104 protein-coding genes and 1 riboswitch (2 of these 105 cut by a window edge) are annotated in these 115,343 nt (G+C 51.6%); of the genes, 15 read left to right on the top strand and 89 right to left on the bottom strand.

The window, feature by feature from the left end:
- Positions 1 to 604, top strand: the end of a protein-coding gene (locus JUF22_RS08965) for an RNA-guided endonuclease InsQ/TnpB family protein (RefSeq protein ID WP_203645748.1). The gene continues 617 nt to the left of window position 1, outside the view; 604 of the gene's 1,221 nt are visible here — the last part of the coding sequence; its start codon lies off the left edge, out of view; the stop codon is at positions 602 to 604.
- Positions 605 to 886: 282 nt separating this feature from the next.
- Positions 887 to 1,729: an alpha/beta hydrolase gene (locus tag JUF22_RS08960; protein ID WP_203645746.1), complete on the top strand. Its 843-nt coding sequence runs from the start codon at positions 887 to 889 to the stop codon at positions 1,727 to 1,729.
- Between the two features lie 59 nt (positions 1,730 to 1,788).
- On the opposite strand, the gene JUF22_RS08955 is transcribed toward JUF22_RS08960, so the two are convergent.
- The gene (locus JUF22_RS08955) at positions 1,789 to 2,328 is read right to left on the bottom strand and encodes a TetR/AcrR family transcriptional regulator (protein ID WP_203645744.1); all 540 of its coding nucleotides are present in this window, start codon (positions 2,326 to 2,328) and stop codon (positions 1,789 to 1,791) included.
- A 92-nt stretch (positions 2,329 to 2,420) separates the two neighbouring features.
- On the opposite strand from JUF22_RS08955, the gene JUF22_RS08950 reads away from it, so the two are divergent.
- The 5 genes from JUF22_RS08950 (at position 2,421) to JUF22_RS08930 (ending at position 6,508) form a co-directional block, all read left to right on the top strand.
- The gene (locus JUF22_RS08950) at positions 2,421 to 4,124 is read left to right on the top strand and encodes an MFS transporter (protein WP_203645742.1); all 1,704 of its coding nucleotides are present in this window, start codon (positions 2,421 to 2,423) and stop codon (positions 4,122 to 4,124) included.
- A gap of 146 nt (positions 4,125 to 4,270) precedes the next feature.
- Complete coding sequence (locus JUF22_RS08945; protein ID WP_203645740.1) at positions 4,271 to 4,477, top strand: helix-turn-helix transcriptional regulator; 207 nt, start codon at positions 4,271 to 4,273, stop codon at positions 4,475 to 4,477.
- A 2-nt stretch (positions 4,478 to 4,479) separates the two neighbouring features.
- A complete protein-coding gene (locus JUF22_RS08940) occupies positions 4,480 to 4,827 on the top strand; it encodes an MmcQ/YjbR family DNA-binding protein (RefSeq protein WP_203645738.1) in 348 nt (115 codons plus the stop codon).
- Between the two features lie 62 nt (positions 4,828 to 4,889).
- Positions 4,890 to 5,849 carry an alcohol dehydrogenase catalytic domain-containing protein gene (locus JUF22_RS08935; RefSeq protein ID WP_203645736.1) on the top strand — a complete coding sequence of 320 codons (960 nt, stop codon included), beginning with the start codon at positions 4,890 to 4,892 and terminating at the stop codon, positions 5,847 to 5,849.
- A 125-nt stretch (positions 5,850 to 5,974) separates the two neighbouring features.
- Positions 5,975 to 6,508 carry a hypothetical protein gene (locus tag JUF22_RS08930; protein WP_203645734.1) on the top strand — a complete coding sequence of 178 codons (534 nt, stop codon included), beginning with the start codon at positions 5,975 to 5,977 and terminating at the stop codon, positions 6,506 to 6,508.
- Between the two features lie 95 nt (positions 6,509 to 6,603).
- On the opposite strand, the gene xerS is transcribed toward JUF22_RS08930, so the two are convergent.
- From xerS to parE, 9 genes are all read right to left on the bottom strand, one after another.
- Positions 6,604 to 7,668, bottom strand: a complete 1,065-nt coding sequence (gene xerS / locus JUF22_RS08925; protein ID WP_203645732.1) for a tyrosine recombinase XerS — start codon at positions 7,666 to 7,668, stop codon at positions 6,604 to 6,606.
- A gap of 1,272 nt (positions 7,669 to 8,940) precedes the next feature.
- On the bottom strand, positions 8,941 to 9,387 hold the full coding sequence (locus JUF22_RS08920) for an NUDIX hydrolase (RefSeq protein ID WP_203645724.1): 447 nt from the start codon (positions 9,385 to 9,387) through the stop codon (positions 8,941 to 8,943).
- A 41-nt stretch (positions 9,388 to 9,428) separates the two neighbouring features.
- Positions 9,429 to 9,950, bottom strand: a complete 522-nt coding sequence (gene msrA / locus JUF22_RS08915; RefSeq protein ID WP_203645722.1) for a peptide-methionine (S)-S-oxide reductase MsrA — start codon at positions 9,948 to 9,950, stop codon at positions 9,429 to 9,431.
- 19 nt (positions 9,951 to 9,969) lie between these two features.
- Positions 9,970 to 10,416: a peptide-methionine (R)-S-oxide reductase MsrB gene (gene msrB / locus JUF22_RS08910; RefSeq protein WP_203645720.1), complete on the bottom strand. Its 447-nt coding sequence runs from the start codon at positions 10,414 to 10,416 to the stop codon at positions 9,970 to 9,972.
- A 181-nt stretch (positions 10,417 to 10,597) separates the two neighbouring features.
- Complete coding sequence (locus tag JUF22_RS08905; RefSeq protein ID WP_203645718.1) at positions 10,598 to 11,173, bottom strand: matrixin family metalloprotease; 576 nt, start codon at positions 11,171 to 11,173, stop codon at positions 10,598 to 10,600.
- A 147-nt stretch (positions 11,174 to 11,320) separates the two neighbouring features.
- The gene (locus tag JUF22_RS08900) at positions 11,321 to 12,250 is read right to left on the bottom strand and encodes a manganese-dependent inorganic pyrophosphatase (protein ID WP_203645716.1); all 930 of its coding nucleotides are present in this window, start codon (positions 12,248 to 12,250) and stop codon (positions 11,321 to 11,323) included.
- A gap of 34 nt (positions 12,251 to 12,284) precedes the next feature.
- On the bottom strand, positions 12,285 to 13,244 hold the full coding sequence (locus JUF22_RS08895; protein ID WP_125762626.1) for a LysR family transcriptional regulator: 960 nt from the start codon (positions 13,242 to 13,244) through the stop codon (positions 12,285 to 12,287).
- A gap of 139 nt (positions 13,245 to 13,383) precedes the next feature.
- On the bottom strand, positions 13,384 to 15,831 hold the full coding sequence (gene parC / locus JUF22_RS08890; protein WP_203645714.1) for a DNA topoisomerase IV subunit A: 2,448 nt from the start codon (positions 15,829 to 15,831) through the stop codon (positions 13,384 to 13,386).
- A 26-nt stretch (positions 15,832 to 15,857) separates the two neighbouring features.
- Positions 15,858 to 17,831 (bottom strand): DNA topoisomerase IV subunit B, encoded by a 1,974-nt coding sequence (gene parE, locus JUF22_RS08885; RefSeq protein ID WP_203645712.1) that lies wholly within the window; start codon positions 17,829 to 17,831, stop codon positions 15,858 to 15,860.
- Between the two features lie 269 nt (positions 17,832 to 18,100).
- Between parE and plsY the strand changes: the two genes are divergently transcribed.
- Positions 18,101 to 18,727, top strand: coding sequence for a glycerol-3-phosphate 1-O-acyltransferase PlsY (gene plsY, locus JUF22_RS08880; RefSeq protein ID WP_203645710.1), 627 nt, complete (start codon positions 18,101 to 18,103; stop codon positions 18,725 to 18,727).
- A 70-nt stretch (positions 18,728 to 18,797) separates the two neighbouring features.
- On the opposite strand, the gene JUF22_RS08875 is transcribed toward plsY, so the two are convergent.
- The 14 genes from JUF22_RS08875 to fakB all read right to left on the bottom strand — a co-directional run bounded on the left by JUF22_RS08875 (position 18,798) and on the right by fakB (position 32,482).
- The gene (locus JUF22_RS08875) at positions 18,798 to 19,673 is read right to left on the bottom strand and encodes an aldose 1-epimerase family protein (RefSeq protein WP_203645708.1); all 876 of its coding nucleotides are present in this window, start codon (positions 19,671 to 19,673) and stop codon (positions 18,798 to 18,800) included.
- 161 nt (positions 19,674 to 19,834) lie between these two features.
- A complete protein-coding gene (gene hslU / locus JUF22_RS08870; protein WP_203645706.1) occupies positions 19,835 to 21,247 on the bottom strand; it encodes an ATP-dependent protease ATPase subunit HslU in 1,413 nt (470 codons plus the stop codon).
- A gap of 18 nt (positions 21,248 to 21,265) precedes the next feature.
- Complete coding sequence (gene hslV / locus JUF22_RS08865; RefSeq protein WP_125762638.1) at positions 21,266 to 21,808, bottom strand: HslVU peptidase proteolytic subunit; 543 nt, start codon at positions 21,806 to 21,808, stop codon at positions 21,266 to 21,268.
- A 19-nt stretch (positions 21,809 to 21,827) separates the two neighbouring features.
- Positions 21,828 to 22,760, bottom strand: a complete 933-nt coding sequence (gene xerC / locus JUF22_RS08860; RefSeq protein ID WP_203645704.1) for a tyrosine recombinase XerC — start codon at positions 22,758 to 22,760, stop codon at positions 21,828 to 21,830.
- A 956-nt stretch (positions 22,761 to 23,716) separates the two neighbouring features.
- The gene (gene topA, locus JUF22_RS08855; RefSeq protein WP_203645702.1) at positions 23,717 to 25,828 is read right to left on the bottom strand and encodes a type I DNA topoisomerase; all 2,112 of its coding nucleotides are present in this window, start codon (positions 25,826 to 25,828) and stop codon (positions 23,717 to 23,719) included.
- Between the two features lie 133 nt (positions 25,829 to 25,961).
- Positions 25,962 to 26,855 (bottom strand): DNA-processing protein DprA, encoded by an 894-nt coding sequence (dprA, locus tag JUF22_RS08850; RefSeq protein WP_203645700.1) that lies wholly within the window; start codon positions 26,853 to 26,855, stop codon positions 25,962 to 25,964.
- 29 nt (positions 26,856 to 26,884) lie between these two features.
- Entirely contained in the window at positions 26,885 to 27,670 is a 786-nt protein-coding gene (rnhB, locus tag JUF22_RS08845; protein WP_203645690.1) for a ribonuclease HII, read from the bottom strand.
- The gene (ylqF, locus tag JUF22_RS08840) at positions 27,663 to 28,526 is read right to left on the bottom strand and encodes a ribosome biogenesis GTPase YlqF (RefSeq protein ID WP_125762649.1); all 864 of its coding nucleotides are present in this window, start codon (positions 28,524 to 28,526) and stop codon (positions 27,663 to 27,665) included. Before ylqF ends, rnhB begins: the two co-directional genes overlap by 8 nt.
- A gap of 279 nt (positions 28,527 to 28,805) precedes the next feature.
- Positions 28,806 to 29,180: a hypothetical protein gene (locus JUF22_RS08835; protein ID WP_203645688.1), complete on the bottom strand. Its 375-nt coding sequence runs from the start codon at positions 29,178 to 29,180 to the stop codon at positions 28,806 to 28,808.
- On the bottom strand, positions 29,180 to 29,359 hold the full coding sequence (locus JUF22_RS08830) for a hypothetical protein (protein ID WP_203645686.1): 180 nt from the start codon (positions 29,357 to 29,359) through the stop codon (positions 29,180 to 29,182). The genes JUF22_RS08835 and JUF22_RS08830 overlap by 1 nt, the downstream gene beginning before the upstream one ends.
- Before the next feature lie 431 nt (positions 29,360 to 29,790).
- Entirely contained in the window at positions 29,791 to 30,012 is a 222-nt protein-coding gene (locus JUF22_RS08825) for a YozE family protein (protein WP_203645684.1), read from the bottom strand.
- 11 nt (positions 30,013 to 30,023) lie between these two features.
- Positions 30,024 to 30,623, bottom strand: a complete 600-nt coding sequence (locus tag JUF22_RS08820; protein ID WP_125762655.1) for a YpmS family protein — start codon at positions 30,621 to 30,623, stop codon at positions 30,024 to 30,026.
- A gap of 13 nt (positions 30,624 to 30,636) precedes the next feature.
- Entirely contained in the window at positions 30,637 to 31,563 is a 927-nt protein-coding gene (locus JUF22_RS08815; protein ID WP_203645682.1) for an SGNH/GDSL hydrolase family protein, read from the bottom strand.
- A 67-nt stretch (positions 31,564 to 31,630) separates the two neighbouring features.
- On the bottom strand, positions 31,631 to 32,482 hold the full coding sequence (fakB, locus tag JUF22_RS08810) for a DegV family protein (RefSeq protein ID WP_203645680.1): 852 nt from the start codon (positions 32,480 to 32,482) through the stop codon (positions 31,631 to 31,633).
- Between the two features lie 169 nt (positions 32,483 to 32,651).
- Between fakB and trhA the strand changes: the two genes are divergently transcribed.
- Positions 32,652 to 33,293 (top strand): PAQR family membrane homeostasis protein TrhA, encoded by a 642-nt coding sequence (gene trhA, locus JUF22_RS08805; RefSeq protein WP_203645678.1) that lies wholly within the window; start codon positions 32,652 to 32,654, stop codon positions 33,291 to 33,293.
- Positions 33,294 to 33,687: 394 nt separating this feature from the next.
- Here trhA and JUF22_RS08800 read toward each other — a convergent pair whose 3' ends face one another.
- From JUF22_RS08800 to JUF22_RS08785, 4 genes are read right to left on the bottom strand one after another with little or no spacing between them, the layout of a single operon-like run.
- Positions 33,688 to 34,182, bottom strand: coding sequence for a dihydrofolate reductase (locus JUF22_RS08800; RefSeq protein WP_203645675.1), 495 nt, complete (start codon positions 34,180 to 34,182; stop codon positions 33,688 to 33,690).
- 17 nt (positions 34,183 to 34,199) lie between these two features.
- Positions 34,200 to 35,150, bottom strand: coding sequence for a thymidylate synthase (locus tag JUF22_RS08795; RefSeq protein ID WP_203645674.1), 951 nt, complete (start codon positions 35,148 to 35,150; stop codon positions 34,200 to 34,202).
- Positions 35,151 to 35,161: 11 nt separating this feature from the next.
- Positions 35,162 to 37,057: an ABC-F family ATP-binding cassette domain-containing protein gene (locus JUF22_RS08790; protein ID WP_203645672.1), complete on the bottom strand. Its 1,896-nt coding sequence runs from the start codon at positions 37,055 to 37,057 to the stop codon at positions 35,162 to 35,164.
- Between the two features lie 32 nt (positions 37,058 to 37,089).
- Positions 37,090 to 38,283: a CCA tRNA nucleotidyltransferase gene (locus JUF22_RS08785; protein ID WP_203645670.1), complete on the bottom strand. Its 1,194-nt coding sequence runs from the start codon at positions 38,281 to 38,283 to the stop codon at positions 37,090 to 37,092.
- A gap of 351 nt (positions 38,284 to 38,634) precedes the next feature.
- On the opposite strand from JUF22_RS08785, the gene JUF22_RS08780 reads away from it, so the two are divergent.
- Positions 38,635 to 39,525, top strand: coding sequence for a YitT family protein (locus tag JUF22_RS08780; RefSeq protein WP_203645667.1), 891 nt, complete (start codon positions 38,635 to 38,637; stop codon positions 39,523 to 39,525).
- A 125-nt stretch (positions 39,526 to 39,650) separates the two neighbouring features.
- On the opposite strand, the gene JUF22_RS08775 is transcribed toward JUF22_RS08780, so the two are convergent.
- The 40 genes from JUF22_RS08775 to JUF22_RS08580 form a co-directional block, all read right to left on the bottom strand.
- Positions 39,651 to 40,910, bottom strand: coding sequence for a tetratricopeptide repeat protein (locus JUF22_RS08775; protein ID WP_203638136.1), 1,260 nt, complete (start codon positions 40,908 to 40,910; stop codon positions 39,651 to 39,653).
- A 200-nt stretch (positions 40,911 to 41,110) separates the two neighbouring features.
- Positions 41,111 to 41,386: a non-specific DNA-binding protein Hbs gene (gene hbs, locus JUF22_RS08770; RefSeq protein ID WP_011667553.1), complete on the bottom strand. Its 276-nt coding sequence runs from the start codon at positions 41,384 to 41,386 to the stop codon at positions 41,111 to 41,113.
- Positions 41,387 to 41,624: 238 nt separating this feature from the next.
- On the bottom strand, positions 41,625 to 42,932 hold the full coding sequence (gene der / locus JUF22_RS08765; RefSeq protein ID WP_203645665.1) for a ribosome biogenesis GTPase Der: 1,308 nt from the start codon (positions 42,930 to 42,932) through the stop codon (positions 41,625 to 41,627).
- A 98-nt stretch (positions 42,933 to 43,030) separates the two neighbouring features.
- The gene (gene rpsA, locus JUF22_RS08760) at positions 43,031 to 44,341 is read right to left on the bottom strand and encodes a 30S ribosomal protein S1 (RefSeq protein ID WP_203645663.1); all 1,311 of its coding nucleotides are present in this window, start codon (positions 44,339 to 44,341) and stop codon (positions 43,031 to 43,033) included.
- A gap of 81 nt (positions 44,342 to 44,422) precedes the next feature.
- Positions 44,423 to 45,100 carry a (d)CMP kinase gene (gene cmk / locus JUF22_RS08755; protein ID WP_203645661.1) on the bottom strand — a complete coding sequence of 226 codons (678 nt, stop codon included), beginning with the start codon at positions 45,098 to 45,100 and terminating at the stop codon, positions 44,423 to 44,425.
- A 33-nt stretch (positions 45,101 to 45,133) separates the two neighbouring features.
- Positions 45,134 to 45,775 carry a LysM peptidoglycan-binding domain-containing protein gene (locus JUF22_RS08750; protein WP_203645659.1) on the bottom strand — a complete coding sequence of 214 codons (642 nt, stop codon included), beginning with the start codon at positions 45,773 to 45,775 and terminating at the stop codon, positions 45,134 to 45,136.
- 174 nt (positions 45,776 to 45,949) lie between these two features.
- Positions 45,950 to 47,371, bottom strand: coding sequence for a RecQ family ATP-dependent DNA helicase (locus tag JUF22_RS08745; RefSeq protein WP_203645657.1), 1,422 nt, complete (start codon positions 47,369 to 47,371; stop codon positions 45,950 to 45,952).
- Positions 47,368 to 48,408 (bottom strand): helix-turn-helix domain-containing protein, encoded by a 1,041-nt coding sequence (locus JUF22_RS08740; protein WP_203645655.1) that lies wholly within the window; start codon positions 48,406 to 48,408, stop codon positions 47,368 to 47,370. The genes JUF22_RS08745 and JUF22_RS08740 overlap by 4 nt, the downstream gene beginning before the upstream one ends.
- A gap of 142 nt (positions 48,409 to 48,550) precedes the next feature.
- Complete coding sequence (locus JUF22_RS08735; RefSeq protein WP_203645653.1) at positions 48,551 to 49,144, bottom strand: ECF transporter S component; 594 nt, start codon at positions 49,142 to 49,144, stop codon at positions 48,551 to 48,553.
- 111 nt (positions 49,145 to 49,255) lie between these two features.
- Positions 49,256 to 49,374: riboswitch (FMN riboswitch) on the bottom strand.
- A gap of 59 nt (positions 49,375 to 49,433) precedes the next feature.
- Positions 49,434 to 50,156 carry a pseudouridine synthase gene (locus JUF22_RS08730; RefSeq protein WP_203645646.1) on the bottom strand — a complete coding sequence of 241 codons (723 nt, stop codon included), beginning with the start codon at positions 50,154 to 50,156 and terminating at the stop codon, positions 49,434 to 49,436.
- Positions 50,157 to 50,158: 2 nt separating this feature from the next.
- The gene (gene scpB / locus JUF22_RS08725; protein ID WP_203638126.1) at positions 50,159 to 50,758 is read right to left on the bottom strand and encodes an SMC-Scp complex subunit ScpB; all 600 of its coding nucleotides are present in this window, start codon (positions 50,756 to 50,758) and stop codon (positions 50,159 to 50,161) included.
- Entirely contained in the window at positions 50,736 to 51,524 is a 789-nt protein-coding gene (locus JUF22_RS08720) for a segregation and condensation protein A (RefSeq protein ID WP_203645644.1), read from the bottom strand. Before JUF22_RS08720 ends, scpB begins: the two co-directional genes overlap by 23 nt.
- Positions 51,478 to 51,873 carry an N-acetyltransferase gene (locus JUF22_RS08715; RefSeq protein WP_203638124.1) on the bottom strand — a complete coding sequence of 132 codons (396 nt, stop codon included), beginning with the start codon at positions 51,871 to 51,873 and terminating at the stop codon, positions 51,478 to 51,480. The genes JUF22_RS08720 and JUF22_RS08715 overlap by 47 nt, the downstream gene beginning before the upstream one ends.
- A gap of 37 nt (positions 51,874 to 51,910) precedes the next feature.
- The gene (gene xerD / locus JUF22_RS08710) at positions 51,911 to 52,807 is read right to left on the bottom strand and encodes a site-specific tyrosine recombinase XerD (RefSeq protein WP_203645642.1); all 897 of its coding nucleotides are present in this window, start codon (positions 52,805 to 52,807) and stop codon (positions 51,911 to 51,913) included.
- A gap of 315 nt (positions 52,808 to 53,122) precedes the next feature.
- Positions 53,123 to 54,022 carry a CvfB family protein gene (locus JUF22_RS08705; protein WP_203645640.1) on the bottom strand — a complete coding sequence of 300 codons (900 nt, stop codon included), beginning with the start codon at positions 54,020 to 54,022 and terminating at the stop codon, positions 53,123 to 53,125.
- Positions 54,023 to 54,249: 227 nt separating this feature from the next.
- The gene (gene pyk / locus JUF22_RS08700; RefSeq protein WP_125762713.1) at positions 54,250 to 56,007 is read right to left on the bottom strand and encodes a pyruvate kinase; all 1,758 of its coding nucleotides are present in this window, start codon (positions 56,005 to 56,007) and stop codon (positions 54,250 to 54,252) included.
- A 401-nt stretch (positions 56,008 to 56,408) separates the two neighbouring features.
- A complete protein-coding gene (locus JUF22_RS08695) occupies positions 56,409 to 57,125 on the bottom strand; it encodes a transaldolase (RefSeq protein ID WP_203645638.1) in 717 nt (238 codons plus the stop codon).
- Positions 57,126 to 57,218: 93 nt separating this feature from the next.
- The gene (gene dnaE, locus JUF22_RS08690; protein ID WP_203645636.1) at positions 57,219 to 60,602 is read right to left on the bottom strand and encodes a DNA polymerase III subunit alpha; all 3,384 of its coding nucleotides are present in this window, start codon (positions 60,600 to 60,602) and stop codon (positions 57,219 to 57,221) included.
- 146 nt (positions 60,603 to 60,748) lie between these two features.
- On the bottom strand, positions 60,749 to 63,361 hold the full coding sequence (gene clpB / locus JUF22_RS08685) for an ATP-dependent chaperone ClpB (protein WP_203645634.1): 2,613 nt from the start codon (positions 63,359 to 63,361) through the stop codon (positions 60,749 to 60,751).
- Positions 63,362 to 63,555: 194 nt separating this feature from the next.
- Positions 63,556 to 64,797: a peptidase T gene (gene pepT / locus JUF22_RS08680; protein ID WP_203638114.1), complete on the bottom strand. Its 1,242-nt coding sequence runs from the start codon at positions 64,795 to 64,797 to the stop codon at positions 63,556 to 63,558.
- Positions 64,798 to 64,853: 56 nt separating this feature from the next.
- The gene (locus JUF22_RS08675; RefSeq protein WP_203645627.1) at positions 64,854 to 65,660 is read right to left on the bottom strand and encodes a Nif3-like dinuclear metal center hexameric protein; all 807 of its coding nucleotides are present in this window, start codon (positions 65,658 to 65,660) and stop codon (positions 64,854 to 64,856) included.
- Entirely contained in the window at positions 65,647 to 66,354 is a 708-nt protein-coding gene (locus JUF22_RS08670; protein WP_203645619.1) for a tRNA (adenine(22)-N(1))-methyltransferase, read from the bottom strand. The genes JUF22_RS08675 and JUF22_RS08670 overlap by 14 nt, the downstream gene beginning before the upstream one ends.
- Positions 66,355 to 67,051: 697 nt before the next feature.
- Positions 67,052 to 67,666 (bottom strand): DUF2812 domain-containing protein, encoded by a 615-nt coding sequence (locus JUF22_RS08665; protein ID WP_203645617.1) that lies wholly within the window; start codon positions 67,664 to 67,666, stop codon positions 67,052 to 67,054.
- A 13-nt stretch (positions 67,667 to 67,679) separates the two neighbouring features.
- Positions 67,680 to 67,991, bottom strand: a complete 312-nt coding sequence (locus tag JUF22_RS08660; RefSeq protein WP_203645615.1) for a PadR family transcriptional regulator — start codon at positions 67,989 to 67,991, stop codon at positions 67,680 to 67,682.
- 264 nt (positions 67,992 to 68,255) lie between these two features.
- A complete protein-coding gene (locus JUF22_RS08655; protein ID WP_236000752.1) occupies positions 68,256 to 71,525 on the bottom strand; it encodes an MMPL family transporter in 3,270 nt (1,089 codons plus the stop codon).
- A 339-nt stretch (positions 71,526 to 71,864) separates the two neighbouring features.
- A complete protein-coding gene (locus tag JUF22_RS08650) occupies positions 71,865 to 72,386 on the bottom strand; it encodes an RrF2 family transcriptional regulator (protein ID WP_203645611.1) in 522 nt (173 codons plus the stop codon).
- 401 nt (positions 72,387 to 72,787) lie between these two features.
- Complete coding sequence (gene rpoD, locus JUF22_RS08645) at positions 72,788 to 73,918, bottom strand: RNA polymerase sigma factor RpoD (RefSeq protein WP_373306110.1); 1,131 nt, start codon at positions 73,916 to 73,918, stop codon at positions 72,788 to 72,790.
- A gap of 10 nt (positions 73,919 to 73,928) precedes the next feature.
- Positions 73,929 to 75,776 (bottom strand): DNA primase, encoded by a 1,848-nt coding sequence (dnaG, locus tag JUF22_RS08640; RefSeq protein WP_203645609.1) that lies wholly within the window; start codon positions 75,774 to 75,776, stop codon positions 73,929 to 73,931.
- 212 nt (positions 75,777 to 75,988) lie between these two features.
- Positions 75,989 to 76,582 carry an SdpI family protein gene (locus JUF22_RS08635; protein ID WP_203645607.1) on the bottom strand — a complete coding sequence of 198 codons (594 nt, stop codon included), beginning with the start codon at positions 76,580 to 76,582 and terminating at the stop codon, positions 75,989 to 75,991.
- A 499-nt stretch (positions 76,583 to 77,081) separates the two neighbouring features.
- On the bottom strand, positions 77,082 to 79,157 hold the full coding sequence (glyS, locus tag JUF22_RS08630; RefSeq protein ID WP_203645605.1) for a glycine--tRNA ligase subunit beta: 2,076 nt from the start codon (positions 79,155 to 79,157) through the stop codon (positions 77,082 to 77,084).
- Complete coding sequence (glyQ, locus tag JUF22_RS08625) at positions 79,157 to 80,086, bottom strand: glycine--tRNA ligase subunit alpha (protein WP_125762738.1); 930 nt, start codon at positions 80,084 to 80,086, stop codon at positions 79,157 to 79,159. Before glyQ ends, glyS begins: the two co-directional genes overlap by 1 nt.
- A 312-nt stretch (positions 80,087 to 80,398) precedes the next feature.
- Positions 80,399 to 82,516, bottom strand: coding sequence for a hypothetical protein (locus JUF22_RS08620; RefSeq protein WP_203645603.1), 2,118 nt, complete (start codon positions 82,514 to 82,516; stop codon positions 80,399 to 80,401).
- The gene (locus JUF22_RS08615) at positions 82,506 to 86,117 is read right to left on the bottom strand and encodes a hypothetical protein (RefSeq protein ID WP_203645601.1); all 3,612 of its coding nucleotides are present in this window, start codon (positions 86,115 to 86,117) and stop codon (positions 82,506 to 82,508) included. The genes JUF22_RS08620 and JUF22_RS08615 overlap by 11 nt, the downstream gene beginning before the upstream one ends.
- Positions 86,118 to 86,291: 174 nt before the next feature.
- Entirely contained in the window at positions 86,292 to 87,257 is a 966-nt protein-coding gene (locus JUF22_RS08610) for an aldo/keto reductase family protein (RefSeq protein ID WP_203645599.1), read from the bottom strand.
- A 104-nt stretch (positions 87,258 to 87,361) separates the two neighbouring features.
- Positions 87,362 to 88,519, bottom strand: a complete 1,158-nt coding sequence (locus tag JUF22_RS08605; RefSeq protein WP_203645597.1) for an MFS transporter — start codon at positions 88,517 to 88,519, stop codon at positions 87,362 to 87,364.
- A gap of 6 nt (positions 88,520 to 88,525) precedes the next feature.
- Positions 88,526 to 88,951, bottom strand: coding sequence for a MarR family winged helix-turn-helix transcriptional regulator (locus tag JUF22_RS08600; protein ID WP_203645595.1), 426 nt, complete (start codon positions 88,949 to 88,951; stop codon positions 88,526 to 88,528).
- A gap of 290 nt (positions 88,952 to 89,241) precedes the next feature.
- On the bottom strand, positions 89,242 to 89,793 hold the full coding sequence (locus tag JUF22_RS08595; protein WP_203645588.1) for a hypothetical protein: 552 nt from the start codon (positions 89,791 to 89,793) through the stop codon (positions 89,242 to 89,244).
- Complete coding sequence (locus JUF22_RS08590) at positions 89,790 to 90,416, bottom strand: ATP-binding cassette domain-containing protein (RefSeq protein WP_203645586.1); 627 nt, start codon at positions 90,414 to 90,416, stop codon at positions 89,790 to 89,792. Before JUF22_RS08590 ends, JUF22_RS08595 begins: the two co-directional genes overlap by 4 nt.
- An 11-nt stretch (positions 90,417 to 90,427) precedes the next feature.
- Complete coding sequence (locus JUF22_RS08585; RefSeq protein WP_203645578.1) at positions 90,428 to 91,015, bottom strand: hypothetical protein; 588 nt, start codon at positions 91,013 to 91,015, stop codon at positions 90,428 to 90,430.
- Positions 91,016 to 91,082: 67 nt separating this feature from the next.
- Positions 91,083 to 91,874 carry a hypothetical protein gene (locus tag JUF22_RS08580; protein WP_203645577.1) on the bottom strand — a complete coding sequence of 264 codons (792 nt, stop codon included), beginning with the start codon at positions 91,872 to 91,874 and terminating at the stop codon, positions 91,083 to 91,085.
- 224 nt (positions 91,875 to 92,098) lie between these two features.
- Here JUF22_RS08580 and JUF22_RS08575 point away from each other — a divergent pair, with 224 nt between their 5' ends.
- Complete coding sequence (locus JUF22_RS08575) at positions 92,099 to 92,515, top strand: cytidine deaminase family protein (protein WP_203645575.1); 417 nt, start codon at positions 92,099 to 92,101, stop codon at positions 92,513 to 92,515.
- Between the two features lie 323 nt (positions 92,516 to 92,838).
- Here JUF22_RS08575 and JUF22_RS13870 read toward each other — a convergent pair whose 3' ends face one another.
- From JUF22_RS13870 to JUF22_RS08535, 8 genes are all read right to left on the bottom strand, one after another.
- Entirely contained in the window at positions 92,839 to 92,898 is a 60-nt protein-coding gene (locus tag JUF22_RS13870) for a putative holin-like toxin (protein WP_308439804.1), read from the bottom strand.
- Positions 92,899 to 93,241: 343 nt separating this feature from the next.
- The gene (gene recO, locus JUF22_RS08565) at positions 93,242 to 94,033 is read right to left on the bottom strand and encodes a DNA repair protein RecO (protein ID WP_203645573.1); all 792 of its coding nucleotides are present in this window, start codon (positions 94,031 to 94,033) and stop codon (positions 93,242 to 93,244) included.
- A 14-nt stretch (positions 94,034 to 94,047) separates the two neighbouring features.
- The gene (gene era, locus JUF22_RS08560; protein WP_125762762.1) at positions 94,048 to 94,953 is read right to left on the bottom strand and encodes a GTPase Era; all 906 of its coding nucleotides are present in this window, start codon (positions 94,951 to 94,953) and stop codon (positions 94,048 to 94,050) included.
- Between the two features lie 9 nt (positions 94,954 to 94,962).
- Positions 94,963 to 95,367, bottom strand: a complete 405-nt coding sequence (locus tag JUF22_RS08555; RefSeq protein WP_203645571.1) for a diacylglycerol kinase family protein — start codon at positions 95,365 to 95,367, stop codon at positions 94,963 to 94,965.
- Positions 95,345 to 95,833: an rRNA maturation RNase YbeY gene (gene ybeY / locus JUF22_RS08550; protein ID WP_203645569.1), complete on the bottom strand. Its 489-nt coding sequence runs from the start codon at positions 95,831 to 95,833 to the stop codon at positions 95,345 to 95,347. The genes JUF22_RS08555 and ybeY overlap by 23 nt, the downstream gene beginning before the upstream one ends.
- Positions 95,833 to 96,819, bottom strand: a complete 987-nt coding sequence (locus JUF22_RS08545) for a PhoH family protein (protein ID WP_125762768.1) — start codon at positions 96,817 to 96,819, stop codon at positions 95,833 to 95,835. The genes ybeY and JUF22_RS08545 overlap by 1 nt, the downstream gene beginning before the upstream one ends.
- A 169-nt stretch (positions 96,820 to 96,988) precedes the next feature.
- On the bottom strand, positions 96,989 to 97,468 hold the full coding sequence (locus JUF22_RS08540; protein ID WP_203645567.1) for a GNAT family N-acetyltransferase: 480 nt from the start codon (positions 97,466 to 97,468) through the stop codon (positions 96,989 to 96,991).
- Positions 97,469 to 97,855: 387 nt separating this feature from the next.
- A complete protein-coding gene (locus tag JUF22_RS08535) occupies positions 97,856 to 98,302 on the bottom strand; it encodes a GatB/YqeY domain-containing protein (RefSeq protein WP_203638064.1) in 447 nt (148 codons plus the stop codon).
- 187 nt (positions 98,303 to 98,489) lie between these two features.
- Between JUF22_RS08535 and JUF22_RS08530 the strand changes: the two genes are divergently transcribed.
- On the top strand, positions 98,490 to 99,521 hold the full coding sequence (locus JUF22_RS08530) for a zinc-binding alcohol dehydrogenase family protein (protein ID WP_203645824.1): 1,032 nt from the start codon (positions 98,490 to 98,492) through the stop codon (positions 99,519 to 99,521).
- 106 nt (positions 99,522 to 99,627) lie between these two features.
- Here JUF22_RS08530 and rpsU read toward each other — a convergent pair whose 3' ends face one another.
- A complete protein-coding gene (gene rpsU / locus JUF22_RS08525) occupies positions 99,628 to 99,816 on the bottom strand; it encodes a 30S ribosomal protein S21 (protein WP_011667518.1) in 189 nt (62 codons plus the stop codon).
- Between the two features lie 181 nt (positions 99,817 to 99,997).
- Here rpsU and JUF22_RS08520 point away from each other — a divergent pair, with 181 nt between their 5' ends.
- A complete protein-coding gene (locus JUF22_RS08520) occupies positions 99,998 to 100,825 on the top strand; it encodes a pyruvate, water dikinase regulatory protein (RefSeq protein WP_125762776.1) in 828 nt (275 codons plus the stop codon).
- A 70-nt stretch (positions 100,826 to 100,895) separates the two neighbouring features.
- Here the strand turns inward: JUF22_RS08520 and JUF22_RS08515 are convergent, their stop codons facing one another.
- The 8 genes from JUF22_RS08515 to hisS form a co-directional block, all read right to left on the bottom strand.
- A complete protein-coding gene (locus tag JUF22_RS08515) occupies positions 100,896 to 101,825 on the bottom strand; it encodes a deoxyribonuclease IV (protein ID WP_203645560.1) in 930 nt (309 codons plus the stop codon).
- A complete protein-coding gene (locus JUF22_RS08510; RefSeq protein WP_203645558.1) occupies positions 101,825 to 103,045 on the bottom strand; it encodes a CDP-glycerol glycerophosphotransferase family protein in 1,221 nt (406 codons plus the stop codon). Before JUF22_RS08510 ends, JUF22_RS08515 begins: the two co-directional genes overlap by 1 nt.
- A gap of 20 nt (positions 103,046 to 103,065) precedes the next feature.
- Positions 103,066 to 103,875 (bottom strand): ABC transporter permease, encoded by an 810-nt coding sequence (locus tag JUF22_RS08505; protein WP_203645556.1) that lies wholly within the window; start codon positions 103,873 to 103,875, stop codon positions 103,066 to 103,068.
- A 20-nt stretch (positions 103,876 to 103,895) separates the two neighbouring features.
- Positions 103,896 to 105,044, bottom strand: a complete 1,149-nt coding sequence (locus JUF22_RS08500) for a CDP-glycerol glycerophosphotransferase family protein (protein WP_236000749.1) — start codon at positions 105,042 to 105,044, stop codon at positions 103,896 to 103,898.
- 440 nt (positions 105,045 to 105,484) lie between these two features.
- Positions 105,485 to 106,360 (bottom strand): YitT family protein, encoded by an 876-nt coding sequence (locus tag JUF22_RS08495; RefSeq protein ID WP_125762790.1) that lies wholly within the window; start codon positions 106,358 to 106,360, stop codon positions 105,485 to 105,487.
- Positions 106,361 to 106,470: 110 nt separating this feature from the next.
- Positions 106,471 to 106,998 (bottom strand): peptide-methionine (S)-S-oxide reductase MsrA, encoded by a 528-nt coding sequence (gene msrA / locus JUF22_RS08490; RefSeq protein ID WP_203645552.1) that lies wholly within the window; start codon positions 106,996 to 106,998, stop codon positions 106,471 to 106,473.
- Positions 106,999 to 107,825: 827 nt separating this feature from the next.
- Positions 107,826 to 109,613, bottom strand: coding sequence for an aspartate--tRNA ligase (aspS, locus tag JUF22_RS08485; RefSeq protein ID WP_203645822.1), 1,788 nt, complete (start codon positions 109,611 to 109,613; stop codon positions 107,826 to 107,828).
- A gap of 25 nt (positions 109,614 to 109,638) precedes the next feature.
- A complete protein-coding gene (gene hisS / locus JUF22_RS08480) occupies positions 109,639 to 110,934 on the bottom strand; it encodes a histidine--tRNA ligase (RefSeq protein ID WP_203645550.1) in 1,296 nt (431 codons plus the stop codon).
- A 403-nt stretch (positions 110,935 to 111,337) separates the two neighbouring features.
- Here hisS and JUF22_RS08475 point away from each other — a divergent pair, with 403 nt between their 5' ends.
- On the top strand, positions 111,338 to 112,189 hold the full coding sequence (locus tag JUF22_RS08475; protein WP_203645548.1) for an N-acetylmuramoyl-L-alanine amidase family protein: 852 nt from the start codon (positions 111,338 to 111,340) through the stop codon (positions 112,187 to 112,189).
- A 24-nt stretch (positions 112,190 to 112,213) separates the two neighbouring features.
- Positions 112,214 to 113,056, top strand: a complete 843-nt coding sequence (locus JUF22_RS08470; RefSeq protein WP_203645546.1) for a fructosamine kinase family protein — start codon at positions 112,214 to 112,216, stop codon at positions 113,054 to 113,056.
- A 252-nt stretch (positions 113,057 to 113,308) separates the two neighbouring features.
- Here JUF22_RS08470 and JUF22_RS08465 read toward each other — a convergent pair whose 3' ends face one another.
- The 4 genes from JUF22_RS08465 to JUF22_RS08450 form a co-directional block, all read right to left on the bottom strand.
- A complete protein-coding gene (locus JUF22_RS08465; protein ID WP_203645544.1) occupies positions 113,309 to 113,671 on the bottom strand; it encodes a hypothetical protein in 363 nt (120 codons plus the stop codon).
- A gap of 128 nt (positions 113,672 to 113,799) precedes the next feature.
- Positions 113,800 to 114,444 (bottom strand): HAD-IA family hydrolase, encoded by a 645-nt coding sequence (locus tag JUF22_RS08460; RefSeq protein ID WP_203645542.1) that lies wholly within the window; start codon positions 114,442 to 114,444, stop codon positions 113,800 to 113,802.
- A gap of 345 nt (positions 114,445 to 114,789) precedes the next feature.
- A complete protein-coding gene (gene dtd, locus JUF22_RS08455; protein WP_203645540.1) occupies positions 114,790 to 115,236 on the bottom strand; it encodes a D-aminoacyl-tRNA deacylase in 447 nt (148 codons plus the stop codon).
- 14 nt (positions 115,237 to 115,250) lie between these two features.
- Positions 115,251 to 115,343: the end of a RelA/SpoT family protein gene (locus JUF22_RS08450; protein WP_203645538.1), read on the bottom strand. It continues 2,142 nt past the right edge of the window; only the last 93 of its 2,235 coding nucleotides appear in the window; the start codon falls outside the window, past its right edge; it ends in the stop codon at positions 115,251 to 115,253.

Genomic DNA, 115,343 nt, shown 5'->3' with positions numbered 1-115,343 from the left:
CCGTGGTCTGCGCTTTCTAGCGACTACTTTTGATAGTGAAGGGAAGACGCTTTTTTTTGACGGTCAAAAAATCTTACGTAAGCGGAAGAAGTTCTTAGAGATCCGTCGGCAATTACAAAGTAAGGGCACTAAATCTGCCAAGAAGAAGCTGAAACGACTAGCGCAACGAGAGAACCGCTGGATGACCGATGTGAATCATCGGTTAGCTAAGACACTCGTTGCGGCATATGAGTCGCACACCCTTTTTGTCCTGGAAGACTTAACTAATGTAACATTCAACACCGACGACTTACTTAAGTCCCTACGGAATAGCCATCGTTCCTGGTCTTTCTTCCAGCTAGAATCGTTCTTGAAGTACAAGGCTCTGGCTATTCAAAGCACTGTTTTGAAAGTGAGCCCAGCGTTCACTTCACAACGCTGTCCCAAGTGTGGACTGGTTGAGAAGACCAACCGCCATCACGAAACTCACGAGTATTGGTGTGCCCAATGCCAATATCGTTGTAACGATGATCGATTAGGAGCAATGAATATTGAGATGCTTGGACAGGATTGGGTGTCTGGTATCAGACACCCAAAGATTAAGAAACTAACGACTATCGGGTAGAGCCTGATAGTTAAACGGGTAGCCGTCAATTACCCGATGATGTTGCCACTACGAGTAGGAGTGTCTTAACGGACATGCTGGACTACTGTGTCGCCAGACACGTGAGCGACAAGCCCCTGAATTCATTCAGAGGCAATTGACAAGTGGCCTCAAGCTTAGCGTCAGTCTTGTAATAATCATTTTAGCAGATTCTCTAAGATATCTCTTGCGTTAGAGTCCACGTGAAGGGCTATACTGGTGCTATCAAAGTAAGATTTACGCCAAATATGGGGGATAAACGTTATGTTGAGAAGAAGATTATTGTTAGTCTTGGGGATAGGTGTCCTGTTCGTTGGGGTGTCAGCCTGCGGAGTTAGTAAGCACCAAGCCGCGTCGGACTTACCTGACGCTAGTAAATACGAACCCACACTGTTTTTCCACGGTTGGGGCAGCAGTTACCATGCTGAGGAACAGATGGCGCACGCGCTCGTCAACGCCGGTCTGACGAAGACGATTATGCGGGCAACCGTTTCGAAACAGGGCAAGGTCACGTTGACTGGCCGCTTCCACGAGGCTGATGATCATCCCATTGTGGAAGTAGACTTTCAAGACAGCCGGAATAGCAGTCCGCAGCAGTGGGGACGCTGGGCGCGGGCAACAGTTGTGAAGCTTCAACACCAGTATCACATCAAAAGGTTTAACGTGGTTGGCCATTCAATGGGGAATATGGCCATTATGTATGGCTTGCTGGGTAGCTCAGACAAAATGCCCAAGCTACAGAAGCAAGTCGACATTGCCGGTCATTTTAACGGGATTTTGGGCATGAACGATGAACCCAACCGGATGAAGCTTCAATCCAATGGCAAGCCAACTAACATGCAGCCCGAGTATCGCGCCCTGTTACCACTCCGGCAGACCTATCCGCGGCAAACTGCGGTGCTCAACATTTACGGCGACAAGGCTGATGGTTCGCACTCGGATGGTTCCGTCAGCAATGCATCATCCCAATCGTTGCGGTACCTGGTTGCTGGTCGTGCCAAGTCTTATCAGGAGCGTAAAATTGTTGGGGCGAATGCGCAACACAGCAAACTGCATGACAATGTGCAGGTTGATCGGCTGTTGATAAAATTTTTGCTAGCGAAATAAATAGGTCATCATCGACTAAAAGAGACAATCTCTGAGAATTCTCCAGATGATTGTCTTTTTTAGTCTTGTTGATCCAATGTAAACTGAGCCACCATTTGACCTAGATACTCCGGGGATTCAACAAAACCATTCTTGACCCAGTTGACCGTAACGTTGATGACGGCACCAGAAAAGAACTCTAGATAGTAAGGGGCCGTTAACCGCGACGTGTGTTTTTCAATACAGTCCTGCTTGATGAGTAGCTGAAAAACGGTCTGAAATGTTTCCAGCAGAATAGCCAATTTATCATTTTTAATCAGAAGTTGGTAGGTTTCAGCCTCAGACTTCGTATTCTCAAAGTAGTGGGTCATTAAGCGCGCCAATTCAACTTGCGATGTCCGTGGCAATCGGCGCAGATAGCGCAGCATGTTCTGCGTTTGGTATGTTCGAATAATCTGATCAAAATTTTGATAGTGGCGATAAAAGTAGGTCCGTGAGACTTGGGCCCGCTGGCAAAGTTCGGTGATAGAAATGTCGGTCAGTGGCTTGTGCATCATCAGCTCCAGTAAAGCCTGATAAATGGCCGCTAAGTTCTGCTGCTTTCGGTCATGCGGATTCATTAGGTAACAACCTCTCCCTTTCTGTAACCTAAAGCTAGTTTATCGTGGTGGCAGCCGATAAACTAGCAATAACACTTGAGGAGGGTGGCAAGATGATGAAAAAATCAGTGAAGTTAGTTGGGGTAATGGCCATTGGTATTTTTCTTTGTATGTTGGACACAACGGTGATGAACATTGCGTTGCCGGCGATTCAGACCGGATTATCGACCAGTCTGGAGCAGCTCTCATGGGCACTCAATTTATATACGATTTTATTTGCCAGTTTGACGATTCCCTTAGGCCGACTAGCAGATATCCATGGTCGCAGCCGGTTTTACATCTTAGGTTTAGCATTATTCTTAGTTGGGTCACTATTTTCTGGATTAGCAGCTAATGTGGCGTGGCTAATTGTGGGCCGGGGAATTCAGAGTCTGGGAGCAGCAATCGTCTTCCCAGCTAGTATGACAATTGGCATTCAGAGCGTTCCTATGGAAAAACGAACCAGTGCGATTGCCACACTGGGCGTCACGCAGGGATTAGCGGCGGCCATGGGACCAACGATTGGCGGAATCATGACGCAATTCTTTGGTTGGCGTGGAATATTCTTGATCAACGTGCCGTTTGCCTTGCTTTCACTCGTGCTTTGCTGGCGATTGTTAGATCTGCATGAAAGCAAGCAAACCAAGGAACGTTTAGATGTTGCTGGTTCGCTACTCTCAATGATGATGTTATTCAGCCTAACCCTGTTACTGGTTAAGGGCAGTGACTGGGGGTGGACGAGCGGGAGAGGTCTGGGACTCGGTCTACTGAGTCTTGTTGCGCTGGCTGCTTTTATTGTGGTAGAAGCACATAGTCAACAACCCATGGTGCCGCTGGCTTTATTCAAGGACAAACAGTTTGTCGGATCAGCAGTTGTGACCGTGATGTCCGGTATCTTTCTGGTTGCGCTATTAGTCCTGATGCCGAGCTTCTTTACGAAGGTGCAAAATAAGGGTGAGCTTCTGGCAGCACTGATGATTACGCCGGCCTCGCTTATGATCTTCATCTGGTCACCCATCAGCGGTTGGCTGTTATCCAAAGTGGGGCCGCGAACCGTCATTTTGATGGGGAGTCTGTCTATGATTGGGGGTTACGTAGTCCTTAGTCAAATGAATCCCAATATCTATTGGCAGGTTTGCGTGGCGGCAATCCTAGTGGGCGCAGGCTATGGCATCGTGATTGGACCGATTACGGTATTGGCGGCGGGCGATTTCACCGACAACCTACTAACGGCCTCGCAGAGCGTCATTGGTGTTTTTCGGCAGATTGGGACATCCCTAGCTGTGGCCATCTTTGTGTCGGCGCTGTCTGCCAATCTGGTAACGGCGAAGACCAATATCTGGACCTTTGCGCAGGACGGCGTCGAAGCCTTAGCGGTAACGGATAAGGTAAAGCGCGACACGCTGGTGCAGGTAAAAACGCAGTTAGCTACGGAGAAAACGCCTAAGCATCAACAGACGACGTTCATTGGTAAGACGAAAACACAACGGCTTATCCGCTTAAACTATCAGCAAGCCTTACAGAAAAATAAGCTGACCCAAGCATCCGCTACCGTTAAACGGCGTATCCACCAACAGGTTAGTCAAGTCGTAACGACTCAGGTTGCTCAAGATAATCGGGCTTTGACGCCGGTGGTTGCGACAATCAGACGCGAAACTAAGCAACAATTAACCCAGGCCTTCTTGCGGCCATATCGAATGGCGCTGCCATTTACATTTGGCATGCTTCTGACGGTATTTCTGTTTAGGAAACGTCAGGATTATCTGAATCGAAACTAAATTTTAGTGGGCGTCTGGGATTAATGAGGATCTCAGACGTCTTTTTTGCTGGCTGATGATATATGGTGTCAAAAAGTATTTACATTTTATGTCAAACATGTTTTACTAAAAGTGTCAAATGAGTGTGACATAGGAAGGCGAAAACCATGCAAAATAGTATTGCCATTCGGCGTAAAACATTAAAACTATCCCAGGCAGAGGTGGCTAAGTTAGCGGCCGTGACGCGGCAAACAATCAATGCCATTGAAAACGATAAGTATGATCCGTCGCTAAGCCTGGCTTTCAAATTAGCACAGATTCTAAACACATCAGTAGACGTCTTGTTTGACTATCGAAGTGAAGGAGAGTCGTAATTATGGAAATGACAAAAGAAGCCCTCATTGCATTCAGCAGTAAGGACAAAAAAGTTAGTGTTGATGAGCCGTTTAACGCTCCGGGCCGCCGCAATCGGATTGTCTTTGACGCGTTACGACACGCGGCCAGCAAGAAAATATTTGGGTTGGCCTACGAGAAAAATGACACCCTGTACCTGGATTTAAAATGTCACCCTGCCAGCATTGATGAGCTGGTTAACACGATGCCTTACATCCTACCGGGGCAGCATTTCACGAAGCAAAACTGGATTACCCTGGATATCAGTCAGGTGCCGTCCAAAGAGGTTTTACGGAAACTTGTTGATGCAAGTTTCCAATTGACCGATTAATTAATGGTATGATGAATACGAATCAATTCAGTTTTTTTGAAAAATGAAGGGAAGATCACACCATGCATGCGGTAGTCGTTAATCGGCCAGGTGGGCCAGAAGTTTTAGAATACACGGAGGTCCCAACCCCCGCGGTTCGACCGGGCTGGACCCGGGTTAAAGTTCGGGGATTTGGCATCAATCATTCAGAAATTTTTACGCGAGAGGGCAAGTCACCTTCTGTGCGGTTTCCCCGCATATTAGGAATTGAAGTTGTTGGTACGGTGGATGAAACCAGTGCACCAGATCAATTTCAAATTGGTCAAACCGTTGTTTCCTTAATGGGCGAAATGGGTCGGGCCTTTGATGGCAGTTATGCCGAATATGTTTTGCTGCCTAACGACCAGGTATACCCGATTAAGACTAAGCTAGACTGGGCGCAACTGGCAGCGGTGCCCGAGACCTTCTACACGGCGTTTGGTATCTATCAGAGCTTACGCTTGCAGACGGGTGACCGCGTGTTGATTCGGGCCGCTACTAGTGGCGTGGGCGTCGCGGTGCTAAAATTAATGAAAGCATCCGGCTTGAATCTGTCAGTCACGGGGACTTCGCGCTCGACGCGTAAAGATGACGCTCTGAAGCAGCTCGGGATTGATCAGGTCCTGCACACGCCCGACGCTAACGTTTTGCCGGCAGAAGCGGGTGAATTCGACAAGATTGTGGACTTGATGGGTCCCTCAGCCGTACGGGATTCCCTGCAGCACACGGCTGAATGGGGCATCGTCAGCGCAACCGGGGAGCTCGGTGGCGTTTGGACGCTGGATGGTTTCGATCCCATCATGGACATCCCCAACAATCGTTATCTGACGGGATTCTATTCGGGTCACGTGGATGCCACACGTATTCAAACCTTATTCGACTTCATCGCAGAACATCAGGTTGATGTGACCCCAGATCACGTCTTTACGCTAGTTGAAACGCGAGCCGCTCATGAGTATTTGGCGACTAGCGAGGGACTTGGTAAGGTTGTCGTGTTGCCGTAGATTTAATTTGTTGAAGATAAGTAAAAATGGTCAACCCCAATGTGGATTGACCATTTTTTAGGTTCAAGGTGTATACTATAAAAATAGTTTTAATCACTTAAATAAATAGCTTAAGGAGTTTAACGATGCAAAATTTAGATTTGACCAATTTGGTGTTGGGTGCCTGGTTGCTTTTCGTTGTGATTAAACGGCAACTTGCTCCCAAGGTAGTTCGTTTTAAAATGTCATTCTTTGTACTGGTCACGCTTTTGGGAGCCGCATCAATTGGCGATGCCTTCAACAAACAGCATCTACAGATCAGTCCTTCGCAGGCGGTTGTCTTTGGTGGCTTGAGTTTAGCTAGTGCAATCATTTTTGCCCTATTACGAGCCTGGTCCTATCGCTTCTGGGTGGATAATAATGGGCTAGTAATACGCCAAGGGAATTGGCTGACGTTGGTCTGGTGGGTCGTCGGTATCGCCGGCCACTTGGGTGTTGATCGGTTATGGACCGGTAGTTCAGTCACGTTATTACTCTATTTGGGTGTCACCTTGCTGGTGCAACGCGGGTGTGTCTGGTGGTTAGCTAGCCAGAAATATCCAACGGAGATGCGCGCCAATGCTGAGCTTCAAGCTGAGCGGCATCATGACCGTAGTAGAAGAAAGCGCCGTCGGGAATAAATTAACGATATTTTTTAAACTACTGAACAATAAAAATGGCTAACTCCGAGAAAATTGTCAGAGTTAGTCATTTTGTGGTAGTACAGTCAATTCGCTCACATTTTCTCCAACCCATGCCGCTGCTCCTCATCAATGATATGGGTGTACAGTCCAGTCGCACTAGTTGAGTTTTGTCCCAACTGGGTGGCCACGAGCTGTTCATTCTTGGTGGCGAGGTAGAGTTTTGAGGCTAACGTGTGCCGGAGCTTATGTGGCGTGATGCGGACCTTAAACGCAGAGGAGTACTTGGCCACCATTTTTTCCATGGAATTGGCCTGCATGCGCGAGGCCTGACCGCGATAGCTACTGAGAAATAAGGCCCGGTCGCTACTGGTAGCGTGATAAATCGCCGTGCGGTGGTCGACGTAGTCTTGAATGTAAGGCAACGTCCACGGCGCAATCGGCACGGTATCCCGTTGGCCACCCTTACGAACCACCCCAATCGTCCCCGTCTTCAGGTTCAGGTGGCGCAGGTCAGCATTGGCGGCTTCTGAAACGCGCAAGCCGCTGCCCAACAGGAGGGCGTTGATGGCCAGGTCACGCTGTTTATCCCGGTGAAAATACCGTTTCTTAGCCGGCGATAACAGGCCTTCGTATTTTTCGTCGATAAAAGCCAGGTAATCATGATCCGTGTTGCCCAGCATGAGCTTAGTCTTTAAGTTGGCCGCTCGGGTCGCATAGGTCTCACTGGTTCGCACCAGGGCAATCTTGTGCATCACGTTACGGTCGAAGTAGGCTTCACCGTGCTCGTCCTCGGTATCTTCCGTCAGGTACTTGAAGAGCGACGAGAGGGCGTTTAACGAGCGATTGATGGTTGGATGCGTTCGGCTGCCAGGGGCGCCAGTGAGCTTGGTTTGATTCAGCAGGGCAGACTTGTACAACTCAACGGTTTCTTTTTTTAAAGTGGCCAGCACCTGAATATCAATGTCAGCGGGACAGGTGGCCGGCGTCAAGCCTTCACTGATCAGCCAGTTGAAGAAGCGCCGGTACTCGGTTAGATATTGATAGAGGGTGGCTGGGGACAGGGGCACGGTCGCCTTGGCCTGGTAGTATTCCTGGACATACCAGGGCGCGATGGCCAGTTCTTCGCTAATTAATTTTAAATAATGTTGCTTCTCCATAGAAGTGGCCTCCAAACATATGTTCTCATATTTTATATGATACCGGTGAATGACCAAATTAGCAAGTCCCCCGTCTTATTTTTGGCTACTACTATCTTTAAAATATTTGTTTTAATGAAAGTAGTGGTTTGAATGGGACCGGTATGACCTGAGGAGCTAGTTGGCGTGTTCAGTTGCAAAATGCCCGTGATGCCTGTTATATAGGGATTTCAACGGTATTTAGGATATGTTTTATGTTGAGGAGCATGATTACTTATGGTACTTTTAAAATTGACAGATGGCCGTTAAATGCTGATATATCAGCATTCGCTGGAAGCTCAAGTTACTAATCATGTGCTAGCAACATCGCATGAAATTGACAATCAGCATAAGCCGTAAACACTGTTGCAACGGCGTTTAGGCCCATAACACGTCACATATGTTTCATCTTAAGCTAGGAGAAACGCGTTGTCTGAATGCCAGCTGAGCCTGCATTTATTCAAAACCCAATCCCAATTAACCAGTCACTGATACCCACGCCGGCGATGAAAATCATCAGCAATGTCTACGTGTATCCGTTAGACAGACCATGTAGATCATCTAGCCGACTAAGCTCAGCAACTGCCATCACCGAGCCAGGTAGCAAGTACTTTCCAATCACTGACTAGTAATCCGCGTTCATCTGGTACTTTAGCTTAAGAACCGGCAGCAATCCCACAGGACCAACTGCTATCGGAATCGACTGTCATAACGTGATTTTGGACGTTGATTCTAAGCACACGTTCAGACTTTAGACGGAGACCTGACCATGAAATTGACGGAGAATCCGCCTGTAATTTGACGATTTTGGCTGGTCTTAGCTGGTGAATAGGTTTGCGGACAGCATGCAGTCGTGGCGGCAGTACTTAAGTGAAATTAAACCGATTTAGCTGCGAACAGCTGGATTACGGTCAGTAAGTTTGCAAGTTAGTTTTAGTTAGCGGAGACGCAAGCAATCTGCTGAGCATCATGATCGTTAGACACACGTATGTCGTCAGCAACTTGCTGTTCAACTTGGCTAACATGTTTTTCAAATCAGTAACAGCAAGTCCATAAGTAGCATTGCACAAAACAGCGACGCACATCAAAGAAAGGGCACGGCCATTCTTCATGCCTAAATCAGAAAACTATTCTACTTTACATAATATATATTATCGAAAGTAGTGGTTCACTCAAAAAAATACCGCCCTAGAGCCAAAATAAAAAATCAGCTGGCAAATTGTCTAATGACTTTTCACCACCTGATTTTTTTAGTTAACGTTTCTCTATCGCCAACACGTTTAAAATTCGTTGCGTGATTGGCGTTAAGTTTGCTGGCATTGCTTCCCAGTCAAAAAACTTGGCGTCGCTGGTTTCATCTTCATCGCCGCTGGGTTCACCAGTCGCTGTCAGCGCGTACACGACCGTGACCGAATCTATTTGGTCACCGTTGGGATATTGATATTGCATGCCGGAGCCGCTCACGACCGTCAACAAATTTGCCGACTGCGCCACCAGACCCGTTTCTTCATGTAATTCACGTTTGGCCGTGGTCAGCGTGCTTTCATTTAATTCCTTGGATCCGGCTGGCAAGCCCCAAGCATGATTGTCCGTTCGTTTGACTAACAAAAGCGCTTGCTGTCGTTGGACGATGGCCGCAGCACCAACCACGATCAACGGTTCGGCGCCGACTTGTTGGCGTAAATCTAATACATAACCCACACGTCTTCACCAACCTTTATTTGTATTTACCAAAAAGCGTTTTAATGCCATTTATTCTGAATAAAGTCCTGACGGCCGCCCATTTCCTCAATCTGATAACGGAACGGGTTCTTCCGGTAGAAGCCTTGGTGTTCCTCTTCGGCCGGATAAAATGGCTGCACGTCTTCAATCTGCGTCACGATGGGCTCATCAAAGCGTCCACTACTGGCTAAGGCCGCCTTAGAGGCTTCAGCCGCTTGACGTTGGGCCGGGCCATCAACGAAAATCACGGGCCGGTAACTGTCGCCCCGGTCCTGAAACTGGCCGCTGGCGTCGGTTGGGTCCGTTTGGCGCCAATAAATTTCAACCAGGTCCGCGTAACCGATGACGGTCGGATCAAAGGTAATTTTCACGGCTTCGGTGTGACCGGTCGTATGACTGGCCACTTCGGCGTACGTGGGATTGACCGTGTGACCGCCAGTAAAGCCGGAAACGACCGACTGAATCCCTGGCTGGGTGTCAAATGGCTGAACCATACACCAGAAGCAGCCGCCCGCAAAAATTGCGGTTTCTGTTTGTGCCATGTGGAGACCTCCCGTTTCGTTATTTGTCAAAGAGTTGGGCAAAGTTGTGATAGCCCTTAGCTTCCAGCTGATCAGCCGGAATGAACTTTAGGGCAGCGGAATTGATGCAATAGCGCAAACCACCCTGGTCCTGTGGGCCGTCGGTAAAGACGTGACCCAAGTGAGAACCGGCGTCCGTGCTCCGAACTTCTTGGCGCGACATGCCAAATGAATGGTCCGTGTTTTCGGTCACGTGACTGGCATCGATGGGCTTGGTGAAGGATGGCCACCCACAGCCCGCGTCGTACTTATCCGTTGAGCTGAATAGCGGTTGACCACTCACCACGTCCACGTAGATGCCTGGCTCGTAAAAGGCATCATACTTACCGGTGAACGCTGCCTCAGTGGCCGCGTGTTGGGTCACCGCGTACTCTTCAGCGGTCAAGCGTTGCTTTAAATCGGCTTGACTCTCTTTTTCTTCTGCCATACTGAATTCCTCCAATCAATTGTGTGCAACTTATTAGTTCTATTATCAGTCTAAAACTTTTACCGTTAAACGCAAGTAATTTGTCTAATCGTTTTCTAATAATAAATCAAAAAGTGGTCAGTCGCCATTTCTGACGGAACTGACCACTTCACTGTGAACCGGTTTCTTGTCTAAATTGTTCCTATTCCGCGGATTGTCCGGCTGGAGTCTTGTAACGTAACTCAACGCCCTCAATATCAACCTTCTGAATGCCCACGGCCCGGTTCCGGTAGTACATCACGCTCTTCTTGGACGGGTTGTGCGCGAGCCCCATGGTGTGGCCGAGTTCGTGCTCCGCCACGTGTAGGTCGTCAGAACGTGAGTAGCCGTAAGCCGTAAGCAGAGTTGGGTTCAACGTTGCCGAAACCTTGCGCAAGTAGTCGCGGTTGGCCGTGTATTCGGTCAGCCCAACGTCTTCGCCTAAGGTCTTGGCTTGGGCAACTGAGGCGGTTGTCAGGTCAATTTGGGCATTTCCCTTAGTGCCCGCCTTGAAATGAAAGGCCCCCGTGTGATTCCAAGCAGAAATGGCTGATTCCCAAATCTTGCGGTAATAGTTGGACTTCGTGGTGATCACGTAAGTCGCCTGATTTTCCGCAAATCGTTCCGGACCAAATGGGGTCACGCCAGCCGCTAAGGCAATGCTGCCCCCAATCTGCGTAATCAACAACAAAACCGTCGTTACGATGGTTAGAACTCCTCGGTACCAATTTCTCAACATACCAAGTCCCTCTCTCTTAAAGGAGGATGCCTGGCGGCTACCATCGCCCCGTATTATAGCCTGGCTCGGTCAAAAAAGACGACTAAAAACGCCCAATCACGCTGAAAAAATCGTGGTTGGGCGTTTCTTAAATGTAAATTTAGCTAATTAAGCGTCGAAAGCAGCGGTCAATGGTGGCACCACTTGCTTCTTCCGGGAAACGACGCCTGGCAAACTTGCCCGGTTGTTGTCCAGCTTGGTGTTGAAGGCCTTTTCGACAACGCTCTTAGGTTCACCGGCAACGATGAGTTCGGAGTCGCTGTTCAAGACGTTGGTGGCTAAGGTAATGAACAAGTCGTAGCCATCAGCGGCCATTTCAGCTTGCATTTCCTTTTCCAAACCAGCTTGACGGTCCAAGACTTCGTTTAAGTCGACCGTGTTGATTTGGCCGATTCGAACGCTCTTGCCAGCCATGTCGAAGGACTTAGCGTCGCCGTCGATCAGTTCCTTGTCGCTCTTGGCAGCCAGGTTAGTCCCGGCCTTTAACATCTCGATACCGTAGCTTTGCACGTCGACATCGGCGATTTCAGCCAAGGCGCGAACGGCTTCGCGGTCCTTGTCAGTCGTGGTTGGGGATTGTAATAACAAGGTGTCTGAGATGATAGCAGAAAGCATCAAGCCAGCTAATTTAGCAGGAATCTCAATCTTTTCTTCGTCAAACATTTCGGTCAAAATCGTGCTCGTGCAACCAACGGGTTCTGCGCGGTAGTACAGTGGCAGGCTCGTTTCAAAGTTGGCGATCCGGTGGTGATCGATGACGTAGCTAACCGTCACCTTGTCCAGGTCAGCCACACTTTGTTGGGCTTCGTTGTGGTCGACTAACATGACTTGGTCGACTTCGTTAGCCACCGTCTTAACCACGCGAGGAGCGGGTTCGTCGAAGTGGTTCAACACGTAGTTGGTTTCCATGTTGGGTTCGCCTAAGGCAACGGCTTCAACATCAAAGCCCTTTTGACTTTGGAAGTAGGCAAATGCCTTGGCTGCAACGATGGCATCCGTATCTGGATTTTGGTGACCGAAAATTAATGCTTTACTCATGAGATAAAACTCCTTTAGCAAATTAGTTTTAAATTTATTGGTTCCGAAGTTGTTTAAGCCGCGAAATGTAGTCGTCCGTGTGTAAGTACCGGTCGAACTGCGCCAAGAAATGGCTGATCCGCGGAATTTCTGCCTTACCCTTGCGGAAGACAAAGGCTAGGTCGAAGCGAATGTTGGGGTCGAAGTGCGCCGTCCAAGTGTTGGGCAGTTCTTCTTGGCCAATCATAAAGGAATTCGGTAAGGCCGTTGACGCTTGCGTCTGCATGGAAAAATGCAAGAGCTGGGTTGGCGTCGTGAAGTTCGCAACGCTCTTGGGAAAATCAGCCAGTTGGTTCTTGTAGGCTTCATGCAGCGCTTGGTTCAGGTAGTACCCGTCCGGATACATGGCCCAAACGTCAGCGGTCGTATCTTTGAACTTGATTCGCCGCTTCTTAGCCAATTGCTCATCATGGTGAATGAACAGCAAGTCATCCGAGATGATCTTCTTGGATTCGTAAGGCTTCCAGTTCTTGATCGAATCATCTGGCAGGTACATGATGGCCAGGTCAATCTTATTGTTTTCAAGGCGTTCCCAAATTTCCTTCCGGGTTAACATGTGGAAGGAAATTTTGAGATCGGGATTGTTCTGGTACGATAAAATCGCGAAGTCTTCAAAGACAGCGTCTTCCATGGAAGCCAACAAACCAATGTTGATTTCCCCCTGAGTCGCACTCGTGGACTGTTGAATCTCGTCCGTAGCCGTGTTTAAGATCCCATAAATCTTGTGGGTGGCGTCTAACATGGTATAACCCGCATCAGACAACCGCAATTTTTTGCCGACTGAATAGAATAAGGGCGCGCCCACCGTGCGTTCCAGCTTCTTGATCTGCTGAGTCAAGGCGGGTTGCGTAATCCCTAAAATCTGGGCAGCCTGCGTGTAATTCATGGTTTCTGCCAGCTGTAAGAAATACGTTAAGGTTTTAGAAGAAAAGATACTTTCCTGTTTCGTCTTCATCCGTTTTTTCTCCTTATGATCGGCCTCGCACCACAATCGTACCAGGTCAACCTAATGGTTACTATTAATCTATATAATAGGCCGTTTCCAGAAAAAGCGCAACGATTTCTCCTCGCAAATCCCCGACTATCCCTGAATTCTAATCAAGAACTAACTCAGTTGGTTTAACGCGTAACCGAACTGGTTGGCCTTCAACGTCTGTGTCGACCACGAATGACCCGTTGGAGTAGCGCCCACTCAGCGGATGATCCGTTGGCATGACGTCGTGGGTCCGCTCGCGACTTGTAATGATTTCCAGTGCAGGATTGCCGCTAGGAATCGTCATGAAGTCCACGATTTGGTGCGGATCACGTTTCAGTTCACGTAAGACGATGACACCGCGACGGGCGCGACTCGTCACGGAGATTTCCTTCATAGCTAAACGCTTGAAAGCACCGCGGGTCGTGACCATGGCAATGGTATCACTATCGGTGACCAAGGCCAGGTTAACGACCTCATCGTCATCACGTAGATCCATGGACCGGACCCCGGTCGTGCGGGCCCCGTTGACGGAAACTTCATCAATGGCGTAGCGCAAGGCGTAACCGTTCTTGGAGACCAGCATGATGCCCTGCTCGATGGGTTCCGTGAGGTATTTGACCGCCACGACCCGTGAGTCAGCGGTCTTGAGCTTTTCGTAGGTGGCCGCGCGACTCTTGTAGGTCCGACCAGGTGTCAGGTCGGTGAAGGCCGTTTGCTTGATGTAGCCATCGCTGGTGGCAATCAGGAAGCGCCCGGGTTCCTTCAGCGTCTTGAAGGCAAAGGTGGCCACAATTTCTTCGTCGGGAGCGAGCCCGATTGTTTGCGAAATGTGTTCCCCGGTCTCCTTCCACTTCACATCACTGATTTCGTGGACGGGCCGGTAGATGAGGTTCCCCTTGCTGGTAAACATCATCAGGTGATTCAACGTGCTGAGTTTTTCTAAGAAGATTGGGTAATCTTCGTCCTTCAGCCCGTTATCGGCGGGATCGGAGGCCGTGTATGACCGGACGCCAGACCGCTTTAAGTAACCGTCATGACTGACCAGAACCACAACTTCTTCGTCGGCAACCGTAACCGTGGTCTTGATCTTCAAGTCCTCGATTTGGTCTTGAATCTCAGTCCGACGGGGGTTCCGGTATTCCTTGGCAATGGCCTTGAGCTCTTTGCGGAGCACGGCGTTTAACGTCTTGGGTTCTGCCAAAATCTGGTGATACTCTTCAATGGCCGCACTCAACTTAGCCGATTCAGCCTCTAACTGAGTCACGTCGGTATTGGTTAACCGATACAACTGTAAGGCCACGATAGCGTCGGCTTGTTTTTCAGAAAAATCGTAGGCCGAAACTAAGTTGTCCCGGGCATCGCGCCGGTCTTTGCTGGCCCGAATCGTCTTGATCACTTGGTCTAAGATCGACAAGGCTTTGATCAGCCCAATCACGATGTGCTGCCGGTCTTGGGCCTTAGTCAGGTTGTACTGGGTCCGCCGCGTGATAACGTCGCGTTGGTGCTCCAGGTACGCCGTCAAAATGGTCTTGAGACCGACGTGCTCTGGGCGCATGTGGTTGATAGCCACCATGTTAAAGTTGTAGGTGATTTGTAATTCGGTGTTCTTGAACAGGTAGTTCAGGACCCCTTGGGCATCGGCGTCACGCTTGAGCTCGATGGCAATTCGCAGGCCGTCCCGGTCGGTTTCGTCCCGGACTTCTGCCAGGCCTTCAACCTTTTTGTTCAAGCGAATTTCATCAATCTTCTTGACCAATTGGGCCTTGTTTACTTCGTAAGGAATCTCGGTGACCGTGATCTGGTTCTTGTTCCCACGCAGGGGTTCAATGGCCGTCTTAGACCGAACCACAACGCGACCGCGTCCCGTTTCATACGCCTTAACGATGCCATCTTTCCCTTGAATGATCCCCCCAGTTGGAAAATCGGGGCCTTGAACAAAGGTCATCAGTTCTTCCAGTTTGGCCTTGGGGTGGCTGAGGAGGTAGATCAGGGCATCCACGACCTCGCCCAAGTTGTGCGGCGGAATCTCCGTGGCATAACCGGCAGAAATCCCGGTGGAACCGTTGACTAACAGGTTAGGAATCCGGGCAGGGAGCACAGTTGGTTCGTACTCGGTATCATCAAAGTTCAACACCATGTCGACCGTGTCTTTATCGATATCCCGCAACATTTCACCGGCTAATTTGCTTAACCGGGCTTCGGTATATCGCATGGCAGCGGCCGGATCCCCGTCCATGGACCCGTTGTTCCCGTGCATTTCAACCAGGGGTTCACGGACCTTCCAGTCCTGGCTCATCCGGGTCAGCGCTTCGTAAATGGAGCTGTCACCATGGGGATGAAAATTACCCATGACGTTTCCGACAGACTTGGCAGACTTCCGGAAGCCCTTTTCGTAGGTGTTGCCGTCCTTATTCATGGAGAATAGGATGCGGCGTTGAACCGGCTTTAACCCGTCACGAATGTCGGGTAACGCCCGTTCCTGAATGATTGACTTGGAGTAACGACCAAAGCGGTCGCCCATAACTTCTTCCAAGGTTAGTTCTTGAATTTTTTGTCCTTCACTCACAGATGTTTACTCCTTTCGCCGGTTCGCTAGTCGTCAGACTTGGAAGCTTTATCGTTTTCCAATAGGCTAGTGTCGTCTTCTTCCAACGTAAATTGGACATTGCTTTCGATCCACTTCCGGCGGGGTTCGACCTTGTCCCCCATTAGCGTGGTGACACGGCGTTCGGCCAACGCGGCATCGTCGATTTGAACGCGAATCAGCGTCCGGTTGTCAGGATCCATGGTCGTGGCCCACAGTTGTTCCGCGTCCATTTCCCCTAGCCCTTTGAACCGCTGGAGGTGGTAGCCGTGGTTGGCAATCTTTTTGGTCTTGCCATTCAGTTCATCATTGGTCCAGGCATAATCGATGGTCGGCTTCTTACCAGTCGTCTTGATTTGGTACAACGGTGGCAGGGCAATGTAGACCCGGCCGGCATCAATCATGGGCCGCATGTACTTGTAGAAGAACGTCAGCAATAGGATTTGGATATGAGCCCCATCATCATCGGCATCGGTCATGATAATGATCTTGTCGTAGTTGGCGTCTTCGATGTTAAATTCAGTCCCGACCCCGGCACCAATGGTGTAGATCATAGTACTGATTTCTTCGTTCTTCATGATGTCAGGCAGTTTGGCCTTTTCCGTGTTCAAGACTTTCCCCCGTAAAGGCAGAATGGCTTGGAACTTTCGGTTACGCCCCTGCTTAGCAGACCCACCGGCGGAATCCCCTTCGACCAGGAACAGTTCGTTCTTGGCGGAATTTTTGGATTGGGCGGGGGTGAGCTTCCCAGATAACAGGCGTTCGTGTTTCTTGTGACGCTTGCCGTTACGGCTCTCATCACGGGCCTTACGGGCGGCTTCTCTGGCAGAACGGGCCTGGGTCGACTTCTTGATCAGCATCTTCCCAAAGTCCCCGTTTTCCATCAGGTAATAGCCCAACTGCTCACTGATGACGCTGTCTACGATGGTCCGGGCTTCTGGCGTCCCCAGTTTTTCCTTCGTTTGGCCTTCAAATTGTAACAGGTTTTCGGGCACGCGTAAGGAAATCACGGCGGACAGGCCTTCACGGACATCGGTCCCTTCCAGGTTCTTGTCGCGGTCCTTTAAGAGACCGGTCTTCCGGGCGTATTCGTTAAAGGCCTTGGTCCAGCCACTCCGCATACCGGCTTCGTGGGTTCCGCCATCCTTGGTCCGGACGTTGTTGACGAACGACAGCAGGTTTTCCGTGTAGCCATCGTTGTATTGGGCGGCGACCTCGACTTCAATGCCATCCTTCTTGCCGTCAAAGTACATGACGTCGCCCAGGGTGTCCTTGTCTTCGTTAAGGTAGCCGACAAACTCTTTGATACCGTCTTCAAAATGGTATTCCTCGGCGCGTTCTTGGCCTTCGCGTTCGTCGGTCAGGGTGATCTTGACGCCCTTGAGCAGGAACGCGGATTCCCGGAGCCGTTCGGACAGGGTCCCGAAGTTATAAACGGTCGTGGTGAAAATCTCTTTGTCTGGTTTGAAATCAATCGTGGTCCCGTTGTGAGCCCGCGTGTTGCCCAGTTTCTTCAGGGTGCCTTGTGGATGGCCCCCCTTAGCAAATTTTTCTTGGTAACGCACGCCATCACGGACAATGGTGACCGTCAGCGCACTGGAGAGGGCGTTCACAACGGAAGCCCCGACCCCATGCAGCCCACCGGACGTCTTGTAACCGCCCTGGCCGAATTTACCCCCGGCATGTAGGACGGTCAGAATAACTTCTGGCGTTGGAATCCCGGACGCGTGCATACCTACGGGCATACCCCGGCCGTGATCGACGACGGTAATGCTGTTATCCTGGTGAATCGTCACGTTAATTTCCTTACCGTAACCAGCCAACGCTTCATCGACGGCGTTATCTACGATTTCGTAGACCAAGTGGTGTAAGCCACGGCCGTCGGTTGACCCGATATACATACCAGGACGTTTACGAACAGCTTCCAACCCCTCCAACACTTGGATGGAGGAATCGTCATATTTTGCTTTTGCTTTCGCCATGCGTAAATCCCCTTTACTTTTACTTTTGTCTAAAAAATGGCATACCTACATTTTACCCTAATGCGAACGTATGTTCAAATAAACTGGTCAAACGCCCACGGGTAGGTATCCAGTAACTTCATAATCATACCACAGGAAGCCAAAATCTGGCTAGACTTCTCGAGATAATTGGCGTTCTCGTGAAAACATGCTAAAATATAGTCCAGCTTATCTGCGGCGAGTCCCAGCTATGGCGGCTCCCGTTGCAAGAAAGAGCGGAGGAATAACTTGTGAAATTAATTGGTTTACTCATCGTGGCCTACCTGCTGGGGGCCATTCCCAACGGCGTCTGGGTCGGCAAGGCCTTTTTCCAGACGGATATTCGGCAGTCGGGCTCCGGCAATATTGGCACGACCAACACGTACCGGGTCCTCGGACCTTACGCCGGCACCGCGGTCATGGTGTTAGACATTGCGAAGGGCTCCGTGGCCACCCTACTCCCCACCCTGTTCCACATCACGACCTTCTTAGGAACGGCAACTCCCCTATTGTTTGGGCTGTTCGCGATTCTGGGGCACACCGTCTCCATCTTTGACCACTTCAAGGGTGGCAAGGCCGTGGCCACCTCAGCGGGGATGCTTCTGGCCTATAATCCCATCATGTTCGTGATTGCGGCGGGGTTATGGGTCAGCCTGATCTACTGGACCAGCATGGTCAGTCTGGCCAGCATGATTGCCTTTAGCCTGATCACGCTGATCTCGCTGGCGTTTCAGGATTGGTATCTCACCGGCATTGCCTTGGTCTTGACCGTTTTCGTGTTCTACCGGCACCGGACGAACATCAAGCGTATCAAGGCCGGCACGGAATCCCTGGTTCCCTTTGGCCACGGCTATCATAAGCGGCAAGCCGAAAAGTAATTTAGCACTTATTTATTGAGAAATATAACGGGCTCTCACCGACAATCGTCGCTGGGAGCCCGTTTTTCGTTTAAAAATAAGTGATCTGGTAAGCGGCCTGGAAACTTTCATGGGCAGCTAAGTGGTGAATGGCGACCTTGGTTTCTAAATCACCGGTAGCTTGCACGTCATCGGCTAACCCCCACCAGGGCTCGAAGCAGACGAATGGCGCTTGCTTGGGGTACGGAGACCAGATACCCACGTAAGGGGCGGCTAAGGTCAAGGCAACCCCGTGGTCGTTCACGTGACTGCTTAACATCAGCGTCGTCTCGTGGTTGTTGAGCGTTAAGACCTTGGCATCGTGGTCGAAGAGGTCGTGATCCAAAGCCATGGGTTTCGTCAGATCCATGGGAACGCTGTGCTGGGTATCGCTGTAGGGGCCCACCAGAGGCACACGTTGGTACACCTGCTTGGGTGAGACCGTGACCTGGTAGTCCGTGAAATCAGCGGCAGGATCGCCTAACGGCACGTTAAAACCGGGATGCGCTCCCAGGGAGAACGTTAATGGCGTGTTGGCGGGATTGTCCACGGTCGCCGCAAAGCTTAACTGGTGCGCCACCAGGGTGTACTGGACGGTCAGACTAAAGTCTGCGGGAAACAGTTCCTTGGTCTGGTCGTCGGCCGTCAGCCGCAGGACCACGTGGTCTTCAGCCTGTTCAACGACAGTGAATTCGCGGTCGCGGGCAAAGCCGTGTTGCGTCATATGATAGGTTTTGCCATCAAGCCGGTACTGATTGTCCTGCAGCCGCCCAACGATGGGAAATAAAATTGGCGCGTGGCGGCCCCAGTAAGTCTTATCCGCCTGCCACATGTACTCCAGGTGGCTCTCGTTGTCCTGCACGCTGGTCAGTTCGGCCCCGAGCGGGTTGATTTTAACCGTTAAGAAATCATTTTTTAGTGTAAGCATTGTCGCACAACCTCCAACTAACTTGTCTTTCTTTAATCATGGACCAAATTGGCCTAGTTGTCTAGTCCAATTTTCACTTTTTGGGAAACGCTTTCGCCAAAAATCCTGCCAGTTCTGGTGGACAGAAAAAGACCCAGACAGTCGTCTGAGTCCTTGCGTGTTTAGAGAATGTAACGGGACAGGTCCTTGTTTTGCACGATGTCCCCAATTTTATCGTTGACGTAGTTTTCGGTGATGGTCACATCGCCTGAGCCCATGTCTGGCCCTTCGTAGAGCAGGTCTTCCAGGAGCTTTTCCAGAACGGTTTGTAACCGCCGAGCGCCAATGTTTTGGTTCTCATGGTTCAGCTCGAAGGCCAGTTCAGCGATGCGTTCGATGGCTTCCATGGTAAATGTGACCTTGACGTTGTCGGTGCCAATCAAGGCGATGTATTGCTTGATCAGCGCGTTGTTGGGTTCGGTCAGAATCCGGACAAAGTCGGCCTTGCTCAGGTCGTTTAATTCGACCCGGATTGGGAAACGACCTTGCAGTTCAGCAATCAGATCGCTTGGCTTGGATTCCGCGAAGGCGCCGGCCGCGATGAAGAGAATGTGGTCGGTGTCAATCGTGCCGTACTTGGTCTTGACCTGCGTCCCTTCGACGATTGGCAAGATATCACGTTGGACCCCTTCACGGGAAACGTCGCCGCTGTTTTGGCTACTGCCCTTGGCAATCTTATCAATTTCATCGAGGAAGATGATCCCGGTGTTTTCGGCCCGCTTGATGGCATCGTGGTTGATGTCAGCGTTGTTGACCAACTTCTCGGATTCTTCGGAAACCAAAATTTCCCGTGCTTCGGCGACGGTGACCGTCCGCTTGATGCGCTTCTTCGGCATGATTGACCCCAGGGTGTCGCTCAGGTCGATACCCATTTGGCCCATCATGTTGTTATCAGTCGCGTTAGCTTGTTGCGGGTCGTCCATTTCGATTTCAACCATGTGGTCTTCTAACAGACCCTTGTTCAGTTGATCAGCAATGGAGAGCCGTTCGTTGCGCACGTCATCGGTGACCTCTTCCGTGTCGCTAGGGGCCGTTGGCGTTTGCCCGTTTTGCATTTGGCTAAACATGTTCATCATGTTAGCGAAGTCGTTGTTGTTCTTGTTTTCCTTTTGTTTAGCGGGTGCTAGGAGCTTAACCAGGCGCTTGTTGGCGGCCTGAATGGCATCGCTGCGCACGTTCTTAAATTGGTCTTGCTTTTCCATCGTCACGGACACTTCAACTAGGTCGCGGACCATGGATTCCACGTCACGCCCCACGTAGCCGACTTCCGTAAACTTGCTGGCTTCGACCTTGGTAAAGGGAGCGTGGACGATTTTAGCTAACCGACGGGCAATTTCAGTTTTCCCGACCCCGGTCGGTCCAATCATCAACATGTTCTTAGGTGAAATTTCTTCTTGCATGGCAGCATCTAACTGCATGCGCCGGTAACGGTTACGTAAGGCAATCGCGATGGCTTTTTTGGCGTCGTCCTGACCGATAACGTATTGATCTAATAGGCCGACAACTTCTTTAGGCGTTTTATTAATGGCGTCCACTTTGGTTCCTCCGTTCAATTAAAGTTCTTCTGAAATAACGTGATCGTTGGTAAAGATATCGATGCCCCCAGCAATGTGGATGGCACTTTCAGCGATTTCCTTGGCGCTCATTTCCTGGTTGTGGTGGTGTAAGGCCGTCGCAGCGGCTAAGGCAAAGTTGCCACCAGAACCGATGGCTAAGATGTCGTCATCAGGCGCGATGACTTCACCGGAACCGGAAACTAATAACATTTCGTCCTTGTCCATGACGATCAGTAAGGCTTCCAACTTTTGTAAAGCTTGATCGGAACGCCACTGCTTAGCGAGTTCAACGGCGGCCCGTTGAAGGTTCCCACTGTATTCGGTCAGTTGGGCTTCGAACTTTTCTTCCAAATTGAAGGCGTCAGCCACACTGCCGGCGAACCCGACAACGACTTGGTTGTTGTAGATCCGGCGAATCTTGTGGGCGGTCCCCTTCATGATAACTTTTTCGCCCATGGTGACTTGCCCGTCACCGGCCATGGCGTTGTGGCCATTATGCCGAACGGCACAGATGGTCGTGGCTTCAAATTTTACTGGCATAGTTTAATCGATCTCCTTATCATGGCTTGGTTTCTTTAGATTTATCTTCGGTGGCTCGCGGGAAGAACTGGCGATAATCGCGCTGCAAGTGCTCACGAGTCACATGGGTGTAAATTTGCGTGGTCGAGAGGCTGCTGTGACCTAATAGTTCTTGAACCGACCGCAAGTCGGCCCCTCGGTTTAACAGGTGCGTGGCAAACGTGTGCCGCAACATGTGGGGATGAATCTCCGTAGTCAACGTACTGCGTTTGATAATCTGGTTCAGCAGGTACGTCACACCGGCGGGGGTCAGCTGCTGGCCCCGGTGATTGATAAAGACAAACGCGTGTGTCTCCTGGTGCTGCGCCATGATGGGCGTTCGCGCGGCGGTAAAGTACTGCTGCAGGGCGTCGCTAGCGTAGTGGCCAAACGGGACGTAGCGTTCCTTGTTACCCTTCCCATGAATCAACATGATCCGGTTGTCAAAATCAATATCGGGCAGCGTTAAATTTACACACTCGCTGACCCGAATCCCGGTGCCATACAGGACTTCTAGCAATGCCGAATCGCGAGTGGCCAGCTGTTCATTCGGGTTGGCCCCCGCGGCCGCAAACAACGCGGTCATTTCCCGTTCGTAGAAGAACCGTGGTAAATGATTCTGGTGGTGCTTGAGCTGGACGTAGGCAAAGGGATCATCCTTGGCTTGCCCATTGCTCATCAAGAAGTTGTACAGTGACCGCAACGTGGAGAGCTTCCGGGCAATCGTCGTCCGGGCATAGTGCCGGTCGTACAGATCACTCAGATAAACCTCGACGTCTAACTGGTCAATCGCCGTCCACGCCTTGGTTCCCCCGTTGTCCGCGAGGAACTTGGTGAACTCCTCAAGGTCTTCGCGGTACGCTTTGACCGTTTCCGGTGAATATTGTCGCTCACCTTGTAAATACGTTAAAAACGCTGTGATGGCCTGGTCCACGTGAACACCTCCCTGCTACCTGTTCTCAATGCTAGCAAACGCACCGAAAAAACACAACTAACTCATCAGGCTTTTCATCTTGGACTGTCTCAGGTCACTCGCCTCCGGGAGGGTGAAAACTGAGCCGGAACGCTGTGGGCGCCGCCTGGAGCCAAAAAGCGGTCTCCAGGCTTACTTTGAGCCGAGGATCACGTCTCAAAGATAGCAGTTACCTAAGCGGGGAACCCGCTAAGGTAACTCCCACGGCTAAGCTCATTTTCACCCTCCCTGCGGCTAACACTGGTTCAGCCCGTAAACGGTGGTTTGCGTTTTATGTTGTCATTGTGTCCCATACGAGGCTGCACCAGATTCAAATGATAATCGTGTTAACGCAAACAGGCTTGTCAGACATCTCCACAACTTGGTGGAAAACATCTAACAAACCTGTAGTAATGAAAATTTCAGTTAGGCACGAAGTAGATTCTCAAAATAAACAGTTTGACGTTAGCCGGAAGAGGATAAACCGTCTCCCTGTGTCGGTGGACTTAGGTCGGGTACTTGCCGGCCTTAGTCCACGGGTCGTGCTTGAAGATTTACGGGTTGGGTAAAGCTTCAAGCCGCTCCTGAAGACCGTACTTAACTTCCATATGAAAATCATCTTAACACAAACAGGCTTGCTAGACACCTCCACAGCTAGGGCGGAAGTACCTAACAAACCTGTATTTTAGTTTAAAGTTTAAAAACTTACGATGAGTCACACAAAATCAATTTAGCCGTCACGATAGCCGGAAGAGGCTAAACATGTAGACCTGTGAAGGTGGCGTTAGGCCGGCGTTTTTCCGGTCTTACGCCACGGCCGGACTTAGAGACCGATGCTTTTTCGGGCTCTAAGCCGAACCCGAAGACCGTTCTTTGGCTTCGGGCGGGCCCCACAGGCGGAATGTTTAGCATCTGCAGGCGGTAGTGACCAAGCAAATTTATTTTTGTGGGGCTTCTTCGTAGTCGCCGTTGGGGCAGACGATTTGCACGCCACCACGAATCTTCTTGGCAACCAGGTAGTGACCATCCTTTGGGCAATCACGGCCGACTGGCTTGTCCCATGAGACAAAGTCACAGTCGGGGTAGCGAGAACAACCGTAGAAAATCCGGTTCTTCTTGGACTTACGTTCGATGACCTCACCCTTGTGACAAACGGGACAGGTCACGCCGATTTCCTTCACGATTGGCTTGGTATTGCGGCAATCTGGGAAGCGTGAGCAGGCGTAGAACTTGCCATAGCGGCCCATCTTGATGACCATTGGGGCCCCACAAATATCACAGTCAAAGCCAGCGGGTTCGTCCCGGATCTGAATCTTTTCAATGGCGTCTTCCGCGTGAGCCACCTCGGTTGAGAATGGCTTGTAGAAGGTGTCAATGACCTTGACCCAGTCCTGTTGGCCCTCTTCGATTCCATCCAATTCGTGTTCCAAGTTGGCGGTAAAGTCGACGTTGACCACGTCTGGGAAGTATTCATTGATGATGCCATCAACGATTTCACCCAGTTCAGTGGGTTCAAACCGCCGACCGACCAATTTGACGTAGTACCGGCGTTGAATCGTGTCCAACGTTGGCGCATAGGTCGATGGCCGACCCACACCATTTTCTTCCAGCGCCTTGATCAGGTTGGCTTCGGAATAACGTGCAGGTGGCTGGGTAAAGTGTTGGGCCGGATCCGTTTTGGCCAAGTTGACTTGGTCACCGATGCTCAGTTCGGGCAGGAGGTTATCCTTTTCCTTGTTGTCCTTGTAGATCTTTAAGAACCCTTCGAATTTCATCTTGGACCCATTGGACCGGAACGTGACGCCGTTTTGTTCGAGCGTGACGGCCATGGTATCCATGAGGGCGTTGGTCATTTGACTGGCCACAAAACGGTTCCAGATTAATTGGTATAGCCGGAATTGGTCTTTGTTCAGGCGTTCCTTCAGGCTAGCTGGCGTCCGGAACACAGAGGTTGGCCGGATGGCTTCATGGGCATCTTGGGCCCCTTCAGGCAGCTTGCCCTTAATCGGCTTCGTTGCGGCGTACTCGGCCCCATATTTTTCATGAATAAAGGTTGAGGCTTCATGCTTAGCAATGCTGGAGATCCGGGTGGAGTCGGTCCGCATATAGGTAATGAGCCCCTGCGTCCCTTCCTTACCCAGGTTGATCCCTTCGTAAAGCTGTTGGGCGGCCATCATGGTCTTCCGGGTTCTGAAGTTCAGCTTCCGGTTGGCATCCTGTTGCATGGAACTGGTGGTAAATGGCGGTTGTGGTGAGCGCTTCCGTTCCTTACGAACCACGTTGGTGATGTCAAAGTCACCATTCTTGTCGAGTTTGCCTAAGACTTCTTGCACGGCGGTGTTGTCCTTCAAACTGGCCTTTTTGCCGTTCAGCCCATAGAAACTAGCGCCAAACGTGTGGCGGGCCTTCTTGAAGTCGGCTTCGATGGTCCAGTACTCTTCGGGGATAAAGGCTTTGATTTCCTTTTCCCGTTCAATGATCAGGGACAACGCAATGGATTGCACCCGACCGGCACTCAGGCCCTTCTTGACCTTTTTCCAGAGCAGTGGTGAAATGGAATACCCCACTAAACGGTCCAGAATCCGGCGGGCTTGTTGGGCGTCCACCAGGTTCATGTCGATGGTCCGCGGTGTCTTGAACGCTTCTTTAACGGCGTCCTTGGTGATTTCGTTAAATGTGACCCGGTTCTTGTCGGTCACGTCTAAGTTCAGGACGTGGGCTAAATGCCAGGCAATGGATTCCCCTTCACGGTCAGGGTCAGATGCGAGGTAAACGGCTTTGGCCTTCTTGGCCTCGGCGCGTAAGCCCTTGATGACGTCACCCTTCCCACGAATGGAAATGTAGTGCGGATCGTAATCATGTTCAGTATCGACCCCCATCGAACTTTTCGGTAGATCGCGCACGTGACCCAGGCTAGGCATGACCTTAAACGTCCGGCCTAAATACTTTTCAATGGTCTTAGCCTTCGCAGGTGATTCAACGATGACTAATTTTTTTTGCGGTTTGCGCCGCTTTTTTGTCGTTGATTTTGCTTTTGATGTAGTCGGCAAAGCACATTACTCCCTCGTTTGATAGGCAACCGGGCCCTAGCTAGCGGGCTTGCCGGTTCCTATCGACTTGTTTTTACGACGAACAAGAAGTTCGCTAAATTTTTCACTATAATCCCACACATCTTATTTCAACTTAGGGCAAGTTGTCAACTAAAACTTCTTCTATTATATGTTCAGGTTTCAAGATTGGTTTGGCACCGGCGAGGATCAACTCGTTGGTACCAACCGAGTTTGGGTTGTCAAGGGCCCCCGGAATTGCCAAAACATTACGATTTTCTTGCAGGGCGATATTGGCGGTGATCAGACTCCCCGAATGATGGGCTGCCTCGACCACCAACGTGCTGCGCGTCAGCCCGGCAATAATGCGGTTGCGTTCCGGAAAATGATGCCGGGCTCCTGGCGTCCCCCACGGATACTCGGAGAAAATCAGCTGACTGCGAATCAGCTCCATCATCAAGGCACGGTTGGTCGCCGGGTAACAGTGATCGAGTCCGGTGCCAATCACGGCAATGGTGTGGCCCCGGTACGCCAAGGCGGCTTGATGGGCCAGTGTGTCCACCCCCTGCGCCAAGCCCGAAACGAGACAGATGCGATGTTGGACCACGTTTGGCAGTAAGAGCCGCATGGCCGCTAAGGCGTACGGACTGGGATGCCGCGAGCCGACGACCGCCAGCTGCGGCGCTTGAAGTAAGCGCACGTCACCTAGAAAATAAAGCGCGACCGGTGGCGCAAAGGTCTCCCGGAGCTGTTCCGGGTACGCGGCGTCCACAATCGTCAGACAGCCGGTATGGGTCAGATTGGTGGTCACCTGGGCGGCAATTTCCGGTGAAAATAGCTGACGCTGGAGCTGGTCGGCCTTGGCTGCTGGAATCGCCATTTCGCGGCAGAGTTGGGACACCGTGGCGGCGGTCATGGTCGTCAGTTCTGGTTGGGCCTCGACCCACCGCCAGCAGGTCGTTGTCGTTTTGAGGCCGATGCCCGAAATCAATGGTAAGCGCATGAAAAAATCACGAAGTGTCAGTTGCATGGTTAGCAACCTCCTTTTCCCCTTTAGGGTTAACTCCGTGATTGGTTCGCGATTATTTTTTGTACGGGCGAAAAAGTTTTTCGATGAATCGGGGTGACCCCGCGTTCATCCAGGCCAGCCAAGTGTTCCGCCGTGCCATAGCCGGCATTCTTGGCAAACCCGTAGCCCGGGTACAGGGCATCATAGGTCGCCATCAAATGGTCCCGGTAGACCTTGGCCACAATACTGGCTGCGGCCACACTGGCACTCTTGGCGTCCCCCTTGATCAGCCGGGTCTGGGGAACGGCCACCGGAATCTGCATGGCGTCCACGATTAGCTGTTGGGGTACCCGCCCGAGACCGAGCACGGCCCGCTGCATGGCGACCCGCGTGGCCTGATAAATGTTGATTTGGTCAATCAATTGGGGACTGCCGACACCAATACTAACGGCTTCGGCCTGTGCCAGAATCAGGGGGTACAGGCGCTCACGTTCCTTGGGGGTCAGCTGCTTGGAGTCGTTGACCAGCGGAATATCGAAGTCCTGGGGCAAGATGACGGCACTGGTGACGACCGGTCCGGCCAAGGGCCCCCGCCCGACCTCATCGATACCAGCGACCAGTTCGCCCTGTGCCCAGAACGGCCGCTCGTAGTGTAAGCGGTGTTGAAAGGCCTGCTCAGCGGCCTCAGCCTTCGCTAGACGCCGTTGAATCTGTTTCAGGAGTAACTGGGCCCCTTTTCGTGAATCGGCCGCTAATGACGCTAAACGGGGGTCGTCGGGGGTCGTTACATCGGCCAGCTTGGCCTTGAGACTGGCCAGACTGGGTTGTTTAGTCATTGTTAGTGTCACCAGCCTGTGGTGCGCGGTCGAGCGTGAAGCCGCCAATTTTTTTCCGGCGAGCATCGAGAATCAACCGTTCGCTGGCCCGGTCGTAGTCGTCGCGCATACCGATTTTTTGCGTAATTTTGAGAAGTAAGTCCACGTCACTGAGTTCCAGGTCGCTGGCAGCTAAGTGGTAACGGTCCAGTAAGGCCTTTTCGTGGTATTGGCGGAAGAAGTTCAGGGCAAAGAGTGCCACGTCATCACTGGCGTAGAGCTTGTCCTTGATGGCCCCGGTCAACGCTAACTTCTGCGCGGTTTCCTGGTCCTTGAATTTAGGCCACAGGATTCCCGGGGTATCGAGTAATTCCAGGTGCTTGCTGGAACGCAACCACTGTTGGCCCTTAGTGACACCGGGGGTATCGCCGACTTGGGCGGCCTTGCGTTGGACCAGGTGATTGAGCAGCGTGGACTTCCCCACGTTAGGCACACCAACGGTCATGGCCCGCATTGGCCGTTCCTTCAGGCCCTTTTCCTTTTCGGCAGCGAGCTTGTCGGCCAAAATGCTAGCGGCAATCTTGGTGATCTGCTTAGGGGTCACGTTGGCCCGGGAATCGATGGCGATGGCCGGTTGCTTCTGCGCGCGGTAGTAGTTTAGCCAGGCCGCCGTTTGTTGTGGATCGGCCAGGTCTTTCTTGGTCATAATGATCAGGTGTGGCTTGTCCTTGGCGATTCGGACCACTTCAGGGTTCCGGGATGCGGCGGGGATTCGGGCGTCGACCAGTTCGAAAACGATGTCGACCAGGTGAATATTTTCTTCCATTTGCCGAATGGCCTTCGCCATATGGCCGGGGAACCATTGTATTACAGTCATTGTATTTTCTCCTTTTGATAGTGAAGCGTAGTAGATTTAATTAGTGGGTTAAGTACTTTAAAACTCATGGTATTGTTTGGCTGGTGATTACTGCGACTAACTACTTCTTAGAAGAGTTCGTCGTGGATTGTTGCTTACTGAAACGAATACCTATTTTTCACTAGCTACCCCATCTTACCATTTTTTCGTTCAATTTTAGATAAGGAAGTGGCTTGTAGAATTACATTCATGGCATACCAATGAATAAAATAGTGAAGTGCAGGCTGACTTGTAATGCCACTAGTTTAATAAATTGTTGTTTGACATAAAAAGCAGCAATCGTTGTATATCGGCAGCACTTAATTTAGCAACCATAAGCGTTGTTACAACTTGCTTAAATTTTTCTGCCGACATTTCCATAGATGGATGACTAAATGCAATATATGACGTCTTACGTAATTGATTAGTTTGATTTGGTCGTAAAACAAATGCTAAGTTCTGAACGTATTCCGATTTATATCGAAGATGCTCAAAACCTGATATTGGATAAAGAGTAACGCTATCATCCGTATAACTAAGTAATAAAAAAGGACGTTCCTCGCCATCTATTCCTGATGACTTGGAATGTCCATGATAATCTACAAATAACCAATAGATTCCAAATTGTTTTAACATTATTTATTAAACATTTCCCGAAGAACAGGCTTATCCAAATCAACGATCATTTGGTTCTTAGCATTAGTATCCATTTGAATACCCGTTCCACGTACTTTGTCAAAATGCTGATTGAATTTTTCAAGCAGTTTTTGATCAATAATGGATTTGGGTTCGTTGCGGTCTTTCACACTATCCATGCCTATTCCTCCTTTAATCAGATGATATCTTCCAACTAGGGTCTTACCCTGGCTATCTAGGTAAGTATACGACAGATACAGGTGGTTTTCAAGCTGAGTGAACTGGTTACAGACCTGGTTTTAGGGCATGTACATCAAAAAGATTGCCCACTGATTATGTGAATAGTGGCGGCAACTTTTTGCCTGATCTAAAGCTGAATACCAGCTACCCCATCTTACGTTTTTCCCGTGTTCTTTTAGGGACAGATGTGGTTCACCATGAACAAATGCAGAAGTAGCAAGCCCTTAGAACAGGTTTACGAAAGTCCTTTGGGGGGATGCCCTTTAATGGCGTCCGAAGATTTTCTGGGTCAAACTCCTTTTCACCGTCCCGGAGGCACTGGTTTGCCCATCAAAAAAGCCCGCAACAACGGGCCTCCCTGACAAACCAATTAAGCTATCGCCGCCAGATACAGCTGCCAAGCATCATCAAAGATGGTCATGGATGGTAGGTACGGGGCGTTTTCTTCTAAATACTTGGATAAGGGATCAAACTCCGTCTCCTGCTTGGGAAACGAACTGTCCAGAAAGGCATTGTTGGCAAAGCTGGCCACGGGATCGTAGCTTTCTGGATTACGTTGGGTCATTAGGAATTGATAAAACGTTTTGGGCATAGGGCCCCTCCTTAGTTTTTGGGAATCCGTGCTTGGAAGACAAACTTTCCGGCACCGGACAGGTCAATCTTTTTGGCGGCGAAGGACAATTTCTTCCCGTTACCGATGGCGGTCAGATGCAGGGTAATGGTTTCATTCCCGGTATCCATGGCCACCCATTTCGGTAGTGGATAGTTCTTCGCGATGTAGTTCATGACGAAGGTGATTGGCACAGGTAAGGACCCGACCGACAGCTTCTCCGCCTTCAGTTGGACGTCTCCTGAGGATAACACGGTTGGCTTTAAGAGTAAAACGAAATTCACGTTTGCCCCTAAAACCTGGGTGGATCCAGTGATCATGGCGTGATCTGAGACCTGGAATCGGTATTTAACAGCCGAATTCTTCAGGGACTTGTTTACGTAGTAATCGGCTAAGGCGTTCACTTGTTTCTTGTTTAAATCAACGTTGATGTTGGTCGTATCCTTGGTGACCTTGGCCGTGGAGTCAATCTGGGTCGATGAAAAGGCCTTGACTCCTACGGTGACGGCGGTCACTAACAGAATGGCGACCAGGGCGATGAACCCCCACTTCCACCAGTTACGGGAAGTTTGTGGGGCGGCGTGACGTTGCATAGATGGTTCCTCCTTACTTCATCAGCCATTGCTGGTGAGCTTGCATTTGTTTGAAAGCGTAGCGGGTCATGAGGCGGTAGCCCCTGGCGTTCGGGTGAAAATGGTCGGCCGGCGACAGGTAATCGTTCAGTTCGTCACTGGCATTGCTGGCCAAAATCAACTCTTGAAGACTAGCCGTTGAAATTTTCCCGTTATTTGATTTTTTCGCATCGTGCTTAAGCTTGGCCTGCTGGATAATCGACTTGTACTGCCCTACGGACAACGCATGGTTGATGTCCACCATGTAGAGGTCGTCGAAGCTAGTGGCCGTCTTCTTCGTGGCCTTGTTCCAGTCATTCACGGCGTTCGTGACCTGCTGGATATCCGCAAAATACACGTAGATGGGATTATAGATGCTGTACAGGAAAATGGGTGCGTGGCCGTTGTACTGCCGCACGGTGCTCAGTAGGTGCTTCAGCTTCTGCTGGTAGGCCCCCTCGGCCGTGTCGAGATGGGCGTTTAATTTATCCTGCTGGTTGATGGTTACATTTTTCGTCAACGTTTGGAGTAGATCATTGCCTCCCACCGTCATGACGATGGCGTTGGCCTTTTTGAGCTGAGCTTGTTGTTCTTGACTGTTGACCAGGCGTTTTTCAATCTGATCACTCCGGTCGCCGGACTTACCAAAGTTGTGCATAACCACCTTGACCTGGTCCTTCTCATGGATCATGGTCTTGAGCCGACCGGTATAACCGCCGTCCTTCTCCTGATCGCCGACCCCCTCGGTCAGTGAATCACCTAGGGCCACGACGCGGACGGTGGCCCGCTTTGTGCTCCGTGGCGCCGTGGTCGTCGTGTGGGTCGTGCGCGCGCCGGGATGCCAGTACGTTAGCGCCGCCAGCACAATCAGGACGAGGAGTAAGGTCACCCCAATAATCTTACTGAGATTCTTAAATTTCATTTCGTGGTTCCCCCTATAGCTAAAAGAAAAAAGGGTGTGGCGTGCGGCCACCCCTTTCCAGTTGACGTTATTTAGTTGGATCGGTGTAGTACATTAAGGCGAAGGCACCGGGGCCCCCGTGGGTCGCAATGATGGGAACCGTTTCCCGTACCAGGACATCCTTACCCGGCAAGATTTCTTTCAAATGGCCCTGAATCTTATCAATGGATTCGAAGGCTTCCACGTGAGAAATCCCGATAGCCACGATGTCCGGCGTCTGCTTAATTTGTTCGTAGACTTTATCAAAGTAACGGTCGATGGTCTTCATACCGCGACCCTTAGCCCGAATTTTAAGCTCGCCACCCGTGACCTGCAAGACAATCTTGATGTTAAGCAGGGAAGTTAACATACCAGCCGCCCGACTTAAGCGGCCACCCTTCAAAATGTTTTCTAGGGTCACAACCCCCATGAACAATTTGGTGTGGTCCCGAACGGCCTCGGCGCGCTTGAGAATGGCGTCTTTGTCGGCCCCTTCTGCGGCGAGCTTAGCAGCTTCGACGACTTGGAAGGCCAAGGCTTGGTCGGTGTATTGACTGTCGACCACGGTCACGTCCGTCTTGGACAATTGGGCCGCTTGTTCGGCCGTGTGGACCGTGCCACTGATAGCGGCTAACATGGTGAAGCAGATTACACTACTGCCATCTTCTCCCAACTTGTCGAAGGTCTCGACAAACTTCCCCAGTGGTGGCTGACTCGTCTTAGGTAATGACTTAGCCGTTTTCATTTTTTCAATAAATTCTTTGTTGGTGATGGTCTCCCGTTCAACGTAAATCGTGTCATCAATCATGACCGTTAACGGGATAATGGTGATGTCATAATCTTGAATCTGCTGCTCGGTAAGGCCGGCAGATGAATCCGTGACAATCTTAATTTTCGCCATGGGTATCCCACTCTTTCTGACCAGAAATTTTGGTTTATGCTACAATATGCGTAATGAAACATACGGTAATAGTATAGCAGAGTTAGTGACAATTTTCAGTAAGTTGTTCGGAACTATCCGGCTGCTTTAGAGAAAAATAAAGTCACCGGAATTCTAAGGAGGATTTTGTTTGATAAAAGAACGGAGCCACACCTACCAAGTCGTCAATGAGGTCTTAAACGCGGTCACCCACGGAATCGGGGCCGCCTTGAGCATCGCCGGACTCGTCGTCTTACTGCTACAGGCTCACGCCAAGGGCGGGGCCATGCGCATCACGACCTTTGCCATTTACGGGGCCATCCTGGTGCTCTTCTACCTTGCGTCCACCCTGTTTCATAGTTTGTACTTTACCCGTGGCCGCCACGTTTTTCAAATATTTGACCATTGTGCCATTTATTTATTGATTGCCGTAACCTATACGCCATTTAGTTTGTTGGTCGTTGGCGGCGCGCTCGGCTGGACCATGTTCGGCATCATTTGGGCCATGGCGGTCTGCGGGGTCATCTACAAGGCCCTCTGGTTGGGTAAAATGCAAAAATTATCGACCATCATCTACGTGGTCATGGGCTGGATGTGCTTGCTGGGCATCAAGCCACTGTACGAGGGCCTGGGCCCCGTCGGTTTCGCCCTATTGTTCTTCGGTGGCGTGGCCTTCACGGTGGGCGCCGTCCTTTACAGCTTCAAGAATGTCCCATTCGGTCACGTTATCTGGCACCTGTTCGTGATGCTGGGAACGGGATTGATGTACTTCTCCATCCTGTTATATGCTTAAAATTTAGTGATAGTTTAGACGAAACTTCAAATAAGGCGAAGACATTATCCATGAAGGATAGCTGTCTTCGCCTTTTTGATGCGCCGTAATTTAACGTAGGTAAGATTATTTTTAGCAAATATTAGATTAAGTGAAGAATACTGTAGTTGCAGACTAGTTCACCTTCAGCGTGGCGTAAATGTCGTGTTCCATACTGAGTGACCAGAGGCGGATCAAGGTGGCCAGCTGTGTCGATGGTCTTAGCTGAGGTTTCTCACTCAGCTTAGCCCATGGGACAACCTTTGAGACCGCTTCTCAGGCTCAAAGTTGAGGCGGAAGACCGCCCTTTGTCTGGAGCCGGCCCCATAGCAGGCCACCTTGAATCCGCCGCCGGGAACGGTATTGAACGACTGGCTTATGACCGCCGTTGGTACTGTTCGAAGGCGTAATCGACGGTGTTCTTCTCGTTACGAACCCCTGGCTGTCGATCAATCAACTGAAATTTCGTGTAATCAATCGCTGGCATCCAGGTATCCCCGTCAAATCCGGCATCAATCACGGTCCGGTAAAGGAAATCGACGTCATCGATCAGGCCAGCAAAAATCTGCGCGCCACCGACCACGAAAATTTTCTCCGTCGGCCGTTGGGCAGCGTATTCACGCACCGCATCTAGCGAGTTGAGCACGGTTACACCGGCCGGAAATTCGCTGGCATCGCGGTGACTCACCACCACGTTGGTCCGGTTTGGCAACACTTGAGGGAATGAGGCAAACGTCTTGGCGCCCGCAACAATAGTATTGCCCGTTGTCACGGTCTTGAAGTAGTGCATGTCGGCTGGCAAGTGCCACGGTAAGCTGCCGTGGAAGCCAATGACTTTCCCCTGGCTCTCAGCCCATAAAAAGATCAGCATCGCAGTCCCCTCCTTGTTTAAACGGCCACCGGCGCCTTGATAGCAGGCGCTGGATCGTAGCCGGTTACCTTAATATCGCTCATTTCATAATCAAAAATACTGGTTTTGTCCGGATTCAGCCACAATTGTGGAGCGGCCTTAGGCGTCCGGGCCAGTTGCGTTTCAATCTGATTGATATGGTTCTTGTAAATGTGCGCATCACCCAGGGTGTGCACGAAGTCACCGACCTCCAGGCCAACCTCCTTGGCAATCAGCGAAGTCAGTAAGGCGTAGCTGGCAATGTTAAACGGCACGCCGAGGAAAATATCCCCGCTCCGTTGGTAGAGCTGACAGCTTAGCTTGCCATCGTTCACGTAGAACTGGTACAGCGTGTGACAAGGTGGTAAGGCCATGGACGGCACATCGGCGGGATTCCAGGCGGACACGATCATTCGCCGAGAGTCCGGATGGGTCCGCAGCGTGTCAATCACGTTGGCCAGTTGATCAATCGTTTCGCCATTGTGGCCCTGCCAAGCGCGCCACTGACTCCCGTAAACCAGACCCAGGTCACCGTAATGGTCCCCAAAGGCTTGGTCCGTTAGAATCTTGTCGCAAAAGGCTTTTTTCTCTGCCTGATACTGTTGGTTAAAATCTGGATCGACTAACGACCGCCGACCAAAGTCGGTCATGTCGGGGCCGTGGTAATCGGGACTAGCCACGTAACGCTGGAAGGCCCATTCGTCCCAAATATGGTTGTGGTGTTGCAGGAGAAAACGAATATTCGTGTCGCCCCGCAGGAACCACAACAGTTCGGATTTAATCAAGCCAAAGGGCACCTTTTTCGTGGTCAACAGGGGAAACCCTTCCTGCAGGTTAAACCGCATCTGGTAACCAAACAGACTGATGGTCCCCGTGCCCGTTCGGTCGGTCTTCTCGTGGCCCTCGTTCAGGACCTTCTTAGCCAAATCTAAATACCCGTCTTCTAACACGTGACCGTCTCCTATTCTGCGTATTCGCTGAGGTATTCCCAACGCGTCATTTTCTCGTCCAACTGTTTGTCTAAGTCGTCTAATTGTGACTGAAGGTCGGCCAGTTTGTCATAGTTGTCACCATTGGCGTTCATGGCCGTTTGGACCTGAGACTTCTGGTCTTCCAAGCCGTCAATGACGCCTTCAATGCCTTCCCATTCCTTCTGTTCCGCGTAGGTCAACTTGACCTTTTTCCGGGGTTCGGCCGGCTTTTGTTCGGCTTTCGGTGCGGCCTTGGCCTTTTCCGTCTTGGTAGCTTGTTTGTGTTGGGCTTGTTCGTCCGCCAAGTAACTGCTGAAACGACCGGAGTACCGTTCAATATCGCCGTTACCGGTAAAGATCAACAGGCGGTCGGCCACCTTGTCCAAGAAGTACCGATCATGGGAAACGGTGATGACGGTACCGGCAAATTGGGAAATATAATCTTCCAAAACGGTCAGCGTCCCAATGTCTAAGTCGTTCGTGGGTTCATCCAGCAATAAGACGTTGGGCTGTTCCATTAACAGCTTCAACAGGTATAACCGACGTTTTTCTCCACCGGATAGCTTGCGGATCAGCGTCCCGTGCATGAACCGTGGGAACAGGAATTGTTCCAGTAATTCAGTGACACTAACGGAATTGCCGGCCTTATCTGTCACGTTTTGACCGACCTCGGACAGGTAGTTGATCATCCGTTTGTCATCCGGAATGGGTTCGATCTGTTGGGTATAGTAGGCCATTTTCACGGTCTCCCCAATCGATACAATCCCGGAGTCCAGGGGCAGACGCTGCGCAATGACGTTTAAGAGACTGGACTTCCCAGCCCCGTTTTCCCCACTGATTCCGATGCGTTCGCCACCCTGAATCAGGTCGTCAAAGTCCTTTAAGATGACGTGGTCGCCCAGGGTCAGGTTGGCATCCTTGAGCTCAATCACCTTTTTGCCGAGCCGTTGTTGGCCCAGGGAGATGGCGACATTGTTCTGGACTTGTCGCGTGCCGACGTTGCTGGCAATGTCATTGAAGCGGTTGATTCGGGCTTGTTGCTTGGTGGAACGGGCCTTGGCCCCCGCCTTCATCCAGGCTAATTCTTTCTTGTACAATTGTTGTTGCTTCTGATCAGCTTCGGCTTCCTGGCTGACTCGTTCGGCCTTTTCCTGTACGTAGGCTTGGTAGTTGCCGGGATACTGGTAGAGTTTCCCGAAATCAAGCTCCCAAATTTGGTTCGCAATTTGGTCCAGGAAGTACCGGTCATGGGTCACGACCAGTAAGGCCCCCTTGTAGGACGCCAGGTATTGTTGGAGCCAAGCAATGGAGTCAAAGTCCAAGTGGTTGGTCGGTTCGTCCAGCAGTAACAAATCGGGCGACTGAATCAAGACTTGGGCTAAGCCGACCCGCTTGATTTGACCCCCGGACATGGTCTTAATCGCTTGTGACAGGTCCGTGATCTTCAACTGTGTCAGGATAGTCTTGACATCGCTCTCGGCCGTCCAGGCATCCTCTTCGTTCATCTGGGCTTCGGCATCCAGGTAACGCTGCTGGGCCTTGGCATCTTCTGGATGGGCCCCGTAAGCGGCTAAGGCCGCCTCGTAGCGCCGAATCGTGACGAAGACTTTTTGGTCACCGGAGAAAACGGCATCCATGACCGTTAAATTCTCGTCCAACTCAGGCTTTTGCGTGAGGTAGCCGATAGTGTAGTCCTTGGGCGTCTCGATGGCGCCGGTCTGTTCATTGCTAATGCCCGCTAACGTGTTCAGTAGCGAGGTTTTCCCACTCCCATTGACCCCAATCAGGCCGATCCGGTCGTGTTCGTTAATAATAAAATTCAAATTATCAAAAAGCGTTTTCTCCCCGTAAGTCCGGTGAAGATTTTCCGCGCGTAAGGTTTGCATAAATTGTTCACTCTCTTATTCTCAAATTACCGTTAGGCGTTGACGTGAGCCACCAGCGCGGCTGTTTCGTTGGGTAATACCCCCGTGACGACTTGGTATTCCAAATCGCCCAGGATGGCACCCAGTTGCGGTCCGGGTTGAATGCCGGCCTGCATGAGTTCTTTCCCCGTAATGGCTAATTCTTTCTTGTGCTGAATCGGTAACGCTGCCAGTTGGGCCTGCAACGCGGCTCTCCGGTCAGGCGCGCCCAGAATCACGGCCACCTCGTTGGCAACTGGCGCAAGAGCTGCGCCGCACTGGTACAGTTGCCAGGCATTCAAATCACTCGTTGCCAGAATCTGGGCAGCCTTGCTAGCGGCCTGAACGGCGGTGATGGTTTGGTTAGCCGTCTTCCAATGCTTCAGGAATGGCGTCACAGCGGCACTATTCAGGCCAAATTTGGTAGCCAACAGCGTCCAAGCCGCGATTTCGCTGGAGACGCCCTGGGTCAGTTCGGTGGCCAAGGCCGTCAGTGCGGGACCGTGGTCCGCGAAGTCCGGGCAGTGTTGCCATAGACCCGTGGCCATAAAGTCCTGGAGTCCACGTTGTGGGGCCTTCCCCTGCAGCAACTTCAGGAGCTCAACCTGCGTTCGTTCCACCGCAATTTTTGCCAGCAGTTGGGCATGGGCCGTGATGGCTGCCAAAGTCTCGTCAACGATGCTGAAGTCTAATTGACTGGCAAACCGGACTGCCCGCATCATGCGCAGGGCGTCTTCGTGGAACCGTTCTTGCGGATCGCCCACCGCCCGAATCTGGTGATTGGTCATGTCCGTTAGGCCGTCGAACAGGTCGATGACTTCCCCGTCTTCCTTCATGGCCAAGGCATTAATGGTAAAGTCCCGCCGCTTTAAGTCCTCGGCGAGCGACCGCACAAAGGTGACCTGATCTGGCCGTCGGTAATCGGTATAGGTCGATTCGGACCGGAATGTTGTCGTCTCGTAGCCGGTACCATGGTCCAAAATCATGACGGTACCGTGCTCGATACCCGTATCGACGGTCCGTTTAAAAAGCCCCTTAATTTCATTGGGATAGGCACTCGTCGCGATATCCACGTCATGGATTTCCTTGCCCAGAATGGTATCCCGCACACTGCCACCCACGAAGTAGGCTTCATAACCGGCCTGCTCAATGGTCTGTAAGACTGGCCGGGCCAACTCAAATTCATTTGGTAAGTGTTCTAATTTCATTTATTTTCACCCTTTTTGCCAGTTGATTTCTGTTTTTTACTCACTATGCCAGTCTAACAGATTCGTCCCGGAAATTGAATTCAAACTACTGGCCCCCGACCCGGAAATTGGGCGACTAATCAACCACTAGCACGGATTACACCAAAATTGGTTCATGCCCGAATCACGGGTGTGCTATGATGGGTTTAGCAATAAAAACGTTTGGGGCTTGTTAGGTTAACGAACTGGCTAGTTAAAGTCAGGAAAAGTTTGCACCTAAATTCAGCGATTTCACAGCGCTAACGCGAACCAGACGGACTAGAAAACACGTTGCCAGCAACCCGTGGTGAACGTGTGTTGGGAGTGGATGGTATGACACAAAAGGACGAATCGATTCGCCTGTTTGACCTACTCATGATTGGCATCGGTTGCGCCATGTTTGCATTTGGCTTAGTCTTCTTTAACATTGCGAATCACCTAGCGGACGGGGGCATTTCCGGGATCACGCTGATTTTGCGGGCGCTGTTCCACATTGACCCCGCCTATTCAACGATTCTGATCAACGTGCCGCTGATTGTGATTGGCTGGCGCTTCTTGGGCCGACAATCACTGGTCTACACGATTTACGGCACCCTCATGTTGTCCCTCTTCTTATGGATCTGGCAACGGGTGCCCCTGGTAATCGACCTGCACGGTGACCTCTTATTGTCAGCGTTAGGTGCCGGTTTGGTCGGCGGACTCGGCTCCGGCCTGCTCTACCGTTACGGCGGAACGACCGGTGGTACCGACATCGTCGCCCGAATATTTGAACGCTTCCGGGGCGTGCCCATGGGACGGACGCTCCTTTACTTAGACGTCGTTGTCCTCCTGATTTCGCTGGTCTACATCGACATCCAGCACATGGCCTACACGTTGATTTACTCCTACGTGTTCTCGCGCATCGTCAACTTCACGCTGGAGGGCGCCTACGCGGCTCGCGGGGTCATCATCGTCTCCGCCAAGCACCAGGAGATTACCAACGATATCATGGACCAGATGGAACGTGGCGTCAGCCTGATCAACGCCGAGGGTGGCTACTCCCACCAGGGTCGTAAAATGATCTACGTGGTCGTGGCCCCCGGCGAGCTGTATCAAGTGCGTCAAATCATTTCGCGGCATGATTCACGGGCATTCGTGTCCGTGGTCAACGTGAATGAGGCGCTGGGTGAAGGTTTCTCGTTCGAGGTCCCCCAAAAAGGGTTCTTGGGCAAATTTAAGCGTTAGTGAACTGGGTTTTGGCAACCGCGGGTTTTGCGGTTGCTTTTATTTTGTTTAAATAAGTTAAAGTAATTATTGTGTTCTAACCCAAACAAAAAGAACGCCTCCGCAGAGACCCTCTTTTCAAAAATCTAGTCTTCATAGCCCTCAAGCATCAGTGCCATTTCCGCATCGTCTGGAACGACCTGCAAATAGGCGTGTAACAGCTTGATGACCTGTTCCGTGGCCCCTTCTTCGCGATAGAAGTAAATGGCGGGCTTCAGGAAGTCGGCCTGATCCATAAAGAATGGCTGGGCGGCATCGTAGTATTTACGCGCGGCATCAAAGTCTTCCTGGTGCTCTGCCGTGATAGCCAGATTCCAGTACAGCTGTGGATCGGCATCCTCACTCTTCACGTACGGCTGAACCAAGTCGGCATTTTCCTGCCACCGTTCCTGCTTCACGTAAAGATTACTCAACTGAATGACGGCGCTTAAATCGTCGCTGTCGAGCTGATGGCCGTGGGTCAGGTACTTCTCCGCCATCTTCTCATCATCGAGCTTAGTGGCCACGTGAGCCGCCTGTAACCAGAGCTTCTCGTTGTACTGGTCGACACCCAGTCCCTCTTGCAAGGCCGTGAGTGCTTCGGGCAAACGGTTCTCTTCCTCTAACGCCTGTCCCAGGTACGGATACAGGGAGGTGTAGTGCGCGTCGCTGTCCTTCAGCTCGTTAAAGAGCCGAATGGCGGTTGGGCGTTCCTTCAGTTGCAGGTAGGTAAAGGCCGTCTCAAACTTCACGTCCGGCGTCATGTTCCCCGGGTGAATCTGTTTGAGATACCCCACGGCTTGTTCAAAGCGCCCAGCGTTGGCATAGGCGACCCCGAGCCGTTCGACGATGTTGACCCGAGACAGTTCCGTGGTCCCGGCCGTAATCAGGTCTAAATACAGCGGAATGGCCTTTCTGAACTCGCGCATGGTGAAGTAGAGCTCCGCCAAGGCAAACGTGATGACGGGCTCGTCAGGGGCCAATTTCTTGGCCGTCAGTAATTTCTGTTCACTGACCTCAAAGAGTTCCTGGGTCTGATACAGGTCGGCCGCCACCATCAAAGATTCAATGTAGGCTGGTGAATCCGGCTTGACCTGGTTCAGGTAGTCCAGAGCTTCGTCGTTCTTGTCTTCGTCAATCGCAATGTCGGCTAAGTTGGTCCGTAGTTCGTCTTCGTCCGGATACTTTTTTAATAACTTTTCATAAATGCGTCGAGACTGGTTGAGGAAACCCAGGGAGTACAACTCTTCTCCCAGGCTAAAAAGCGTCTCATCGTCATCGTGGCGCAGTGACAAGGCATACTGCTTTTTAAAATCTTCAAGTTGGCCCTTTTCCAGTTGGTCCAGCGCCGTTTCTGCGTAACTCATAACCCGCCTCCATCGTTGTTTATCGTTTTTTCTAACTAAATCAGCACTTACCATCTTACCACCGTTACCGGCAAATGTGGTGGCAAATGATTGGCTAGTCCGACTATTCAGGTTCTTCGGGAACTTTTAAACTAGTTAAGCACAGCAAAAAGCCAGCCCGGCATACGCCGCACTGGCTCTTTTAGTCGTCAAATAATAAATTATTTAACAGCATCCTTTAAAGCTTTACCTGGCTTGAATGCAGGTACTTTGCTTGCAGGAATTTGGATTTCTTGTCCAGTTTGTGGGTTACGGCCCTTACGAGCTGCACGTTCACGAACTTCAAAGTTACCAAAGCCGATCAATTGAACCTTTTCGCCTTTAGCTAAAGTTGCTTGGACAGAATCGAAGACTGCGTCAACTGCAGCCGTTGCGTCCTTTTTAGTTAAACCAGTTGCAGTTGCAACATCGCTAACCAATTGTGCTTTGTTTGCCATTTTGAATTCACCTCCTGAATAGAAGATTAGATGAATGTCATCTAGTGATCATTTTTGAGTGGTCCAAAAATGATGAAACAAATACGGTCAACCGCATCATTTCTTTATCAAAGATAGCACAGGAAGCCTTATATGACAAGGGATAACGCCATTTTTCCTCAATAAAACTTCAAGAAAGACGATTTTTACTAAGAAATCGTTAAAATCCGGTGAAAAAGCTGGTGTTATGCCCGTTGTTCTACTTCCGTGCCCGCTCGATCAAATGGATCGGGGTCCCTTCGAAATCGAAGTGTTCCCGAATCTGATTCTCTAAGAACCGCTCGTAGGAGAAGTGCATCATCTTCGGGTCGTTGACAAAGACCACGAAGGTTGGTGGTGCCACCGCAACCTGCGTCCCGTAGTAGACCCGAAGCCGCTTCCCGTTGTCGGAAGGCGTTGGGTTCAGGGCAATGGCGTCCATGATCACGTCGTTCAACGTGGCGGATTGCACCCGCTTGTTGTGGTTTTCAGAGACCCGTTTGATCATCGCTGGCAGTTGGTCCAGCCGTTGGCCCGTCTTAGCGGAAACAAAGACGATTGGCGCGTAGCTCAGGTATTGGAACTCGAGGCGAATCAGGTTTTGGAAGTCCGTCAGCGTGTGGTTATCCTTCTTCAGGGTATCCCATTTGTTGACCAGGATAATGATTCCCCGACCTGCTTCATGGGCGTAACCAGCAACCCGCTTATCTTGTTCCCGAATACCTTCTTCGGCGTTCAAAACGACCAGCACGACGTCTGAATCATCAATCGCCCGCATGGCCCGCATCACACTGTACCGTTCCGTGTTTTCGTAGACCTTACCGCGCTTACGAATCCCGGCCGTATCGACCATCGTAAACTTGGTATCATCCGCCACGAACTTGGTATCGACCGCGTCACGCGTGGTCCCCGCAATGTTAGACACGATGACCCGGTCTTCACCGAGCATTGCGTTGACTAACGACGACTTGCCGACGTTCGGCCGACCAATCAGACTGAACCGAATGGAGTCGTCCTTAGGCGCCCCTTCATCGTCAGGGAATTCCTTAACGACGGCGTCCAGCAGATCCCCAAGACCTAACCCATGAACCCCAGAAACGGGGTATGGATCGCCGAAGCCTAGGGAGTAGAAGTCATAGACCGTCTCCCGGGTTTCGGGATTATCGGCCTTGTTAACGGCCAGAATAACGGGCTTGTCGGCCCGGTAAAGAATCTTAGCGACCTTCTCATCGGCATCGGTCACGCCCTCAGGCGCGCTCACGATGAAGACGATGACGTCAGCTTCTTCAATGGCGATTTCAGCCTGTTGCGTAATTTGCGTTAAAAATGGTTCATCACCGAGGTCAATCCCCCCGGTATCAATCATCCGGAACTCGGTTCCCAGCCATTCGGCGTGGGTATAGATCCGGTCACGGGTAACCCCGGGTGTATCCTCAACGATGGAGATCCGTTCGCCAGCGATCCGGTTGAACAGGGTTGACTTCCCGACGTTTGGGCGGCCAACAATGGCAACGATTGGAAATGCCACGATAAATCCCTCCTTTAATGATTACGTTAGGTGACATGAAAAGGGTTCAGAACGAAACCAACAAAGTTCCGTCCTAAACCCTCTTCAACCAAAACGTATTAGTTGTTTTCGTTATCTTCCATATCTTTCTTCAAGCTATCCCCAATGAGGTCACCTAAAGAGAAACCGGTGCTTTCTTCTGGGGCGTTAGCCGTTGAAGTTTCAGCAGAGTTCCGGTTGTTACGACGACGGTTACCGCCGTTGTTGTTCCGGTTCCGGTTGTTGTTACTGTTGTTGCTGCTGTGGTTTTCAGAAGAATCGTCAGCAGATTCTGGCTTTTCTTCCAAGGCCTTGATGGATAATGCCAAACGGTGATCGTCTGGACGAACATCTAAGACCTTAACCTTGATTTCTTGACCAACCTTCAGAACGTCAGCAGGCGTTGCGATGTGTTGATGAGAAATTTGGGAAATGTGAACCAAACCTTCAACACCTGGGAAGACTTCAACGAAGGCACCAAAGCTAGTCAGGCGCTTAACAGTCCCGTCCAAGACACTGCCTTGAGGGGCCTTTTCTTCGATACCGTCCCAAGGTTCTGGTAAGGTTTGCTTGATGGAAAGGGAAATCCGGTCACGATCTGGATCAACAGATAAGACCTTAACCTTAACATCTTGGCCAACCTTCAAGACATCGCTAGGCTTTTCAACCCGTTCGAAAGCGATTTCTGAAACGTGGACCAACCCATCAACGCCACCAAGGTCAACGAATGCACCGAAGTTCGTCAGACGAGCAACTTTACCTTCGACAACGTCGCCGGCAGTTAACTTAGCCATGATTTCTTCTTTTTGTGCAGCGCGTTGCTTTTCAACGATTGCGCGGTGAGATAAGATCAAGCGGTTTTCGCTTGGTTCGATTTCAACGATCTTGAATTCAAGCGTTTGGCCCTTGAATTGTGCCAAATCTTCAACGAAGTGGTCTGAAGCCATGGATGCAGGTACGAAACCACGCACACCGGCGTCAACAACTAACCCACCCTTAACCACTTGGGTAACAGGGGCAGTCAACGTATGACCAGCTTCGAATTCCTTTTGGATGTCGTCCCAAACCTTACGGGCTTCCAAACGACGTTGTGACAGTAAGTAACTGCCGCCTTCCTTGTCGGTACCGATCCGAGAAATTACGACGAGGTCCATAACGTCCCCGACTTTAATTACAGATTTAATGTCATCTACTGGCTTAGTAGACAGTTCCTTCTTGGGAACGACCCCTTCAACGCCAGTATCAGCAATCCCGACGATTGCTTGTTGGTCATCATCGATTGCTAAGACTTCACCCTTAACAACGTCACCGACCTTAACGGTGTCGATGCTGTTTAAAGCATCTAATAAATCATTGTTTTCATTGTTTTGACTCGTGCCATTTTCACTCATGCGAAATTTTCCTCCTTGCGACAACTCTATATACTATTTTAGCTGATTGTGCTTATAAAAGCTAGTAAAATGCCTATTTCTCTAGGATTCTTTTTCTTGGATGATTTCTGCGATCTTATCAGCGACCTGTTCGATGCTCATAGACGTAGTATCCAAGCGGATTGCGTCGGCTGCCTGGGTCAATGGTGAAACCTTTCGCGTGGAATCTTTTCGGTCCCGTTCTTCGATTTCATACTTCAAAGTTGCCAGTGGCGTGTTGATTCCCTTGGCCGCATTGTCCTTCAACCGCCGTTGCGCCCGTTCGTCCACGCTGGCGACCAAGAAGATCTTGACCTCAGCCTTGGGCAAAACCGTCGACCCAATATCCCGACCGTCCATCACAATGCCACCGGCATCCGCAATTTGCCGTTGCCGTTCCGTTAATTCGGCCCGGACAGCTGGCAATGCAGAAACGGCCGACACAGAATTGGTGACGTCCGGTTGGCGAATCGCCAAGGTGACTTCCGTCTCATCAACGAAAACCTTTTGAACGGGGGTACCCGGTTCAAATCGAATCGTGATTTGATCCAATAACTGCTTGACCGCAGCTTCATCGGTCAACCCGACGCCAGCTTGCAGCACCTTCCAAGTAATGGCCCGGTACATGGCACCGGTATCACAGTAGATGTAGTGGAACCGTTGGGCAACGATCTTAGCGACCGTACTCTTCCCTGCGGAAGCCGGCCCATCGATAGCCACTTGTAAACCTTGTTTCTCCATGACAACCAAACTCCTATCAAATAGTTTTAAAACTTAGCGAACCCGTAACTTCTGTCCCGGATAGAGGGAAGAACCGGAAGACAGGCCGTTTAATTCCAATAATTTTTGGACAGAGATTCCCGCGTTTGTTGCGACCCGGTAAACCCCTTGTCCAGATTCAACCGTGGCGTACTTAGAACCAGCCACCGCACTACTACTGGTTGCGGCGCTGCTACTATGACTGCTGCTGGTAACCGTACTTGATTCAGTGGCCGAACTGGTGGTAGCCGAAGAACTGCTAGTCGTCTTAGCCGAACTAGCAGTTGTGGTTGAAGTTGTTGATTTCTTAGGTGAGCTCGTCGTGGTCGCTGAAGAAGACTTCTTAGTAGAAGCTTTCTTTTTGTGACTGGAGCTCTTGGCCTTACTGGATGAGCTGGAGGAACTTGCCGCCACCTTTTCCGTATTTTGTGGCCGATTGACAGCGCTTTGACGCGCCAAGCCGTAAACCAATGAGGCCGCAGCAATAACCACGATAATTGCCACCAAAATGACCGTTACCATGGTGTTACTGTGGTTTTGCCGCCGCATCTTCGTTCGTGACAGGTTCCCCTGATCGTCCCGATCATCGGCAAACGATTGATCCCACGGGTGGGACTCTTGTTCCTTCGACGTTTGATCGTCACGCTTCTGACTCATCATCTAACCTCCCTGAAAAACTTTCACCCGTAATTGTACCACGTACCGTACCATTTCGATAGCTATAATTGCTGAAAATGTCGGCGTCGCGGCATTCTTTAGAACTCTCTTAACGATGTTTACAGATTTTTAAGCCTTGTAACGGACTCTAGGCCCTAAAAATTAATCAACGCTTTAAAATAACCGGGTCAACCGCTCCTGCCACCCGACCGTAGCCGTTGGTGTCAAAACTTTGGCTTGCCGTGTCAGATTATGGGCCGCCAAATCCAGGGGCACATTGCCGGGGGCACAACAGGCGTCGTCATGAGCCGGTGGTTCCTCGTCAAAGGCCTGCAGCCACTTCTCCCGCAAACAGGTCGGCGACTTCGCGTACGCCACCATCTGTGATAGAGCATGATTGCGCTCCCGTTCTCGACTGGCAAATAACCGCGTCACGGCGGCCTGGCTAATCCCATGATTGCGGTAGAACGCCAACAGGTGAATCTGCGGGTCGTCGGCCGCAAAGCTGGTGGGATGCGCGTAGTAACGCTGGATGGTATCTGGTTCCGGTCGATTGGACTGGCCAAGGGCTAAGGGCAACTGCTCATCACCCGGCGCGTACAGCAAAATGGCGACACTAGGCTGACCGTCCCGACCAGCGCGCCCGATTTCCTGGGCATAGCTCTCTAAGTCGGCTGGCAGGTGATAGTGAATCACGAACCGGACATTATCCTTATCGATACCCATGCCAAAGGCACTAGTGGCGCAGATGACATCCAGCTGATCGGCCATGAACTGTTGCTGAATCTTGAACCGATCCTCGGCATCCAATCCCGCGTGGTAGGCCGCCGCCCGCACCTCGGCTGTCTGTTGCAGCCATAACGCGGTATCGCTAGCCTGTTGCTTGCTGGAAAAGTAGATGACGCCGGGGCGTTGTAAATGTTTCACTAAATCCAGCAGCCGGGCCTGTTTGGTTGCCTCGTCGGCGACATTCTCCACATCCAAGAAAATATTTGGTCGATTAACCGATTCGGTCACTACCTGAGGCGTGCTCCGCAGCTGCTTGGCAATCTCCTGGCGGGTCTGCTTCCCCGCCGTGGCGGTCAACATCAACGTTAACGGTCGATTAAGCTTCTCTCGGATTGCGCCCAATAGTAGATACTCCGGCCGAAAATCCGGTCCCCACTGGACGATACAGTGGGCCTCATCGATGACCAAGAGGCTGATAGTAACCTGGTGTAACCGGTCAAGCATCTGGGACTGTGACAGCATTTCTGGAGATAGAAATAAAAATTGCAAATCGTTTAAGTGATTTAAAATATGCAGCCGTTCCCCAAATGGGGTCAACGAGTTAATGGCCGCGGCCCGTTTGAAGCCGTTCATCCGCATCCGGTCGACCTGATCATTCATGAGTGACAGGAGCGGTGAGACAATCAGGACGCACCCCGGATGGCGGTACCCATAGAGTTGATAGATCAAGGTTTTACCGGCCCCGGTCGGCAGAATTGCCAGGGTGTCCTGACCCGCCTCTAGGCTCTCGAGGGCCGCGGCCTGCCCCGACCGAAATTGATCGAAACCGAAGACCCGCTGTAGGCTGGCCGTCAACGTTTCCGTCATGCTGTTACCTCCTGTTTGATTCGCCAAATGGCATAGAGCCGAAAATAAAAGAAATCATAGCGAGCCTGCATTGCCTGGGGCAGCGCGGAATACTGCCAGTCATCCAAGTTGCCCTGAACGGCGGCCTGAAAATCCGTGCGCACCGACTGGGGAAGCACACTATCGTACGGAAAATCGGTCAGCGGGAGCATGATTGCTGCCTCTAGCAGATGTTCGCGAACCGTGCTCAGCTTGATCTGTCGTCGGTTCGCCACTTGCTGCAGGTCCCTGCCCGCGGACACCGCGGCTAGCGTTTCTTGGGCACTCGGTGAAATGGGAACCCGCCAGAGTGGCCCCAGCAAATCATGTAGCGGATGCTCCGGGTGACGGGCGTCCCGGGCAATCTGGGTGACGCCGTCAAACTGCCGCAACCGGACTTGCCAGATCGTCGTTTGGTGGGCCAGTGCCAGCTGATCAAGGGTCAGCCCCGGTTGGCCAAAACCGGTAAACTGGTCGGTCATAATGTCAGCCGTGCTGGCCGGTAATTGCGCGAGACTGGTCACCAATGCCTGGGCCAGCGATGACGCCAAGGCCGGTCCCTTAGCGCTGTGAAACCATTGTCGCACGTGTTGCCGGGTTTTCTGGTCGGTCGCCAACGGATAGTAACGGGCCGTACTGTGGGCATACTGGGAGGTCACTTGGACTGCTAACAACAGGCGTTGCCGCGCAGCCATGATGTCTAAGTTTACCCACTGATCGACCGTTTGGGGCTGATACGTCGGCGTCTCGGCCAATGCCTGGGCCCCCTGATTCGTGAGCCGTAGCGTCTTTTGTTCGGTATCGACCGTCAGCCAATGACGGCGTTGCAGCTCCTGCACGGCGTTATCGAGACCACCGCGGTCCAGTTGTTTAGCCAGGTTCAACAGTGGCAACAAGTGATAGCGTTGCCCCCAGTAGAGGGTCGACACCGTTTTTTTGCCGCGCAAGAGATTTTCAATCACGCGAATTCGCCGGTCCTGTTTGGCACTCAACAACTGACCTAAATCACTCGCCTCCACAGTAGACCCTCCTCTCAATTTTAAAGTCTTTGTTCAGTTTACCATAGAAAAAGGACCGGCACGTGGCCGGTCCTTTGTTTCGAAAGAAAAAGGACCGGCACGTGGCCGGTCCTTTGTTTCGAAAAATTTGTTAGTGATGCGGTTATGAGAGCGTGTGCTTGGCCAACCAAGGTGCCATTCGACGACTCACTAGAATGAACAGGATGCCCAGGATAATTCCCTTCAATAGATTAAACGGAATAACCCCCAGCAAAATCAGCTTGTTCACGGGCAGGCCCAGTGACATGCCCCATACCTTTAAGTAAAGCGGCGTAATGACCCACCAGTTTGCTAAGGACAAAATCACCGTCAGTGTCAGCGTCCCGACGATCACAGCAACGATTTGCCGTTTCAATCCGGGTTGCGCGTCGCCCTGCTTATGCTTCAGCACGTAGCTGATTGGCAAAATGTAGGCGATATCCGCGATGAACGCCGTTAGCACCCCGATGAAGTTGACGATATCCAGTCCGGTCGACACAAAGTAGAGTAATTCTTTCACGGCCGCAATCATCACCGCACCCGCGGGGCCAAATAAACTCATGCCCAGCAGGACGACCAGATCACTTAGGTCGAGCTTCATGTACGGCACAATCGGAATAATTGGCACCGATACAAACATCAACACGTAAGCGACACCGGCAAACAGTGCCATCTCGACCATCGAACGAACATTCAACTCATTGTGACTATTTTCCATGATACCTGTTCCTCCTTGCGGCCATCTCGTGACAAAACTATAGAAAAAGGTCCTGCCACAGAAGGGCAAGACCTTGGGTTTTACGTAAATGAGTTTGCGCAAAAAGCAATGTCTCATCTTCTGCATACCAGACTATACTGTCGGTCTCGGAGTTACACCGAATTCACCGCTTGCGCGGGTCGCGGACTTTAACCGCCGGTCGGGAATTCCACCCTGCCCTGAAGATGAACCTAAATTTTAATTACAAACTTAATATACTAAGATTTTCTAAAGCTGTCAACCGCTTGCTTTAAATTAATCCGGTTAACCGTCGGAGCTCTTTAACTTCTTCAGGCTTTAAATGCCGCGACTCGCCAGCATTTAACCCCTTTAACGTTAAGAAACCGTACTGCTCCCGCTTTAATTTTTCAACCGGTAAGCCCACGGCCGCCAACATCTTCTTGACTTGGTGGTTCTTCCCTTCATGAATCGTCAAGGACACAATGGCCGTTTTCTTTTTGTCATCCACACTGATGATCTTGCCCTTAGCCGGCGCGTAGGTTTCACCCTCGACCGTCATACCCTGGCGCAAGCTCTTCATCTCGTCGTTCGTGGGAATGCCCGTGACCTTGGCGATATAAGTCTTTTCGACCTCATACTTCGGATGAGTCAAGCGGTTCGCCAGCTCGCCATCATTGGTCAACAGTAAGAGCCCCGCCGTATCGTAATCCAACCGGCCGACCGGGTAAATGCGTTGGCTGATGCCTTCAACTAGGTCGACGACGGTCTTGCGGCCCTTGTCATCGTTGGCCGTTGAAATGACACTCCGCGGCTTGTACATCAGAATATAAACGGGCGCTTCCGTCGTCACGGGGACTCCGTCGACCACGATTTTATCGTGTGCGCCGACCTTGGTGCCCAGTTCAGTGACCACAGTTCCGTTGACCCGGACGCGGCCACTCATGATTAATTTTTCTGATTGACGTCGTGAAGCGACCCCGTCGTGGGCCAAAACTTTTTGTAAACGTTCCATAGTTAGGTTTCATCTCCTGATTGGTTGAGCTGCTCGTTAAATGCCTGTAAGAACAGGTCACCGCCGTCCGCTTCGTCACTGGTACTAGGCGTGGCTGCGGCTGGTAACGGCGGTAGATCCGCCAACTTTTCTAAGCCAAAATAGTCCAAGAAGTAGGCACTGGTCCGGTACAGCTTGGGACGACCGGGTTCGTCTAGTCGACCCGCATCTTCAATCAACCGGCGCAAGACCAGCTTCTGAACCGTCGAAGCGCTCTGGACTCCCCGAATCTCATCGACTTCGATGCGGGTGATCGGTTGGCGATACGCAATGATGGCCAGCACCTCTAGGGAAGCCGGCGATAGGCTGGTGCTCAGCGGATTTTCAAAGTAGTGTTTGATGACGTCCGCGGTCGCCTCCTTGGTGACCAGCCGGTACGTGGTGTCGTTGACCATGAGTTCCAAGGCCGAATCGGCATCGGCGGCGTACTTCTGGGCCAGCTTCTCCAGACTGGCGAGAATTGCCGGCCGCATCAGTCCCGTCGCGGCCGCTAGGTCAGCAACCGTAATGCCCTCGTCACCGCTGACGAATAGCAGGCTTTCAATCTGAGCTAGAGGTGACATCGGTGGCGTACCTTCCTTCCATTTGTAAAAAGTTCACTTGTAACGGCGCCAGACGGCCGGCCTGTTGTAAGCGGACCTGGCGTTGACGCGCCAGTTCCAACACGGCCAAAAAGGTGGTGACGATTTCTTCCATGACCGGCTGCTTGGCCAGCAGGTAGTCAAAGGCTACGGGCCCCTTAGCTTGCCGCAAACGTCCCAGCACCGTGGTCATTTGGGCCTTGATGGTGAAATGTTCTTGGTGAATGCTTTGCGTCACTGGCTTGGCAACCATCGCCCGGTGAATCAGCCGACTTAACGCGGTTTGCAGGTCACTCGGCTGGATGCCGGGCGCCACGGTCAAGGCAACTGAATCGGGAACGGCCATGGCCGGCCGGGTAAAGTGTTGTTGCCGGTCGACGGCCCGCTGCTTCAGCTCCTGAGCCGCCTGCTTATAGCGTTGGTATTCCAGCAATTGGTTGACCAGCTCTTCGCGGGGGTCGCCCCCGTCGTCTTCATCGATGGGTTCAACCGTCTGGGGCTTGGGCAACAGCAATTTGGCCTTGATGGCCATCAGATTCGCCGCCATGACAAAATATTCACCCGCAATATCCAACCGTAGCGTCTGCATTTGGTGCAGGTAGGTCAAATATTGGCTGGTAATGGTACTAATGCGGATATCATAAATGTCCATTTCATTGGTTTTAATTAGATGTAATAGTAAGTCTAATGGGCCCTCAAAATCACTGACCTGAATCAGTGGCTGGCCGTTCGTTGTGGCTTTGTCCATGGTGATACTCCCATTTTGCAATAATCTTGGCGGTGGTTAAGGTCCCCATCAAACGTTTGGTTGGGGCCGCCGTCGCGAGTTGGTCTAACATTTGCCAGGTGTTGCGCGTCAGTTGCTTGTCTGGCATCAGCGTGATCAACCGAACAACTAAAAAGTCGCCCTGACTCTCGGTGCCTAACGCCCCGGCAAAGTCATCGTTTTCGTCCTTCCACAAGTACAGACACCGGTCATCGCCGCCCTGATACCAGGCTAGCTCGCGTTGGAGCCGGTCCCAGTCCTTGAAGTTGGGTAATAGACTGAGCAGGCCCATCGCAATTTTTTGATAATCGCTACGATATTTAAGTAGCATGGTCCCCCTCCGTTCAACGTCCACCTACTCTACCACACTATGCGCGCGGATGGTACTGGTCATAGACATTTAGTAGGCGTTTCTTTGAAATATGCGTATAAATTTGAGTGGTGGTGATATCCGCGTGGCCCAGGAGTTCCTGAACAACCCGCAGATCCGCCCCGTTTTCTAAAATGTGCGTGGCAAAGGAATGCCGCAACGTATGGGGCGTCACGTCCTTTTGGATGTCCGCGAGCCCGACGTAGTGCTTGATTTTTTGCCAAATGGCTTGCCGAGATAGCCCGCCACCGTGCCCGTTCAAGAACAGGTAGGGACTGGTCCGCTGCTTCAGCAGGACCGGCCGACTATCTTGTAAATACCGATTGATCCAGTCTGCCGCCACGTCCCCGATGGGAATGATTCGCTCCTTGTCACCCTTCCCCAGAGTTTGAATCAGCCCCATCTCCAGATGTAAATCGACTAGTTTCAAATGGACCAGCTCGCTCACCCGCAAACCAGTGGCGTACATGACCTCTAAAATGGCCCGGTCACGCAAGCCGTACTTGTTACTGGTATCGGGGGTCGCTAACAGGCGGTCAACCTCGGCCACCGTCAACACGGCCGGCAAATGCTGGGCGTGCTTGGGTGCGGCCACATTGGCCATCGGATTATCCGTTAGCTGATGTGTCTGCACCAGGTAACGGTAAAACTTCCGTAGAGCCGATACCGCATGAATCACGGAGTTGCGGGACTTACCGGCAGCCGTTTGGGCACTAAGGTAAGCCATAATCTGTAGGCGGTCAACTTGTTTAAAGTCGACAACCTTTTTCGTCGTTAAATACTGACTAAAGTTCCGCAGTTCCTGCGTATAGCTGGCCACAGAATTCGCCGCCAGGCCTTGTTCCACCGTTAGGTAATGGGCAAAGTCGGCTGTTTGGTTCTCTAATACCGTCATTCACCCACCTCCTTAAGTGTTTTGAAACTGGACATTAAGTCCGCCTCCGGGCGGGTGAAAATGGGACCGGAACGCTGTGGGCGGACGCCCGGAGACTAAAAGCGGTCTCCGGGCTTACTTTGAGCCGCCAAGCGTCTCAAAGAGTCCAATTCTCTAAGTGACAAAGCCACCAAGAGAATTCCCACGGCTGGGCCCATTTTCACCCGCCCTGCGGCTCATGTTCAGTTAGTTCACACTTACTCCTGCCAATGAACTCTGACAGTGATTAAGTATGAGCACGACTAAACTTTCTTGAACGACTTGAAACCCAGCCAGCTATTCCGCTGGTTCGTCCGTCTTTTCCGTTGTGGCTGCGCTTTGGTTTAACCAGAGGGCGCCATCGTGCTGGGTGATTTGACGGTCTTTTAACAAGTGACCGATGGCCCGCTTGAATTGGCCCTTACTGATCCCGAAGTATGCCTTGATGGCTGCGGGGTCTGACTTGTCGCTGAAGTCCAGCTTGCCGTCATCCGAGTGTTGGAGTGCGGCTAACAACATGGCTGAATCGTCATCGATAGCCTCGTAAGTCCGGGGACGCAGGGATAAGTTCAGGGTGCCATCGTCGTGGACCCCAATGACCCGGGCATGTAGTTCCTCGCCCAGGCGGGGTTCCGTTTCCCGTTCTGACGGGTGAATGAAGCCCAATTCAAAATTATCCGTGATGACCCGGGTCCCCACCAATTTTAATTGGTACGAACGGGCGGTCACGTTGCTATTTTGCATCTTCTTCTTTGCGGGTTGGGCAATGGCCTGGTAAACATCACCATCGGCCAGCACGCCCCAGAGCCGTTGCTTGGCGTCTTCACGCAAGGCAATCAGCAGCTTGTCCCCCTGTTGGGGCCACAATTCCATGATATCTGGTAGATCATCCAGGGAGACCACGATATCCTTGTTGGGCAGGCCAATATTCACGAACACCCCTAACGTCCGTTGGCTCCGAACGACCGTGCCCAGACCATAGTGGTCAACTTGGGCATCCGGAGCGTCCCGGGTAATCTGCATGTCATGGTCTTCATTTTCATAGGCGAATCCCTTGAAAATCGAGCCCAACTTCAAGGGCTTTTTGATTTCTGCTTTATCTAACCGAAAAGTTGTGCCAGAAACTTGCACGTAGTAATCCTTTTCGTTTTCATCAGTAACTTTTCCCGCGATGATGCGGCCTAATAGTTCTTCCATAATCTCCTCAATTCTACTGGTTTCCCAGTCTACCGGTCAAAAGTGTCTAACCTTTATTTTACACGGAAACGCCCGAACTAGCGAGGATTAATCTGACAAAATTGTTTAAGTTGTGCGTGGGCGGTTGTGGTTGTCAGGACGACCTACGTTCAAACGCTATCCCACTTTCTGGACAGCAAAAAAGGACCCCCGACAGAGGGTCCTTTTTATAACAGGTTTATCTCAAATTAAAGCGCGTTGGAAGCACCGTGGTAAACGATACCGCGACGTGAGTCAACGGTGATCAATTCGCCATCGGAGATCTTGTCGCTGGCACCGGTAGCGCCAACGATAACAGGAATCCCCATAGAAATCCCAACAACAGCAGCATGAGAAGTCAACCCACCGTTTTCAACGATAACGGCGCTAGACTTTTCGATAGCTGGCAAGTAGTCTTTGTCGGTGTTCTTAGCAATTAAGATACCACCTTCAACGACTTTGGCGTTGGCTTCAGCAGCGGTGTTGGCAATGATTGCCTTGCCGATAACTGTGTCGTCACCGACACCTTGGCCTTGAACTAACTTTGAGCCGATCAATTGGATCTTCATCAAGTTAGTCGTCCCGCGTTCGCCGACTGGCACACCAGCGGTGATCAGGATTAAGTCGCCTTCCTTAGCTAAGCCCGTTTCAACGGCCTTGGCTGCAGCCAGGTCAAACATTTCATCAGTGTTTGAAGGCTTTTCGGTAACGATTGGGTAAACACCCCAGTTGACCATCAAACCACGACGGGTCCGGTCGTCAAAGGTAACGGCTAAGATATCAGCATCTGGCCGGTACTTAGAAATCATCTTAGCGGTGTAGCCACTTTCAGTTGCAGCAACGATGGTCTTAACACCAAGTTGGTTAGCAACACGAGCAACGGAAGCACCGATAGATTCAGTAACGTCACCGTTATCGAAGTCTAAGTTGTCACGACCAAAGTCCTTCAAAGCATTTTCAGCCTTGATGTCGATCCGGTTCATCGTAGCAACGGCTTGTACTGGGTATTCACCGTTAGCACTTTCACCAGAAAGCATCGTTGCGTCAGTACCGTCAAAGACAGCGTTGGCAACGTCAGATGCTTCGGCACGAGTAGGACGTGGGTTTTCTTGCATGGAGTCCAACATTTGGGTAGCGGTGATAACTGGCTTGCCTAAGATGTTGCACTTCTTGATCAAAGCCTTTTGTACCAAAGGCACGTTTTCCGTTGGAATTTCGACACCCATGTCACCACGAGCAACCATTAAACCATCGGAAACCTTGATGATGTCATCAAAGTTGTTGATACCTTCTTGGGATTCGATCTTAGGGAAGATTTGAACGTGTTCCATGTGCTTTTCTTCGAGGAGTTCACGGATGTCCATGACATCTTGTGGCTTCCGAACGAATGAAGCAGCGATGAAGTTGATTTCGTGGTCCAAACCAAAACGAATGTCATCGGAATCCTTTTCGGTGATCCCTGGTAAGTTGATGGAAACGCCAGGAGCGTTAACACCCTTACGGGAGCCCAGAACACCATCGTTTTGAACAGTCACAACTAATTCCTTAGTTGCTTCGTCCTTCTTATCAACGACAGTGTCTAATAAACCATCATCGAATAAGACGTGGCCGCCTTCGTGAACGTCATCGTATAAGCCAGGGTAAGTAACAGCAATCTTTTCCTTGGTTCCTTCGAGTGAGTCGTCCATGGAAATCCGGAATACGTCACCAGTCTTGAAGTTGAGCTTACCGCCCTGTTCAACAGTGGTCCGGATTTCGGCACCCTTCGTATCCAACATGATACCAACCGTCTTACCAGTAATCTTTTCAGCCTTGTGAACGTTCTCCAAACGGCCGAGGTGTTCCTCGTGGTCACCGTGTGAGAAGTTGAACCGGAAGATGTTGGCGCCGGATTCGATCAACTTAACAATCGTATCAACGTCAGTACTTGCAGGACCAAGGGTACTTACGATCTTGGTTTTCTTCATTAGAAAAATCTCTCCTTTAGAATTGGCACGAAACAATTTTTAATAACTTTAGTCAAATTAAGACTCACAAAAAGTTTCGGCACAAATTTGATTCCAAAATTATTCTATCACTTTTGAAAATTAATGTCGCCTTTGTTTACCGATTTTTCGCTGATTGTTCATATTTTTTCAAAGTAAGCGCTTTCCCCGGGCCGGCGGGCCTCAGGAAAGATTAAAACCTGCTGATTTTATAATCAACAGGTTATTGAATGGATAAATAGCGCTTTATTGTCAGACCAATCAAGCAACTAGACCAATCGTTTTGACCACTGAATGGGGACATCCCCCACCGTTCGGTCATCCCCCGTTTCCGACAAAACGTAAGGATTTCTTAAGTTCCATCATTATTCGCGACGAATCGCCTATTCCGTCACGGGAATGGTAAATCCGAGACTGGCGATGTCCGCATCAAACGTCTTGACCGTGTCCACGGAGACCTGAACGGCTGGCGTCCCAAATTTGGCAAGCTTGGCTAAGATCTTAGGTGGCACGGTGATGATGTCGCAGCCGGTCTGTTCGGCCTGAACCACGTTAAAGACTTCACGGGTGCTGGCCCATAACAATTCGACGTGTTCCTTGGTGTGGCAGAGTCCAGCGGCTTGCCGCATCAATGGCAAGGGATCGACACCCGTGTCGGCAACGCGCCCGGCAAAGACGGAGACGATGCCCCCGACCTTAGCGTTCAAGGCGTCGACGGCTAACTTGACCTGGGTGAGCGTCGTGATGGCCGTCACGTTGACTTGGACTCCGGCGTTAGACAATTCGCAAATGACCGCGGCGTTGTCCTCACCGTTGGCCCGGATGATTGGCACCTTCACGGCGACGTGTTGGCCTAAGCCGGCTAGGACCTTGGCCTCGGCGAGCATCCGGTCGGGGGTGTTGCCAAAGACCTCAAAGCTGATCGATTGGTCGGGGAACGTAGCCACTGCCTTTTGGGCAAAGGCTAAGTAGTCGGTGATCCCGGCGGCCTTCATCAAGCTTGGGTTCGTGGTGAACCCCGTGACCAGTCCCTGGGCCGCCACGGCCTGCATATCGGCCAGCTTGGCCCCATCAGCGTAAATCTTCACGTTTAAATCCATCAAAAAAACCTCCAGTTCTCTATTTGTTAAGCATTGGTATAATCATACTAAAGCCCGCACAAATAGTCTAGAGGTATTTTTATTAAAATTGGTCTATCCGTTTTGTAAGACGATATTACCCACGCCCATCAGTTGTTCCAGGGCGTCTTTTAGCTGGGCATCCCCCGGTAACCACTGGCTTTTGGGCAGGACACGTTTGGTATCCGTCTGGGGTTGGTACACGATGACGGGCACCTGACCGACATGACTGGTCAAAAATTGGGCCAGCTGTCTGGCTACCGACCGGTCATCATGATTGACGTCCACCCGAATGAACCAGCGGGCGCCCGTCGGTAACGTCGGTTGCTTGGGTTGCGGCGACGAGCTAGACTGTGACGCCGACTGCTCACGAACCGGTATCTCCTCAGCCAACGTTACCTGGTCGGCCACAATCTGCAAGCCTCGCTGTTGTTCGACCTTCCCCCGCACGACGATTACCTGGTCGGTTTTCAACCAAGTGCTGACCTGCCGGAATTGATTGGGGAAGATGGTGACACTCACGTCGGCCGTCTCGTCACTCCCGGTCACGAAGACCATCGGCTCGCCGCGTTTGGTCCGAATCGTTCGAATCTTAGTCACATAGAGAATCGTAGCGACCCGGGCATTCACGGTTAAATCACTAATGGTCGTCGCGTGGAGTTGCTGTGCGAGCGCCTGGTACTGGGCGACGGGATGGCCCGAGAGGTATGCCCCTAAGACGGCTTCCTCATTGCTGAGCTTGGTCATCAAGTCGAGGTCCGGCACCGGTTTGATCTTCGGCGCCAACGCGGCAAATAGCTCGACGTTATCGCCGGAAAGTTCGACGGTACTGATGAATTCTGGCAAGGCGGCCAGGAGCTCCGCACGGTTATGGCCGAAATGGTCGAAGGCACCCGCGTAGACCAGTGCGTTTAACAGGTCCGTCTTGCGATACTTGGCATCGATGCGTTGTAAGAATTGGTGGAGATCCTTGAACGGGCCGTTTTCGTTGCGATCGGCTAAGACCTCCCGTAAAAAGTCCCGGCGGACCCCCTTGATACTGCTTAACCCGAAGATGACCGCATCCCCCTGTAAGTTGAAGTAGGCCGTCGAGTCGTTGATGTCCGGTGGGAGCACGGTCACCCCGTGGCGCTTGGCCTCGGTCAAATAGGCCTTGGTCTTGACCGGCACGTTGATCACCGAGTTCATCAAGGCCGCGTAGAACGGTCCGGGATAGTGGGCCTTCAGGTAGGCCAGTTGAAAGGCTAATTTGCTATAGGCCACCGCATGGGAGCGGTTGAACCCGTAGTTAGCGAAGCGGTCCATGTAGGCAAAGACCTGTTCGGCGACCGCTGGGGCATAGCCCAACTGTTGTGCGCCACTCACGAACTTCTTTTGCATGGCGTCCATGGTCTGCTTTTTCTTCTTACTCATGGCTCGCCGGAGCAAATCGGCTTCCCCAAGTGTAAAGCCCCCCATGGCGGATGCCACCTGCATGACCTGTTCCTGGTACACTAACACGCCATAGGTCGGTCCGAGGATGGGCTTTAAGACTGGCGCCGCATAGGTCACCTGTTCCTTGCCGTCCTTCCGCCGAATGAAGGTATCGATGTTTTCCATGGGTCCCGGTCGGTACAGGGCGTTGACCGCCGCGACCAGTTCAAAACTGTTGGGTTTGAGCTGCCGCAGGACCCGTTTGATCCCGGATGATTCGAATTGAAAGACGCCGTTGGTCTCCCCCTGGGCAAATAACGCTAATGTCGCGGCATCGTTTAAATCGATTTGATTCAGGTCGAGCGCACGGCCCGTTTGTTTCTTGACTAAGGCTAACGTATTGGCAAGAATGCTCAGGTTCCGCAAGCCCAGGAAGTCCATTTTTAATAGACCGACCGCCTCGACCGTATCCTTGGGGTACTGGGTCATCAGCAGGTCTTCACTCCCCGGTTGCAGGGGCACCAGGTCCGTCAACGGTCCCTGGCTCAACACGATGCCGGCCGCATGGGTCGAGTAGTGCCGGGGCAAGCCCTCGAGCTTTTGGGCCGTCTCAAATAACAGGCGGTTCTTCTCACTATCGGCCACCAGGTTGCGCAGCTTTTGTGACTGATCATAGGCTTCCTTTAGCGTGATGTGGAGCTGTGGCGGAATGGCCGCGCTCCAGTCGCTCATGGCATACGGTGGCATCCCCAGCACCCGGCCCACGTCACGCAACGCGGCCTTGGTGGCTAGTGTCCCGAAGGTAATGATCTGGGCGACACGGGTATGGCCGTATTTGTTATGGACGTACTGCAAGACCTGTTCCCGGCGATTATCCGGGATATCCAGGTCGATATCGGGCATCTGGGCCCGTTCCTCGTTTAAAAATCGTTCGAATAACAGGTCATAGGCCAACGGGTCGACCTCGGTAATGGCTAGAACGTAGGCCACAAGTGAGCCAGCCGCCGATCCCCGCCCCGGTCCGGTCTGAATGTGGGCCTGGTGGGCGTAGTTCATGACGTCCCAGACAATCAGGAAGTAGTCGTCAAAGCCCATCCGGTGAATGACCCCTAATTCGCGTTCTAAGCGTTCCTGGTAAGGCTGGCTATCTGTGATGGCATTCTGGGCTAGGCGGCGTTTGATCCCCGTTTGGCAGAGCTCACGCAGGTAATCCTGGGAGGCCTGGTGATCAGGTGTGGGAAATTGGGGCAATTGCGGCTGCTGGAACTTCAGGGTCACGGCCGTTTGGGCGGCGAGTTCCCCCGTGGCGGTCACCGCATCCCCCAGACCGGCGGCTTCAAACCGTGCGGTCTCCTCGGCTGCCGGGCGTAACCAGTGGGTCCCCAACGTTTCTTGTTCAGCGGTCGGGTCCGTTAACGTCGCCCCGGCCCCGATGGCCCGCAGGACGGTCACGGCAAAATGGTCGTCGCGGTCCAGGTACTCGACCGGCGCTAACGCCACCAGAGGGATCTGCGTGGTCTGTGCCAGCGTGATTAAGGTCTCACGGGTCGCCGTCGGTATTTCTGGGCTAATCCCTAAAGACAGGTGGGGGTCTAAGCCCTGTAGCTGGTGCACAACGCGTTCGGCGGCCGTGACGTCACCCGCGGCTAGGAGCTGATGGATCTCGCTATCTAGGGGCGCAATCAGGTCCAAATGACTCAGGTTGGCGGCTTGTTGGGTCAGGTCGACCGGGCCTTCTGCGACCTGGTAGGCCGTGGAGAGCTGCATCAACTGTTGATAACCGGTAAAGTCCTGGGCAATCAGGACCCAATCGTGCGCCTGGGGGGCGTCACTGATGCCCTGGGCGCTTAACGTGAGGCCCAACAGGGGTTTGATTCCCGCTTGTTGGCAGGCGTTGTAAAAGGCCACGACTCCGTACATGACGTTATGGTCGGTGAGCGCTAAAGCCGAGTAACCCCGGTCCTTGGCCGTCTGGACCAGCGCGTCGATGCGGTTCGTGCTCTGTAATAAACTGTAGGTGCTTAAGACTTGTAACGGTACAAACATCCCCGGTACTCCCTTCTCTATCGTTTCGTTATCGCTATTATACCAGAAAAAATGCGGTAAATCGCGGGTAACGAACAAATGTTCGTGAACGCCAAAATGCAGTCAAAAAGGGACCCGGCCATGGACGGTCGAATCCCTTAAAGCGCCTATTTACCAATGGTTTCCGTCTGAATCTCGTGAGTAAACGTCAACTGGTCGTCCGCCACATCGATGGTGATCAGACTGTTCGTCGGGATTTCACCCGCAATCAGCTTCCGGGCCAATGGCGTTTCCACGTGCGTGGTGATGAACCGTTGCAGTGGCCGCGCCCCATAGGCTGGCAGGTATCCCTTCTGGGCGATCCAGGCCTGAGCCGTCGGCGTGATGGTCAGGTCCAACTGCTGTTCGTGCAGCCGAGTGGCCAGATGGGCGATCAGCTTGACCACGATTTGTTGCACGTCGGCTAATGACAGCGGCGTGAACATGATGGTCTCGTCGATTCGGTTCAAGAATTCTGGCCGGAAATGGGCTTGTAGCAACTGCGCCACCTGCTTCTGGGCATCCCCGCTGATGTGTCCCTGGTCATCGGTCCCCTGTAGCAACAGGTCCGACCCCAGGTTAGAGGTCATGATCAAAATGGTGTTCTTGAAGTCCACGGTCCGTCCCTGACTATCCGTCAAGCGCCCGTCATCTAAGACTTGCAGCAACAGGTTAAAGACGTCTGGATGGGCCTTTTCCACTTCGTCAAATAACACGATGGTGTACGGGTTCCGCCGCACGGCCTCGGTCAATTGGCCCCCTTCTTCGTAGCCAACGTAGCCCGGAGCCGCCCCGACTAACCGAGACACGGATGCCTTTTCCATGTATTCGGACATGTCGATCCGCACCATGTGGTCTTCGCTATCAAAGAGGTTCTCGGCTAAGGCCTTGGCCAATTCCGTCTTCCCGACCCCGGTTGGGCCTAAGAAGAGGAAGGAGCCCAGCGGCTTGGTCGGGTCCTGTAGTCCGGCTCGGGAACGCAAGACGGCATCGGCGACGGCAGTAACGGCTTGGTCCTGGCCCACGACCCGGTCATGTAACCGGTCGGCCAGTTTCAACAGCTTCTCCCGTTCGCCCTGGACCAACTTGGTCACGGGGATGCCGGTCATCCGACTCACGACCGCGGCAATTTCATTTTCCGTGACGGATTCGGAGACCAGCCAGTCTTGGTTCTGGTCCTGCTTTTCCAGGTCGGCTAATTCCTTCTCTAAGCGGGGAATCGTCCCGTGTTGGAGTTCGGCGGCCTTGTTCAAGTCGTAGGCGGATTCGGCGTTGGCTAAATCGCGCTTGGCCGTGTCAAGCGCGGTCTTCTTGTCACCCACGCTTTGGATGGCCGTCTTTTCCTGGTTCCAGCGCGCACTCAACTTGTCGACCTTTTCCTTGGTGTCGGCCAGCTCCTTGGTCAGTTCCGTCAACCGCTGTTGTGAGGCCTCGTCGGTTTCCTGCTTCAACGCGGTCTGTTCGACCTGCATCCGCATCATTTGCCGCCGCGCCTGGTCCAATTCCGTCGGGGCCGAATTCATTTCCACCCGAATGGAAGCCGACGCCTCGTCGACCAGGTCAATGGCCTTGTCGGGCAGGAACCGGTCGGTCAGGTAGCGGTCGGATAACTTGGCCGCCGCAATCAACGCGTTGTCGTGAATCTTCACACCGTGGTGAATTTCAAAACGTTCCCGAATGCCCCGAAGAATCGTGACGGTGTCCTCGACGCTAGGTTCGTTGACCAGCACGCGTTGGAACCGTCGGGCTAACGCCTTGTCCTGTTCCAAATACTGCCGGTATTCATCCAGCGTGGTGGCGCCGATCAGGTGGAGTTCACCCCTGGCCAGCATTGGCTTCAACAGGTTACCGGCGTCCATGCTACCCTCGGCCTTGCCCGCACCCACGATGTTGTGAATTTCATCGATGAACATGATGATCTGGCCTTCGCTCTTGGTGACTTCCTTCAAGACGGCCTTCAAACGTTCCTCAAATTCACCCCGGTACTTGGCACCGGCAATCAGGGCTCCCATGTCCAGGGAGAAGATCGTCTTGTCCTTCAAATTATCGGGCACATCCCCGCGCACGATGCGTTGGGCCAACCCTTCCACGATGGCCGTCTTACCGACCCCAGCTTCCCCAATTAAAACGGGGTTGTTCTTGGTCTTGCGCGACAGGATGCGAATCACGGACAGGATTTCTTCATCCCGCCCAATGATCGGGTCAATTTTGCCACTGCGCATGGCCTTGACCAGGTCGGTCCCGTATTTTTCTAAGGCCTTGTACTGGTCTTCTTGGTTCTTCGACGTCACCCGTTCGCCGCTACGCATCTTATCAACGGCGTTCTTGACCATTTGTTGCGTGATGCCCTGGCTCTTCAGGTAGTCGGTCAGGCTTTCCCCGCCGAGTTGCATCAAAGCAATCACGACCACGTCCACGGCCATGAAGTCATCGTGGTAACTGTCCTTCACGGCGTCCGCGCGCTGTAACAAGTCCGTCAGGTTCCGAGAAAATTCCTGGCCGTATTGTACGCCACTCCCGGAGACGGTACTGATACTGTCTAATTCGCGGTCCAATTCTGCATCCATGGCCGCGATGTCGACGCCGGCCGCCGCTAAAATTTCACGTCCCAGTTCACCGGGCTGCGTTAAAAATTTAAAGAGATGGGCCACGGTGACCTGTTGGTGCTTGCGGGTCATGGCGATTCGTTGCGCCTCCGTTAAGGCATCGGTTAAAGCTTGCGTCATTTTTTCTGGATTCATTGCATGTCCTCCTCATTGATTTAATCAAATTTCACTGTTCATCATGAACTCAATTTTTTTATTTTCCCCGCGCACAACTACTTTTCACGGGTCGAAAAAAGAGGCAACCCTTAGGTTAACCTCCATTTTTCACTCATATTCTAACTGATTTTAACGCAAAATCAAAATAATTTGACCTATTTTGACCAATTAATTTATGCCTGTGCTTCGGCGAGTTGGGCAATCTTGATAATCACGTCGGTTGCCTTTTCCATGGTCTGTTCGGAAACGTATTCGAACCGGCCGTGCATGTTTTCCCCACCGGCAAACAGGTTAGGCGTTGGCAGACCCATGAAGGAGATCTTGGAGCCATCGGTCCCCCCACGAACAGGGAAGATCAGTGGCTTGATGTCCAATTCTTCTAAGGCTTGCTTGGCCAAGTCAACGACGGTCATGTCCTTCTCGATGACTTCGCGCATGTTGTAGTACTGGTCCTTGATGGTCACAGCCACGCGGTCGGAACCGTAAGCCTTGTTCAATTGGTCAGCGACCCCTTGGAACAACTTCTTGCGATCTTCAAAGATCTGACGGTCGTGGTCCCGGATGATGTAGCTCAGATGGGCGGAATCAACGGTTCCCTCCATGCTGTAGAGGTGGAAGAAGCCTTCGCGCCCTTCCGTGTTTTCTGGCCGGTCATGTTCTGGCAGCATTGCGTGGAAGTCCATGGCCACTTGTGAGGCGTTGACCATGACCCCTTTAGCTTCGGCCGGGTGCACGTTGGTCCCCGTGATTTCGACCTGGGCATCGGCGGCGTTAAAGGTTTCGTATTCCAATTGGCCTAATGGGCCCCCATCGACCGTGTAGGCGATGTCGGCACCGAAGTCCTTGACGTCAAAGTGGTCGGCCCCGGTCCCAATTTCTTCATCGGGTCCCAAGCCAATTTCAATTTCGCCATGTTTGATTTCTGGGTGAGCCAACAGGTATTCGGCGGATGCCATGATTTCAGCAACCCCGGACTTGTCGTCGGCACCTAACAAGGTACTGCCGTCCGTGGTGATCAGCGTGTCGCCCTGGTAGTTCTTCAAATTAGGGAAGACGGCTGGGTCCAACGTGTACTTGCCCGCGTCGTCCAACTTGATGACGGAGTGGCCATCGTAGTTTTCAACGAACTGGGGGTTGATGTCAACACTGTTGAAATCGGCCGTGTCAAAGTGGGAAATGAACCCAAGTTTTTTCACCTGCTTGTCCGTGTTCGCGGGTAAGGTAGCGTAAACGTAACTGGATTGCGCGTTGATGTGCACATTGCTTAAACCAATGGCCTTCAAGTCTTCTACCAGGCCTTCAGCGAATTTCGTCAGCCGCTCGTTGGAAGGAACGGTCGTTGCGTTCGGCGTGGACCGGGTGTTGATCTTCACGTATTTCAGAAACCGGGGAATCAAATTTTCATACTTTGCCAAAATAAATCACTCCTCAATTAAGTTAACTTACCATTTCAGTGTACGCGTTTTCTTGCCTAAAGAAAAGTAAACGGGTCAGTATTTAACATGGAGGCCTGGACCGTGATCGGCCAGTCATTCTCTGCCGCCCACTCCTGGAAAAGTTGGGTCAGGTGGGGCTTGCAGATGCTTTCGATGTGGTGCCCGGGGTCGATGACGTTTAGCCCCGCAGCCAGCATGTCATGGCCGGGATGATACGAAATGTCGCCGGTCACGTAGGCATCGGCGCCCTTGGCCAGTGCCGCCTGATAGAACGGCCCACCGGAACCGCCTAAGACGGCGACCCGCTTGACCGGCGCATCCGGCGTCCGGCTGATGACCCGCAGGCCACCGACATGAAAGACTTCCTTGCAGTACTGGGCAAACTCGACCACCGTCATGGCCTGGGCCAGGTCACCGATACGACCCATCATAATGTCTGGCGTGGCGGTACTGCCATTGCTAGGCACCAAGCCAGTGGTGTCCTGTAACTTGAGGGCGGCCGCTAACCAGTCGTTCATGCCACCGGGCGCGCTGTCCAAATTGGTATGGGCGCCGTACACCGTGATGTCGTGTTTCAGCAGCGTGGCGTACATCTGGTTCTGGGGCACACTCAGGTCAAGGTTCTTGGCCGGATGAAACATCATGGGGTGATGGGCAAAGATAAAGTCCGCGTCCTGGCGAATCGCCTCATCGACGACCTCGGGCCGCACGTCTAGCGTGACCAGCACCTTGTGGACCGGCGCATCCAGATTCCCCAATTGCAGGCCGACCGGATCACCCGGTTCTGCCCATGTCTTGGGAGCAAATTGTTCAAATCGTTCGACTAACTCACGCACCAACACGTTGCAAGACCTCCTTGATTTCACTGATTTTAGCTTTCAGGGATGCCACCTTTTCCGCGGGCACCTCGTTAGCGGACTCGACCTGTTGCAAGACGGCTTCGGTCCGGGCGAGCTCGCGTTGCCATTTCGCCACAAAAACGGGACTGTGGTCGGCTAACAAATACGGGCCAAAGTGCAGGTCTTCGGCACCATACTGGGTCGGGTTTTCCTGCCGGTCGGCGACTAGGATTTCGTAGTCGTGGCCGTCCTCACTGACCAGGTTCTCGGTGACCAGTTGAAAGCCGTGGGTCATCAAGAATTGCCGGACGTTAGACTCGCCCACGTTGGGCTGTAAAATCAGGCGTTGCACCCCGGCCAGACGGTCGAAGTCCTGCGTCAAAATCTGGGTAATCAGCGTGCCACCCATCCCGGCAATCGCCACCGTATCAATGTGGTCGGTCGGCTCGATGGCCTGAAGCCCATTGGCTAAGCGCGCCGTGATTTGGTCGCTCAGATTTTCCTTGTGAATTTCGTGTTCAGCGTTCTTAAAGGGGCCAGGCACAACTTCACCGGCAACTCCGCTGGTGATGACGCCCCGTTTGGCCAGGTTGACTGGTAAATAGGCGTGGTCGGTACCAATATCGGCAAGGCGGGCGCCCTGTGGGACATAGCTGGCAACTGTGGCCAGGCGTTGTGAGAGATGGTCTGCATCCATGGGGTAATCTTCCTTTCTGTGACGGGGCCGCCGTGGTGCTTGTTGGTCACCGATAGGGCTGGTGACTGGGTGGCGGCGCCCGTGAATTCCTTATTAAGTATAAGCTACCAGCCGGCAATTGAATAGCCAGAATTGCTGGGTTTGCGTTTCAATTGTCACCTACGGCTGCCAGGGGCTGCGCCTGCTATGGGGCCGGTTCCAGCCTGAGAAGCGGGCTTCCACCTCAACTTGAAGCCACGCAAAGACCGCGCGTCTCCAAGATTGGCCCATGCTCTAGACTGAGAAGGCCGCTCAGTCAAGACCATCGACACAGCTGGCTCCGCCCCTGGCCTCCTCCGGTTAACATTGATGTGCAAATCAGCATTGCGTGTCTACAACTGCCTGTCCCCGGATGGGATTGTCGTGACTTAACGTTCCCGGCGGTGGGTTCAAGTCGCCCTGCTGTGGGGCCGGTTCCAGCCTAAGGAGCGGGCTTCCACCTCGACTTTGAGCCAAAGGGCGGTCTCAAAGGTCGTCCCATGCTCTAGTCTGAGAAAATCACTCAGTCAAGACCATCGACACAGCTGGTCGGCTTGACCCACCTCTGGTCACTCACATGGTATTTTTAACTAGCAATTGGCTTAGTGACCGGTGCTTCCCAATAGCTATGCACCCCTGCATCCCCGTCAAGATGTACATGGCATCCATGTATCCCGAATCACCCCTGCCAGCGATAACCACGAATCACCCGACACAGGTTATAGAGACCGACAATCAGGAAGACGTAAAACACTCCTACGCGCATTAACGCAAACGGTGTCTCGAAGATAATGGCCTTCCAGAACCACTCGCCCTGCATTTGCCACAGTCCTGGCGTGAGATACCAACTTTTGATATCAAAGAAATTAAGGTTGTCCATAGTCTGCCAATAGAAGAAGACGTAACTCAACAGAAAAACAGCAGAATACAAACTGAAGCGGGTGAACCGCCGGCGACTTCTGGCCCTGGACCGCTCATCCGAAAAGATATCACGATCCGACGCCATCGTCCGCTGTTGGAAGTATTGAATCCCACCATGACGACTCCCGGCAATGAGCCGCCAACCGCTATCGCTGAAGAGTTGACGATAGTCCTGGTAATGACGCCGGCTCATCCCCCGATCCCGAAAGTCCAATCGGATACAGGGCGTGAACTGATCAGCGTCAGCCAGCACCTGAAACGAATAACAGTGCAGATACGGATTTACCCAATCCAAACGGTAGCCGCGCTCTTGAATGGCGTTGATCCAGTCTTCCTCGTCGTTGAGATCTAAAAATACGTGAAATCTTTTCATGTTCCGTTCCTCCCTAATACCCAAACTTCTCGGCAAGCTTCCCCAAGCCCCGTAATCGTTGCGTTTCTAACTTTAAGATTGCTTGTCCGGCCTTAGTGATGAGATACACGCGACGGCGTTTGTCATTGCTTGGCACCTCTTTGATCCACTTCAGTTTCAACAGGTTCTCCGTTGCCCCGTACATCGTCCCCGCCGCAATCTTGACGGTCCCCTGACTAAGGCGTTCAATCTCCTGAATGGCCCCATAGCCGTGAAGTGGCTGGGTGAGCGCCAACAAGATGTAATACGTCGTCTCAGTCAGCGGTAAATTTTTATCTCGTGCCATTTTCCTTCTCCTGACCTGATCTACAATATGTAAAGTCGAACTTTATACAGTCCAACTATATACAATCTAACTGTACATTGCCTCTTTGTCAAGCAAGTCTCACCTGACCGTAAATCTTAAAGCCCCTTCGCTAATGAGGCTTAGCTATCTCTATGCTTAGATTTTCTCCGGCAAAATTAGATGAGCAGTCCACAAAAAAGGCGTCCGCCATCCCCTTTTCAGGGACAGCGAACGCCTTCAGCTTTATCTGGTTAAAACTTTAACTTACTTCTGATTCCGACGCGTTGGTTGCGCGTTGTCTTCGTTATTTACCGGTGCCTCACTCATTTTCGAGTAGGGGTACGGGTAGGTGATCTTCATCACGGCTGGCATCACGATTGGTAACAGGATGACCAGCAGGATGATCCCGATAATCACGGCCAAGGCGATTTGAATCAGCGTCATGACCCCGGAAGGAATCAAAGCGGCAAACGTCCCACTTAGGATGACCCCGGCGGAAATGACGACCGTCCCGATCACCGTAGCAGCGCGCAGCATCTTGTCGCTGGTTGCGCCCGGTTCATGCAGGTACTCCCGGTACTTGCGCATCAGGAAGATCGAGTAGTCGACCCCTAAGGAAATCAGCATGACAAACGTGAAGAATGGCGTGTTCCACGTCAACATGTCGGTCCCCAGCACGGGATCTACTAACCAGTGAACAATGGTTAAGGACCCAGAGTAGGCGAGCAGTAAGATACCTTCGATAACGATTGGTTGAACCAGTGAACGGGTAACCACCATCAGTGCGACAAAGATGCCGGCTAACATGATAATGACCGTCCGCGTAAAGTCACTGGAGGCCATTTCGTTGATATCGTTGGTCTGCGAAGTGTTCCCGCCAAAGGCAACCTTGGCGCCACTCAGGCTGGTTCCCTTCAACGAACCGGTCACGACCTTTTCCAGTTGTGGTAAGCGGGCCATGGCAGCGGCGGAACTTGGGTCGTCATCCAACACGACCGTCAGCTTCGTAATCTTCTTATTCGGCGCCATGTAGGTGTCCAGCGAATCCTTAAACGTGCTCCCGTGCAACTGCTTGCTGGGGATGTAGAACGTTTCGGCCGCGGCAGACTTTTGCAGGCCCTTCAGGTAAACATTGGCCGTGCCAACCCCGCTGGAGACTTGCGTCAACCCGGTGCTGGCGGAGGTCAGGCCCTTGCGTAAGGCGGTCAGTTGCTTACTCATCGCGGCTAACTTCTCCGCCATGGTCTGGTTGCCGGCCGCCACTTGACTGGCCCCGGAAACCAAGCTTGGCATCTTGCCGTTGATGGTAAACATCGCACTAGATAATTGGCTCGTGGCACTGGCTAATTGCGTGCTCTGGGCACTGGCCGATTGTAAGGCGGTCGCGGCACCCGGTAAGACCACGTTAGACTTTTGTGCCAAGGTGGCGACGGCACTTTGCAGCGTAGCCGTGGAGCCCTGCAACGATTGTAATTGACCGGCGACACTCTGGTCGGCCGAGCCAATTGCTGAGGCGTCACTGCCGATTTGGGTCAGTGAGCTACTCAATGAGGATTTCAACTGCGTTTGCGCAGCGGTTTGCTTTTGTAAGACGCCAGCTAAGACCTGCTTCTGAGCGGCAGATAGAGGGACCCCTTGCGCGCTGAAGGCGGCGGCGACGGAACTAGCACTGACACTTGGCAAATTACCGACGGAACTCTTGATGTTCTGGAGTTGCGTGGCAATGTCTTGCGTCTTCGTGCCGATGGTGGACAGGGAACTCGTCACGCCACTGGTGCTGGTGGAACTAGCGGACACTTGGGAGTTTAATTGTTGAATAGCCGCGTTCAACTGTGGCAAAGCGGCTTCCAATTGGGCTAACTGAGCAGCCTGTTGGCCACCGGATGCAGAGGATACCTGACTGTTCAGCGAGTTGACCCCGGTCGAAACCTGAGAAATGGCTGACTGCAGTTGCGAAGTCCCGGTGCTAACTTCTTGGGCACCGGACGCCAGCTTGTTGGCATCCTTCACGGCACCGGAAACATTTTGCTTGCTAAGTTGGCTGTTGGCCGACTTCAGGCCTTTATTGACCTTGTTGACACCCTTTTGGGCCTTGGCCAAACCGCTCGTAACCGAACTCATTTGATTCCGGACGTACAGCTCTTTGATGGCCTTTCCACCGGGTTGGGTGACGGAAGCCACGGTCTTGACACCGGTTGAGGCCTGGAGTTGCTTGGTCAGGCGGTCAACCAGTAACAGGGATTTTTCGTTGTCTAACTTATGATTACTTTGAATGTAAATCGTGGTGGGTTCGGCTGTCCCTTTGGAAAAGTGATTCTGAACGATCTTGAAACCTTGCTTGGCGGGAACGTTATCCCCGATTTCAACCAAGTTATCGTAGTCCAGTGTCCCATGAGATGAGAGGGCTAACGGAATAAAGACGATTCCGGTCACAATCAAGGTAATGACCGGTCGAATCATGGCGTGCTTGGCCATCCCGTGCCAGAGGCGGCTATCGCCCTCACCCTGGAACTTCTTGATGGGCCAGAATAGGTGCTTGCCACAGATAGCCATGAAAAATGGGTTCAGCGTCAGGAGCACGGCCAGTAAGACCACGACCCCCACGGCGATGCCGACGGCGGACTTGTACAGTGAGAAGTTGGCAAAGCCCAGCACACTCATCCCAATTAAGACGGATAAGCCGGAATAGAGCACCGTGCGACCACCAATCTTAATGGCTTCCTTGGTCGCAGTGAATTTATCCTTCCCACTCGCGAGTCGCTCTCGGAACTCGTTATATAGTAGGATGTTGTAGTCGGTCCCAATCCCAAATAACACGATGACGATGAAGACTTCCGTGAAGTTTGAGAACGGGAAGTTGAAGCGGTCAACCAGGTTGGCGACCACGGAAATAGACGTGATCACGGAAACACCGACCGTCAAGAGGGAGAAGAGTGGCGTCACGGGTGACCGGAAGACTAACCAGAGCACCAGGAAGATAAAGATGGCAGCAATGATTTCCGTCTTCTGAACCCCGGCCTGCGTGGCATCGGAGAAGTCTTGGTTCAAGACATCCGCCCCGGTCACGTAGGTCTTCACCCCACTGGTCTTAGCCAGTTTGGTGATCTGCGAGCGAATCGATGAAACGGAGTGACGCGAGCTCTTGTGCACGTTCAGCTGCAAGAGTTGGGTACTCTTGTCTTTAGAAATCAGCTGAGACGCTGCCGTTGAACTATCACTAGCCGCGGTCATCGACCGAATTTGATATTGGTCTTCGTGGTTCTTGATTCGTTGAATGGTCTGATCAATCTGGGTATTCTGCGAATTCGTTAAGGCAGAATCACCATTGCTAAAGACCACGACAACGGCAGTGGTACCACGTTGCGAGCGCCCCCACTGTTTTTGCATGTTGGTGGCACGCGTACTTTGGTAGCTGCTGGGCACGGTAATTTGCCCCTTGTCAGCCACCAATTTGCTCATGTTTGGAATCGTCACGACGGCTAAGATCACGATGACCAGCCAGCCGATAACGTTCCAGATGTAGTGCTTATTCATCCAGCGCACGGGAAAACCTCCTAAAAAATTTAAAATAATTATTAAATAGTTGCTGATAAATTTCGTTTCCGCCGGCGAATTCAACCTGGCCTGCTGTGGGGACCGGTGCCAGCCTGAGAAGGTTCCCCAGTCACGACCATCGACACAGCTGACCAGCTTGATTCGCCTCTGGTCACTGACACTGATTATTGATTTCCTGTCAGTCGGACCGACTTCTTACAACTCTGATTGGTTCAATTCGGCAGAAACATGTTCACTCGGCAATTAACCTACCGCTTTATACGATTCCATCGATAATCATTGTGCCCATTCATTTAACCTTGCTATGCTATCTAGCCGTTAATTTGTCGGGCGCTGATTAACGATCCAGGTCGTCCAGTCCAATTCCAGCGGTTGATTCTCTGAAGTTGGCAGGACATCCCCGATGCTTAACGTGGCCAGTTGCTGGCGGAAACGCTGCTCGGCATTGCCGAAGACGGCCAGGACGTTGGCCACCGGCTGCGAATCCTTGAGGTCCTTTAAGCCATAGGTCTGCATGAAGGCGTCCTTTTGATCAAAGTCAAAGACCTTCTTGACCAGGCCGCTATTCTTCACGAAGGATGACGCCCCCTCAATCGCATTGAACACGTCTAACAACGTAATCGCATGCGGGTCGCGGGTCAACACGATGCCACCATCACGGCCGGCCGTCGTCTTCACGATGTCGGCGTTGGCTAGCTTTTGGACGATTTTTTTCAAATAACTGGTCGAAATGCCCAGTCGTTCCGCTACCAATCGACTATGTAGGGGAATCTTGCGGTCCTGCACGCCCAGTAACGCGACAATGCAGAGGGCCTGTTCCAAACTCGGTTTGGCTTTCACAACGCACCTCCTTTCTAGACAAAAGTTTGTGAAATCAGAAATTCTAAACGAGATACATTATATCCCCTTTAAGCAAATTTTCAAGACTTTTGACCCAATAAATGACATCTATAACGATTATTCCTTTATGTAAACGATTTCAGAACCGCTATGGTTGCTAAACGTTGGACCACCGGCTTTTCTACCAGTTCATCTCGTCCTTTGCCGCTCTAATTTGAGACGAAAAGCTCCCGATTTTTAAGAAATCCGGTCCGTCTCGGCAACCACCTCTAACTCCCGTGAAGCAATCCCCAACACCCCCGATTATGCCAGAAGTTAATGAGCAAAGTCGGTCATCATTTTCGCTAGAAACGAAAAAATCCCCACAACAACTGTCTCGTTGTCGTGAGGATTGGGTATTTCTATTCCAAAAAGTCTTTTAATTGCTTGCTCCGTGATGGGTGGCGTAACTTGCGCAGCGCCTTGGCTTCGATTTGACGAATCCGTTCACGAGTAACCCCGAAGACCTTGCCGACTTCTTCCAAAGTCCGTGTCCGGCCATCGTCCAAACCAAACCGTAACCGCAAGACGTTCTCTTCCCGGTCAGTCAGAGTGTCCAGGACACTTTCCAACTGTTCCTTTAAGAGTTCGTAGGCAGCGTGGTCGGCAGGACTCGTGGCGTCTTGGTCTTCAATGAAGTCACCCAGGTGAGAGTCGTCCTCTTCACCAATTGGGGTTTCCAAGGAAACGGGTTCTTGCGCAATCTTCAAGATCTCACGAACCTTTTCCGTTGGCATGTCCATTTCGGCCCCAATTTCTTCAGGCGTTGGTTCCCGCCCTAAATCTTGGAGTAATTGCCGTTGAATCCGGATTAACTTGTTAATGGTTTCAACCATGTGGACGGGGATCCGAATGGTCCGCGCTTGGTCAGCAATTGCCCGTGTAATGGCTTGTCGAATCCACCAAGTGGCGTAGGTTGAGAACTTGAATCCTTTCCGGTAGTCGAATTTCTCGACGGCCTTCATCAGACCCATGTTTCCTTCTTGGATCAGGTCCAGGAATTGCATCCCTCGACCCACGTACCGCTTCGCAATAGAAACAACCAGCCGTAAGTTGGCTTCGGCTAATTCTTGCTTGGCTTCTTCTTCACCGTTTTCAATCCGCAAGGCTAAGGCGACTTCTTCGTCCGCCGTTAACAGGTTGACCCGGCCGATTTCTTTCAAATACATCCGGACAGGGTCGTTGATCTTGACCCCAGTGGTCGTGGAGGCTTCCTTTAATTCTTTCTTGGAAACGGCCTTTTGGGCTTTAACGGCCCGTGCATCTGGCTCACCCTTAGCATCAACCACGCTGATTCCGGCATCGGAAATGGTTTCAAGTAACTTATCCATCTGCTTAGCATCCAGCGTGTACGGCGTGGCCACCTTATCCGTCAGGTCATCGTACGTGATGTGCCCGAGTTTCTTGTTGTCCTTGATTAAGGCGCGCACCGTCTTGTTGTATGCTTTCTGGTCAAACATTGGTTGATCCGTGGTCTTTTTTGCCATTAAAATACCCCCTAGACTAAAGTTGCTTGTTCGCTTGGCGCTGTTGCTCCAGTTGAACAATCTCAATGACTAATTGCCGTTGTTGTTCGGCATCTCCAAGTCGCGAGGCCTGCGCCAGTTGATTTTTCTTCTGGCGAAGTTGTTCCTCGACCGGAGCCTCATCCATAATGATTGCTAAATAGTCATCAATCTCACGCGGGGTGACCGCCGCGTAAGTTGCCGTTTCTAAATCGATGACGATCTGCTGCAGCCGGTCTTCCTTTAAGAAGTCCGTGAACTGCGCAGTACGGTAGGTTTGGTGCGTTTGGAAATAACCTTGGGCCAAGGTGTAGATCACTTGATAATCATCGTGCACAAAGCTGAACCCGTCAATGTTGCTGACCTTTGCCCAGACATTGCGGTCATGGAGCAAGCGGACCAGCAATAGGCGTTCGGCCCGTTCGAGTCGTGTCAATGGCCGCTGCTGTTGATGCACGGTCACTGGCGACTCCGGCGGTGCGACTTGTGCTTGGGCAGCTTGCCGGGGGCGCTCACGTTCCTGCTTGGCCGCGGAATCCCGCTGCGTTTGCTTGAGCTGCGCCTGTAAGGCTGCCTTGTCGATGTGAAACTCGTTGGCGACTTGGTTTAAATACATATCCAGCTCAACGGGTTCTTGGACCTGGGCCAACAGCGGCATGATCTGATTCACATAGTCCAATTGCTCGCTGTCGGTATCCAGTGCCCGGTTACGCCGTAAGAACCGCAGATTGAACTGCAGGGGCGGCTCCTTGGCCGTCGTCAGCATTTGACGAAAGGCCTCGTCACCGTGCGCCCGGCGGTACTCGTCGGGGTCTTGCCCCTCTGGTAACTGAATGACGCTTAGATTCAGGTGACTGTGCTGTCCCAACAGTGTCAACGCCCGGGAGATGGCCCGTTGACCGGGTTCATCTCCATCGTAACACACGTTAAGCTTATCCGTGGTTCGTTCGATTGCGTAAATCTGCTCGGTGGTCAGGCTGGTCCCCATGGAGGCGATGCCGTTATTCACCCCCGCTTGGGTGGCGGAAATGACATCCATGTAGCCTTCAAACAGGGTGACTTCCCCCGCTTGCCGAATGGCTGGACGCGCCAGATCAAAGTTGAATAACAACCGACTCTTGTTAAACAGCGGCGTTTCCGGGCTGTTTAAGTATTTCGGTTGGTCATCAGCCTTTTTGATCAGACGCCCCGAGAAGGCCACCACGTGCCCACTGGCATTCCGCAGGGGAAACATCGCCCGCTCCGTAAAGCGGTCGCGTAACTCCCCTTCGGCATTTTCAATGAAGAGACCCGATTGACGCAGCAGTTGGTAGTCACTCTCATGCTGGTCAAAGAAGGGCTTTAAGAGGCGTTGGCTGGGGGCAAACCCCAGTTGATAGGTCTCAATGGTCTCGTCCGTCAAGCCCCGGTCATGCAGGTAATTCAGCGCTGGTTCACCCGCCTCGGTGTTCACCAAGATGTGGTGGTAAAGTTTGGCCGCTTGTTCCTGTAGATCGATGAGTTGACTGGTCTTGGAGTCCATCTTGGGCCCCGCCGCGTCCTGGCGGTACTCGCTGTCGAGGTCGACGTGACTAAAGTCAGCGACCTTGACGACGGCCTCGGGAAAGCTGACATGTTCTAGTTCCATCAGAAACTTGAATACGTTGCCCCCGCGGCCACAACTAAAACAGTGAAAGATCTGCTTGTCTTCCGAGACGGAAAACGAGGGCGTCCGTTCCTCATGAAAGGGACAGAGACCAAACAGATTTTTCCCGGACTTCTTGAGCTGGACGTACTGGCCGACCACATCAGCAATGTTGGTCGCCGTTCGCACCGTTTCAATCACGTCTTCGGGTATCTTCGCCACACCATCACTCCCTTACCGTGAATCCCGTTGCGCCCGTAGCCTTGAAAAGTCGCACCCCGGCAATCCGACAAGTGCGACTCTTTAATTGGCCCTACGTGCGTAAAAATACACTATACATACTACTCCTATTACAGCTGGTGTCAACACTTGTGACTCACGTTTGCCGGGAAAACCACCCCCGCTTGTGAAAAGTCTGCCGGTGCTCGACTTCCCTATTTACCCCGCTGGGTCAACCAGTTGGCATAGGTCCAGGTACCGATAACCAGGCCAATCACGCCCATAAGCAACGCGGCGGTGCCAATGTCCGCCCCGAATAGGCCAGCGGTTAAGAAAAAGATCAGGCCACAGACGAAGCCCAGACGTGCGCCCAACAAATTAGTCTTGCGCCAGACGACCGGTGAGGCATACGTTTGGGGAAACCGAATCCCCACGTAATGGTTGCGTGGCACGTAGGCCAGAACCAGCGCCCCGACGGAAAATAAAAAGCCCAGTAGTGCCAGACTCTCCGCCGGATTCTGGGGATTAAATGCCCGGGGCGTCAGGAGATACAGCAGGCCGTACGCGCTGAAGACCACGTTCAGGTCCAAGCGGATGTGATCGACGGTTCTGGCGTTAGCCGCCTTCTTCACGACCAATGGCCCGTAGTCCATTAACACGGCAATGATACTAATGATAAACAACGTCCGTAACGAGAGCGCTACCCAGTGAATCTTGGCCAGTTGTAACACCCACAAGACGGCCAAGACGCCTAAGTTGCCCCACACAAAACGGCTCAACTCGCCATGGGTAAATCGTGGTAATAGCATGTTCCCATCCCATTTCCGTGCTCGCTGAATGTTACAGGAGCACTAGTTTAGAACTGACAACGCCTTGTTGCAAGTAAACTGACTCCTACGCGCTGCCTGGACCAGCAGGCCAACGTCCGGGCCATTCACCCGGTCCACGCCGCACAGGCCCGCGTTAACCGCCCGCCAGCCCCACAAATAGCAACGGTTAAATCTTGGTAAGCACACCAGCCTCACCTCCTAGTCGTTAAATTGCTTACAGTGTAGGGCCACTGTGTCGACATGGCCGGCCAAACTCACCAGTAACGACTGGAACCGAACAAACGGTGACTAACCAGAGTGGGACCAAAGGCGGTTAGCCGGCGAGCATTAAGGCTGATAACCGAATAATCCCGGGCTTGGATTGTTTGGTTATCAGTTTTAAGCGGAACCGGCTGCCTTTGGTCCCACGTTTCGACTGTATAAAATGGGATAGCAAAAAGAGCCTGGGAAATCCCAGACTCTTCGCAAACACAGTAATTTATTTAACGACCAATTGGTCCAAGTCACCCAAGGTCAACGCTAAGGTTGCCAAGTGGCTCAGTTCAGTTAACCGGTTGTTCCGAACGGCATCGTTCTTGTCCATGACCATCGTGGCTTCAAAGTAAGCGGCAATGGTTGGTTGGATGTCGGCTAGGCTAGCGTACAGGGCATCTAAGCCCTTGCCAGCAGCGGCAACCACTTCGGCAACGCCCTTGTCCAGGGCACCTTCACTGTCGTTTTCAAACAGCTTGGCGTCGACCGTGGCGTCAGCCAATTCGGCTGGAGCCTTTTGAGCCAAACGAATCACCCGCGTCAGGGATTCGATCACAGCCTTGAAGTTGTCGTCAGCGGCATGGCTGGCCAAAATGTCAGCGGCCGTGAAGATCTGCAGGACGTCACTGCTGGAGCCGGCGGTCACGGCATCGATGATGTCATGACGTTGCTTAGCAGAACGCAAAATCTTGCGGATCCGGTCCTTGATGAAGGTCACCATGGCGTCGATTTGACTAGCTTGGTCCAGCTTAGGAGCCACGTTAGCCGTGTCTTCGGCAGCGATAAAGTCAATGGCTAATTCAGCGACTGGCAAGGACCACTTCTGGTCACGTGCAATCCGCACAATCCCGGTTGCCTGACGCCGTAAAGCGTATGGGTCATTGGAACCGCTAGGAATCATGCCAGCAGCGAAGAAGGTCAAGATGCTATCGAACTTGTCGGCCAAGGCCAAGACCGCACCCGGAACGGATTCTGGTAAGGCCCCGTCGGCTGAGATAGGTTCGTAGTGTTCGCGAACGGCTTGGGCAACGGCTGGGTCTTCACCTTGCAGTAAGGCGTATTTCTCACCCATGACCCCTTGGAGTTCGGCGAATTCACCGACCATCCCGGTCACCAGGTCAAACTTGTAGATTTCGCTGGCACGTAAGGCGGCCTTGGTTTGGGCATCGTTTAAGTCGAAATGCTTAGCCAAGACGCTCACAATAGCCGTCACACGGGCCATCTTTTCGGCCATCGTACTGATCTTATCGTGGAAGCTAACAGACTTGAGCCGTTCCACGTAATCAGCGATGGTCTTCTTTTGGTCTTCCGTGTAGAAGAACATGGCGTCTTCCAACCGGGCCGTCAGAACCTTTTCGTTCCCGGCAACCACGTTTTGGAGATCATGGTCGTTCCCGTTACGAACGGAGATGAAGTTAGGCAAGAGCTTGCCGCTAGCATCGCGCGCGTAGAAGAAACGTTGGTGGTCACGCATGGAGGTGATCAGGACTTCTTCGGGGATGGTCAGGTACTTTTCATCGAAGCTCCCTTCAAAGGCCGTTGGCCATTCAACCAGGTTGTTGACTTCTTCTAACAGGCCAGCGTCGATGTTGACCGTCCAGCTGTGGTCGGCCGCAATCTTTTCAATCTGTTGCTTGATCAAGGCCTTGCGCTTGTCGGCATCGGCAATGACAAATTGGGCGGTTAAATCGGCTTCGTAGTCGGCAGCCGTGGCAACGTCCACGTCGGTCCCTAAGAAACGGTGACCGCGGGTGTTGCGACCGGTCGTGACGTCCAGGATGCTGAACGGAATCACATCGGCATCTAACAACGCCACGATCCACCGAATTGGCCGAACGTATTCGAAGTGATGGGTGCTCCACTTCATCATGGTTGGGAAGGTCATCGCCGTGATGACGTCCTTCAAGCCAGCCAAGACGGCGGCAACGGGTTCACCGGCAATAAACTTGTCAACGTAGACGTATTCGGTCCCCTTGATTTCCTTAAAGGTGATGTCGTCTGGGGTCAGACCTTGGCCACGGGTAAACCCGATAGCGGCCTTCGTCCAGTTACCATCGGCATCTTGGGCGATCTTCTTAGCGGGACCCTTGACGGATTCGCTGATGTCTTCTTGCTTGTCGGCTAAGCCACTGATTTGGATGGCTAAGCGCCGGGGGGTAGAGAACGGCTTGATGTCCGTGTAGTCCACCCGTTGTTCCTTTAAATAGTCAGCCGTGCGCTTGACCAGTTGTTTGATAGCTGGCGTCACCACGTGGGCTGGCATTTCTTCTAGTCCAATTTCAAGTAAAAATGTGTGTGCCATTATTTTTTGGCCTCCTCATCGTCTGCTAATAGTTTTGCACGTAAGGCTTCATCCTTGACCAATGGGAATCCACGCTTCTTCCGTTCAGCAACGAAGGCGCGTGCCACGGCCCGGGCCATGTTCCGGATGCGAGACAGGTAGCCGGCCCGTTCAGTCACGGAAACGGCACCCCGCGCATCGAGCAGGTTAAAGGTATGGCTACACTTCAGGATGTAGTCGTAAGCTGGGTGAACCAGACCATTGGCAATTTGCTTCTTGGCTTCGTCTTCGTATTCGTCGAAGTGGCGGAGCAACATGTCTTGGTTACTTTCTTCAAAACTGTACTTGGAGTGTTCGTATTCAGGTTCCTTGAAGATGTCCCCATACTTCACGCCATCGGCCCATTCCAGGTCGAAGACGGAGTTGACGTCTTGGACGTAGGAAGCTAACCGTTCCAAACCATAGGTCACTTCGGATGTGACGGGATCAACTTCCATCCCGCCAACAACTTGGAAGTAGGTGAACTGGGTGATTTCCATCCCGTCCAACCAAACTTCCCAACCAACACCGGCACAACCCATGGATGGGTTTTCCCAGTTATCTTCAACGAACCGAATATCATGTTCGAGGGGGTTGATGCCGAGTTCCTTCAAACTGTTCAGGTAAAGTTCCTGAATGTTATCGGGTGAAGGCTTCATGATCACTTGGAACTGGTGATGTTGGTATAACCGGTTAGGGTTTTCCCCGTAACGACCATCGGCTGGACGGCGTGAAGGTTCAACGTAAGCGGCGTTCCAAGGTTCTGGTCCGATCGCCCGTAAGAAGGTGTAAGGACTCATGGTCCCGGCCCCTTTTTCAGTATCGTAAGCTTGCATCAGCATGCAGCCCTGTGCGGACCAGTACTGTTGTAACTTTAAAATGATTGCTTGCATGGACAGTTTTTCTGTCATGGGTGCTGTTTCCTCCTTAAATTTCAAACAAATAAGCGCAAAAAATCCCCACGAGAATTCACCGAGGCAAATTCACGTAGGGACGAAAAAATTTTCGCGGTTCCACCCTACTTCTAGTCACAGACTGACTAGCAGCTTACTTGGAAACGACTCCGAATGTGCCAACCCACAGCACTTGCTATCCGGCTAACACTACCCCGGACTCGCTGAGAACAACCACTGCGTTTTTCATTCATCATAATCGACTTATTTAACTGAGTTTTATGATAGTCGTCTGGGGTGGGGTTGTCAATGGATTTAGGGGAAACGGTGTTAATCCATGTTGGCGGCGCCCGCTGTCATTTGGTCTGTCCGATGCCGCCGAAGATCGGTGTATTCTCGTAAATATTTAAAGGGAAACGGGATAACGGTGTACTGATTTAGCCGGACAAAGCCGACCTGCATGAGTGATTCCAGCTCATGGAAAATTTCGTACACGTCTGCCTTCGGTTGCAAACTGCCAATGGCCACAATTTTCTTCAAAGGAATCGCCCGCTTCTGTTGGGCTTCTAGCGCGCTACTGCGCCCGATAAAGTAATAGGTACTGCCACTCAATTCAAGCAAGCCCATCCCGCAAGTTCCTGTCCAGTATGCTTCGTACACCTTTTGTCGAATTGGTAACTTTATCCATTGGCCCTGAGCCTGATGAAACGCGGCGTTGAACGCTTTCATGGCCTTCATTTTCCAAGATAATTTAAGGGTCATTCGCAGCTCTCGAATCGACAACTCAGTCTTCGGTAGCTGTGTGAGTTCGGCAATCAGCTGTTGCTGCTGCAACACATGCTTCTGGTCGATAACTAACCCCTGGGCAATCGTCAACAGATCCTGCCGCCTAACTAAGTTTTCTTCACTGGCCGAGCGCAACTGAGCAGTAATCTTGTCTGCATCTGGAACCGTAATCAAATCTGTCCCATAGATGGCAAAGAGGCCAGATTGGCTTTGAATTGCCCCCTGTAACAGATAGGGATTTTCCCCAGTCACAGACAAAATTTTTTTAACTGTTCGCTGGAGCTCAGTTGCGGTAGAATCGTTGATTTCGCCTTGAATGTGCGTCTCTTCAAAAATCACGCGTTGATTAGGTGTAATGGTTAAGCGTGTCACGACAAGGTCTAGCGGTTCCGCCCGTTTGCTCAGCCTGTCGAAAAACAGATACTTAAAGTGACCAGCGGTGTCAGTCTTCACAGCTGTAGGCAACCGTAGCTCACCAGCCGAAATATCCCGTTTAACTAGTAGCTGGACCATCGTCATCAAGAATTGCTTGTTCGCCATCAGGTCGGCTTGCTGGTCACCCTGCCACTGGTACTGCTGTTTGACCGCATCAAAGTTTCCAAACTTCTCAAAGGTTAAATGTTGAATAACTTGATCATTACGGCCAACTTGATAACGTGGGTCCTGCTCGTCCATCACGACTTGCAAATTCAATCCCGCCACGGCCTGCTCACCAACTGAGACTGTTACACCTGCCCGGACAAGTTGAGGGCTGGTCCGGACTCTGTTCGCCAAATGCGTGACTAACGCGCGAATGTCTGGTTCGCTAGCATCACCAATCAAATGTAGGTTCTGGCCTTGTAGTAACGTCATTACCTGCTTGATTGCCGGTACCTTGGCTTTGGGCGAATAAGCCATCACCTCACTGGCGTGAAAATGCGGCAATTGGCGGAAACAATCCCCGTACGCCTGCTTGAGATCTTTCAGGAGGGCATTCTGAAGTCCCACCTTGGTTTGTGTGAAATCAGCCAGTGCCCGCAGCGTAAAGAAATCAATCGTGTTTTTCCGGTCATGAACATGATGTTGGTCCCACAGTTGCCCAGGCGCCGTGCCTGCCCATCTCAAGCACCCGTCACTGGCTAAAAATCCCATTTTTTGTGGTGCCGCCACTGGTTTAAAGGTCCGCGTGCGCAAATGTAAAATATGATCTTTTAAGTCGACCTCGACTGCAACCAACGTTTTTTCTGTTTGTCTATGCACTAATAACAAACGGTCAGTGGCTCGCTGATTTCTGAGTACGAGTTGCTCATCCAACTGACACTGTTTGACGGCTTTGAGCATGAGTAAGACGACTATATCCGTCATATCCGCGGTTTTCCCCATCCGAATTGCCTGTTGTAGCGTCACAATTTTTTGACAAACGCCGGCGGACTCTTGCGGAATTGGCTGGCTTTTGGCCATCAATGCTAAATACCGACTGGGACCAGTTGCCTTACCTGCCTGAGCATCGTACTGCTTCGCCAACTTATGAATCGCTAAAACTGGGCAAGCATCGAACCAACTTGGTAGTTTACCGGGATGGTCCGTTTCAACCAAAATTAACCGCAATCGCTGATTAAAACCGACCTCATCGAACTTATAGTCCACTAAATTTGTCAAGGCTACCAGTACGTTATCTGCCATTTAAAAAGTCCCCCATCATTTTTTCCTGTTCAGGCGTCAAAGCAAATTTCCCCTGTGCATCTAACAACTGTGGGACCTCCATGATTTGTCCATTACGCGTTATTTTCGGCACAAACTTTTGTGTCCCTGCCGTTTCAAGCAAATTCACGATGAGGACCCGCTTACTGTGTCGCTCCTGTGCATCAGTCAAACAATCCAGTTTGTCTTGCACATGCCTGCGTTCCGCTATGGCCGATTGGTCGTGGGGATGCCGCCAATTCTTAAAATCAAGATAGACGTGGGCCGCCGTTTGAAAATCAAAGAGCTCATGATTACCTGCAGAGAGCGTCCTGAGCTTAACCGCCCAGCGGTCCTCAAGAATAAATTTGCCGGCAACCTCGCCAAGTATCCCCAAGTAATTATCAAACTGAACCGGATTGACAATAAACCCAGTCTTCTCCCAAGTGGTTGCCCACCCCTGAGAATCGAAATATTCCTGCATCCCCGGATATTTCAGCAAGGTAGGCAGTCCCGCCGTCTTGGCAGAAATTTCTTCCGCCCCACGACTATCCGTACCAAACGTAAAGTTCTCACCGGATCGGCCAACCTGATACTGGCTCACCTTGTTGTCTAAATAGGCGCCCTCAGGTTTCTTCTCCCACTGATGGTACTGATCAAATGTGGGTGTGGGATGGCATAACAGGTGCTCCCTAAAGTCTTGATACCGGCTAGCAGCCTTGGTATCTGCCTGAAGTTGGCCCACCATTTCATTAACTGCCCGCTGCGTTTCTAGAGTCCGGTTAGCCCACCGTTCAAACTGGATCTTCTCGTTCGTCTGAACCGAATCGGCCGCTTCTCGTTGCAGGTCGCGAATGGCCTGTGCTTCAGGTCCCAACTGATAGTCAGCCAGCAGTGACACGTTAAAGTAGTTCCGGACATCCGCACCTAAAATCACGAGTGTTTCTGGCAGCTTATTAAATGACCGGTCCATCCGACCGAGCGCTTGCAAAATAACCTGTGTATGCGTGCCAACGTAGCTAATCGTATTTCGAAATTGCTTGGCCGGAATCCCTAGACTTTGTTTCTTGGCGTACCTACTGATGTCTAGGAGTGAGACCTCATTGTTATCAGCCAAGCTCAGCAATTCATAATAAGCACGAATCCACTGTAGCTTGCTCTTTTCGGTTGCTGCCTGTGGCACCTGGGTGAAAATATTTGTGACCCGTCCCAAATAGATTCCGGCCAAATCCACCATCTGCCGTCGTGTGTCATTCGAATTGGAATCAGCCGGAGCTATATCAACTGTCTTACCTGCCTCAAGTGTTCCGATGTTGTGTTGAAGGTTTTGACCAACCCCCAAAGTGGCATACGAGCTCAGTAAGTACACCCGTGTTTCTTCTTTGGATGGCAGCTCAAGCGCGGCCGTAATTTGGTCGTCAACTAATTGCTGATCCATCGCGAACTTTTTGGCAATTGGTCGTAATTGTGGTTGATGCGGCTCATCGGCGCACAGTAACTGTGACAGTAATTTAAAGACCTGCGTCACAAAATCCAGTGACATCTGAATTTCATTTTCTTCCCCTTTTATCTTAGGCAATACGCTTTGTAATCCCAGGAAGGTCGTCTTATCTGAAAACCCCAAAAAGCAGATAAAACTCATGAACAAATCCAAATAGCGTTGCTGAACAAATGCAACCAGTTGCCGTTCACCATTGCTCGGATAAGTGCTATGAATTTCTCGCATCTTTTGTTTGACCAGCATCTCAAGTGTCCTTAACTGTCCCAGCTGCTCGGAAACCAAGACAACCTCAGGGCACAGTTCATGAATTAATTGGCGCATGCACTCGCCGCTCTCAGCAGAGACCTGTACCTTAGCCGTTTCCTTAACAATCACTTTAGCCCCATTCGCCCGACAACGTTGACTGGTGTCAAATTGCTTCTGAACACTTACAGGTAAATCCGCCAACCCATCTATGAGTCGGTCGCCTAACTGCTCGCGAACAAAGTTGAAATCAAAGTTATTAATCACCGTATCAACCTTAACCGTCGCGGACATGCCAACCACAATCCCACGTTTAGCCAGCTGAATGAGAAACTTCTCTGGGGTTTCTTGGACTAACGCCGCACTAATTTTTGTCCGATTCAAATGGGCATCACTATCCGTTAAGCCAATCAGTTGCAGGCCATTTCGTTGCAGGTAGTGGCCGCACTGACCATCGGTTGTGGTCTTCACTGTTTTACGGTATTTCAAAGGTGCCTGATGATACATGCCGAGAACTAATTTCTTGGAGTCAACGGATAACCACAGGCAATCACAAATTGTAGCAATTGCATCTTCTAGTTCCAACTGATTTTCAATCACCAATCGTTGCGCGTTAACTTGCTGACAATACTTCCCAGCCCATTCGACCAACAGGTGAATAAAGCTACTGAAAAACTGACTCATCCTTTGAATCATTTGATAAAATTTTAAATCATTCGTCGCAACACGTTGTCCTGATAGAACAACCCGCCTGCCTGGAAGGTCACGGTGACTCCACCACCCGTGACTACTACTAATCGTGAGGCTGTCCAGATTAAAGATAAAATTAGTCGTCGTCATCGCATCAACTGTTTTATAGTCTTCCGTTAGTTCATACTGCGCGGCTAGGTAATTGACTCGTTTCTTTAGCTGGCCAAATTTTCCCCGCTGCCGCAGCACAGACATCACGTCTTCCGGTCGTTTCTTTTGTAGATTGTTGACGCCGCTTCGGATTTCCCGAAACAATGACAGAAAATCCAGTGGGACCTTCGTTGCATCATCAATAATTTTATCGACCAGTTGGGATTTCATCTCATCAACCTCATCTAAAATAACCGTGGCGTTGCCGAGGCAGCTAGTGGCAGTGACCGGGATGGACCTCTGACTGTAAAACGACGGAAAGGTCCGCACAAATTTTGCCCATGTGAGCAGCACCAACCGGTATTTTTTAAGGTTGATTTCGGGGAAATACTGATTCAAATAGTGTGCTAAGTCCGTCTCATCCGCATTGACATATTCTTCAAGCGTCACCTTATCCGCCTTCGTCAGTGGGTCGCTGAGCATTAACGTTTGTCGCAATATTTTGATAACTTCTCGTTTAAATGTTGTGTACGCCAATTTTAAATTTTGAAAATCATTACGGCCGGCCAGGGACTGTTTCTCTGGCTGCTGATTATAGCGTTCATGATAGATTTGCAAGTTACCCAAGGCTTGTTTAACTTTTTCACTTGCTGATAGTTCTGGTGGTAATTGACTGGTAATGACCTCACCCGTTATTTCCCCTAAGGCGTGTAATACAGCGATTGTCCGGTTGAGATAGGCTTCACGAGCTGATGACGTCTTAAACGGACCATTTTTCTGCTCAAATTCATGCGCAACGGCTGCCCGAAAACCTGCGATGTGCAAATTGTTCTTTTTGACAGTGACGAAAAAGAAACGCCTGTCAGTTGTGTTGACAACCGTTTGACTAATATAATGAATAATTCCGTACGTCTTCCCACTACCAGTTGGTGCTGACACGGTCACCAAACAGCCAGGGTCGGCCGCCGTGGTTAGCCGCCGGGCTTTACCAAAAATCGCTGCAAAATCTAATCCAGTCATTTACTCACTCCTTCACTTATGTATTTTCCAAGTTAACAGTGTGTAAAATGCCTGTCAATGTGCTTTACAACCTTGATACAAAAGCTTTTCGAATGCTTTACAGACATATGCTTTAGCAATTAAAAAGCACATCCACCAGCCCAAGCCGAGCGGTCGAATGTGCTTCACAATTCATTAAATTTCGCGGAAAAACTTTTTAAACCCAAATAGTTTATCGATCCGAGCTTCATATTCGGCAGGAATCTCCAAGTCAACGGCCTTTAAGTTATTCTGCAACTGGGTCGGCTTGCTGGCCCCGATGATCAGGCTGGAAATACGTGCGTCCCGCTTGTCCCAGGCCAACGCAAAGGTTGCCAGGTCCGTCCCCAACTCTGCGGCCATTTTGGCGAACTCTGCCACCTTCGCCAAATTTTCTGGCACCAGTTGCGCCTGCAGGTCTGGTTGGAACGTGCCGCGAGACCCGGCCGGTGCGGGCTGGCCCTGACGATATTTCCCAGTCAATAGGCCCTGCGCCAAAGGTGAGAATGGGACGACCCCCAACCCAAGTTCTCCACACAGGTCCAGCAGTTCATGTTCAATGTAGCGGTCAAACATGTTGTACTCTGGTTGGACCACGGTGATTGGGTGTAACCCTCGTTCTTGAATGATCAGCTCTGCCTTTAAAATTTGTACCGGCGTCCATTCGCTGACCCCATAATAGAGGATTTTGCCTTGATCGACCAAGCCACTCAGGGTCGTCAGGGTTTCTGCTAGCGGCGTTTGTGGGTCGAATCGGTGACAGAAATACAGGTCCAAGTAATCCGTCTGAAGGTTGGTCAACGACTGGTCGATGGATTCGGTGATATGTTTCCGTGAGAGGCCACGGTCATTAACGCCCCGGTCCGACGGGAAGAAAACCTTACTAGAAACCACCAATTCCTTACGGGGAAACTGTTGAAGGGACTTGCCCAAGAAACGTTCGGCGGCTCCGCGACTATACACGTCCGCACAGTCGAAATAGTTGATGCCACTTTCATAGGCCAGTTTGATGCTCTGGGCGGCCAGGTCCTGTTTGGCGGCATCACTGACATCCGTGAGCCAGCTGCCCAAGGCTAATTCACTGACGCGTAAGCCTGATTTGCCTAATTGCCGATACTTCATATGTAAGAACTCCCTTTATGTCAAAATAATAAGAATTTGATTAAAATTCAATATGAAGTTAGTTTACCACGACTACGGCAACTGGCCCATTGATTTGTTAGCGATTAAGCCAGGCCACGCCGATTTTCCCAATAGACCCCGACAATGGCGGGCAACGTGATGGCCATGACCGGATAGAGCCAGATCCATGGCAGGAAGGTCGTGATGACCCCCGCCAACATCGGTCCCAGCGTCATCCCTAGGTCAATGCCGATGTAAAATGTGCTGTTAGCCAGGCCCCGGTCGGCCTTGGGGACCAGCGTCAGTGACTTGGCCTGGCAAATGGAAAACATCAGCCCGTAGCCGGCAGCCAAGCCGACCGCACCCACAATCAGCATGGCCCAGTTGTCCATGTCGGTCAGCCCCACGATGCCAATCAGATTGCACCCAAGGCAAATCCAGAAGAATTTTCTAAATGGCACCCGGTCAAAGACATCCCGTAGAATCAGCCGCATCGCTAGCAGGACTAACGCGTAGACGGGGAAAAAGGCCCCCGCCGGAATGGCAAAGCCCCGGTGAAAGACGTAGCTCACGATGTACGTTTGCGTGGCAAAGTATGGTAACGAGAACAATAGGAGAATGGCCGCAACCGGCACGACTTTGGGTTGAACCAGCCGTAACTTTTCGTGCTGGCCCTTGCTTTTGCGGTAATCGGGATGGGGCACACTCTTATCCCCAACAAACTGAATCGTCAGGAGCAACAAAATAATGAAGCCGGTTGCCACCCAAAAAACACTCCGGTACCCAAAGTGATGGTACAGAAACACACTAACGGCGGGCCCAATCGCCATGCCCAAGGCATTCGCAATCCCGTAGATGCCCATCCCCGCGCCAATGCGGTCGGCCGGTAACAGACTGGCCATCCAGGTCGCCATGCAAACGGAGCATAACGTGTACCCAATCCCGTTGACGACCCGCCACAGCATGATCAGAGGCACCGCCGTGGAGACCCCGTAGCCAATGCAGGCAACCAAGATAAATCCGGCGCCGATTGAGCTTAAGCGATACTTAGAAAAACGGTCGGTCAGATTCCCTGCCAACGGCCGGAGAATCAGCGAGGTCAGGTTCATCATCCCGGCAACGATTCCGGCCAGAACACTGTTAGCCCCTACATTACTTGAAAAGCCCGCGATAATGGGATTGACCAGCATGGGACTCATCAAAAAGAAGAAGCTAGCGGCTAAAACTAATTTAACATCCTTCGTGTATAAGCGTGTTTTCACACGACCTCAGTTCCTTTCCAAATTTTGACCGATTCGGCCGAGCATCGCCAATAATTGCTGCTGCTCGGCGGGCGTGAACCCGGTAAATAACGCCTGACTGGTCGTCTTGATGTGCGCATTTAGCTGTTGAAGCTTGTCCTGCCCAGCTGGCGTTAACGCGACCAACTTGGCTCGACCATCAGCAGGATTCGGTTGTAAGACTAATAACTGCCGGTCAACTAAGCGTTTGACCATGAGCCGAGCCGTCTGGTGCGTCACCTGCTGCTGTTCTTTGAAATCCGTAATCGTTCCTGCGGGATGGTCCGTAAAGAATCGGAGGGCATCCGCCTGCGCACTCGTCAACGATAGGTTCCGGACAAAGAGATTTCGTTGGTGGCGAATCTGTCGCCCCAGTAAAACTAATTTCCAAGAAACCAATTGGTCACTGTTCATGTCATCACCTCACTGATCATTATACAGCTAGCTGTATTGTTTTGAAAGTGAGTATTTGTTTTCTACGAATGGTTCAACTGTGAAACCGGCTAGAAAGGAAACCAATCCATTGTAGGTTTGCTAAAACAGGTTCTCGTTGCTTGTGGCGTCACCCTCCACCAGCTAAAAGTTGAAGACTGACGGCTAGATATTCCGGACGTCTTAAAATACAGATCAAAAAGAAAATGGCGTCCTCGCTTTCTGAGGGCGCCATCTTCTTTCCATCCAACGATAGTCAAATCTTCCATTCGCTAGGCCAAAACTGAGCCATCATGATCCAGATTCAATCGCACAGAGTACTTCACAAACTGGTCTGAACGTTCTGGGACCAGGAAACTAAATCGCGCAGATTGTTGGCGTTGCCGATAGCTGTTAGGAATCACCAGGAAGCGCAAGGTCACATCTTTCACCGACGGCTGCCGCCATTCCTTCTCTGTGTAATACCGTCCATTGGGATGTTGCATGCCGCGCGATTGATTGCTGATGCTATACGGAATGTTTAGCCACATATTTTCAATCATATTTAAATTATTGGCGTGAAAACCGTAGTTAGCTGGCTTTATCGACTGCATTAACAAGTGCAGCGTGACTTCCTTACCGTCTGTAACTGTCCGCTGCGTAGCCGTTAGCATTTTAAACTGAGCTTTCCGGCTGCCGCTCCATTGATGCGGCTGAACAATTTGCTCGACAACTGGCTTGGTCGTCACACCGCGATTTACTCGTTGAAATTGCCAAGCACCCCCTAGAATTAACCCGACAATTATCAGCAATCCCCCAATAAAACGCTGTCGTTTTTTCATCATCTAACGGTCCCCGCTTCAACCCGTAACTGTTGATCCGCCACGGCGGCCACGAAAGCCTGATCATGTGAGGCAATCACCAGCGTGCTCCCACCGGCTCGTAAACTTTTGACGTAAGCCACTAACTTTTTGATGCTGGCCGCGTCCAGTGCATTCGTGGGTTCATCCAAAACGATCAGCTCACTTTCCCCTAAGACAGCCTGGGCAATTCCCAATTTTTGCTTCATCCCTAGCGAAAAGTGACGCACCTTAGCAGAATGCGAAGTCGGCAAGTCAAATTCCGTCAATAGGTCTAGCAGCTCACCCTCTGTCACGCCCGGTATCAAATCAGCAATCAATTGCAGATTAGTCAACGCCGAAAAGTCTGGGAGTACACTGGGAGCCTCAATCATGATTCCTGCAGTTATTGGATATGCTTGACCGACTTTGATGGATGTTTGTTTGACCCTGATAGTCCCTTGCGTTTTTATCAAACCTAGCATGGCTTTTAAGATGAGTGTCTTGCCAAAACCGTTAATCCCTGTCAGTGCCGTGATTGTGCCCGCTTCAATTTCCAATGAGACGTCCCGTAAGACCGGTTGGTGGTCGAAGTGTTTGCTCACATTTTTCATTTGAATGAGTGCCATGGTCTTCCCCCTTAGCTATCGCGCCAATCAATCAGCCAACATAACCCTATAATCGCCACTCCCCAGCTCAAACATACGACCAAAGCAGCTGACCAATGACTGCCAAACGGGGCCAAGTGCGTGTACTTAAAAAATGGCGACGCTGGTTGCTGTAATAGATCTAAGCTGACCACTTCCAACAACCAGATACCTAGTATGGCCATAATCTTTTTGCGCAATGACCAGTACAAAATCAGACTGAGGGTGACAAAGAATCCTTGATGCATACCTAACTGTAAACATCCCCACAGGATAGCTTTTACGGCCATCCAGTGACCTAAGAAATAGCTTCGCCACAACAGACTGCCCGTCCATAGTCCCCATAACATCCCCTGCATGATGCCATTTTGGCTCAACAATTGCCAAAACCAAACCCGTTTGCGACCAACGCGCCCATAATCCAGTAACCGATAGTCAAACAGACTGAGGCTCGCCATCAAACAGAGGGGCAAATAGATTGTACTGAAAAGCTGGCTGTTAAACAGATAGGCATAAATAGTGGGTGCAGTTGCCCCTGATTGAAACGTTTCTCGTAGCAGGGCCGCTACAAAGAGGCTCATGCTCAGAATGAACAAACACCCGCTGCGCCAATGCAACCGTAGCTGGTGATATTGCTGGCGCCAGACTCTACGCATAAAGGTACCGCCGCCAGCCAACTGTCATTACCCCCAGAGTGACAACAAATAGACAGATTGTCAGAGCCACCATCGTTGGGCCCGTCACACTGGCATTGGCCGACTCCTTCAACAGATTAGCAGGTGCCAAACTATGGGGCAACCAGTTGAAGGCGTCCACCATCAGCAAACCAATCTGCCCGAACACCATACTCCCGAACGCCACAAACGGCTTCGTCGTAAAAAAGCTTAGGCCCGTGACCAGACAAGATAACAAGGCCCCCCAGACAAAGACTAGGCCAATCGACAACATCGCATGCCAGAACGGATGCGTATAGTACAACCCCACATTGATCGTATTATCATGGACCACCAAAACATTGCTATGTAAGAGATTATCTGGCTGCAAATTGGGCAGGACTAGTAAATAGGCCAGCAAGTTCATGACCAACGGGCCACTCACAACCAGACCGCCTAAAATAAACGACCAGCCAAAATACCCCCGGAAAATTGCTTTTACCGATCGTTTCATCCGCAGCTGGTAATGAAACCCATTACGCAGGTCCTGTTGCAACAAACTCCCTACTGGCAACACTGCCAATAGCGGTAACAACAGATAATACGCCATCGCAAGTGCACTAAAATTATCAATGCCAAGCCACTCCGTATAGGGCGACAAAAAGAACGGATTGTGTCCACTTATTTTGGGCAATTTCTGCAAGAACTGTCCCATCGCCAAACTAACTGCTAGTCCAAACGCCACGATGAGCCAGCGTCGGTTTAAGCGGTGCCAAATCATCCCCAAATTATTCTCCCCCAGTGACCACCAACACTTACCGGTCATTTTCTGAAAATCGTATCTCCAGAATAGCATGTCGAAAGACAATCGCCTACCTTAATCATATCTACCCACTAAGAGACTATTTCTCATATTGATTTTTCGAATTGAGCATCCACCCGCCAACTATTCTGTGCTACCGATTGGTTTGTGCTAAAATTAATCTTAATTTTACTGGGAGGTGACCTCTTTTGGACATTTGGGAACAGCTTTACCAAGCGGCGAAACCGCTCTACCACCCGGAAGCCGTCAATGAGTTTATTTATGCGCACAACGTGGTCTGTGCGTTGCAAAGCAAGTCTGGCCAAATTTTCACAGGATTTTGTATCGAGGGCCTGTCTGGCACCCTCAACCTCTGCGCCGAACGGGTCGCATTGCTCAACATGTACACGACCAGTGGTGAAACGGAAGTCCAACGCCTAATTGCCTTTCGTGACGCACCACCGACCGGCATCAGTGGCATGCCCTGTGGTGTTTGTCGCGAAACTCTCTTGCAGTTTTCACCCAACAACCGCCACACCCAGATCATGGCCGACTACGCGACCAGGCGGACCGTCATCCTCGATGACCTCCTCCCAGATTGGTGGGGCGACATCAAAACAAATTAGCATATACAAAAGATACCGTTCAGAATTTTCCAAATGGAGAAATTGAACGATATTTTCTGTTGAAGTTTTCGGCCTTCTAGCCCATTAAATTCACTGGCAGCAAACTGCTAAAACTACGATGCACAAGCACAGGTGGCTTCCCAGTGTAAGGGATAATTGTTGATTGAGCGCCTTTAGAATGATACTATATAAGGGTAAACGAAAAGGCCTGGTGGTTGTACACCAGACCCTCTCACAGCAAGCCGCTTTAAAGGCGGTGGCTAGAAACAAAACGACAACTAAGACGTCCCGTAACCTGCCAAAGTTACATCGGGGCGGCTTTTTTATTTACGCCTGTCAATGTACGTCAGCAACGCTATTAAAAACGTGCCAAACAGTAACATCAACGAAAGTGCCTGAAACACACTCACTGACTGCGAAACCTTTCAAAGTTTATTCCATGTCCCCATAGACATCACCTCATAAGGGAAAAGACAGCCACCGCCCTTAAAACTTCCTACGTGAAGCCAATTATAGCATAGACAATGGTGTATCCTTTATTTTCTTAGGTGAGCTGACCAAGGCTATGCAAAATCAAAAGCTTTCTTAAAACGAATACTACACAAAAATACCGTTCAGAACTTTCCAACATGGAAAGCTGAACGGTATTTTCTGTTGTTTATTTATATTTAATGTTGTCACCCTGGCGATGCCACCTACCACAAGTATCGGCCGGAGGCGAAACGTTTAGTCCGTCGTCGGTGGTGTCATCAGGCGGGCTGACCACGACTGCATCTGATCCAAGAACCGTTTGCTCTTAGGATGCACCCCAATCTGACTATCATAGATTTCATCCATCAGCTGGCGCAGCGCATGCTCCGTCTGCGGTTTCACGTTGATCGAATGGACCCGGTCCAAGTCGATCACGGAGAACTGACGTAAATAATAAATCGTGCGTTGAGCCAGGTGCAGGCGCCGTGGGTCCATTTGCCAATGCTGCTGGCACAACAGGCCCCCGTAGCTTTCCGAATAGTCAAATGGCAGGTCATTCCGCCCGCAAATGGCACACCCCTGTAACTGCGGCGCGACCCCAAAGGCTGGCATCAACTGAATTTCCATGATGTTGGTAACAATTGACGGGTTCACCCCATCGTCGATCAGGGTCAGTGCGCGCTGAACACGGTGATACCAGTCTGGCAGTGGTTGGCTGTCCGGAAAGGCCTGATCGACCAGACTCATGATATAGGTGGCATAGGCATTTTTGAAAATGTCGCCGCTAATATTTTGATACTGGTTGGTCTCTCTGGCCGTCCGGATGTACGACAGCCCGTCGTCGGCAATATCACCGACATAACTGCCGACCGTGAATGGCAAGATATCCGCCACCATCTTGAAGCCCTTTTTCTTGGCGCCACGCACCAGAAACATTTTCTTGCCAAACTCCGCCGTTAAAAACTTGATCAGAAAATCCCGTTCGGCATAGTCCCGGCGAAAAAGGAGGATGCCGTGAAAATCAGTCACATTCCGTGCCACAGCCATCCCCACTTTCTAGTTTATAAATCGTCCTTGCGGTACCCGTAACTCTTCAGCAGGGTTGCCTTGTCACGCCAGTTAGGTTGCACCTTGACCCACAGCTGGAGGTAAACCTTGCTCCCTAGCAGGTGTTCGATGTCTTGACGGGCCATGGTCCCAATCTTCTTGAGCATACTACCGCCCTTACCGATCATGATACCCTTTTGGGTCGGCCGTTCCACAATAATCGTGGCTTCGATGTGCACGTGGTCCTCGTCCTTTTGCTTCATGCTTTCGATTTCCACGGCAACTGAATGCGGCACTTCTTCACGCGTCAACATGAAGATTTTTTCCCGAATCAATTCGCTAACCACGAACCGTTCCGGGTGATCCGTTACTTGGTCAGCTGGGTAGTATTGTGGCCCATTTGGCATGTGGTCGACTAATCCCGTCAACAGCTCGTCAACGTTGTTCCCTTCGAGGGCTGAGATGGGGTAAACGGCCTTCCAGTCCAGTGCCGTTTGGTACTGTTCCATCACAGGCAACAGGTCGTCTGGCTTAACCTGGTCGATCTTGTTGATCAACAGGTAAACGGGGGCCTTGACGTTCTTTAACCGATCGATGATAAAGTTGTCCCCGGCCCCCCGCTTTTCAGCGGCGTTGACCATGAACAAAACGGCATCGACTTCGTTTAACGCGGACATGGCTGACTGCACCATGTAGTCGCCCAACTTACTCTTAGGCTTATGAACCCCGGGCGTATCGATGAAGACGATTTGCGCCTCGTCCGTCGTGTAGATGCCTTGAATCTTGTTCCGGGTCGTTTGGGCCGTGTTTGACATAATGGCAATTTTCTGGCCGATCACGCGGTTCAAAAACGTTGACTTACCCACGTTTGGCCGCCCAACAATGGCGACAAAACCTGATTTGTAATCTGGATTATCCATATTTTCCTCCTAGAACCAACGCACTAACGCTGGCAACATCACTAACGCGCCGACGATGACAGCAAAGATGGCGGCCATCAAGACCCCACCCGCTGCCACATCCTTCGCCCGTTTCGCCAGGTCATGGTAGGTATCCCCCACGACCAGATCAACGACGGCCTCCACAATGGTATTGAGCGTTTCGGCGATCAATACCAAGAAGATGGCCAGGACGAGCCACAACCACTCGTTTAGACTCAGCCGCAAGATGAGCCCGGCAATCACAGCCAGGCTCCCCACGACCAAGTGTTTCCGAAAGTTACGCTCATAATGAAAGAGCGCTCGCAGACCATCCCACGCATGGCCTAACGACTGGCTAAAGGCGCGATTTTTCCCCGTTTGCCGGGTAGGCTTACCGCTTGAGGCCATAGGCATCTAAAATGTCGGCCTGGAGCTTGAACATGACCTTCTCATCTGCAGGCTCCATGTGGTCGTAGCCGTTCAAATGCAGGAAGCCGTGGACCACGAGAAAACCAAGTTCCCGTTCGTAGGAATGGCCCAGGTACTCCGCTTGTTCTTCAACCTTATCCATGGACACGAAGATATCCCCAATGTTTTCGGGAATCTCGGCGGCCATTTCATCGTCCATGACCAACGGAAAATCATCGTCCGCGTCCTCGCCGTCTTCAATCGCAAAACTGATGACGTCGGTGGCCCGGTCGACCCCGCGGTACTGCTTGTTAATGCGGTGAATATCTTCGTTGTTCATTAAGGTGACGGACATTTCCGTATTTTCTGCCAGCTTCAGGTACTTCCCGGCATATTCCAGAACGTCTTTGATCATGTCGACGTGCTTTGCGGGCACGCCATCTTGGGTTTTATCGTAAATCTCTAGATCCATTATTTTTTAGCTCCATTTGGTTTAGTATCGTTGGCTTCGTAAGCGTTAATGATGCGCGCAACCACGGGGTGACGGACAACGTCATCCGAGTTAAAGGTCACAAAGTTGATGTGTGACACGTTTTGCAAGATGTGTTGGGCCTGAACTAATCCGGACTTGGCATTGTTCGGCAGGTCAATCTGGGAGATATCCCCGTTGACGATCATCTTTGAGCCAAAGCCCAGCCGCGTCAGGAACATCTTCATCTGCATGTTGGTCGTGTTTTGGGCTTCATCTAAAATGACGAAAGCCGACTCCAACGTCCGCCCACGCATGTAGGCCAGTGGCGCAATCTCAATTACGCCACGGTCCATCAAGCGCGTCGTGTGTTCGGCGCCCAGGATGGCGTACAAGGCATCATAGATTGGCCGCAGGTAGGGGTCAACCTTTTCCTTCAAGTCCCCAGGCAGGAACCCGAGACTTTCACCAGCTTCAACGGCTGGCCGGGTAATGATCAGTTTTTCCACATCCCCATGCTTTAACGCCGCCACGGCCATGACCACGGCCAGGTAAGTCTTCCCGGTCCCGGCAGGCCCAATGCCGAAGGTAATATCATTGTGCTTGATGGAATCAATGTACTGGCGTTGGCCAAAGTTCTTGACCCGCACCGCACGACCCTTGGCATCGTTAATTAATTTTTCAGTATAAAAATCCTTGAAATAAGTCAAGGTCCCCTTATTTGCCATCTTCATGGCACTGATGACGTCGGCACTGTTTAACTTAATGCCCTTGGCCAACAGGTCACTCATGTTGCGTAGAATAGCCAGCGTTTGGTTGACGGCCTCAGCCGCACCAGAGACTTTGATTGAATTGCCGAAGGGCTTGATGACGACATTTTGCCCCTCTTCCAGGATGGTGACAAACTGATCTTGGGTCCCCAACAGGCCGACTTCGTCCTCAGGGCGTTCCAAGATATACTCTTTTTCAATCGTTGCGTTCTCAGTCAATACGGTGGCTCCTTTGTCTTTAGATTTTAAGTCCTTCGCGTTGTGCCTGGTCTCCACATTAGCGGTCAATGGCGCACCGGTCCCCCAACATAGCGCAGACTTCTAATACTCAAATTTTAGCATACCACCGGGGATTGTAAAAGGATTCGGCGCGAAAAGTCGTGACGGGTCACTTACGCGGCAGTTCGGGGAGGTGAATGGGCCGCTCCAAGACCAATCGATCACGTAAAATTACCCCGTTTTCCACGATGGTTTGCGGATAGTTTTGCGTAAAGTAGTCGGGTTCCACCGCAATCACGCGAAAGCCCTGCTGCTGATACAAATACAGCTGTGCGAGGCTGGTCGTCCCGGTCGCAATGCGTAACGTCCGGTAGCCGTGCTCAATCGCCCATTGATAGGCAAACGTCAGGAGCGCCCGTCCGTAGCCGTGGCGTTGCTTAGCGGGGGTCACCGCAATCGCCATAATCTCCACCACACGAGGCGCAAACCGTTTCAACACCAGCATCCCCGCCAGCCCGGTCGCATCGCTAGCCGCGTAGATGGCACTTTGCGGCAGGTACGCATCGACCAGCGCTTGGTTGGGATCCGCTAGCAATACTAGCTTTAGTTGTTCAGGTGTCAGCTCGGTCACACGTTCATAGGTTAACACGTCCTCATCCTCCTTAGAAAAAAGGCCACCACGAAAAACTCGCAGCGGCCCCATTGGCAGCATTTTCTGACGAACGCCACCAGCAACAATTTAATTTATTTGTAGATTACACCTCGTGCGTTCACCGACAAGCTAACCTTGCCAGCACGAACCAAGACCGGTTCGCCAGTTAAACTGTCAGCACCAGTCTCAGTGACCAGAGGTGGGCCAAGGTGGCCAGCTGTGTCGGTGGCCTTAACTGAGCGATTTTCTCAGTTTAGACCACGGGACGACTTTTGAGACCGCTTCTCAGGCTCAAAAGCGAGGCGGAAGACCGTTCCTCAGGCTGAAGCCGTTCCCCACAGCAGGCCACCTTGAGCGCACCGCCGGGAACGAAACGACAAGCGCCTACTTGTTTAACTGCGCCTTAACCGTCTTGTTGACGATGGCACCGTCGGCTTTGCCCTTAACTTGGGGCATCACAACGCCCATGACCTTACCGAAGTCGCCCATGCCGCTAGCGGAGACCTTAGCAATGCTGTCGGCAACGATCTTCGCAATGTCGTCTTCGCTCAATTGCTTAGGCGCATACTTTTCAACGATGGCGATTTCAGCCTTCACGCCTTCGACCAAATCATCGCGGTTACCCTTGGCAAATTCTGCCATGGATTCCTTGCGTTGCTTCAACTCGCGGGAAACGATCGTTAATTCTTCGTCTTCGCTTAAGTCGTGACCTTGCTTGACCTTTTCGTTGGTCAAAGCAGCCTTCATCATCCGGATAACGTTCAAGGAAAGCTTATCGTGGGCCTTCATGGCCGTCTTTAAATCAGTGTTGAGTTGGGTTTCTAAACTCATTGTGTTTCCTCCTAAAAGTTGTAATTACCATTAAGTTTACACCTATTTCCAACGAACGTCAGGTATTCACTGCTAATTTTTGCTTGTGCGCTCGCCGCCTCTGGTCCGGACCAACATGATTGTCATTCACGGGTAAAATGGTATCCTGAAATTAACGACAAGAAAGGACGATTTTAATATGACAGATATGCGGGCAATTGGTTTTACTCAGAAATTACCCATCACAGACGATACTAGCTTGACCGAATTCTTCGAGCCGAAACCCACCCCGACTGGCCACGATTTGCTCGTCAAGGTGGTGGCCACCTCGGTCAACCCCGTTGACACCGCCGTGCGCCGCGGGACGACCGGCGTGTTGCCAACACCCAAGGTCCTCGGCTTTGATGCTTACGGCATTGTGGACGCCGTGGGTGACGCTGTCAGCCTGTTTCAGCCCGGCGACCGCGTCTGGTACGCCGGCTCCTTCAAACGGCCAGGAACGGACAGCGAGTACCATTTAGTGGACGAACGCATCGTGGGCCCCGCACCGGAAAAATTATCCCCCGCTGAAATGGCCGCAATACCCCTGACCTCCCTGACCGCGTGGGAAGCCTTGTTTGAACAAATGCACATCGACGTCGACACCCCTCAGGCCAACGCCGGCAAGACGATCCTGATCATCAACGGTGCGGGGGGTGTCGGCTCAATGGCCACCCAGTTCGCCCATCTGGCCGGTCTGACCGTCATCGCCACGGCCTCACGACCAGAGACGATTGCCTGGACGCAGGACCACGGCGCAGATCACGTCGTTAACCACCGGGAAGATTTGGTGCCTCAGGTCCAGGCCCTCGGGTACCCGACCGTTGATTACATCTTAGAGTTAAGCAACCTGAACCAGCACTGGCCGGAAATCGTGTCGCTGATTGTGCCCAGTGGGTCCATCGTGTCCATCACTGGGAGTGACACGCCCATCGACCTGCGTGCGTTGAAGCAAAAGCGCGCGACCTTCGCCTGGGAGTGGATGTTCACCAAGTCCTACTTCGGCACGCCGGATATGCTGAGCCAACACGACATCCTGACGCGGGTGGCCCAGTTGGTCGACAGCGGTCAAATCGTCACGACCCTGACCAAGACCCTATCACCCATTGATGCGGCTAATTTACGGACCGCTCACGAATTGGTCGAATCCAACCGGATGATTGGGAAGGTCGTTTTGACCAACGAAAGCGGCTCTGACTAACTATTTTCGTGTATTCATCCATTCGTTGAATAACTATTCAAAAAGTGCACAAAAAAATCGCTGAACCTTAAGTTCAACGATTTTTTGTTAACTTTGCAAAAAGAGCTTAGAAACGCTTCTTCTTGGCTTTACGCTTACGCGCAGCTTCTGATTTTAACTTTTTCTTCACACTTGGTTTTTCGTAAAATTCACGTTTACGGTATTCTTGTAAAGTACCGCTACGGGAAACCGTACGTTTGAAGCGCCGAAGAGCGTCGTCAAAAGACTCGTTTTTGCGAACGACTGTCTTTGCCATATAAAATTCCCTCCCTCCGAGCACAAGTAATAACGTCGGTTAGAATTTCTTCCACCGGCGTAACGGTTCTTAACTATTATACATAAACACCCAAACCGCGTCAATAACACAAGCAAATAAATTTGAACCGTTTTATCTCCCGGGGTACACTAGAAGAAAACGTCAGAGGAGTTGCTCGCCCATGCAACAGATTACAATTTTCGTTATCTCAGACTCATCCGGTGAAACCGCCCTCACCGTTGCGCAGACGGCTGTTTCCCAATACCCCGCGGTTCAGGCCAGCTATCAACGCTTCCCCTTCATCCAAACGGACTCGATTTTGGATGGCATTTTGAACCTCGCCAAGAAGCAACGTGCGATGATTTTTCACACGTTAGTCAGTCCAAAATTAAGTCAGCGGGTCCGCGAATTTGCTGCAAAAAATTTATTACAACAGTTTGATTGCATTCAACCAGCCATGGCGGTCATGCATCAAGCCACCGGTTTGGAGCCAGAAGGGGTGCCCGGTCTGGTCCACAATTTGAACGACACCTACTTCGATCGCATCGCGGCCATGGAATTTGCTGTGACCTACGACGATGGGAAGGACCCGACCGGTCTACTGAAGGCGGACATCGTGATTCTCGGCGTTTCCCGGACGTCTAAGACCCCGCTGTCCCTCTTCCTGGCCAACCGGAACCTCCGCGTCGCCAACCTGCCCCTGTCGCCTAAGACGCAGTTACCCGATGAGCTCTGGCAGGTCGATCCCAAGCGGATCTTTGGTCTGACAAACAAGCCCAACATCCTGCGAAAAATTCGTCAGGAACGGATGATCTCTTACGGATTGCCCGCCGACAGCGCCTATTCCGATGCGGATAAGATTACCGAAGAATTGGATTACGCCCAAAAACTCTATAAAAAGATTGGCTGCCTAGTGATTGACGTCTCCAATAAATCAATCGAAGAAACGGCCACGTTGATCATGGAAAGTGTGGATTACGATTTGATTCCGCACCCACTGGCCGATTAACCTCATTTAATAAAAGATGCGATTTCATTCCCACTTACTGAAGGTGGGCGTGAAATCGCAGCTTTTTTGATTAACGCTTTAAAAATTCATCGACCGGCTTGGCCGCCAACGCATCGGCTTCCAGGTCCGGATTGAACCGTTGGGCCTTGAGCATGGCGACTTCATACCCGTGGGGATTGACGCCGTGTTTGCGGTCCGGACCAATCACCGGCGTTTCCATGATCTTGGGCACCGTCGTCAGTTGGGGATGATGAGCAACGCCGTTTAAGACGTCAAAGCCCAGCGTCCCGTAACCGATGTTGGTGTGACGGTCCTTGTGACTGCCCTGGGGATTCTTGGAGTCGTTCAAATGGATCACCTTGAGCTTGTCCAGCCCGATAACGTGGTCAAATTCGTCGAGCACGCCGTTAAAGTCCCCAGCAATGTCGTAACCGGCATCGCTGGTATGACAGGTGTCAAAGCACACCGACAAACGGTCGTTATGACTGGTAGCGTCCATGATGGCCGCCAGTTGTTCAAAGGTCCGACCGACCTCGGTGCCCTTGCCCGCCATGGTCTCCAGCGCAATTTGCACGGGCTCCGTGGCCGCGGCCAGGATTTCATCAAGTCCCTGGGCAATCTGGGCAATGGCCGCGTCGGGACCGGCGCCCACGTGTGCGCCCGGGTGCAGGACGATTTGGGTAGCCCCCAGGGCGGCGGCGCGGTGGACCTCCGCCGTCAGGAATTCCACGGCAAAGCCATAGTTCTGTGGCTTGGTCGTGTTGCCCAGGTTCACCACGTAGGGCGCGTGGACAACGACGGCCCGTTGCTGGTGATCCGCCATATAGGCCTTTCCCGCATCAATGTTCAGCTCGTCAATGGGTTTGCGCCGCGTGTTCTGGGGCGCCCCCGTGTAGATCATGAACACATTTTCACCAAAGCTGGCGGCCTCCTGGGCGGACCCCAACAACATGTCCTTGCCCTTCATGCTCACGTGTGAACCAATTAAAAATTCTGCCATTAGTGCCCCTTCCCTTCATGACTGATGACGTCAACGACGCGGCGACTGGCCGTGCCATCTTCCCACTCACAAAACTTGTGGTAAAAGGCGGCCTGGCGTTCTTCATAGCCGGCAAAGGCGCCGGTCTCCCGCCAACCATCGAGTTGCTGGTAAAAAGCCGCAGCCGTCGTCACCAGCGGTCCCGGAATTTCCCGTTCATAATCAAAGTAAAAGCCGCGGAGCTGGTCGCGGTAATGCGCCAGGTCATAGGCAAAGAACAGTTCCGGCCGTTTCAAATTAGCGAAGTCAAACATGACCGAGGAGTAATCCGTAATTAAGAGGTCGGAAATCAGGTAAAGCTGGGCAATATCGGTCTCGGCCAACACGGTTACCCGGTCTTCATAACCGTGGATATCGATGGCGTCCTTGACCAAATAATGGGGCCGAATGATCAGGTGCGTTCCCGCTGGTACGTGGTTGAAGAACTCGCCCAGATCAAATGGCAGGTCAAAGCGATAGACGCCCGGCCGTACCGCCATGTCATCGCGCCAGGTTGGTGCATAGGTCACGACGGGCCCGTTCACGGCGCCCAACAGACGTTGTTTCAGGGCGAACACCTCATCTTGGCTCGTTGTGTAGAGCACATCGTTTCGGGGGTACCCAATCGACAAAAACTGGTTTTTAAACCCGAAGGCCGATTTGAAAATATCCTGTGAATACTGGTTCGGCGCAATCAAATAATTCCAGCGATGCGCCGCCGTGATAAATTCGTGGTGGTAGTCCGCCGTGCTGGTCCCGGGAATCGCCACGTGGGCAATGTCTGCGCCCAACTTTTTCAGCGGGGTCCCGTGCCAGGTCTGAATGACGGTCGTGCGGCGGTTCTGGTGCCACCAGTTGGGTAACCGTGAATTCAGCACCCAAAACTCTGCCCGCGCCATCAGAGTGACCCACCGCGGCGTGAAACGCTTGACCAAATTGATCTCCGGGTATTTTGCATGCAGGCCCGCGAATTCTCGAGGCTTGACGCTAAAGTAAGCCGTGTGTGCATAGTCGGGGTGTTCCTTAACTAATTCGCGGTAAATCGCTGCCGGATTGTCGTTGATATCCTTGCCGTTAAAACTTTCAAAAATCACTTGTCGCCGCTTGATGGGTAAACAAATAAGCCCACCGTTCAAGACGATGAGCCCATAGCGAGCAACGAGCTTCAATGACTGGACGAATTCGTGTGAACCTTTAGCCATTTGAGGTTGCTCCTTTCAAATTAAATTAAGTCGACGAACCGTGACCGGAACTTGTAGTGCAAGTGAGAGCCAATCAACAGAACGAAGATGACGAATAACCAGAATTCCAAGCTCAACATTGGGTGTTGCCAGAACCAACCGGTCCCGATAAAGGATTCCCGGAACCCATTAACAATGTAATAGTACGGGTTCAGTTCCAATAAGTGGACGAATGGTGCTGGGAATGACGTGGTAACGAAGTTGAACAGCACGCCAGACACGTAGAATAACATCCGCATCACGGATTGTAACAGGATGTGGTAATCCCGGACCAGCAAGCTAATGCAGGAGTTCAGAACCCCTAAGGCAACCAGCAAGCAAATCATGGCGAAGAAGTAGTAGATCCATTGGAACCAAGAAACACTTGGGTAGACCCCATTTAACAGGCCAATAAAGATGGAGAAGACCATCATGGTCCAGAAGGAACTCAAGTTGCTGACGACCTTGATCGTTGGCAGTGCGGACACTGGGAACTTCATCTTGGCCACCATATTGACCCGTTGGTAGATACTCTTAGAAGCGTCCAACGTGGCCCGGTTCATGAAGAACCATGGCGTGATTCCGATAACCATCCAAGGGAGGTAACCGACCCCATTTAACGGTTGGCCATGCTTCAACCCAACCCCGAAGACTAACCAGTAAATAGCGATTTGAATCAACGGGTATAAGTATTCCCAGGCTAAACCTAAGTAGTGACTCTGATAACTTGCTTGATCCTCGTAGCGAGAAATTCGGAAAATAATTCCGATACTCGAGAATTGTTCTTTAAATAAGGTCATGACCTCTTTCAAGGCACTGCACTCCTTTAACTTTAATCGGATAATAGCGCGACGTAACGGGCAACCACACGTTCAGTCGCGTGGCCGTCGTTGGCACTATTCCAATGTTGATTGAATTGGGTAAGCTCGGTAGCGGCATCCGCTTGGATGGCCGCTGCCAGTTGAGCGTTGGTCGTTAAGGCCGGGCCCGGTAGCCAGTCCAGCAAGTCCGGTTGCACACCCGGATCCTGCTGGTAGGCTGGTAAATCAAATAGGTAAAACAGTAAGCTGTGGGCGTTGGCCAACAAACTGTAGTCAAACGCCACCGATGAATAATCCGTGACCAACGTTTCGGTCACCGTTAACAGTTCCGCCGTGGACAAGCCCGCCGCGTCGACCCCCTGCGCACCCAATTGTCGCTGGAAGTCTTCCGCTTTGGTTGCCAACGCCGGATGTAACCTGAGCACGACCCGGGCATCCGGATCACGCCGTAGCGCTTGGGCTAACCCTTTGGGTGGTGTGAAGGTCACGCCCTCCCGGTAAGTTGGTGCATACAAGATCACGCGGTGCCCCTTTAAGGCTGGCAATTCTTGCCAAACCCGCTGCTGGGTCTGTGCCACCCAGTTGGCGTCTTGTAAACGATCAGACCGGGGATACCCCAGGACCTGCATCCGGTCCAGCGGTGCCCGATAGCTGCTCGCAAACACCTGTCCCATGGCCGGTGCCCCGACCACGTACTCGTCGAATTGATCGTAGACCGCTTGAAAGCGGCGCTGATCACTGGCCGAACGGTCCGCCGTGGTGGGATCATCCCACCCAAAGCGCTTCACAGCCCCCGCGGCGTGCCACATCTGAACGATGCGCATGCGCCGGGGATGCCGCAAACCGCCTAAGAAGGCGTAATAGTTGTCGCAAAACAACACCCGGGCCCGCATCACCTGGCTAATGCCAGTGAATACAAAGCCTAGGCCGTCCGTAAACGGTCGAACCGTGATACCCGTCGCTGCCAGCTCGTCTGCGGCCGCCTGACAACTGGGTCGATAAAAGACCAACAGTTGCCGGTCAGCCGGCATACCCGCCGCTAGCGCCTTGATAAACGGGACGTTGTCACCGAAACTCATCAGGTAGACCACGTCACGTTGCCGTCGCCCCGACCAGAGTAGCGACATCAGTCGTACTAACCATAAATAAATCTCTTTCACGTTAATCACCAATATCACTAGATTTCGCTGTCCATAACACCGAGAATTATACCACATCTACTGGGATAACCTAGAGAATTTTACGAACCTTTAATACTTTAACCCCTCCGACTGTTAAAAATGGTGACTGCGCCTTCGTTCCCGGCGGTGGGCTCAAGGTGGCCTGCTGTGGGGAACGGCTCCGGCCTGAGGAGCGGTCCTTCGCCTCGCCTTTGAGCCCCGTGCTGTAAGTCCGAGAAGAAACTCTCAGTCTAACATCACCGACACAGCTGGCCACCTTGGCCCATCTCTGGTCACTGACAGAAATTATTTTTATCAGCCAGCTGGTTTGCCTACCTTTATTTACATAGTCCTTACTCTCGTAACCCGCGACCATTTCCAAAAAATTACACGGACGAATTAAAAAAAGCCCGGACCCTCGTCCAGACTTTCCATAAGTTTTACCACTTAGGCTCGTAGAAGTGTCCCAACACCTTGACCGTATCTGAGATACTGACGAAGGCCTTTGGATCGGCTTCTTCCATTGCCGTTTCCAGTGCATCCATTTCGTAACGGGTAATGACCGTGAACAAAATAGTCTTTTCGTCGTGACGATAGGCCCCTTCAGCGCCGTGGACAATCGTAATTCCCCGCCGCATGTGGTTTTGAATACTATCGATCACCGTCTTGGGTCGGTCGGTAATGACCATGACCTGCATCCGCTGTTGACGGGTAAATGTCATGTCAATGACCTTGGCGTTCACGAACAGCCCAAGCGCAGAATACAGCGCGTATGGCCAGCCGTAAACGAAGCCGGCACTGATGACGATCAAACTGTTAAAGGCAATGTTAATGGTCCCCATGCTGCGACCCGTCTTGCGTCGAAGCACGATACCGATGATATCTAACCCACCGGTTGAGATCCCATTTTTCAAGGCAAATCCGGTCCCAAATCCATTGACGGCCCCACCAAAAATGGCACAGATGATGGGATCACTGGTCAAATGGACCGGTTGGATGACCCGGATCATCACGGACGCGAACAGGACACAAATGAACGTAAAGACCGTAAAAGACTTACCAATTTGTTTCCAAGCTAGGAAAAACATGGGAATGTTGATCAGAAACAGCCCGAGGGCCGTCGTAATGTGAAACGCCCCCAACCCCGCCGTTAAACTGTTGACTAACTGCGCTAACCCGGTAACCCCGGAAGAATAAATATGTCCCGGCGTCCAGAAAAAGTTCACCGCAATCGACACCAGAACCCCGTAGAAGAACGCGACGGAGAACTTGGCCGTATAGGTATGCCGTTTAAACAACTGCTGCACATCATCCATGATTTAATACTCGACCTCGCTTATTTTTTGTCATACTTCACACTATGCTCGGCTTAGTATAGCATTTAATTAGCGTTCCGGCCACGGCAAAAGCCAGCTTTTAGCGACTTCTAATCTTCTTGCCAGTGTTGTTTGATAAATGCTTCACGACCGCCGGCTTCTTCTTGCGCCATGCGTTCCGGATTCTTCTGATAGAATTGTTGGTGACGTTCTTCCGCTGGATAGAAGGGTTGAACGACCTGAATCTGCGTCACAATAGGCTTGTCGAACTGTTCACGTTGTTGCAAGGCATCCCGGGAATCGCGCGCAATTTGCGCCTGCTCCGCACTGTTGACGAAGATGACGGGCCGGTAATTACTACCGCGGTCCTGAAATTGCCCCGCATCATCGGTAGGATCAGTTTGTTGCCAATACAACTCAACCAGCTGCCGATAGCTCACCACGCTGGGATCAAACCAAATTTTCACGGCCTCGGTGTGCCCGGTCGTTTGGCTCTTCACCTGCTCATAGGTCGGGTTGGCAACGGTTCCACCGGTGTAGCCGGACAGCACTTTTTGAATTCCTGGGAAGGTATCAAACGGCCGGACCATGCACCAAAAACAGCCGCCAGCAAATGTTGCCGTTTCAATTTCACTCATCATAATCACTCCATTTTCTAATGTTATCAATTACACCGCTTTTTCATCAATGGGTCAACTCCCCTTGGCCTGAAAAATTAGTTAGCGAAGCTTCACGTTCCCGGCGGCGGATTCAAGATGCCCTGCTGTGGGGCCCGGTTCCAGCCTGAGAAGCGGTCTTCCACCTCGACTTGAAACCTCACTGAAGGACGTGAGTTTCCAAGGTCGTCCCGTGTTCTAGGCTGGGAAAGGACCCCAGCCAACAACACCGACACAGCTGGTCACCTTGATCCGCCTCTGGTCACTCAGACTTGCCACTAATTTTCTGCCAGCGTTTGCTATTCATCTGCCACTAAGACTGCACAGTGCTGACCCGACTTGGTCTATCTCTGATTATTAACAGGAATTATTTATTTCGACAATGGGTTAAACCACTGTATTCCCTTTCTGTTAGACATCCCTTCTATAATTTAACTACATAATTAATCTTTCTAAAATTACTTGCAATACCCCAAACCTAATCACAAAAAAAGGACTCACCACCTACCATAAAGGTAAGGATGAGTCCCGTATAAACTATATTTGTTTAGATTCGGCAGAAATCAAACAGATGACTCCCACCAAGCTAACCGAAGCTTAAGCCATTTGCGATAGCCGGAGACGGCTAGGCATGGAGACCTGTGCGTGTCACGTTAGTCGGCGTTTTGTGCCGGCTTACGTGACTGGTCGATCTTGGAGACTGACGGTTTGAGTCAGGCTTCAAGTCGAACCCGAAGACCGCTTTTTGGCTTCGGGTGGACCCCACAGGCGGAATGCCTAGCTGTCGCAGGCGACTATCCGCGAATTGCTTATTCTTCCGTTTCGTCCTTTTTGGCGACGAGTAAGTCCAGGTCCAGCAATTGCTTGTCAGCAACCACGGATGGGGCTTCGGTCATTGGTTCCGTGGCCTTCGAGTTCTTAGGGAAGGCAATCACGTCGCGGATGTTGTCACGCTTAGCCAGCAAGCGGGCAAACCGATCCAACCCAATGGCCAGACCACCATGAGGCGGGAACCCGTAATCCAAGGCCTTTAGTAAGAAGCCAAATTGCTTTTCAGCACGTTCTGGCGTAAAGCCTAAGGCCTTCAACATCTTCATTTGGAGTTCACGGGTGTGGATCCGGATGGAGCCCCCACCTAATTCCAAACCGTTTAAGATGATGTCGTAACTTTGGGCGTAGGCCTTGTGTGGGTCTTCGCCGTCGTTCAGGTAGTGCGCATCCCCTTCAGCAGGCATCGTGAATGGGTGATGGGCAGGAACCCACCGCTTCAAGTCGACATCGTAGTCAAACAATGGCCAGTTGACAATCCAGAGGAAGGCCCACTTGTTTTGGTCAATCATGTCTTGTTCCTTGGCGATAGCGACCCGCAGGTAACCCAACGTTTGGGCAACCACGCGCTTGGAGTCAGCAGCGAACAGCAACAGGTCGCCACTCTTGGCGCCGGTGGCTTCGGTAATCTGCTTGAACCAGTCGCCTTCCTTGAAGAACTTCGCGATAGGACCGCTGAAGCCGTCGTCGGTAACCTTCATCCAAGCCAAGCCCTTAGCGCCGAAGCGTTCGATGTATTGGCCGTACTTGTCAATGTCCTTCCGGCTGTACTTGTCAGCACCACCCGGAACGGCGATAGCCTTAACTTGGCCGCCGTCAGCAACGGCACCAGAGAAGACCTTAAAGTCGGTGTTGGCCATGATGGCAGACAGGTCCTTTAATTCCATCCCGAAACGCACGTCGGGTTGGTCGGTCCCAAAGCGCGCCATGGAATCGTCCCAGTCCATCCGTTCGAATGGCAGCTTGACGTCAACGTTTAACGTATCCTTCATAACTTTGGCAATCAGGCCTTCAGTCAGGTCTTGGATTTCTTCGGCCGTTAAGAAGGACGTTTCCAAGTCAATCTGGGTAAATTCAGGTTGACGGTCCCCACGCAAATCTTCGTCACGGAAGCAACGGGCAATTTGGTAGTAACGGTCAAAGCCAGAACCCATCAGCAATTGCTTAAACAATTGTGGAGATTGTGGCAAGGCGTAGAAGTGACCTGGGTAGATCCGTGAAGGCACCAGGTAGTCCCGGGCCCCTTCTGGCGTGGACTTGGTCAAATCTGGCGTTTCGATGTCGATGAAACCGTTTTGATCGAAGTAGCTGTGGACGGATTGGACGATCCGGTTCCGCAGTAACAGGCCCTTTTGCATTTCTGGCCGACGTAAGTCCAGGTAACGGTACTGTAACCGCAAATCGTCAGAGGCGTTCACGCCATCCTTGATTTCAAATGGCAATTCTTTGGACTTGTTCAGGAGGTTGATGACAGTGACCCGGACTTCAACCTTCCCCGTCTTCATGTCGGGGTTAACTTCTTTAGGCGTCCGTGCAACGACTTGACCTTGCACTTCGATGACGTATTCGCTCCGTAAATGTTCAGCGACTTCCAAAGAGTCCTTGTCGTATTCTTCACTGAAGACCAATTGCACAATGCCTTCACGGTCGCGCAGATCGATAAAGATCAGGCCACCCAGGTTCCGGCGCTTTTGCACCCAACCCTTTAAGACAACGGTTTGGTCGAGGTATTGTTCGTCGACTAAACCGGCATACGTGGTGCGTTTCAAATTCTTTTCCATGTCTTTCCCTCTTTTATTTTGCCGTGAACTTGGTTGCCACGACGTTTTGAAAATCTTGATAAATGTCAGCTAATGGCACGCTGATTTCTTCACCCGTTGCCATGGACTTCAGGTTGGCCGTTTGATCGGCTAATTCCTGATCCCCAATGGTCAAGGTGTAGGCGGCATCCAATCGGTTAGCCGTCTTGAACTGGGCCTTAGGCTTGCGGCTCAGGTAATCGCGATCAGCGGTCAACCCAGCGGCACGGATGGCCTGAACCAATTTCAACGTCTCTAAGGACGTCTGGTCACCGATACCCACGACGTAAACGTCTAAGGGGTGATCATTTGGAATGGCAACCTTTTCGGCCTGCATCAGTAAGACCAGGCGTTCAACACCCAGACCAAAGCCGACACCGGACATCTCAGGGCCACCCAACTCAGCGACCAACCCGTTGTACCGGCCACCGGCCAAGACGGTCGTGTAACCTTCACCTAAGGCTGGTGAATCGGCCATGATTTCAAAGATGGTGTGGTTGTAGTAATCCAACCCCCGAACCATGGTGGCATCAACGTCGTAGTCGATGCCTAAAGCGTCCAGGCTCGCCTTGACTTGGTCAAAGTGGGCCGTGGCTTCCGGCGTCAGGAAGTCGAGGATAGACGGTGCGTCGGCCACGATTTCTTGGTCGTGCTTGTCCTTGCTGTCGAGAACCCGCAGTGGGTTCTTGTGTAAGCGGACCTTGGAGTCGTCACTCAATTCATCAAAGTGAGGCTCCAAGAAGTCAATCAGAGCTTGACGGTAAGCGTCTCGGCTAGGCTTGTCACCCAACGTGTTTAAGGCTAACCGTAAGTGGCTCAGACCCAGCTTACTCAGCAGGTTCATCCCTAAAGCAATGACTTCGACGTCCAGTTCGGGCGCGTCACTACCGAAGGCTTCCACCCCGATTTGGTGGAATTGCCGTTGCCGACCTGATTGGGGCCGTTCGTAACGGAACATCGGGCCCATGTAGTAGACCTTGTAAGGCTTTTGCGTTTCGGGGCCGTAAAGTTTATTTTCAACAAATGCCCGAACCACACCGGCCGTTCCTTCTGGCCGCAAGGATAGGTGCCGATCCCCCTTATCCTTAAAGTCATACATTTCCTTGGTCACGATGTCCGAGGTATCCCCGGAAGTCCGTGAAAAGACTTCAAAGTTTTCAAACATTGGCGTCCGAATTTCTTTGAAGCGGTAATTAGCAAACAACTGGCGCGCGGTGGCCTCGACGAACTGCCAGGTTTCTGAGTCTCCTGGTAAGATGTCCGCCGTTCCCTTTGGTCGTTGATAACGCATGAGCATTCTCCCTTCCTGCACCCACAGAAAATAAAAAACGCCCCTGTCAATAGACAAGGGCGCAGGTATGCACGGTACCACCTTTTAAATTTCTCTGCAGGATAACGTTGCAAACGAATGACGACGAGCGTCATTAGCCTCAAAAGTGTCTTCAAAGTTACACCGTTAGTCGCTCCCAGCAACGCGACCTCTCTGATAACGGGCATTCTCTTACTAATCTTTCTCATGGGCAATCTATTTTATTCTTCCTAAGAATACTGAAAATCGGAGGAAAAGTCAAGGTGGTTACCAAAGTTTTGCCTGATTGTTGAAAGCGGTCTTGACCATATCTTAACGGGATTCTAACAAGCACTTTCACTCTCCGTGGTATAATAAAAACTAATTTACTAAAGGAGACCGTCACATGCATTTTAAACCTCGCAACTGGCCCGGCTTGGTCACCGGACTGGTCATTCTCTTAGTCGCTGGAGGCTTGATTTTTGCCTTTATCCAGCACAATTCCGTCGTCGCGACCGTCAGCAATATTAACCTGCGGACCGGCCCCGGCCTGACCTATTCTGTCACCCACAAGGTTAAAAAAAACAGTCGCTTGACCATTTTAGGTGAAAAGGATAACTGGTACCACGTGCGCGACAGCCAGAACCACTTCGGCTGGGTCGCTAGTTGGTTGGTCCAACACCCGGGTAACCTGAAACGCGCCACCGCCCTGTCGGAAGCCACCATCGTCTTGGATCCCGGCCACGGGGGCAGCGATTCCGGCGCCCTTTCCATCGACCAGAATCACGACGAAAAAACGTACACATTAGCCATGGCCCAACAGGTTGCCAAGCAGCTCCGCGCCCGTGGTGCCCACGTCATCATGACCCGTGACAGCGACAAGACCGTCAGCCTAGCCGACCGGCCCGCCCTCGCCAACACGGATCAGGCCAGTGCCTTCATTAGTTTTCACTTTGACTCGGCCCCCGCGGATAACCTCGGCTCCGGGACGACGACCTACTATTACCACCACGACACCTCATATGAATTGGCCACGGACGTCAACAGTCAGATGGACGACCTGGGCCTAACCAACCGGGGCGTCAAGTACGGCAACTTTGAGGTTATTCGGGATAACAACCGGCCATCGCTGCTCTTAGAAATGGGTTATATCAACACCAAGAAGGACTTCAGCTACATCCGTAGCACCAGTTACCAAAAGGCCGTGGCTACCCGCGTAGTTGCCGGCCTCAGCAAGTATTTTCAAGCAGCCTCTTAATTTTTAGAAAGAAGATCTTCATCTATGACACTCACACAAGCTTGGTTGGCCCAGCTGCCACTCCCCAACGTTAGCGCAGCGACTCCGGTTTCCGGCGGCGATATCAACTTAGCCTACCGCCTGACTACGGCAGAGGGCCCCGCCTTCTTGTTAGTGCAACCACAAACGCCGGCCAGCTTTTACAGCCACGAGGTTGCCGGACTCAAGGCTCTCGGCCAGGCCGTAAACGTGCCCGACGTGTTAGCCACCGGCAACATCGACGGCGACGCCTACCTGGTTCTGGAATTTCTGGAGACCGGGCACGGGAGTCAGTACGAGCTGGGTCAAGCTGTCGCCCGCGTTCACCGGGTCACGGCTCCCAAATTTGGCTTTGACCAGGACAACCTCGTCGGCAAGCTCCCCAAGCACAATGATTGGCAAACGGATTGGACCACCTTTTATCTCCAGCAACGCCTCGATCCGTTGGTGAAACGGGCACAGGCCCATCATCTGTGGAACGACCAACGACAGGCCGCTTACGACCGGGTTCGCCAACACATTGTCACCGAGAATCAGGACCGGAAAATCACGCCAGCCCTGTTACATGGCGACTTGTGGTCGGGCAACTATCTGTTCACCGCCGATGGCACTCCCACGCTGATTGACCCCGACGTTCTCTACGGCGACCGCGAATTTGATATCGCCATGACCACCATCTTCGGGGGCTTCTCCGCCGACTTCTATCGGGGGTACACGGATGCCTACCCGTTTGCCGCGGGATATACGGATCGGTTGGCGCACTACCAACTGTATTATTTGTTGGCGCATTTGAATCTGTTTGGGGAAACGTATGGCGGCGCGGTTGACGAGATTCTTTCACGGGGGTAAAGCCGTGTGCTCTTCGCCTCCGGTCACTGACATGAGCCGCGTATTTTAACCCCATCTCCTGCAAATATTTTCCACACGTTAGCTTTTTACCAAAAATTACTGATAAAGAGGCCGGAACATCACTCGGTTTCTATCGAAAAAAGGAAGAAAATTCTCGACTTGAGAATTTTCTTCCTTTTTTGTCCATAACTCACTGAATCTCAACCGTTTGAAAATTAACTAGACCCACGCGTAACTGACAATGGTTCATAACTAATGCCATTCTTTCAGCTTGAAGTTGAGCGTCCAAACAATTACCGCCAAAACCAATATTACTAGAATAAAGCTCCCCAGTGCCTGTGCCATCAAAAGAATCAGAATAGACACGACCAATGCCATTAGCACACACCAATTAGTTATTTTCTCAGATATTTTAAAACCTAGCCACAAGTTAATTAATATAAGGGCCATCAATACGACTTCTAACCACAGGAGTAAATCAGCCCAAATAAATGATGGATCAACTGTTTCAACCGTATTTACTTCTGCATCGGCGTTTACCAGGTACCATAGGCCCAAATAAATGGTTATTAGTGAGGCTAATATTCTTAATCCAATCGTTACTACTTTTTTCATTGAACGCTCTTCTCTCTACACAACAACTTTTCTTACTCGATAGCTGTAGAATGGCGTACACGATTCCTGAAATTTTCAACTAACCCATGCGGGAATAATCTGAAAGTTTAACTTAACCTGCTTTAAGGCTATTCTTTCGTCAACCAATCCTGCAACTCAGCGTAACGAATCACGCGAATCTCTGGTTGGCTCTCGTCAACGATCAAGTGCTCGGGGTCAAATAAGGCGCCCGCCATCCCCGCACGGTGGCCCGCTTGGACATCCAGGTTACGGTCGCCAATCATTAGGGCATCCTCGCGTTGAACGTCGTACTGCTTGGACAGGGCAATCAGACTGGTTGGGTCCGGCTTTCTCGGATAATCATCGTCGGCCGTGACGGCGCCAGTAAAGTATTGCGCCAGATTCAGCTGTGACAGCCGATCCATCGCGTGATGGTCCCGGTGCGTCAGCAAGAAGTTCCGGCCGCCTGCGTTAACGTTGGCCGCTAAAACCTCGGCAACACCGGCAAATGCGGGCGCATCTTTCAACCGTGGCGCTGCCTCCTGTTGATAGACCTTTGCTAACCGTTCACGGTTCAACCGAAATTCAGCGGTAAACCGTTGAAGGGCATTGCCGAGGCTGTGTTGGCGCATCGCCTTGTAAATCTCCTCTTCGTCCAATTCAAAGTTATTGACACCACAAGCCTCCAACGCGTCACAAAACGCCGCGACCATCCCCGGATAGGTGTCCACGAGGGTTCCATCAAAGTCCCAAAATAATTGTTGATAGCGCATGCCGGTTCCTCCTTTAGAAAACGGCTAGTTTCTGTTGGGAAGCTAGCCGTTTTTTGTGTGATTTTTTATTGGTTTTGTTTTTGTTGATTTGAAAATATTTCTGTGATATGCGAGGCGGTTAAGTTCAGATGATCATCTATCTCAGAGACAGGTGTATCCTTTGAACCCAGCTTGCTTTAGACCGCTCGGATTGTTCTTCGCGGAGCAATTCTGGTCCTGGCAGCCTCTGAAACGTGCTACGCGGGGCAACTGGTTCCGCTTAACACCGTAACGGAAACGACCCAAACCCGGGGTCATTCCCGTTACGCCGTTAATGCTCGCCAGTTAATCGCCCCGCTCCACACTCTATTTCTCGTCCGTATCAAACCAAATCGTGACGGGTCCCTCGTTGATGAGGGCGACGCGCATGTCGGCGCCGAAGACACCCGTTTCCACGTGACGGCCCGTTGCGGCTAACTTCTCATTGAATTCGTTGTAGATTTTTTCCGCGTGGGCGGGGTCGCCGGCGTCGACGAAGCTTGGCCGGTTGCCCTTCTTGGTGTTGGCGTACAACGTGAACTGGGAGACGGACAGGATGCTGCCATCCACGTCCTCGATGCTCTTGTTCATCTTGCCGTCTTCATCCTCGAAGACCCGTAGCTTGGTGATCTTGTGAACCAGGTAATCAACCTGTTCGCTGGTGTCGCTATCTTCCGCACCCACCAGTAACAGATATCCCTCGGCAATGGACCCCTTCACGTCGCCTTCGACTAACACACTTGACTGTCTAACTCGTTGCAATAAAACGCGCATCGTTTGACCCTTCCTTAGTGGAACGCCCGCTTGACCACGTAGACGTCCGGAATATTTTTGATATTATCCAAGATTCGTTGAAGCTCGAGCTGGTTTCGCGTCCCCAG

The organism is Levilactobacillus lanxiensis, from assembly GCF_016861655.1.
GTDB lineage: Bacteria > Bacillota > Bacilli > Lactobacillales > Lactobacillaceae > Levilactobacillus > Levilactobacillus lanxiensis.
The sequence above is the reverse complement of the archived record's forward strand: the minus strand, read 5'-3'. Positions and strand labels throughout refer to the sequence as shown.

Coding starts and splice junctions, on each gene's coding strand:
- JUF22_RS08875 (WP_203645708.1), bottom strand. CDS start 19,673: ATGCTTACACTAAAAAATGATTTCTTAACGGTTAAAATCAACCCGCTC.
- dnaE (WP_203645636.1), bottom strand. CDS start 60,602: ATGTTTGTACCGTTACAAGTCTTAAGCACCTACAGTTTATTACAGAGC.
- JUF22_RS08655 (WP_236000752.1), bottom strand. CDS start 71,525: ATGAATAAGCACTACATCTGGAACGTTATCGGCTGGCTGGTCATCGTG.
- JUF22_RS08905 (WP_203645718.1), bottom strand. CDS start 11,173: ATGTTGAGAAATTGGTACCGAGGAGTTCTAACCATCGTAACGACGGTT.
- JUF22_RS08945 (WP_203645740.1), top strand. CDS start 4,271: ATGCAAAATAGTATTGCCATTCGGCGTAAAACATTAAAACTATCCCAG.
- era (WP_125762762.1), bottom strand. CDS start 94,953: ATGGATAATCCAGATTACAAATCAGGTTTTGTCGCCATTGTTGGGCGG.
- JUF22_RS08475 (WP_203645548.1), top strand. CDS start 111,338: ATGCATTTTAAACCTCGCAACTGGCCCGGCTTGGTCACCGGACTGGTC.
- JUF22_RS08555 (WP_203645571.1), bottom strand. CDS start 95,367: ATGCCTATGGCCTCAAGCGGTAAGCCTACCCGGCAAACGGGGAAAAAT.
- rpsA (WP_203645663.1), bottom strand. CDS start 44,341: ATGAGTGAAAATGGCACGAGTCAAAACAATGAAAACAATGATTTATTA.
- JUF22_RS08900 (WP_203645716.1), bottom strand. CDS start 12,250: ATGAGTAAAGCATTAATTTTCGGTCACCAAAATCCAGATACGGATGCC.
- JUF22_RS08790 (WP_203645672.1), bottom strand. CDS start 37,057: ATGCAAACCTTACGCGCGGAAAATCTTCACCGGACTTACGGGGAGAAA.
- JUF22_RS08705 (WP_203645640.1), bottom strand. CDS start 54,022: ATGGAAGAACTATTAGGCCGCATCATCGCGGGAAAAGTTACTGATGAA.
- JUF22_RS08750 (WP_203645659.1), bottom strand. CDS start 45,775: ATGAGTCAGAAGCGTGACGATCAAACGTCGAAGGAACAAGAGTCCCAC.
- JUF22_RS08950 (WP_203645742.1), top strand. CDS start 2,421: ATGATGAAAAAATCAGTGAAGTTAGTTGGGGTAATGGCCATTGGTATT.
- dtd (WP_203645540.1), bottom strand. CDS start 115,236: ATGCGCGTTTTATTGCAACGAGTTAGACAGTCAAGTGTGTTAGTCGAA.
- dprA (WP_203645700.1), bottom strand. CDS start 26,855: ATGCAACTGACACTTCGTGATTTTTTCATGCGCTTACCATTGATTTCG.
- clpB (WP_203645634.1), bottom strand. CDS start 63,361: ATGAATCCAGAAAAAATGACGCAAGCTTTAACCGATGCCTTAACGGAG.
- ylqF (WP_125762649.1), bottom strand. CDS start 28,526: ATGACTGTAATACAATGGTTCCCCGGCCATATGGCGAAGGCCATTCGG.
- JUF22_RS08835 (WP_203645688.1), bottom strand. CDS start 29,180: ATGTTAAAACAATTTGGAATCTATTGGTTATTTGTAGATTATCATGGA.
- JUF22_RS08620 (WP_203645603.1), bottom strand. CDS start 82,516: ATGGCAGATAACGTACTGGTAGCCTTGACAAATTTAGTGGACTATAAG.
- JUF22_RS08960 (WP_203645746.1), top strand. CDS start 887: ATGTTGAGAAGAAGATTATTGTTAGTCTTGGGGATAGGTGTCCTGTTC.
- JUF22_RS08530 (WP_203645824.1), top strand. CDS start 98,490: ATGCGGGCAATTGGTTTTACTCAGAAATTACCCATCACAGACGATACT.
- rpsU (WP_011667518.1), bottom strand. CDS start 99,816: ATGGCAAAGACAGTCGTTCGCAAAAACGAGTCTTTTGACGACGCTCTT.
- cmk (WP_203645661.1), bottom strand. CDS start 45,100: ATGGAGAAACAAGGTTTACAAGTGGCTATCGATGGGCCGGCTTCCGCA.
- JUF22_RS08465 (WP_203645544.1), bottom strand. CDS start 113,671: ATGAAAAAAGTAGTAACGATTGGATTAAGAATATTAGCCTCACTAATA.
- JUF22_RS08785 (WP_203645670.1), bottom strand. CDS start 38,283: ATGAAATTAGAACACTTACCAAATGAATTTGAGTTGGCCCGGCCAGTC.
- JUF22_RS08830 (WP_203645686.1), bottom strand. CDS start 29,359: ATGGATAGTGTGAAAGACCGCAACGAACCCAAATCCATTATTGATCAA.
- JUF22_RS08730 (WP_203645646.1), bottom strand. CDS start 50,156: ATGGAACGTTTACAAAAAGTTTTGGCCCACGACGGGGTCGCTTCACGA.
- pyk (WP_125762713.1), bottom strand. CDS start 56,007: ATGAAGAAAACCAAGATCGTAAGTACCCTTGGTCCTGCAAGTACTGAC.
- scpB (WP_203638126.1), bottom strand. CDS start 50,758: ATGTCACCTCTAGCTCAGATTGAAAGCCTGCTATTCGTCAGCGGTGAC.
- JUF22_RS08585 (WP_203645578.1), bottom strand. CDS start 91,015: ATGAGCCTCTTTGTAGCGGCCCTGCTACGAGAAACGTTTCAATCAGGG.
- JUF22_RS08600 (WP_203645595.1), bottom strand. CDS start 88,951: ATGAACAGTGACCAATTGGTTTCTTGGAAATTAGTTTTACTGGGGCGA.
- JUF22_RS08510 (WP_203645558.1), bottom strand. CDS start 103,045: ATGGCTAAAGGTTCACACGAATTCGTCCAGTCATTGAAGCTCGTTGCT.
- JUF22_RS08615 (WP_203645601.1), bottom strand. CDS start 86,117: ATGACTGGATTAGATTTTGCAGCGATTTTTGGTAAAGCCCGGCGGCTA.
- JUF22_RS08715 (WP_203638124.1), bottom strand. CDS start 51,873: ATGCTACTTAAATATCGTAGCGATTATCAAAAAATTGCGATGGGCCTG.
- xerD (WP_203645642.1), bottom strand. CDS start 52,807: ATGACGGTATTAGAGAACCAAACAGCCGACTTTGCCCATTACCTAACG.
- JUF22_RS08635 (WP_203645607.1), bottom strand. CDS start 76,582: ATGCTATTACCACGATTTACCCATGGCGAGTTGAGCCGTTTTGTGTGG.
- recO (WP_203645573.1), bottom strand. CDS start 94,033: ATGGCTGTGGCACGGAATGTGACTGATTTTCACGGCATCCTCCTTTTT.
- parE (WP_203645712.1), bottom strand. CDS start 17,831: ATGGCGAAAGCAAAAGCAAAATATGACGATTCCTCCATCCAAGTGTTG.
- JUF22_RS08820 (WP_125762655.1), bottom strand. CDS start 30,623: ATGCAACGTCACGCCGCCCCACAAACTTCCCGTAACTGGTGGAAGTGG.
- JUF22_RS08815 (WP_203645682.1), bottom strand. CDS start 31,563: ATGAAATTTAAGAATCTCAGTAAGATTATTGGGGTGACCTTACTCCTC.
- JUF22_RS08745 (WP_203645657.1), bottom strand. CDS start 47,371: ATGACGGAAACGTTGACGGCCAGCCTACAGCGGGTCTTCGGTTTCGAT.
- JUF22_RS08780 (WP_203645667.1), top strand. CDS start 38,635: ATGACACAAAAGGACGAATCGATTCGCCTGTTTGACCTACTCATGATT.
- JUF22_RS08735 (WP_203645653.1), bottom strand. CDS start 49,144: ATGGAAAATAGTCACAATGAGTTGAATGTTCGTTCGATGGTCGAGATG.
- JUF22_RS08660 (WP_203645615.1), bottom strand. CDS start 67,991: ATGGCACGAGATAAAAATTTACCGCTGACTGAGACGACGTATTACATC.
- JUF22_RS08800 (WP_203645675.1), bottom strand. CDS start 34,182: ATGCTGATCTTTTTATGGGCTGAGAGCCAGGGGAAAGTCATTGGCTTC.
- msrB (WP_203645720.1), bottom strand. CDS start 10,416: ATGGCAGAAGAAAAAGAGAGTCAAGCCGATTTAAAGCAACGCTTGACC.
- hisS (WP_203645550.1), bottom strand. CDS start 110,934: ATGCGTTATCAACGACCAAAGGGAACGGCGGACATCTTACCAGGAGAC.
- JUF22_RS08895 (WP_125762626.1), bottom strand. CDS start 13,244: ATGAAGACGAAACAGGAAAGTATCTTTTCTTCTAAAACCTTAACGTAT.
- JUF22_RS08940 (WP_203645738.1), top strand. CDS start 4,480: ATGGAAATGACAAAAGAAGCCCTCATTGCATTCAGCAGTAAGGACAAA.
- JUF22_RS08955 (WP_203645744.1), bottom strand. CDS start 2,328: ATGAATCCGCATGACCGAAAGCAGCAGAACTTAGCGGCCATTTATCAG.
- xerS (WP_203645732.1), bottom strand. CDS start 7,668: ATGGAGAAGCAACATTATTTAAAATTAATTAGCGAAGAACTGGCCATC.
- JUF22_RS08460 (WP_203645542.1), bottom strand. CDS start 114,444: ATGCGCTATCAACAATTATTTTGGGACTTTGATGGAACCCTCGTGGAC.
- JUF22_RS08495 (WP_125762790.1), bottom strand. CDS start 106,360: ATGGATGATGTGCAGCAGTTGTTTAAACGGCATACCTATACGGCCAAG.
- rnhB (WP_203645690.1), bottom strand. CDS start 27,670: ATGACTAAACAACCCAGTCTGGCCAGTCTCAAGGCCAAGCTGGCCGAT.
- JUF22_RS08775 (WP_203638136.1), bottom strand. CDS start 40,910: ATGAGTTACGCAGAAACGGCGCTGGACCAACTGGAAAAGGGCCAACTT.
- JUF22_RS08935 (WP_203645736.1), top strand. CDS start 4,890: ATGCATGCGGTAGTCGTTAATCGGCCAGGTGGGCCAGAAGTTTTAGAA.
- hbs (WP_011667553.1), bottom strand. CDS start 41,386: ATGGCAAACAAAGCACAATTGGTTAGCGATGTTGCAACTGCAACTGGT.
- JUF22_RS08535 (WP_203638064.1), bottom strand. CDS start 98,302: ATGAGTTTAGAAACCCAACTCAACACTGATTTAAAGACGGCCATGAAG.
- hslV (WP_125762638.1), bottom strand. CDS start 21,808: ATGCCAGTAAAATTTGAAGCCACGACCATCTGTGCCGTTCGGCATAAT.
- msrA (WP_203645552.1), bottom strand. CDS start 106,998: ATGAGTGAAATTGAAACGGCAACATTTGCTGGCGGCTGTTTTTGGTGC.
- msrA (WP_203645722.1), bottom strand. CDS start 9,950: ATGGCACAAACAGAAACCGCAATTTTTGCGGGCGGCTGCTTCTGGTGT.
- JUF22_RS08470 (WP_203645546.1), top strand. CDS start 112,214: ATGACACTCACACAAGCTTGGTTGGCCCAGCTGCCACTCCCCAACGTT.
- glyQ (WP_125762738.1), bottom strand. CDS start 80,086: ATGACAGAAAAACTGTCCATGCAAGCAATCATTTTAAAGTTACAACAG.
- JUF22_RS08610 (WP_203645599.1), bottom strand. CDS start 87,257: ATGAAGTATCGGCAATTAGGCAAATCAGGCTTACGCGTCAGTGAATTA.
- fakB (WP_203645680.1), bottom strand. CDS start 32,482: ATGGCGAAAATTAAGATTGTCACGGATTCATCTGCCGGCCTTACCGAG.
- JUF22_RS08665 (WP_203645617.1), bottom strand. CDS start 67,666: ATGAAAAGATTTCACGTATTTTTAGATCTCAACGACGAGGAAGACTGG.
- JUF22_RS08670 (WP_203645619.1), bottom strand. CDS start 66,354: ATGGATGCAGACCATCTCTCACAACGCCTGGCCACAGTTGCCAGCTAT.
- JUF22_RS08590 (WP_203645586.1), bottom strand. CDS start 90,416: ATGGCACTCATTCAAATGAAAAATGTGAGCAAACACTTCGACCACCAA.
- JUF22_RS08520 (WP_125762776.1), top strand. CDS start 99,998: ATGCAACAGATTACAATTTTCGTTATCTCAGACTCATCCGGTGAAACC.
- JUF22_RS08515 (WP_203645560.1), bottom strand. CDS start 101,825: ATGGCAGAATTTTTAATTGGTTCACACGTGAGCATGAAGGGCAAGGAC.
- ybeY (WP_203645569.1), bottom strand. CDS start 95,833: ATGGATCTAGAGATTTACGATAAAACCCAAGATGGCGTGCCCGCAAAG.
- JUF22_RS08825 (WP_203645684.1), bottom strand. CDS start 30,012: ATGCCCAAAACGTTTTATCAATTCCTAATGACCCAACGTAATCCAGAA.
- glyS (WP_203645605.1), bottom strand. CDS start 79,157: ATGGCACACACATTTTTACTTGAAATTGGACTAGAAGAAATGCCAGCC.
- JUF22_RS08595 (WP_203645588.1), bottom strand. CDS start 89,793: ATGATGAAAAAACGACAGCGTTTTATTGGGGGATTGCTGATAATTGTC.
- JUF22_RS08720 (WP_203645644.1), bottom strand. CDS start 51,524: ATGGACAAAGCCACAACGAACGGCCAGCCACTGATTCAGGTCAGTGAT.
- JUF22_RS08695 (WP_203645638.1), bottom strand. CDS start 57,125: ATGGATTTAAACGTGAAGATTTACGCTGATGGGGCCAAGCTGGCCGAT.
- JUF22_RS08930 (WP_203645734.1), top strand. CDS start 5,975: ATGCAAAATTTAGATTTGACCAATTTGGTGTTGGGTGCCTGGTTGCTT.